Annotated in this window: 116 protein-coding genes, 1 tRNA gene and 1 pseudogene (2 of these 118 running past the window's edge); 98 read left to right on the forward strand and 20 right to left on the reverse strand. The window is 63.7% G+C overall.

What is annotated here, in order from left to right:
* On the forward strand, positions 1-2,619 hold the 3' portion of the coding sequence (rpoC, locus tag CYJ10_RS05030) for a DNA-directed RNA polymerase subunit beta' (RefSeq protein ID WP_101680463.1). 1,623 nt of this gene lie to the left of the window's left edge; the window shows 2,619 of its 4,242 coding nt (coding positions 1,624-4,242); its start codon lies off the left edge, out of view; the stop codon is at positions 2,617-2,619.
* Between the two features lie 232 nt (positions 2,620-2,851).
* Here the strand turns inward: rpoC and CYJ10_RS05035 are convergent, their stop codons facing one another.
* The 3 genes from CYJ10_RS05035 to CYJ10_RS34570 form a co-directional block, all read right to left on the reverse strand.
* Complete coding sequence (locus CYJ10_RS05035; protein ID WP_101680464.1) at positions 2,852-3,682, reverse strand: 3-hydroxyacyl-ACP dehydratase FabZ family protein; 831 nt, start codon at positions 3,680-3,682, stop codon at positions 2,852-2,854.
* 391 nt (positions 3,683-4,073) lie between these two features.
* Positions 4,074-4,517, reverse strand: coding sequence for an aminotransferase class I/II-fold pyridoxal phosphate-dependent enzyme (locus CYJ10_RS34565; protein WP_257993088.1), 444 nt, complete (start codon positions 4,515-4,517; stop codon positions 4,074-4,076).
* Positions 4,518-4,603: 86 nt separating this feature from the next.
* Positions 4,604-5,149: a GntR family transcriptional regulator gene (locus CYJ10_RS34570; protein ID WP_257993089.1), complete on the reverse strand. Its 546-nt coding sequence runs from the start codon at positions 5,147-5,149 to the stop codon at positions 4,604-4,606.
* Between the two features lie 274 nt (positions 5,150-5,423).
* Between CYJ10_RS34570 and recQ the strand changes: the two genes are divergently transcribed.
* The 6 genes from recQ to rpsJ all read left to right on the forward strand — a co-directional run bounded on the left by recQ (position 5,424) and on the right by rpsJ (position 12,529).
* On the forward strand, positions 5,424-7,274 hold the full coding sequence (recQ, locus tag CYJ10_RS05045) for a DNA helicase RecQ (protein WP_101681035.1): 1,851 nt from the start codon (positions 5,424-5,426) through the stop codon (positions 7,272-7,274).
* Between the two features lie 311 nt (positions 7,275-7,585).
* Complete coding sequence (gene rpsL / locus CYJ10_RS05050) at positions 7,586-7,963, forward strand: 30S ribosomal protein S12 (RefSeq protein ID WP_006162330.1); 378 nt, start codon at positions 7,586-7,588, stop codon at positions 7,961-7,963.
* 211 nt (positions 7,964-8,174) lie between these two features.
* Complete coding sequence (rpsG, locus tag CYJ10_RS05055; RefSeq protein WP_012354147.1) at positions 8,175-8,645, forward strand: 30S ribosomal protein S7; 471 nt, start codon at positions 8,175-8,177, stop codon at positions 8,643-8,645.
* Between the two features lie 118 nt (positions 8,646-8,763).
* Positions 8,764-10,872 (forward strand): elongation factor G, encoded by a 2,109-nt coding sequence (fusA, locus tag CYJ10_RS05060; protein ID WP_101680465.1) that lies wholly within the window; start codon positions 8,764-8,766, stop codon positions 10,870-10,872.
* Between the two features lie 78 nt (positions 10,873-10,950).
* Positions 10,951-12,141 carry an elongation factor Tu gene (tuf, locus tag CYJ10_RS05065; RefSeq protein WP_101680458.1) on the forward strand — a complete coding sequence of 397 codons (1,191 nt, stop codon included), beginning with the start codon at positions 10,951-10,953 and terminating at the stop codon, positions 12,139-12,141.
* Between the two features lie 79 nt (positions 12,142-12,220).
* Entirely contained in the window at positions 12,221-12,529 is a 309-nt protein-coding gene (gene rpsJ, locus CYJ10_RS05070) for a 30S ribosomal protein S10 (RefSeq protein WP_006160488.1), read from the forward strand.
* Positions 12,530-12,648: 119 nt separating this feature from the next.
* Here the strand turns inward: rpsJ and CYJ10_RS05075 are convergent, their stop codons facing one another.
* Positions 12,649-13,662: an AraC family transcriptional regulator gene (locus CYJ10_RS05075; protein WP_101680466.1), complete on the reverse strand. Its 1,014-nt coding sequence runs from the start codon at positions 13,660-13,662 to the stop codon at positions 12,649-12,651.
* A gap of 316 nt (positions 13,663-13,978) precedes the next feature.
* On the opposite strand from CYJ10_RS05075, the gene CYJ10_RS05080 reads away from it, so the two are divergent.
* From CYJ10_RS05080 to dsbD, 34 genes and pseudogenes are all read left to right on the forward strand, one after another.
* Positions 13,979-15,208, forward strand: a complete 1,230-nt coding sequence (locus tag CYJ10_RS05080; protein ID WP_101680467.1) for a dienelactone hydrolase family protein — start codon at positions 13,979-13,981, stop codon at positions 15,206-15,208.
* A 74-nt stretch (positions 15,209-15,282) separates the two neighbouring features.
* Positions 15,283-16,071, forward strand: a complete 789-nt coding sequence (locus tag CYJ10_RS05085) for an SDR family oxidoreductase (RefSeq protein ID WP_101680468.1) — start codon at positions 15,283-15,285, stop codon at positions 16,069-16,071.
* 28 nt (positions 16,072-16,099) lie between these two features.
* Positions 16,100-17,341: a styrene monooxygenase/indole monooxygenase family protein gene (locus tag CYJ10_RS05090; RefSeq protein ID WP_101680469.1), complete on the forward strand. Its 1,242-nt coding sequence runs from the start codon at positions 16,100-16,102 to the stop codon at positions 17,339-17,341.
* Positions 17,342-17,357: 16 nt separating this feature from the next.
* Positions 17,358-17,858, forward strand: coding sequence for a flavin reductase family protein (locus tag CYJ10_RS05095; protein WP_101681036.1), 501 nt, complete (start codon positions 17,358-17,360; stop codon positions 17,856-17,858).
* A 265-nt stretch (positions 17,859-18,123) separates the two neighbouring features.
* Positions 18,124-18,768, forward strand: a complete 645-nt coding sequence (gene rplC, locus CYJ10_RS05100; RefSeq protein ID WP_101680470.1) for a 50S ribosomal protein L3 — start codon at positions 18,124-18,126, stop codon at positions 18,766-18,768.
* 12 nt (positions 18,769-18,780) lie between these two features.
* Positions 18,781-19,401 carry a 50S ribosomal protein L4 gene (rplD, locus tag CYJ10_RS05105; protein WP_066731257.1) on the forward strand — a complete coding sequence of 207 codons (621 nt, stop codon included), beginning with the start codon at positions 18,781-18,783 and terminating at the stop codon, positions 19,399-19,401.
* Positions 19,398-19,712, forward strand: coding sequence for a 50S ribosomal protein L23 (gene rplW / locus CYJ10_RS05110; protein ID WP_006576245.1), 315 nt, complete (start codon positions 19,398-19,400; stop codon positions 19,710-19,712). Before rplD ends, rplW begins: the two co-directional genes overlap by 4 nt.
* Positions 19,713-19,714: 2 nt before the next feature.
* Positions 19,715-20,545, forward strand: coding sequence for a 50S ribosomal protein L2 (gene rplB / locus CYJ10_RS05115; protein ID WP_092602202.1), 831 nt, complete (start codon positions 19,715-19,717; stop codon positions 20,543-20,545).
* A gap of 21 nt (positions 20,546-20,566) precedes the next feature.
* Positions 20,567-20,842: a 30S ribosomal protein S19 gene (rpsS, locus tag CYJ10_RS05120; RefSeq protein ID WP_092602200.1), complete on the forward strand. Its 276-nt coding sequence runs from the start codon at positions 20,567-20,569 to the stop codon at positions 20,840-20,842.
* 9 nt (positions 20,843-20,851) lie between these two features.
* Complete coding sequence (gene rplV, locus CYJ10_RS05125; RefSeq protein WP_101680471.1) at positions 20,852-21,181, forward strand: 50S ribosomal protein L22; 330 nt, start codon at positions 20,852-20,854, stop codon at positions 21,179-21,181.
* 9 nt (positions 21,182-21,190) lie between these two features.
* Positions 21,191-21,988 (forward strand): 30S ribosomal protein S3, encoded by a 798-nt coding sequence (gene rpsC, locus CYJ10_RS05130; protein WP_066731250.1) that lies wholly within the window; start codon positions 21,191-21,193, stop codon positions 21,986-21,988.
* 2 nt (positions 21,989-21,990) lie between these two features.
* Positions 21,991-22,407, forward strand: a complete 417-nt coding sequence (gene rplP / locus CYJ10_RS05135) for a 50S ribosomal protein L16 (RefSeq protein WP_006160465.1) — start codon at positions 21,991-21,993, stop codon at positions 22,405-22,407.
* Positions 22,408-22,419: 12 nt separating this feature from the next.
* A complete protein-coding gene (gene rpmC, locus CYJ10_RS05140; RefSeq protein ID WP_039007569.1) occupies positions 22,420-22,614 on the forward strand; it encodes a 50S ribosomal protein L29 in 195 nt (64 codons plus the stop codon).
* The gene (rpsQ, locus tag CYJ10_RS05145) at positions 22,611-22,889 is read left to right on the forward strand and encodes a 30S ribosomal protein S17 (protein WP_066731249.1); all 279 of its coding nucleotides are present in this window, start codon (positions 22,611-22,613) and stop codon (positions 22,887-22,889) included. The genes rpmC and rpsQ overlap by 4 nt, the downstream gene beginning before the upstream one ends.
* Positions 22,890-23,162: 273 nt before the next feature.
* Positions 23,163-23,531 (forward strand): 50S ribosomal protein L14, encoded by a 369-nt coding sequence (rplN, locus tag CYJ10_RS05150; RefSeq protein ID WP_006576237.1) that lies wholly within the window; start codon positions 23,163-23,165, stop codon positions 23,529-23,531.
* Positions 23,532-23,540: 9 nt separating this feature from the next.
* Complete coding sequence (gene rplX, locus CYJ10_RS05155; RefSeq protein WP_066731247.1) at positions 23,541-23,849, forward strand: 50S ribosomal protein L24; 309 nt, start codon at positions 23,541-23,543, stop codon at positions 23,847-23,849.
* Positions 23,850-23,874: 25 nt separating this feature from the next.
* Positions 23,875-24,417, forward strand: a complete 543-nt coding sequence (rplE, locus tag CYJ10_RS05160) for a 50S ribosomal protein L5 (RefSeq protein ID WP_008642941.1) — start codon at positions 23,875-23,877, stop codon at positions 24,415-24,417.
* 9 nt (positions 24,418-24,426) lie between these two features.
* Complete coding sequence (rpsN, locus tag CYJ10_RS05165) at positions 24,427-24,732, forward strand: 30S ribosomal protein S14 (RefSeq protein WP_008642942.1); 306 nt, start codon at positions 24,427-24,429, stop codon at positions 24,730-24,732.
* A 27-nt stretch (positions 24,733-24,759) separates the two neighbouring features.
* Entirely contained in the window at positions 24,760-25,155 is a 396-nt protein-coding gene (gene rpsH / locus CYJ10_RS05170; RefSeq protein ID WP_019451029.1) for a 30S ribosomal protein S8, read from the forward strand.
* Between the two features lie 9 nt (positions 25,156-25,164).
* Complete coding sequence (rplF, locus tag CYJ10_RS05175) at positions 25,165-25,698, forward strand: 50S ribosomal protein L6 (protein ID WP_101680472.1); 534 nt, start codon at positions 25,165-25,167, stop codon at positions 25,696-25,698.
* Between the two features lie 11 nt (positions 25,699-25,709).
* A complete protein-coding gene (gene rplR / locus CYJ10_RS05180) occupies positions 25,710-26,066 on the forward strand; it encodes a 50S ribosomal protein L18 (RefSeq protein WP_066731243.1) in 357 nt (118 codons plus the stop codon).
* Positions 26,067-26,087: 21 nt separating this feature from the next.
* A complete protein-coding gene (gene rpsE, locus CYJ10_RS05185; RefSeq protein WP_066731242.1) occupies positions 26,088-26,606 on the forward strand; it encodes a 30S ribosomal protein S5 in 519 nt (172 codons plus the stop codon).
* A 10-nt stretch (positions 26,607-26,616) separates the two neighbouring features.
* A complete protein-coding gene (gene rpmD / locus CYJ10_RS05190) occupies positions 26,617-26,799 on the forward strand; it encodes a 50S ribosomal protein L30 (protein WP_008642953.1) in 183 nt (60 codons plus the stop codon).
* A 19-nt stretch (positions 26,800-26,818) separates the two neighbouring features.
* Complete coding sequence (rplO, locus tag CYJ10_RS05195) at positions 26,819-27,253, forward strand: 50S ribosomal protein L15 (RefSeq protein ID WP_101680473.1); 435 nt, start codon at positions 26,819-26,821, stop codon at positions 27,251-27,253.
* Between the two features lie 49 nt (positions 27,254-27,302).
* Positions 27,303-28,646 (forward strand): preprotein translocase subunit SecY, encoded by a 1,344-nt coding sequence (gene secY, locus CYJ10_RS05200; RefSeq protein ID WP_101680474.1) that lies wholly within the window; start codon positions 27,303-27,305, stop codon positions 28,644-28,646.
* A gap of 29 nt (positions 28,647-28,675) precedes the next feature.
* A pseudogene (gene infA, locus CYJ10_RS05205) lies at positions 28,676-28,893 on the forward strand (translation initiation factor IF-1).
* Positions 28,894-28,924: 31 nt separating this feature from the next.
* Entirely contained in the window at positions 28,925-29,041 is a 117-nt protein-coding gene (gene rpmJ / locus CYJ10_RS05210; RefSeq protein ID WP_008642959.1) for a 50S ribosomal protein L36, read from the forward strand.
* Between the two features lie 19 nt (positions 29,042-29,060).
* Positions 29,061-29,426: a 30S ribosomal protein S13 gene (gene rpsM / locus CYJ10_RS05215; RefSeq protein ID WP_011299299.1), complete on the forward strand. Its 366-nt coding sequence runs from the start codon at positions 29,061-29,063 to the stop codon at positions 29,424-29,426.
* 24 nt (positions 29,427-29,450) lie between these two features.
* Entirely contained in the window at positions 29,451-29,852 is a 402-nt protein-coding gene (gene rpsK, locus CYJ10_RS05220; protein ID WP_066731240.1) for a 30S ribosomal protein S11, read from the forward strand.
* A gap of 280 nt (positions 29,853-30,132) precedes the next feature.
* Positions 30,133-30,756, forward strand: a complete 624-nt coding sequence (gene rpsD / locus CYJ10_RS05225; protein WP_101680476.1) for a 30S ribosomal protein S4 — start codon at positions 30,133-30,135, stop codon at positions 30,754-30,756.
* Between the two features lie 172 nt (positions 30,757-30,928).
* On the forward strand, positions 30,929-31,909 hold the full coding sequence (locus CYJ10_RS05230; protein WP_101680477.1) for a DNA-directed RNA polymerase subunit alpha: 981 nt from the start codon (positions 30,929-30,931) through the stop codon (positions 31,907-31,909).
* Between the two features lie 158 nt (positions 31,910-32,067).
* Positions 32,068-32,463 (forward strand): 50S ribosomal protein L17, encoded by a 396-nt coding sequence (gene rplQ / locus CYJ10_RS05235; protein ID WP_008642987.1) that lies wholly within the window; start codon positions 32,068-32,070, stop codon positions 32,461-32,463.
* 100 nt (positions 32,464-32,563) lie between these two features.
* Complete coding sequence (gene cutA / locus CYJ10_RS05240) at positions 32,564-32,944, forward strand: divalent-cation tolerance protein CutA (protein WP_101680478.1); 381 nt, start codon at positions 32,564-32,566, stop codon at positions 32,942-32,944.
* 29 nt (positions 32,945-32,973) lie between these two features.
* The gene (gene dsbD / locus CYJ10_RS05245; protein WP_374703230.1) at positions 32,974-34,974 is read left to right on the forward strand and encodes a protein-disulfide reductase DsbD; all 2,001 of its coding nucleotides are present in this window, start codon (positions 32,974-32,976) and stop codon (positions 34,972-34,974) included.
* Between the two features lie 41 nt (positions 34,975-35,015).
* On the opposite strand, the gene CYJ10_RS05250 is transcribed toward dsbD, so the two are convergent.
* The 3 genes from CYJ10_RS05250 to yihA form a co-directional block, all read right to left on the reverse strand.
* A complete protein-coding gene (locus tag CYJ10_RS05250) occupies positions 35,016-36,290 on the reverse strand; it encodes a magnesium transporter CorA family protein (protein WP_101680479.1) in 1,275 nt (424 codons plus the stop codon).
* Positions 36,291-36,307: 17 nt separating this feature from the next.
* Complete coding sequence (gene hemB, locus CYJ10_RS05255; protein WP_180862847.1) at positions 36,308-37,306, reverse strand: porphobilinogen synthase; 999 nt, start codon at positions 37,304-37,306, stop codon at positions 36,308-36,310.
* A 286-nt stretch (positions 37,307-37,592) separates the two neighbouring features.
* On the reverse strand, positions 37,593-38,267 hold the full coding sequence (yihA, locus tag CYJ10_RS05260; RefSeq protein WP_101680480.1) for a ribosome biogenesis GTP-binding protein YihA/YsxC: 675 nt from the start codon (positions 38,265-38,267) through the stop codon (positions 37,593-37,595).
* A 330-nt stretch (positions 38,268-38,597) separates the two neighbouring features.
* On the opposite strand from yihA, the gene CYJ10_RS05265 reads away from it, so the two are divergent.
* From CYJ10_RS05265 to msrQ, 8 genes are all read left to right on the forward strand, one after another.
* On the forward strand, positions 38,598-39,257 hold the full coding sequence (locus CYJ10_RS05265; RefSeq protein WP_101680481.1) for a c-type cytochrome: 660 nt from the start codon (positions 38,598-38,600) through the stop codon (positions 39,255-39,257).
* A 198-nt stretch (positions 39,258-39,455) separates the two neighbouring features.
* The gene (locus CYJ10_RS05270) at positions 39,456-41,708 is read left to right on the forward strand and encodes a cytochrome c biogenesis protein ResB (protein WP_101680482.1); all 2,253 of its coding nucleotides are present in this window, start codon (positions 39,456-39,458) and stop codon (positions 41,706-41,708) included.
* A 106-nt stretch (positions 41,709-41,814) separates the two neighbouring features.
* Positions 41,815-43,038: a c-type cytochrome biogenesis protein CcsB gene (gene ccsB / locus CYJ10_RS05275; protein WP_101680483.1), complete on the forward strand. Its 1,224-nt coding sequence runs from the start codon at positions 41,815-41,817 to the stop codon at positions 43,036-43,038.
* A gap of 227 nt (positions 43,039-43,265) precedes the next feature.
* Positions 43,266-43,709: a COG4315 family predicted lipoprotein gene (locus CYJ10_RS05280; protein ID WP_101680484.1), complete on the forward strand. Its 444-nt coding sequence runs from the start codon at positions 43,266-43,268 to the stop codon at positions 43,707-43,709.
* Between the two features lie 33 nt (positions 43,710-43,742).
* On the forward strand, positions 43,743-44,276 hold the full coding sequence (locus CYJ10_RS05285) for an RNA polymerase sigma factor (RefSeq protein ID WP_101680485.1): 534 nt from the start codon (positions 43,743-43,745) through the stop codon (positions 44,274-44,276).
* Complete coding sequence (locus CYJ10_RS05290; RefSeq protein WP_374703239.1) at positions 44,276-45,106, forward strand: anti-sigma factor family protein; 831 nt, start codon at positions 44,276-44,278, stop codon at positions 45,104-45,106. Before CYJ10_RS05285 ends, CYJ10_RS05290 begins: the two co-directional genes overlap by 1 nt.
* A 105-nt stretch (positions 45,107-45,211) precedes the next feature.
* Complete coding sequence (gene msrP, locus CYJ10_RS05295) at positions 45,212-46,222, forward strand: protein-methionine-sulfoxide reductase catalytic subunit MsrP (RefSeq protein WP_101680487.1); 1,011 nt, start codon at positions 45,212-45,214, stop codon at positions 46,220-46,222.
* Positions 46,222-46,932 carry a protein-methionine-sulfoxide reductase heme-binding subunit MsrQ gene (gene msrQ, locus CYJ10_RS05300; protein WP_101680488.1) on the forward strand — a complete coding sequence of 237 codons (711 nt, stop codon included), beginning with the start codon at positions 46,222-46,224 and terminating at the stop codon, positions 46,930-46,932. The genes msrP and msrQ overlap by 1 nt, the downstream gene beginning before the upstream one ends.
* 55 nt (positions 46,933-46,987) lie before the next feature.
* Here the strand turns inward: msrQ and lysA are convergent, their stop codons facing one another.
* Together lysA and lptM are read right to left on the reverse strand one after the other, a co-directional pair.
* Positions 46,988-48,250, reverse strand: coding sequence for a diaminopimelate decarboxylase (gene lysA, locus CYJ10_RS05305; protein ID WP_101680489.1), 1,263 nt, complete (start codon positions 48,248-48,250; stop codon positions 46,988-46,990).
* A gap of 14 nt (positions 48,251-48,264) precedes the next feature.
* Positions 48,265-48,516 carry an LPS translocon maturation chaperone LptM gene (gene lptM, locus CYJ10_RS05310; RefSeq protein WP_219621423.1) on the reverse strand — a complete coding sequence of 84 codons (252 nt, stop codon included), beginning with the start codon at positions 48,514-48,516 and terminating at the stop codon, positions 48,265-48,267.
* Positions 48,517-48,648: 132 nt separating this feature from the next.
* Between lptM and cyaY the strand changes: the two genes are divergently transcribed.
* On the forward strand, positions 48,649-48,984 hold the full coding sequence (cyaY, locus tag CYJ10_RS05315) for an iron donor protein CyaY (RefSeq protein WP_101680491.1): 336 nt from the start codon (positions 48,649-48,651) through the stop codon (positions 48,982-48,984).
* 62 nt (positions 48,985-49,046) lie between these two features.
* On the opposite strand, the gene CYJ10_RS05320 is transcribed toward cyaY, so the two are convergent.
* The gene (locus tag CYJ10_RS05320; RefSeq protein ID WP_101680492.1) at positions 49,047-51,425 is read right to left on the reverse strand and encodes a penicillin-binding protein 1A; all 2,379 of its coding nucleotides are present in this window, start codon (positions 51,423-51,425) and stop codon (positions 49,047-49,049) included.
* Positions 51,426-51,890: 465 nt separating this feature from the next.
* Here CYJ10_RS05320 and pilM point away from each other — a divergent pair, with 465 nt between their 5' ends.
* The 11 genes from pilM to CYJ10_RS05375 all read left to right on the forward strand — a co-directional run bounded on the left by pilM (position 51,891) and on the right by CYJ10_RS05375 (position 67,543).
* Positions 51,891-52,961, forward strand: coding sequence for a type IV pilus assembly protein PilM (gene pilM, locus CYJ10_RS05325; RefSeq protein ID WP_066731210.1), 1,071 nt, complete (start codon positions 51,891-51,893; stop codon positions 52,959-52,961).
* 18 nt (positions 52,962-52,979) lie between these two features.
* A complete protein-coding gene (locus CYJ10_RS05330; protein WP_101680493.1) occupies positions 52,980-53,627 on the forward strand; it encodes a PilN domain-containing protein in 648 nt (215 codons plus the stop codon).
* A 2-nt stretch (positions 53,628-53,629) separates the two neighbouring features.
* Complete coding sequence (locus tag CYJ10_RS05335) at positions 53,630-54,301, forward strand: type IV pilus inner membrane component PilO (protein WP_101680494.1); 672 nt, start codon at positions 53,630-53,632, stop codon at positions 54,299-54,301.
* 62 nt (positions 54,302-54,363) lie between these two features.
* Positions 54,364-54,837, forward strand: coding sequence for a pilus assembly protein PilP (locus CYJ10_RS05340; protein WP_101681039.1), 474 nt, complete (start codon positions 54,364-54,366; stop codon positions 54,835-54,837).
* Positions 54,834-56,972 (forward strand): type IV pilus secretin PilQ, encoded by a 2,139-nt coding sequence (pilQ, locus tag CYJ10_RS05345; RefSeq protein WP_101680495.1) that lies wholly within the window; start codon positions 54,834-54,836, stop codon positions 56,970-56,972. The genes CYJ10_RS05340 and pilQ overlap by 4 nt, the downstream gene beginning before the upstream one ends.
* A gap of 252 nt (positions 56,973-57,224) precedes the next feature.
* Complete coding sequence (locus CYJ10_RS05350) at positions 57,225-57,785, forward strand: shikimate kinase (RefSeq protein WP_257993180.1); 561 nt, start codon at positions 57,225-57,227, stop codon at positions 57,783-57,785.
* Positions 57,782-58,888: a 3-dehydroquinate synthase gene (gene aroB, locus CYJ10_RS05355; RefSeq protein WP_101680497.1), complete on the forward strand. Its 1,107-nt coding sequence runs from the start codon at positions 57,782-57,784 to the stop codon at positions 58,886-58,888. Before CYJ10_RS05350 ends, aroB begins: the two co-directional genes overlap by 4 nt.
* 55 nt (positions 58,889-58,943) lie before the next feature.
* On the forward strand, positions 58,944-60,104 hold the full coding sequence (locus tag CYJ10_RS05360; RefSeq protein WP_101680498.1) for a deoxyguanosinetriphosphate triphosphohydrolase: 1,161 nt from the start codon (positions 58,944-58,946) through the stop codon (positions 60,102-60,104).
* Between the two features lie 71 nt (positions 60,105-60,175).
* Positions 60,176-60,892 carry a transposase gene (locus CYJ10_RS05365; protein WP_101680499.1) on the forward strand — a complete coding sequence of 239 codons (717 nt, stop codon included), beginning with the start codon at positions 60,176-60,178 and terminating at the stop codon, positions 60,890-60,892.
* A gap of 407 nt (positions 60,893-61,299) precedes the next feature.
* A complete protein-coding gene (locus CYJ10_RS05370) occupies positions 61,300-65,967 on the forward strand; it encodes a glutamate synthase-related protein (protein WP_257993181.1) in 4,668 nt (1,555 codons plus the stop codon).
* Between the two features lie 112 nt (positions 65,968-66,079).
* On the forward strand, positions 66,080-67,543 hold the full coding sequence (locus tag CYJ10_RS05375) for a glutamate synthase subunit beta (protein ID WP_101680501.1): 1,464 nt from the start codon (positions 66,080-66,082) through the stop codon (positions 67,541-67,543).
* A gap of 117 nt (positions 67,544-67,660) precedes the next feature.
* On the opposite strand, the gene CYJ10_RS05380 is transcribed toward CYJ10_RS05375, so the two are convergent.
* Positions 67,661-68,221 (reverse strand): GNAT family N-acetyltransferase, encoded by a 561-nt coding sequence (locus CYJ10_RS05380; RefSeq protein WP_101680502.1) that lies wholly within the window; start codon positions 68,219-68,221, stop codon positions 67,661-67,663.
* Positions 68,222-68,394: 173 nt separating this feature from the next.
* Between CYJ10_RS05380 and CYJ10_RS05385 the strand changes: the two genes are divergently transcribed.
* From CYJ10_RS05385 to CYJ10_RS05515, 27 genes are all read left to right on the forward strand, one after another.
* Entirely contained in the window at positions 68,395-69,483 is a 1,089-nt protein-coding gene (locus CYJ10_RS05385) for a tripartite tricarboxylate transporter substrate binding protein (protein WP_101680503.1), read from the forward strand.
* A gap of 148 nt (positions 69,484-69,631) precedes the next feature.
* Complete coding sequence (locus CYJ10_RS05390; protein ID WP_101680504.1) at positions 69,632-70,483, forward strand: ABC transporter ATP-binding protein; 852 nt, start codon at positions 69,632-69,634, stop codon at positions 70,481-70,483.
* The gene (gene mlaE / locus CYJ10_RS05395) at positions 70,480-71,256 is read left to right on the forward strand and encodes a lipid asymmetry maintenance ABC transporter permease subunit MlaE (protein ID WP_101680505.1); all 777 of its coding nucleotides are present in this window, start codon (positions 70,480-70,482) and stop codon (positions 71,254-71,256) included. Before CYJ10_RS05390 ends, mlaE begins: the two co-directional genes overlap by 4 nt.
* A gap of 23 nt (positions 71,257-71,279) precedes the next feature.
* Positions 71,280-71,858, forward strand: coding sequence for an outer membrane lipid asymmetry maintenance protein MlaD (mlaD, locus tag CYJ10_RS05400; RefSeq protein WP_101680506.1), 579 nt, complete (start codon positions 71,280-71,282; stop codon positions 71,856-71,858).
* Positions 71,855-72,658, forward strand: a complete 804-nt coding sequence (locus CYJ10_RS05405; protein ID WP_101680507.1) for an MlaA family lipoprotein — start codon at positions 71,855-71,857, stop codon at positions 72,656-72,658. The genes mlaD and CYJ10_RS05405 overlap by 4 nt, the downstream gene beginning before the upstream one ends.
* A 251-nt stretch (positions 72,659-72,909) precedes the next feature.
* The gene (locus tag CYJ10_RS05410) at positions 72,910-73,539 is read left to right on the forward strand and encodes an MlaC/ttg2D family ABC transporter substrate-binding protein (protein ID WP_101680508.1); all 630 of its coding nucleotides are present in this window, start codon (positions 72,910-72,912) and stop codon (positions 73,537-73,539) included.
* A 136-nt stretch (positions 73,540-73,675) separates the two neighbouring features.
* Entirely contained in the window at positions 73,676-73,978 is a 303-nt protein-coding gene (locus CYJ10_RS05415) for an STAS domain-containing protein (RefSeq protein ID WP_101680509.1), read from the forward strand.
* A gap of 252 nt (positions 73,979-74,230) precedes the next feature.
* Entirely contained in the window at positions 74,231-75,181 is a 951-nt protein-coding gene (locus CYJ10_RS05420; protein WP_101680510.1) for an ABC transporter ATP-binding protein, read from the forward strand.
* A gap of 53 nt (positions 75,182-75,234) precedes the next feature.
* Positions 75,235-76,005: an ABC transporter permease gene (locus CYJ10_RS05425; protein WP_101681040.1), complete on the forward strand. Its 771-nt coding sequence runs from the start codon at positions 75,235-75,237 to the stop codon at positions 76,003-76,005.
* A 34-nt stretch (positions 76,006-76,039) separates the two neighbouring features.
* Positions 76,040-76,288: a BolA family protein gene (locus tag CYJ10_RS05430; protein ID WP_101680511.1), complete on the forward strand. Its 249-nt coding sequence runs from the start codon at positions 76,040-76,042 to the stop codon at positions 76,286-76,288.
* A 68-nt stretch (positions 76,289-76,356) separates the two neighbouring features.
* The gene (murA, locus tag CYJ10_RS05435) at positions 76,357-77,607 is read left to right on the forward strand and encodes a UDP-N-acetylglucosamine 1-carboxyvinyltransferase (protein WP_101680512.1); all 1,251 of its coding nucleotides are present in this window, start codon (positions 76,357-76,359) and stop codon (positions 77,605-77,607) included.
* Between the two features lie 67 nt (positions 77,608-77,674).
* Positions 77,675-78,349, forward strand: coding sequence for an ATP phosphoribosyltransferase (gene hisG / locus CYJ10_RS05440; protein ID WP_101680513.1), 675 nt, complete (start codon positions 77,675-77,677; stop codon positions 78,347-78,349).
* Positions 78,350-78,409: 60 nt separating this feature from the next.
* On the forward strand, positions 78,410-79,744 hold the full coding sequence (hisD, locus tag CYJ10_RS05445) for a histidinol dehydrogenase (protein WP_101680514.1): 1,335 nt from the start codon (positions 78,410-78,412) through the stop codon (positions 79,742-79,744).
* 34 nt (positions 79,745-79,778) lie between these two features.
* Entirely contained in the window at positions 79,779-80,879 is a 1,101-nt protein-coding gene (gene hisC, locus CYJ10_RS05450) for a histidinol-phosphate transaminase (protein WP_101680515.1), read from the forward strand.
* 7 nt (positions 80,880-80,886) lie between these two features.
* Entirely contained in the window at positions 80,887-81,474 is a 588-nt protein-coding gene (gene hisB, locus CYJ10_RS05455) for an imidazoleglycerol-phosphate dehydratase HisB (protein ID WP_066731163.1), read from the forward strand.
* 102 nt (positions 81,475-81,576) lie between these two features.
* Positions 81,577-82,200 carry a YchE family NAAT transporter gene (locus tag CYJ10_RS05460; RefSeq protein ID WP_101680516.1) on the forward strand — a complete coding sequence of 208 codons (624 nt, stop codon included), beginning with the start codon at positions 81,577-81,579 and terminating at the stop codon, positions 82,198-82,200.
* Positions 82,197-82,850, forward strand: a complete 654-nt coding sequence (hisH, locus tag CYJ10_RS05465; RefSeq protein WP_180862848.1) for an imidazole glycerol phosphate synthase subunit HisH — start codon at positions 82,197-82,199, stop codon at positions 82,848-82,850. The genes CYJ10_RS05460 and hisH overlap by 4 nt, the downstream gene beginning before the upstream one ends.
* Before the next feature lie 175 nt (positions 82,851-83,025).
* Positions 83,026-83,769, forward strand: coding sequence for a 1-(5-phosphoribosyl)-5-[(5-phosphoribosylamino)methylideneamino]imidazole-4-carboxamide isomerase (hisA, locus tag CYJ10_RS05470; protein WP_101680518.1), 744 nt, complete (start codon positions 83,026-83,028; stop codon positions 83,767-83,769).
* 63 nt (positions 83,770-83,832) lie between these two features.
* Positions 83,833-84,603, forward strand: a complete 771-nt coding sequence (gene hisF, locus CYJ10_RS05475) for an imidazole glycerol phosphate synthase subunit HisF (protein ID WP_101680519.1) — start codon at positions 83,833-83,835, stop codon at positions 84,601-84,603.
* Positions 84,604-84,605: 2 nt separating this feature from the next.
* On the forward strand, positions 84,606-85,013 hold the full coding sequence (gene hisI, locus CYJ10_RS05480) for a phosphoribosyl-AMP cyclohydrolase (protein WP_101680520.1): 408 nt from the start codon (positions 84,606-84,608) through the stop codon (positions 85,011-85,013).
* Complete coding sequence (locus tag CYJ10_RS05485) at positions 85,010-85,393, forward strand: phosphoribosyl-ATP diphosphatase (protein WP_257993096.1); 384 nt, start codon at positions 85,010-85,012, stop codon at positions 85,391-85,393. Before hisI ends, CYJ10_RS05485 begins: the two co-directional genes overlap by 4 nt.
* A gap of 68 nt (positions 85,394-85,461) precedes the next feature.
* Positions 85,462-85,854: a DUF4870 family protein gene (locus CYJ10_RS05490; protein WP_101680521.1), complete on the forward strand. Its 393-nt coding sequence runs from the start codon at positions 85,462-85,464 to the stop codon at positions 85,852-85,854.
* A gap of 85 nt (positions 85,855-85,939) precedes the next feature.
* Positions 85,940-86,296 carry a histidine triad nucleotide-binding protein gene (locus CYJ10_RS05495; protein WP_101681042.1) on the forward strand — a complete coding sequence of 119 codons (357 nt, stop codon included), beginning with the start codon at positions 85,940-85,942 and terminating at the stop codon, positions 86,294-86,296.
* Between the two features lie 162 nt (positions 86,297-86,458).
* Positions 86,459-86,695: a Sec-independent protein translocase subunit TatA gene (tatA, locus tag CYJ10_RS05500; RefSeq protein ID WP_066731139.1), complete on the forward strand. Its 237-nt coding sequence runs from the start codon at positions 86,459-86,461 to the stop codon at positions 86,693-86,695.
* Positions 86,696-86,785: 90 nt separating this feature from the next.
* Entirely contained in the window at positions 86,786-87,304 is a 519-nt protein-coding gene (gene tatB / locus CYJ10_RS05505) for a Sec-independent protein translocase protein TatB (protein WP_101680522.1), read from the forward strand.
* Between the two features lie 2 nt (positions 87,305-87,306).
* A complete protein-coding gene (tatC, locus tag CYJ10_RS05510) occupies positions 87,307-88,107 on the forward strand; it encodes a twin-arginine translocase subunit TatC (RefSeq protein ID WP_101680523.1) in 801 nt (266 codons plus the stop codon).
* Between the two features lie 254 nt (positions 88,108-88,361).
* Positions 88,362-89,525 (forward strand): porin, encoded by a 1,164-nt coding sequence (locus CYJ10_RS05515; RefSeq protein WP_101680524.1) that lies wholly within the window; start codon positions 88,362-88,364, stop codon positions 89,523-89,525.
* Between the two features lie 528 nt (positions 89,526-90,053).
* Here CYJ10_RS05515 and CYJ10_RS05520 read toward each other — a convergent pair.
* A complete protein-coding gene (locus CYJ10_RS05520) occupies positions 90,054-91,247 on the reverse strand; it encodes a Do family serine endopeptidase (RefSeq protein WP_101680525.1) in 1,194 nt (397 codons plus the stop codon).
* Between the two features lie 20 nt (positions 91,248-91,267).
* Between CYJ10_RS05520 and CYJ10_RS05525 the strand changes: the two genes are divergently transcribed.
* A complete protein-coding gene (locus CYJ10_RS05525; protein WP_101680526.1) occupies positions 91,268-92,014 on the forward strand; it encodes a Nif3-like dinuclear metal center hexameric protein in 747 nt (248 codons plus the stop codon).
* Between the two features lie 42 nt (positions 92,015-92,056).
* On the opposite strand, the gene mscL is transcribed toward CYJ10_RS05525, so the two are convergent.
* Entirely contained in the window at positions 92,057-92,491 is a 435-nt protein-coding gene (mscL, locus tag CYJ10_RS05530) for a large conductance mechanosensitive channel protein MscL (RefSeq protein ID WP_101680527.1), read from the reverse strand.
* A 244-nt stretch (positions 92,492-92,735) separates the two neighbouring features.
* On the opposite strand from mscL, the gene petA reads away from it, so the two are divergent.
* The 6 genes from petA to CYJ10_RS05560 all read left to right on the forward strand — a co-directional run bounded on the left by petA (position 92,736) and on the right by CYJ10_RS05560 (position 97,106).
* Positions 92,736-93,353: a ubiquinol-cytochrome c reductase iron-sulfur subunit gene (gene petA / locus CYJ10_RS05535; protein ID WP_101680528.1), complete on the forward strand. Its 618-nt coding sequence runs from the start codon at positions 92,736-92,738 to the stop codon at positions 93,351-93,353.
* A gap of 2 nt (positions 93,354-93,355) precedes the next feature.
* Positions 93,356-94,759, forward strand: a complete 1,404-nt coding sequence (locus CYJ10_RS05540; RefSeq protein WP_101680529.1) for a cytochrome b — start codon at positions 93,356-93,358, stop codon at positions 94,757-94,759.
* A 37-nt stretch (positions 94,760-94,796) separates the two neighbouring features.
* Positions 94,797-95,540: a cytochrome c1 gene (locus CYJ10_RS05545; protein ID WP_101680530.1), complete on the forward strand. Its 744-nt coding sequence runs from the start codon at positions 94,797-94,799 to the stop codon at positions 95,538-95,540.
* A 296-nt stretch (positions 95,541-95,836) separates the two neighbouring features.
* Positions 95,837-96,448 (forward strand): glutathione S-transferase N-terminal domain-containing protein, encoded by a 612-nt coding sequence (locus CYJ10_RS05550; RefSeq protein WP_008643086.1) that lies wholly within the window; start codon positions 95,837-95,839, stop codon positions 96,446-96,448.
* 29 nt (positions 96,449-96,477) lie between these two features.
* Entirely contained in the window at positions 96,478-96,978 is a 501-nt protein-coding gene (locus tag CYJ10_RS05555; protein ID WP_101680531.1) for a ClpXP protease specificity-enhancing factor, read from the forward strand.
* Positions 96,979-97,030: 52 nt separating this feature from the next.
* Positions 97,031-97,106, forward strand: a tRNA-Thr gene (locus tag CYJ10_RS05560).
* A 239-nt stretch (positions 97,107-97,345) separates the two neighbouring features.
* Here CYJ10_RS05560 and CYJ10_RS05565 read toward each other — a convergent pair.
* Entirely contained in the window at positions 97,346-99,220 is a 1,875-nt protein-coding gene (locus tag CYJ10_RS05565) for a PhoX family protein (protein ID WP_101680532.1), read from the reverse strand.
* Positions 99,221-99,590: 370 nt separating this feature from the next.
* On the opposite strand from CYJ10_RS05565, the gene CYJ10_RS05570 reads away from it, so the two are divergent.
* Positions 99,591-100,487, forward strand: a complete 897-nt coding sequence (locus tag CYJ10_RS05570) for an endo alpha-1,4 polygalactosaminidase (protein WP_101680533.1) — start codon at positions 99,591-99,593, stop codon at positions 100,485-100,487.
* A 44-nt stretch (positions 100,488-100,531) separates the two neighbouring features.
* Here the strand turns inward: CYJ10_RS05570 and CYJ10_RS05575 are convergent, their stop codons facing one another.
* Together CYJ10_RS05575 and CYJ10_RS05580 are read right to left on the reverse strand one after the other, a co-directional pair.
* Positions 100,532-101,044 (reverse strand): M48 family metallopeptidase, encoded by a 513-nt coding sequence (locus CYJ10_RS05575; RefSeq protein ID WP_101681043.1) that lies wholly within the window; start codon positions 101,042-101,044, stop codon positions 100,532-100,534.
* 37 nt (positions 101,045-101,081) lie between these two features.
* Positions 101,082-101,306, reverse strand: a complete 225-nt coding sequence (locus CYJ10_RS05580) for a hypothetical protein (protein WP_092602214.1) — start codon at positions 101,304-101,306, stop codon at positions 101,082-101,084.
* A gap of 149 nt (positions 101,307-101,455) precedes the next feature.
* Here CYJ10_RS05580 and ettA point away from each other — a divergent pair, with 149 nt between their 5' ends.
* Positions 101,456-103,123, forward strand: a complete 1,668-nt coding sequence (ettA, locus tag CYJ10_RS05585; protein ID WP_101680534.1) for an energy-dependent translational throttle protein EttA — start codon at positions 101,456-101,458, stop codon at positions 103,121-103,123.
* 63 nt (positions 103,124-103,186) lie between these two features.
* On the opposite strand, the gene CYJ10_RS05590 is transcribed toward ettA, so the two are convergent.
* Complete coding sequence (locus CYJ10_RS05590; RefSeq protein ID WP_101680535.1) at positions 103,187-104,329, reverse strand: metallophosphoesterase; 1,143 nt, start codon at positions 104,327-104,329, stop codon at positions 103,187-103,189.
* Between the two features lie 211 nt (positions 104,330-104,540).
* Here CYJ10_RS05590 and CYJ10_RS05595 point away from each other — a divergent pair, with 211 nt between their 5' ends.
* Positions 104,541-106,952, forward strand: a complete 2,412-nt coding sequence (locus tag CYJ10_RS05595; protein WP_101680536.1) for a carbohydrate-binding family V/XII — start codon at positions 104,541-104,543, stop codon at positions 106,950-106,952.
* A gap of 167 nt (positions 106,953-107,119) precedes the next feature.
* Here the strand turns inward: CYJ10_RS05595 and CYJ10_RS05600 are convergent, their stop codons facing one another.
* From CYJ10_RS05600 to CYJ10_RS05610, 3 genes are all read right to left on the reverse strand, one after another.
* A complete protein-coding gene (locus CYJ10_RS05600; protein WP_101680537.1) occupies positions 107,120-108,499 on the reverse strand; it encodes an MATE family efflux transporter in 1,380 nt (459 codons plus the stop codon).
* Positions 108,486-108,998 carry a winged helix-turn-helix transcriptional regulator gene (locus tag CYJ10_RS05605; RefSeq protein ID WP_101680538.1) on the reverse strand — a complete coding sequence of 171 codons (513 nt, stop codon included), beginning with the start codon at positions 108,996-108,998 and terminating at the stop codon, positions 108,486-108,488. The genes CYJ10_RS05600 and CYJ10_RS05605 overlap by 14 nt, the downstream gene beginning before the upstream one ends.
* Positions 108,999-109,075: 77 nt before the next feature.
* Positions 109,076-109,638 carry the 3' portion of a LysR family transcriptional regulator gene (locus CYJ10_RS05610; RefSeq protein ID WP_101680539.1) on the reverse strand. Its footprint extends 358 nt past the window's final position, so 563 of the gene's 921 nt are visible here — the last part of the coding sequence; the start codon falls outside the window, past its right edge; the stop codon is at positions 109,076-109,078.

The raw sequence follows: 109,638 nt of genomic DNA on the forward strand, positions 1-109,638 counted from the left end.
GAAGTCGAACTCGCTTCGCGCGTGAACGTGCGGATCACCGAGTACGAGGTGGTGAACAAGGACGCCGACGGCGATGCCCGTTTCGCACCCAAGATCACGCTGCAGGCCACCACGGTCGGCCGCGCGATCCTGTCCGAGATCCTGCCGAAGGGCCTGCCGTTCTCGGTGCTGAACAAGCCGCTGAAGAAGAAGGAAATTTCGCGCCTGATCAACACGGCGTTCCGCAAGTGCGGTCTGCGCGAAACCGTGATCTTCGCCGACAAGCTGCTGCAGTCGGGCTTCCGCCTGGCAACGCGCGCCGGTATCTCGATCGCCATCGACGACATGCTGGTGCCGCCGCAGAAGGAGAAGATCATCTCCGACGCAGCTGCCAAGGTGAAGGAATACGACAAGCAGTACATGTCGGGTCTGGTGACCGACCAGGAGCGTTACAACAACGTCGTGGACATCTGGGGCGCCGCTGGTGACCAGGTGGGCAAGGCGATGATGGAGCAGCTCCAGCACGAAGACGTGGTCGATCGTACGGGCGCAACCGTCAAGCAGGACTCGTTCAACTCGATCTACATGATGGCGGACTCGGGTGCTCGTGGTAGCGCGGCCCAGATTCGTCAGCTGGCAGGTATGCGTGGCCTGATGGCCAAGCCGGATGGCTCGATCATTGAAACGCCGATTACGGCGAACTTCCGTGAAGGCCTGAACGTTCTGCAGTACTTCATCTCGACCCACGGTGCCCGTAAGGGCCTGGCCGATACGGCACTGAAGACCGCAAACTCGGGTTACCTGACCCGTCGTCTGGTCGACGTGACGCAGGATCTGGTCGTGGTGGAAGACGATTGCGGCACCACCAACGGCGTGGCCATGAAGGCCCTGGTCGAAGGCGGTGAAGTGATCGAAGCCCTGCGCGACCGTATTCTCGGCCGTGTGACGGTGGGCGACGTGGTGAACCCTGAAACCCAGGAAACCGCGATCGAGAACGGCACGCTGCTGGACGAAGACCTGGTCGAACTGATCGACAACATCGGCGTGGACGAAGTCAAGGTCCGCACGCCGCTGTCGTGCGATACGCGCTTCGGCCTGTGCGCCATGTGCTACGGCCGTGACCTCGGCCGCGGCGTGCTGGTGAACTCGGGTGAAGCGGTGGGTGTGATCGCCGCGCAGTCGATTGGTGAGCCGGGTACCCAGCTGACCATGCGTACGTTCCACATCGGTGGTGCGGCATCGCGTGCGGCAGTGGCATCGAGCGTGGAAGCCAAGGCTACCGGTACGGTGCGCTTCACGGTGACCATGCGTTACGTGACGAACGCCAAGGGCGAACTGATCGTGATCTCGCGTTCGGGCGAGGCACTGATCACGGACGACCACGGCCGCGAGCGCGAGCGCCACAAGATCCCGTACGGCGCCACGCTGCTGGTGCAGGACGGCCAGGCCATCAAGGCTGGTACGCAGCTGGCCACATGGGACGCACTGACTCGTCCGATCGTTTCCGAGTACTCGGGCACGATCAAGTTCGAGAACGTGGAAGAAGGCGTGACCGTTGCCAAGCAGATGGACGAAGTCACGGGCCTGTCGACCCTCGTGGTGATCGACGCCAAGCGCCGTACGGCTGCCACCAAGGGCCTGCGCCCGCAGGTGAAGCTGTTCGACGCGAACAACCAGGAAGTCAAAATTCCGGGCACGGACCATTCCGTGACCATCGGCTTCCAGGTGGGCGCGCTGATTACCGTGAAGGATGGTCAGCAGGTGCACGTGGGTGAAGTGCTGGCACGTATCCCGACCGAATCGCAGAAGACCCGCGACATTACCGGGGGTCTGCCGCGCGTGGCCGAGCTGTTCGAAGCCCGTTCGCCGAAGGACGCCGCCGTGCTGGCGGAAGTCACCGGTACGGTGTCGTTCGGCAAGGACACGAAGGGCAAGCAGCGCCTGGTGATCACGGACCTGGACGGCAACGCCCACGAGTTCCTGATCGCGAAGGAAAAGCAGGTGCTGGTGCACGACGGCCAGGTGGTGAACAAGGGCGAAATGATCGTGGAAGGTCCGGCGGACCCGCACGACATCCTGCGCCTGAAGGGCATCGAAGAGCTGGCGCACTACATCGTGGACGAAGTGCAGGACGTGTACCGTCTGCAAGGCGTGAAGATCAACGACAAGCACATCGAAGTGATTGTTCGTCAGATGCTGCGCCGCGTGCAGATCCAGGACGTGGGCGACACCAAGTTCATCCCGGGTGAACAGGTGGAGCGTTCGGACCTGCTCGACGAAAACGATCGCGTGATCGCCGACGGCAAGCGTCCGGCCATCCACGAGAACCTGCTGCTCGGTATTACCAAGGCGTCGCTGTCGACCGACAGCTTCATCTCGGCGGCATCGTTCCAGGAAACCACGCGCGTGCTGACCGAAGCCGCGATCATGGGCAAGACTGACGACCTGCGTGGTCTGAAGGAAAACGTGATCGTGGGTCGTCTGATCCCGGCCGGTACCGGCCTGGCCTACCACCGTGCCCGCAAGGCACGCGAGGCAGCCGAGCGCGACCGCGCCCAGGCAATCAGCGATGAAGAGCAATCGCTCTTCATCGAGCCGCCGGTGGTGCAAGCCACTGAGGGCGACGACGACGCAGTCTGATCGCGATGCTCGCTGTTTCGCAGCAATGAAAAACCCGGCTCAATTGAGCCGGGTTTTTTTTCGTCTGGTGCCTTCGGGTTGGTGTGGGTCAATCCGAAGGATCGGGCGTGGCGCTACGGTATGGGGTCCTTGACTTCCGCTTGTGAGACCGCTTCGATCATTACGCTCTGGATGGGGGCATTCCGCTGCTCGGTGGATCTCAATGACCGGGCAATCACGGTGCGTCAGCGCATCAGGCGCCAGCCGACGAGGCTGACGAAGCCGGCGCGATCATGACCACGAGGCTACCCACGTCGATTGCCGGCTCGTCGCCGATCAGGATGTGGCCTCCGAACACCACCATGTTTGACCGCAGTCGGTCAATCCTGACATTGAGCGTCAGGACCGTGTCGTAGGGAATGGGCCGATGCAGCGTGACATCGCGCATCAATCCCACCAGCGCGTGAGTCGGCCCATCGCCCGTCTGGCCCAGATAGAACAGCGTGACACCGGCTTGCCCGAATGACTCGATGGCCAACGTCGCCGGATATGCCGCAGGCGGCTGGCGGCCAAGTATCGGCGACTCGCGGTTGACGACCTTTGTGGCCAGGATGTGTTCGCCCGGCCGATAGGTCGTCACGGTATCGAGCAACAGGAACGGATACCGATGCGGAAGCAGGCGCGCGATCTGCTGGTGCGTCAGCGCCGGCGCACTTGTGCCCACGGCCTGTACGGCTGGCGCCGTCGCATCGACGACTCCGCTACGGCACACGATGGTGGCCCGGACGCGCGCATCTCCGGCGACGCTGGCGATAGCCTCGCATGTCAGGGTGTCGCCGTCGCGTGTCTGGATCGTGACCTCCAGGGCGACCATGTCGCCGGGCACGACGACACCCAGATACTGCACGCGCTGAACAGCCGAGACGTGGACGGCTTGGCCGAGCGTGGTGCCGGCAAGGTCGGCGGCCATCGCCAACATGCGATCAAGCATGAGCGCGCCAGGGTACACCGGATTGCCCGGATAGTGGCCGAGCGCGAACAGGTCGCTGCCGCTGACGAAGAGGGTGTCGCGGCTGACAGGCATGGAATGGGGTGGGGGTTGCAATGCGGGCATACGAAGGGCACGGGCGTAGATCGCCGGATCGTAGTCCTCCTTGTTGAGGACGCTCTTGTGCTATCGCAAATCCTTCAGGATTGGGCGGGCGTTCATGGGGTGAAGGATGCCGATCCGCGACATTCGCGGAACCGTACCCATCGGAATTCCCGTTGCATCCTCCAGGCGCGGCGAGAACGCAGTGGCACATTGATCGCATCGTTACTAGTCAAACTACCCACGGAAGATCCGGACGATGCTTGCCAGGACTTTAATTGCCGCCATTGTCGCCAGTGTGTCTGGCGCGCTGTGCGCCATGACGGCCGACGCGCTGCAACGCGCTGACGACCTTTACCAGGCCAATTGCGCGGTCTCCAATACGTCAGTCGGGACGGCTACGTCGGGCCGGCCTTGCACAAGGACACCGACGGCGCAGCCGATACAGGTGCCGACTGTAATCGCCATACTCGATCAGTCGCGCAAGCACGGCCTGCTCGAGCCAGGGACATCCGTAATTCAGCAGCGCCTTGCGACGCGCGATGGCGTCTGCTAGCCATGGCGGGCATGCCATGAATCCGAGTCGCAAGCCTGGCCCGAGCACCTTCGAGAACGATCCGACGTAGACCACGCGCGCCGGATCGAGCGCCATGAGCGCCATGAGCGGCAGTGGCGGCGCGCTGTCGCAGGCGAAATCGCCGTCGTAATCGTCTTCGATCACACAGGCTCCGACGTGCGCGGCCCAATCCAGCAAGGCGCGGCGCCGGTCCATCGACATGGCGTAGCCGAGCGGATACTGGTGCGACGGCGTGGCGTACGCCAACTGCATCGGCGCGCGTGGTAGTGCGTGCGTACACAGCCCGTCCGCATCGATCGGTACGGCGAACCGCTCTGCGTGCCGGAGGTGGGGCAGATTCAGAAGCCCGCACAGCCAGGTGATTCCACCACAACGTGGTCACCGTGATGGACCAGATGCGCGGCAAGCAGGTGCAGTGCCTTCTGGACGCCGGCGACGATCTGCGTCGGATCGACCGCCAGCGCGCGGGTTGCGGCGAGATAATCGGCAATCTGCATGCGCAGGCCCAGAGGCCCTCTGCCGATGGGTATTCGCTGATCGCGTGCCGCATCTGGCGCAGCAGCAGGTTCGACAGCATGGCCCAGCGGCGGGCGGGGATATGCCGGCACGTGCCTGCGACGATTTCGATGGTCGTGGCGGCGCCTCTGGCTTGACCGTCGTTGCCGGGGAAGGGGCCGGCAACGACGACGCGCGGGGAATCGCTCCCGCCACAGGAAACCGCGTCCCGGCTCGCCCCGCAGCAGGCCGGCATCCGTTAGGCCCTCATAGGCGCCCACCACCGTGTTGCGCGAGACGCGCAACATGGCAACCAGGCAGGCGATGGACGGAAGCCGGTCATTCGGCTGAAGACTGCCGGACAGGATCATGTGTTCCACCTGCCGCATGATCTGCTGCTTGTACGGTTCCGACCCGTCGCGCAGGATCTCGATCGGCAGGGAAAAGGAATGGCGCTACATGTCGCTGTGTTAGGGACCTCGCCTGTGATGCTATGACCGGTGTGCTGCGGGGTGCTTGTGCTGGCGCAAGACTGTCGGCGGCGCGGCCGATTCCCCCGTGTCGATTGGCGTCAGTGCCACACCGTTGCAGACACATTCGGTCCGACGCGGCATGGAGTGGTATGGTTACGCCTTTCCCGGCTTTCCGATCTACTGCTGTCCCATGTCGCGCGCCCTGGCGATCCTCAAAGAAGTCTTCGGCTACCACGCATTCCGTGGCACGCAAGCCGAGATCATCGACCATGTGGCGGATGGTGGCGATTGCCTGGTGCTGATGCCCACGGGCGGTGGCAAGTCGCTCTGCTATCAGATTCCGGCGTTGCTGCGCCAGCAGGCTGGCCTGGGCGTGGGCGTTGTGGTGTCGCCGCTGATCGCGCTGATGCAGGACCAAGTGGCGGCGTTGACCGAAGCCGGCGTCCGCGCGGCGGTGCTGAACTCCACATTGAGCAGCAGTGAGGCCTCGGCGGTCGAGCGCGACCTCCTGGCCGGTCGGGTGGACGTGCTCTATGTGGCGCCGGAGCGGCTGATGACGCCGCGCTTTCTGGATCTGCTGGATCGCACGCGCGTTGGTTTGTTCGCCATCGACGAGGCCCATTGCGTATCGCAGTGGGGCCACGACTTCCGGCCGGAATATATCCAGTTGTCGGTGCTGCATGAGCGCTTCCCGAATGTGCCGCGCATTGCGCTGACGGCCACGGCCGATGCGCTGACGCGCAACGAGATCATCGAGCGGCTGGCGCTCGATGATGCGCGGGTCTTCATTTCCAGCTTCGATCGTCCCAATATCCGCTACCGCATCGTCGAGAAGGACAACGCGCGGCAGCAACTGCTGGCCTTCATCAAGGCCGAGCATATGAATGGCGACGGCGGGCACGACAGCGGCATCGTCTATTGCCTGTCGCGCAAGAAGGTCGAAGATACTGCGCAATGGCTGACAAGCCACGGCATCAACGCGCTGGGCTACCACGCCGGCATGGACGCGCAGGTGCGGCAGCATCACCAGGCACGCTTCCGCGAGGAAGAGGGCATCGTGATGGTGGCCACCATTGCGTTCGGCATGGGCATCGACAAGCCCGATGTGCGGTTTGTGGCGCACCTGGACCTGCCCAAGAGCATGGAAGGCTATTACCAGGAAACCGGTCGAGCTGGCCGCGATGGGCTGCCGGCCAATGCCTGGATGGCGTATGGGCTTGGCGACGTCGTGCAGCAGAAACGCATGATCGACGAGTCCGAAGCCGACGAGGCGCACAAGCGCGTGTCATCGTCCAAGCTCGACGCGCTGTTGGGCCTGTGCGAAACGGCAGGCTGCCGGCGCGTGCGGATCCTGGCCTATTTCGAGGAATCGGCGGGCCCGTGCGGCAACTGCGATACGTGCCTGGAGCCGCCTGCCACCTGGGACGGCACCCGAGAAGCGCAAATGGCGCTGTCGTGCGTGTACCGCACGGCGCAGGCCAGCCGCGTGCATTTCGGCTCGACCCACCTGATCGACGTGCTGCGCGGCAATGCCAGCGAGAAGATCCGACAGTGGAGCCACGACAAGGTGTCGACCTTCGGCATCGGCAAGGACCTGTCGGTTGCGGAATGGCATGCCATCTTCCGACAGCTGATTGCCCATGGCCTGCTGGTGATCGACCACGGCGGCCACGGCGCCCTGCTGCTTGGTGATCCGGCGCGGGCGGTGCTCAAGGGCGAGCAGTCGGTCACGCTGCGCCGGCAGGTCAGCAAGCCGGGCAAGTCCGGCGAGCGGGCGGGGCGCGGCGGGCCGCGGACCGATCACACGGCCACGATGGATGCCGATACGCTGTCCAACTGGGAGGCGCTGCGGGCCTGGCGCACGAGCACCGCCAAGTCGCACGGCGTGCCAGCGTACGTCATCTTCCACGACGCCACGCTGGCCGAGCTTGCGCGCAGCGCGCCGGCCTCGCTCGACGAACTGGCTGAAGTGCCCGGAATTGGTGCATCCAAGCTTGAGCGCTACGGCGAGGAAATCCTGGAAGCCCTGCGCGAGGTCTGATCGTCCAGGGAGGTCCGGGCCACATAGGTATACGTCGCGTATACCCCTTGACCGTTGCCAACGCCGCTGCTAGAGTGCCAGATTCGAGTTTTTGGCTTTGGATTTCGCACGTCCCTCGGAATTGTGCCCTCAGCGGCGCAACCAGGCAGACGGCAGCGGGATCCGGGCGAGCTCGCGCTCTTTGGCAAGTCTGTCACTTCACAGCCCTTCCTTCAGAGCGTCCGCTCACCTTTCCCGTCCAAAACCCGTAGTTGCCCCTTGGTCAGAGCCTGACGAAGGGGTGTTTTTGTAAAACCAAGCTGGATTGAACAATGCCAACTATCAACCAACTGGTTCGCAAGCCGCGCGTCTCTGAAGTCGTCAAGAGCAAGAGCCCGGCGCTTGAGAACTGCCCCCAGCGTCGCGGCGTGTGCACCCGTGTGTACACCACGACGCCGAAGAAGCCGAACTCGGCACTGCGTAAGGTCGCCAAGGTGCGCCTGACCAACGGTTTCGAAGTCATTTCGTATATCGGCGGCGAAGGCCACAACCTGCAGGAACACTCGGTCGTGCTGATCCGCGGCGGCCGTGTGAAGGATCTGCCGGGTGTGCGTTACCACATCGTCCGTGGTTCGCTGGATCTGCAAGGCGTGAAGGACCGTCGGCAGGCCCGTTCGAAGTACGGTGCGAAGCGTCCGAAGGCTGCCTAAGCTTCTACGCAAAGTAATATCCGACAGCCGTGACAGGACGTCATGGGGCTGTCACCAGGCGGCGGTACAACGGAGCGTTTTTTGTGCGCCGTGCCGTCGAGTAAGTGGTCACCCGGCGAATTTGCTCCAGTCAGCAGGACTGGCAAGCTAGTTGGTGGCCGGAGAGCGGAAATATTCAGACCGCCTCTCAACTGAATCTTAAGGAAAGAAGATGCCACGTCGTCGTGAAGTCCCCAAGCGGGACGTTTTGCCTGATCCGAAGTTCGGTAACGTTGAAGTTGCCAAGTTCATGAATGTGCTGATGCTGGACGGCAAGAAGTCGGTTGCCGAACGTATCGTGTACGGCGCGTTCGACCAGATCGAAAAGAAGGCAGGCAAGGCCCCCATCGAAGTGTTCTCCGTTGCCATCAACAACGTGAAGCCGGTGGTGGAAGTGAAGAGCCGTCGCGTGGGCGGCGCCAACTATCAGGTTCCGGTCGAAGTCCGTCCGTCGCGTCGTTTGGCATTGGCGATGCGTTGGCTGCGCGAGGCCGCGAAAAAACGCAGCGAGAAGTCGATGGCGCTGCGCCTGGCAGGTGAGCTGCTGGAGGCTGCAGAAGGTCGTGGTGGCGCAATGAAGAAGCGCGACGAAGTACACCGCATGGCCGAAGCCAACAAGGCGTTCTCGCACTTCCGCTTCTAAGGCGCGCGAAAAACGCTGTTGGTTGCCGGGCGGGCTGTGTTTTCACACATCTCGCCCGTTTGTGTTAAGGGCGCAGGTCATGAGATTTCTGCGCCTCATGGACGAATAGAGGATTAAAGTGGCTCGTAAGACTCCTATTGAGCGCTACCGTAACATCGGTATTTCGGCTCACATTGACGCGGGTAAAACCACCACGACCGAGCGGATCCTGTTCTACACCGGTGTGAACCACAAGATCGGTGAAGTGCATGATGGCGCGGCCACCATGGACTGGATGGAGCAGGAGCAGGAGCGTGGCATCACGATTACCTCCGCTGCTACCACCGCCTTCTGGAAGGGCATGGCGGGTAACTACCCCGAGCACCGCTTCAACATCATCGACACCCCGGGACACGTGGACTTCACCATCGAGGTGGAGCGTTCCATGCGCGTGCTGGATGGCGCCTGCATGGTCTACTGTGCAGTGGGTGGCGTGCAGCCGCAGTCGGAAACCGTCTGGCGTCAGGCCAACAAGTACGGCGTGCCGCGTCTGGCCTTCGTCAACAAGATGGACCGTACCGGCGCGAACTTCTTCAAGGTTTACGACCAGCTGAAGACCCGCCTGAAGGCCAATCCGGTGCCCGTCGTGGTGCCGATCGGCGCTGAAGACGGCTTCCAGGGCGTCGTCGATCTGCTGGAAATGAAGGCGATCATCTGGGACGAAGCCAGCCAGGGCGTGAAGTTCGAGTACCAGGACATCCCGGCCGAACTGCAAGCCGTTGCTGACGAATGGCGCGAGAAGATGGTCGAGTCCGCCGCCGAAGCCAGCGAAGAGCTGATGGAAAAGTACCTGGGCGGCGAAGAGCTGACCCGCGCAGAGATCGTCAAGGCGCTGCGTGACCGTACCATCGCCTGCGAAATCCAGCCGATGCTGTGCGGCACCGCGTTCAAGAACAAGGGCGTGCAGCGTATGCTGGACGCCGTGATCGACTTCCTGCCGTCGCCGGTCGACATTCCGCCGGTCACGGGCGTGGACGAAAGCGATGACGAGAAGAAGCTCGAGCGCAAGGCTGACGACAACGAGAAGTTCTCGGCGCTGGCGTTCAAGATCATGACCGACCCGTTCGTCGGCCAACTGATCTTCTTCCGCGTGTACTCGGGCAAGATCAATTCGGGCGACACCGTGTACAACCCGGTGAAGCAGAAGAAGGAGCGTCTGGGCCGTATTCTGCAGATGCACGCCAACCAGCGCGAAGAAATCAAGGAAGTGCTGGCCGGCGACATCGCCGCCGCGGTGGGCCTGAAGGACGCCACCACGGGCGATACGCTGTGCGATCCGGCTGCACCGATCGTGCTCGAGCGCATGATCTTCCCGGAGCCGGTGATCTCGCAGGCTGTCGAGCCGAAGACCAAGGCTGACCAGGAAAAGATGGGCATCGCCCTGAACCGCCTGGCCGCTGAAGATCCGTCGTTCCGCGTGCGTACCGATGAAGAATCGGGCCAGACCATCATTTCGGGCATGGGCGAGCTCCACCTGGAAATTCTGGTCGACCGCATGAAGCGCGAATTCGGCGTGGAAGCCAACATCGGCGCGCCGCAAGTGGCCTACCGCGAAACCATTCGCAAGAAGGCTGAGGACGTCGAAGGCAAGTTCGTCAAGCAGTCGGGCGGCCGCGGCCAGTACGGTCACGCCGTGATCACGCTGGAACCGCAAGAGCCGGGCAAGGGCTTCGAGTTCATCGACGCCATCAAGGGCGGTGTGATTCCTCGCGAATACATCCCGGCGGTCGAGAAGGGTATTGTCGACACGCTGCCGGCCGGTATCCTGGCGGGCTTCCCGGTGGTTGACGTGAAGGTCACGCTGACGTTCGGTTCGTACCACGATGTGGACTCGAACGAAAACGCGTTCCGCATGGCCGGCTCGATGGCTTTCAAGGAAGCCATGCGCAAGGCCAGCCCGGTTCTGCTCGAGCCGATGATGGCCGTGGAAGTGGAAACGCCGGAAGACTACACGGGTACCGTGATGGGCGACCTGTCGTCCCGCCGTGGCATCGTGCAGGGCATGGACGACATGATTGGCGGCGGCAAGATCATCAAGGCCGAAGTCCCGCTGTCGGAAATGTTCGGTTATTCGACGTCGCTGCGCTCGGCCACGCAAGGCCGCGCCACGTACACCATGGAATTCAAGCACTACGCAGAGGCGCCGAAGAACATCGCCGAAGCAGTGATGACGGCCAAGGGCAAGTAATTAAGTTTCGCCGCCATGCAGGACCTGCGTGGCGGCGCAAAGAATTGAATCTGACTGTATTCCATTAGGAGCTGAAACATGGCAAAGGAAAAGTTCGAGCGGACCAAGCCGCACGTGAACGTAGGTACGATTGGTCACGTTGACCACGGCAAGACGACGCTGACGGCAGCGATTGCCACGGTGCTGGCTGCGAAGTTCGGCGGCGCCGCCAAGAAGTACGACGAAATCGACGCAGCGCCGGAAGAAAAGGCACGCGGCATCACGATCAACACCGCACACGTGGAATACGAGACGGCCAACCGCCACTACGCCCACGTTGACTGCCCGGGCCACGCTGACTATGTGAAGAACATGATCACGGGCGCTGCGCAGATGGACGGCGCGATCCTGGTTTGCTCGGCCGCTGACGGCCCGATGCCGCAAACGCGCGAGCACATCCTGCTGGCCCGTCAGGTTGGCGTGCCGTACATCATCGTGTTCCTGAACAAGTGCGACATGGTGGACGACGCCGAGCTGCTGGAACTGGTGGAAATGGAAGTGCGCGAACTTCTGTCGAAGTACGACTTCCCGGGCGACGACACCCCGATCATCAAGGGTTCGGCCAAGCTGGCGCTGGAAGGCGACAAGGGCGAGCTGGGCGAAGTGGCGATCATGAACCTGGCCGACGCGCTGGATTCGTACATCCCGACGCCGGAGCGCGCTGTTGACGGTACGTTCCTGATGCCGGTGGAAGACGTGTTCTCGATCTCGGGTCGCGGTACCGTGGTGACGGGCCGTATCGAGCGTGGCGTGGTCAAGGTCGGTGAAGAAATCGAAATCGTGGGTATCCGCCCGACGGTGAAGACGACTTGCACGGGCGTGGAAATGTTCCGCAAGCTGCTGGACCAAGGTCAAGCTGGCGACAACGTGGGTCTGCTGCTGCGCGGCACGAAGCGCGAAGACGTGGAGCGTGGTCAAGTTCTGTGCAAGCCGGGCTCGATCAAGCCGCACACGCACTTCACGGGTGAGGTCTACATCCTGTCGAAGGACGAAGGCGGCCGTCACACGCCGTTCTTCAACAACTACCGCCCGCAGTTCTACTTCCGTACGACCGACGTGACTGGCTCGATCGAGCTGCCGCAGGACAAGGAAATGGTCATGCCGGGTGACAACGTGTCGATCACCGTCAAGCTGATCGCCCCGATCGCCATGGAAGAAGGCCTGCGCTTCGCAATCCGCGAAGGTGGCCGTACCGTCGGCGCCGGCGTTGTGGCAAAGATCCTCGACTAAGCAACCTTCCTGGGACATGCCTGCAGGCATGTCCCCTATAATCCGGGCTCACTGCCCATCGCTCTTTTAAGGAACAATCATGCAGAACCAGAAGATCCGTATCCGCCTGAAGGCTTTCGACTATCGCCTGATCGACCAGTCGGCCGCCGAAATCGTGGATACCGCCAAGCGTACCGGCGCGATCGTCAAGGGCCCGGTGCCCCTGCCGACCCGCATCCAGCGCTTCGACATCCTGCGTTCGCCGCACGTCAACAAGACCAGCCGCGATCAGTTCGAGATCCGCACGCACCAGCGTCTGATGGACATCGTCGACCCGACGGACAAGACCGTTGACGCGCTGATGAAGCTCGACCTGCCGGCCGGCGTGGACGTCGAGATCAAGGTGTAAATATGTTTCGGACCGCTCCGGCGGTCTGATGCAGCAAATAACGGCGAACTTCGGTTCGCCGTTTTTGTTTGGTGGGCCAGCGCCGTGCTGGCCCGTTCGCCTGCGGCCCTGCAGTCCCGTCAGCCCCGCCCACGTCGCCGCAACGTTTCCGCCGGGCACTCCCCAAACGCGCGCCGATACTCGGCGCTGAACCGTCCCAGGTGGGCAAAGCCCCAGCGCAACGCTGCGGCCGTGACCGACGAAAGCGTCGCGTCATTGAGCAGATCCTGCCGTACCCGTTCCAGCCTGACCGTGCGCAGATAGGCCATCGGGCTCAGGCCGCGATGTTCCCGAAATCCCGCATAGAGGCTGCGCAGGCTGACGCCAGCCATCTCCGCCAGCTGCGCCGGTGTCAGCGCCGCGTCGGCATGCGCGTGGATATATTCCTCGACCACCTTCACGTGCCGCGGCGCCAGGGGCTTGCCGTGCTGGCGCAGCGTGTCCGACAGGCTGTGCGGCTGGCAGGTCAGCAGCGTACCGATCACCAGTTGCTCAAGCTGGCAGGCCGTCAACGGATGGCTGGCCGCCTCGGGCGCGCGCGCCAGCGTTTCGGCCAGGTACTGGATCAGCGCGTGCCAGCCGGCGCCGCGCCAGGCCATGTCCAGTTGAAACCGCAGCGGCTGGTACGGCTTGTGGCCCAGGTACGCGCTGCAGACCCGCTCCAGCGCGCTGCGTTCGATGCGGACAATTAACTGGTCGTTGTCTGCGCTCCAGCGCATCCGTAGCGGCTCGCTCGGGGTCAACACCGAGGCGAGCCCGGCATCGGAAACGATGTGCTGTCCGCCGCAATGGATGTCGGCCTGGCCGGCCATCGGCATCTGCACCAGCAGGAAGTCGCCAAGTGGGCCGGGGTCGATGGTCACGTCGCCGCCGTAGGCCAGCCGGTTGAAAGACACGGCGCCGAGCGGCGCGTGATGCATGCGCGCGTGTAGCCTGCTGCCATGCAGGGTGAGTCGATGGGGTTTGAAGACGGCGCTGACCCGGGCGCGCGTGGTGTCCAGATCGTCGGAATCGAACACGAGTCGTGCGGGGTCGTGAAGCAGGGCACCTGCCAGCGGCGGCGCGGCCGGGGCAGTGGGGGGCAGCTGCAGCATGTCTCGCTCCTGGCGGGCCGGCCCGGGCACTGCCGCCGCCAGGGATTGGCCTCCCCGGCACCGCGTGCGCGCCACATGATTCCGGCGGCGGTTCTGCCAGCTGGCACGGTGCGCGGCGGCGGAATCGCTGCGCACCACTATAGCGGATTCGCCAGTCCCCCCGTCGCGCGGCTTGAACAGCGACACACTTTCCTGCACTAATCGGATAGTCGCTGCATCAGGCGGCTAGTTTGCTGCACTGCGGGTCTCCCATCATGAAGGCAAGGACGGAGGCGCGCAGCGGCCAAATCCACAGAATCCCACAGGAGCAAAAGGCATGGGCCAGACCATCCAGATCGAGACCCAGGACGGCAGTTTCAGCGGTTACCTCGCCACGCCGGCGGCCGGCAAGGGCCCCGGCATCGTGCTGTGCCAGGAGATTTTTGGCGTTAATGCCACGATGCGCCAGGTGGCGGATTACTACGCGGAGGAAGGCTATACCGTGCTGGTGCCGGACCTGTTCTGGCGCATCGAGCCCGGCATCGAACTGACCGACCGGGGCGATGACTTCCAGCGCGCACTCGGTCTGTACCAGCAATTCGACGAGGACAAGGGGGTGCAAGATGTCGGCGCCGCCCTCGTCGCGCTGCGCCAGCGCCCGGAGTGCGTGGGCCAGACCGGCGTGCTCGGTTTCTGTCTGGGCGGCAAGCTGGCCTACCTTGCGGCATGTCGGCTGCCCGATGTGGCTTGCGCGGTGGGGTACTACGGCGTGGGCATCGAGCATGCCCTAGCAGAAGCCGACAAGATTCGCGGCAGACTGGTGCTGCACGTGGCGGAGCGCGACGGTTTTTGTCCGCCCGAAGCCCAGGCTCGCATAGGGCAGGCGCTCGGCGGCCGCGCCAACGTCGAGCTGTACGTCTATCCCGGCATGGACCACGCGTTTGCACGGGCGGGCGGCGAGCACTTCGACAAGGCGTCGGCGCTGATGGCGCACCAGCGTTCCATCGCGGCACTGCGCGCCGAAATGGGCCCGCACTACGACTTCTCCGGGCTGTGGGACAAGCACTGCGAATACGAATTCGCCACGCGCGACGTCGATGCGACGATGGCCACCATGGTGCCCCAGCCCTACGTCAACCACATTCCGACCATGACCGGCGGGGTGGGCTATCGCGAGCTCAGGCGCTTCTACCAGCATCACTTCGTCCACGGCAATCCGCCCGATACCACGCTGATTCCGCTGTCGCGCACGATCGGCACCAGCCAGGTGGTGGACGAGATGCTGTTCTGCTTCACCCACACCTGCGAAATCGACTGGATGCTGCCCGGCGTGCCGCCGACGGGCAAGCGCGTGGAGGTGCCGCTGATCGCCATCGTCAAGTTCCGTGGCGACAAGCTCTATCACGAGCACATCTACTGGGACCAGGCCAGCGTGCTGGTGCAGGTCGGACTGCTGGATCCCAAGGGCTTGCCGGTGGCCGGCGTGGAAACCGCGCGCAAGCTGCTCGACGAGACGCTGCCGTCGAACACGCTGATGGCGCGCTGGGAGCAGAGCGAAGGCAAGTAGCCGCAAGTCGCATTGCGCGGCACCCCAGGGCGGCACGCCAGAGGCCGCCCGGCATCTCAACAGGAGACACCATCATGAAGGGCTTGCAGGACAAGGTTGCCGTCATATCTGGCGGGGCCACGCTGATCGGCGCGGGCGTCGCCCGTGCGTTTGTGGAAGCGGGCACGCGCGTGGCGATCCTCGACATCGATGCCGAGGGCGGCGAGCGCGTGGCCACCGCGCTGGGGCCCATGGCCATGTTCGTCCACGCCGATATCACGCAGGACGATCAGGTGGGCGGCGCGGTGGCGCAGGTGGCCAAGCGCTTCGGCCGGATCGATTTCCTGGTCAACCTGGCCTGCACCTATCTGGATGATGGCTTTCGCTCCGCGCGCGCAGACTGGCTGGCCGCGCTCGATGTGAATGTGGTCTCGGCGGTGATGCTCGCGCAGGCCGTGCATCCGCACATGGTGGCGCGCGGTGGCGGGGCGATTGTCAATTTCACGAGCATTTCGGCCCGCGTGGCGCAGACCGGGCGCTGGCTCTACCCGGTGTCGAAGGCGGCCATGGCGCAACTGACGCGCAGCATGGCGATGGATCTGGCGCCGGACCACATCCGCGTCAACGCCGTGTCGCCGGGATGGACGTGGTGCCGGCTGATGGACGAGGTCAGCGGCGGCAATCGCGCCCGCACCGACGCCGTGGCCGCGCCCTTCCACCTGCTGGGCCGCGTCGGCCAGCCCGACGAAGTGGCGCAGGTGGTGCTGTTCCTATGCTCCGATCACGCGAGCTTCGTGACTGGCGCCGATTACGCGGTGGACGGCGGATACGCCGCCATGGGCCCCGAGCAGAACGTGCCGGCCATCGGCAAGCTCGCCGGCTGAATCCCTTCCAACAGACACGGAGACAATCATGAGCCAACGCATTGCCATCGTCGGAGCCGGCCAGTCCGGATTGCAGATGGCCCTGGGGCTGCAGGCCAGGGGCTATCGGGTGACGCTGCTGTCGAACCGCACGCCGGACCAGATCCGCGCGGGCAAGGTGATGTCCAGCCAGTGCATGTTCGACCGCGCGCTGCAGACCGAGCGCGAACTGGGCCTGAACTGGTGGGATGACGGCTGTCCGCCGGTGGAGGGCATCGGGGTGGTCGTGCCGCATCCGGAGCAGCGCGGCGCGAAGGTCATCGACTGGGCCGCGCGGCTGGACCGTCCGGCGCAGGCCGTGGACCAGCGGCTGAAGATGCCGGCGTGGATGGAGGCATTTGTCGCGCGTGGCGGCGACCTGCGCATTGTCGATGTCGGCGTCGACGAACTGGAGGCACTGACACGCGAGCACGACCTGGTGCTACTGGCGGCCGGCAAGGGCGAGATCGTGAGCCGGTTCGCGCGCGATGCGTCGCGCAGCCCCTTCGCCACGCCCCAGCGCGCGCTGGCGCTGACGTACGTCACGGGCATGACGCCCCGCGCGCCGTTTTCGCGCGTCTGCTTCAATCTGATTCCCGGCGTGGGCGAGTACTTTGTATTTCCGGCGCTAACGCTGTCCGGGCCATGCGAGATCATGGTGTTCGAGGGCATCCCGGGGGGCCCGATGGATCGCTGGTCGGACGCCCGATCCCCCGAGGCGCATCTTGAAGAGAGCCTGCGAATCCTGCGTACCTATCTGCCCTGGGAGGCCGAGCGGTGCGAGCAAGTGGCGCTGACCGACGCCAATGGCATCCTTGCTGGCCGATTCGCCCCGACAGTGCGCAAGCCGGTCATGACGCTGCCCTCGGGACGGATGGTCTTCGGCATGGCCGATGCCGTGGTCGTCAACGATCCCATCACGGGCCAGGGCTCGAACAACGCCGCCAAATGCTGCAAGGTGTATCTCGACGCCATCGCCGCCCGCGGCGACCGCCCGTTCGATGCCGACTGGATGAACGCCACGTTCGACGCCTACTGGCAGTACGCGCAAGCCGTCGTGACTTGGACCAACTCGCTGCTGACGCCGCCACCGCCGCACATCCTCGGCCTGCTTGGGGCGGCGGGCCAGTCGCCGGTGCTGGCCGCGCGCATCGCCAACGGCTTTGACAATCCGCCGGACTACTTCCCGTGGTGGACCGATCCGGCGGCGTGCCAGCAGATGGTCGACCAGCAACTGGCCAGGGCAGCCTGAGATGGGCCCGGCGATCATGGAACGCACCGTCTCTCTGTCTGCTGCGCCCGATCCCCGCGCCTTGCGGCGGGTTTGCGGGCGCTTTGCCACCGGGGTGGCTATCATTGGCGCGTGCGGCGCGGAGGGCAGGGCGGTCGGCCTGACCATCAATTCGTTCGCATCGCTGTCGCTGGACCCGCCGCTGATCCTCTGGAGCCTGGCCAGGCATTCGCCAAACGCCGGGCTGTTCACGCCAGGCGGGGCCTTCGGCGTGAGCATCCTGCGCGCGGGCCATGGTGATCTGGCGCGCCGCTTTGCCACGCCCCAGCCAGACAAGTTCGCCGATGTCCCCCATTGGCGATGCCAGGCAGGCGTGCCCTATCTGAACGAGGCGCTTGCCACGCTGTCATGCCGCGTGCAGCGGGCCGACGTCCTCGGCGATCATCTGCTGATCGTCGGCGCCGTGGATGCGTTTTCCGCCTCCGAGGGCGATCCGCTGGTGTTCTACGGGGGCGATTTCGTCCGCGTGGCCGCCTGAAAAGCCAGCTTCGGCGGCCATCGCGCCGCCGCAAGTCGGCTTCGCGCCGCAATTTCGCCAAATTCTGTCGCGATACACACGGACACGCGCGGAATTCGGCAAACCATCTTGCCCTTTCCTTGGCACTGGGTTATATTGTAAGGCTACCCGTTTCTCCGGGTAGTGGGGGCCGTTTTGGTCAGCGCAATCCTTTTCGCGCAACCCGCAAATCGCACATCGTGTATCAATCAGCCCCGGCCAATCGCAGCTGGGAATGGAGCAAACCATGAGCCTTGGCCTTGTAGGTCGCAAGGTTGGCATGACCCGTATTTTCACGGACGACGGTGATTCGATTCCCGTTACCGTGGTCGAGGTCGGCGACAACCGCGTGACGCAAATCAAGACGGACGAGACCGACGGTTATACCGCGGTTCAAGTCACCTTCGGCAGCCGGCGCGCAAGCCGCGTCACCAAGCCGCTGGCGGGTCATCTCGCCAAAGCCGGCGTGGAAGCTGGCGAAATCATCAAAGAATTCCGCATCGATGCAGCCAAGGCTGCCGAACTGCAAGCTGGCGGTTCGCTGTCGGTCGACCTGTTCCAGGTTGGTCAGAAGATCGACGTGCAGGGCGTGAGCATCGGTAAGGGCTACGCCGGTACCATCAAGCGCTACCACTTCGCTTCGGGTCGTGCCACCCACGGTAACTCGCGTTCGCACAACGTGCCGGGTTCCATCGGTATGGCGCAGGATCCGGGTCGCGTGTTCCCGGGTAAGCGCATGACGGGTCACCTCGGTGATGTCACCCGCACGGTGCAAAACCTCGAGATCGCCAAGATCGACGCAGAGCGCAAGCTGCTGCTGGTCAAGGGCGCCATCCCCGGTTCCAAGGGCGGCAAGGTCATCGTGACCCCGGCCGTCAAGGCCAAAGCTTAAGGAGCGCATGTAATGGAACTCAAGCTCCTCCAGGACAACGGTCAAGTCGGCGCTGGCGTTGCAGCTTCGCCGGAAGTGTTCGGCCGTGACTACAACGAAGCTCTGGTTCACCAGATCGTCGTTGCCTATCAGGCGAACGCCCGTAGCGGTAACCGCAAGCAGAAGGACCGCGAAGAAGTTAAGCACACGACCAAGAAGCCGTGGCGCCAGAAGGGTACGGGCCGTGCTCGTGCCGGTATGTCGTCCTCGCCGCTTTGGCGTGGCGGTGGCCGTATCTTCCCGAATTCGCCGGAAGAGAACTTCAGCCAGAAGGTCAACAAGAAGATGTTCCGTGCCGGTATGCGCTCGATTTACTCGCAGCTCGCACGTGAAGGTCGTATCAACGTAGTGGACGGTTTCGCTGTCGACGCACCCAAGACCAAGCTGCTGGCCGATAAGTTCAAGGCCATGGGCCTGGACTCGGTGCTGATCATCACCGACAGCCTCGATGAAAACCTCTACCTGGCTTCGCGCAACCTGCCGAACGTGGCAGTCGTGGAGCCGCGTCATGCTGACCCGCTGTCGCTGGTGCACTACAAGAAGGTGCTCGTGACGAAGGCAGCTGTCGCGCAGATCGAGGAGTTGCTGAAATGACGCAAGTAGCCAAGAACGATCATCGTTTGATGCAGGTGCTGCTCGCGCCGGTGGTTTCCGAAAAGGCAACCCTGGTGGCCGACAAGAACGAACAGGTTGTGTTCGAAGTGGCTCGCGATGCCAACAAGGCAGAAGTGAAGGCCGCCGTCGAACTGCTGTTCAAGGTCGAGGTGCAGTCCGTTCAGATCCTGAACCAGAAGGGCAAGCAAAAGCGCTTTGGCCGCTTCATGGGCCGTCGCAACCACGTAAAGAAAGCTTACGTGTCGCTGAAGCCGGGTCAGGAAATCAATTTTGAAGCGGAGGCCAAGTAATCATGGCACTCGTCAAGACCAAGCCGACTTCCCCGGGTCGTCGCTCGATGGTGAAGGTGGTCAACAAGGACCTTCACAAGGGCGCCCCGCACGCTCCGCTGCTGGAAAAGCAATTCCAGAAGTCGGGTCGTAACAATAACGGTCATATCACCACCCGCCACAAGGGCGGTGGTCATAAGCACCACTACCGCGTGGTCGACTTCAAGCGCAGCGACAAGGACGGCATCGCCGCCAAGGTCGAGCGCCTGGAATACGATCCGAACCGCAGCGCGAACATCGCGCTGGTGCTGTTCGCTGACGGCGAGCGCCGCTACATCATCGCCACCAAGGGCATGGTAGCTGGCCAGGCCCTGATGAACGGCTCGGAAGCGCCGATCAAGGCCGGTAACAACCTGCCGATCCGCAACATCCCGGTTGGTACCACGATCAACAACGTGGAAATCCTGCCTGGCAAGGGCGCGCAAGTTGCGCGTGCTGCCGGTGGTTCCGCCGTGCTGCTGGCCCGTGAAGGCCTGTACGCTCAGGTTCGTCTGCGCTCCGGTGAAGTGCGTCGCGTGCATATCGAATGCCGCGCCACCATCGGTGAAGTGGGCAACGAAGAGCACAGCCTGCGTGTGATCGGCAAGGCCGGTGCCACACGCTGGCGCGGTATTCGCCCGACCGTTCGCGGTGTGGTGATGAACCCGGTGGACCACCCGCATGGTGGTGGTGAAGGCAAGACTGCTGCTGGTCGCGACCCGGTTTCGCCGTGGGGTACCCCGGCTAAGGGTTACCGTACCCGCAGCAACAAGCGCACGGACAGCATGATCGTCCAGCGCCGCCACAAGCGCTAACGGTAGGTAGGAGCTAAAGATATGACTCGTTCCGCAAAAAAGGGTCCGTTCTGCGACGACCACCTGCTGAAGAAGGTGGAAACGGCCGTAGCCGGCAAGGACAAGAAGCCCATCAAGACATGGTCGCGTCGTTCGACGATCATGCCTGATTTCATCGGCCTGACGATCGCCGTGCACAACGGCCGTCAACACGTGCCGGTGTACGTGACGGAAAACATGGTTGGCCACAAGCTCGGCGAATTTGCGATCACTCGCACGTTCAAGGGCCACGCGGCTGACAAGAAAGCGAAGAGGTAAGGTGCCATCATGGAAGTGAAAGCGATTCATCGCGGTGCCCGTATCTCCGCCCAGAAGACGCGTCTGGTCGCCGACCAGATTCGCGGTCTGCCGATCGAGCGCGCGCTCAACATCCTGGCGTTCAGCCCGAAAAAGGCTGCCGGGATCGTGAAGAAGGTGGTCGAATCGGCCATCGCCAACGCCGAGCACAACGAAGGCGCCGACATCGATGAACTGAAGGTCAAATCGATCTTCATCGACAAGGCAACCTCGCTCAAGCGCTTCACCGCACGGGCGAAGGGCCGCGGCAACCGCATCGAGAAACAAACCTGTCACATCACTGTGACGCTCGGCAACTAAGGAGTCACGATGGGACAGAAGATTCATCCGACTGGCTTCCGTCTGGCCGTCAGCCGTAACTGGGCTTCGCGTTGGTACGCCAACAACACGAAGTTCGCCGGCATGCTGAAAGAAGACATCGAAGTTCGCGAGTTCCTGAAGAAGAAGCTCAAGAACGCATCGGTTGGCCGTGTTGTGATCGAGCGTCCGGCCCGTAATGCACGTATCACCATTTACAGCTCGCGCCCGGGCGTGGTGATCGGCAAGAAGGGTGAGGACATCGAACTGCTCAAGGCTGAGCTGCAACGTCGCATGGGTGTGCCCGTGCACGTGAACATCGAGGAAATCCGCAAGCCGGAAACCGATGCGCAGCTGATCGCCGATTCGATCACGCAGCAGCTCGAGCGCCGCATCATGTTCCGTCGTGCCATGAAGCGCGCGATGCAGAACGCAATGCGTCTGGGTGCCCAAGGCATCAAGATCATGAGCTCGGGTCGTCTGAACGGTATTGAAATCGCACGTACCGAGTGGTACCGCGAAGGCCGTGTGCCCCTGCACACCCTGCGTGCCGACATCGACTACGGCTTCTCGGAAGCCGAAACCACCTACGGCATCATCGGTGTCAAGGTGTGGGTCTACAAGGGCGATCACCTGGGCCGCAATGACGCGCCTGTGGTGGAAGAGCCGCAAGAAGACCGTCGTCGTCGTCCGGGTCGCCCGGAAGGCCGCCGCCGTGAAGGCGAAGGCCGTCCGTCGGGCAACCGCCGCGGTGGTGCCGGTGCTGGTCGTCGCGCTGCGCCTGGCGCAGACGCGAAGAGTGGAGAATAAGAATGCTGCAACCTAAGCGTAGGAAGTATCGCAAGGAGCAGAAGGGCCGCAACACGGGTAAGGCTACCCGTGGTAACGCCGTGTCTTTTGGCGAATTCGGCCTGAAGGCAATGGGCCGTGGCCGTCTGACCGCTCGCCAGATCGAGTCGGCACGTCGTGCGATGACCCGTCACATCAAGCGTGGCGGCCGCATCTGGATCCGGATTTTCCCGGACAAGCCGATTTCGAAGAAGCCTGCCGAAGTCCGTATGGGTAACGGTAAGGGCAACCCGGAATACTACGTGGCTGAAATTCAGCCGGGCAAGATGCTGTACGAAATGGATGGCGTGACCGAAGAGCTGGCACGTGAGGCGTTCCGCCTTGCCGCCGCCAAGCTGCCGATCGCCACGAATTTCGTGGTGCGTCAGGTCGGTACGTAAGGAGAGATTGGGATGAAAGCATCCGAACTGCGCGGCAAGGACGCCGCAGGCCTGAACCAGGAGCTCTCCGAGCTGCTGAAGGCCCAATTTAGCCTGCGCATGCAAAAGGCCACCCAACAGCTGCAGAACACCAGCCAGCTGAAGAAGGTGCGCAAGGACATCGCGCGCGTGCAAACTGTGCTGAACGAGAAGGCGAACGCGAAATGACCGAAGCTGCGAAGACTGAAGCAAAGCTTCACCGGACCCTCGTGGGCCGTGTCGTGAGCGACAAGATGGACAAGACCGTCACGGTCTTGATCGAAAACCGCGTCAAGCATCCTCTGTACGGCAAGTACGTGCTGCGTTCCAAGAAGTACCACGCACACGACGAAGCCAACCAGTACAAGGAAGGCGACAAGGTCGAGATCCAGGAAACGCGTCCGCTGTCGCGGACCAAGTCCTGGGTGGTTTCCCGGCTGGTAGAAGCTGCGCGCGTCATCTAAGTACAACAGTACTTTGCTGACTTGCAAGTCCAGGATTGTGTTGCTATAATCCTGGACTTCCGCTTTATTGCGTTCGCCTTAGCTGTACCAACCGGGCGGGCCTGTGAAGCGAGCCAAGGGCTGGCATCCGGTAGTTTTGGGTGCGGGCACTACCGACTTCCAAGTTGATCAACCCAAGCGGTGCTGGCGCAATGCCTTGCTCCGACGGGACCAAGACTGACCGGCGGGCTTCATATCAGAAGACCTGGCGGATTAAGTTGGGAAGATAAGACCATGATTCAGACAGAAAGCCGGCTCGAAGTGGCCGATAACACCGGTGCGCGCGAAGTGCTGTGCATCAAGGTACTGGGTGGGTCCAAGCGCCGCTATGCGAGCGTGGGCGACATCATCAAGGTGACCGTGAAGGACGCAGCGCCGCGCGGTCGCGTGAAGAAGGGCGACATCTATAACGCAGTTGTCGTGCGCACCGCCAAGGGCGTGCGTCGCGCTGACGGTTCGCTCGTCAAGTTCGACGGCAATGCCGCCGTACTGCTGAACAACAAGCTCGAGCCGATCGGCACCCGTATCTTCGGGCCGGTGACTCGTGAACTCCGTACCGAGCGCTTCATGAAGATCGTGTCGCTCGCTCCGGAAGTGCTGTAAGGAGCCGCCATGAACAAGATTCGCAAAGGCGACGAAGTCATCGTGCTGACCGGCAAGGACAAGGGCAAGCGCGGTGCCGTCCAGGCAGTGCAAGGCGACAAGGTCGTGGTTGAAGGCGTGAACGTTGCCAAGAAGCACGCTCGCCCGAACCCGATGCTGGGCACCACCGGTGGCGTGGTCGACAAGCTGATGCCGCTGCATATTTCCAACGTTGCGCTCGTGGATGCCAATGGCAAGCCGTCGCGTGTCGGTATCAAGGTCGAAGACGGCAAGCGCGTGCGCGTGCTGAAGACGACCGGTGCCGTCCTGGCCGCTTGATTCTGGGCACAGATAGGAGTTGAGCATGACAGCACGTCTGCAAGAGTTTTACAAAGAACAAGTTGTGCCGGCGCTGATGAAGCAGTTCGGCTACAAGTCGGTCATGGAAGTGCCGCGCTTCACCAAGATCACCCTGAACATGGGCCTGGGCGAAGCGATCAATGACAAGAAGGTCATTGAGCTGGCAGTTGGTGATCTGACCAAGATCGCCGGTCAGAAGCCCGTTGTGACGAAGGCCAAGAAGGCCATCGCCGGCTTCAAGATCCGTCAGGGCTACCCCATCGGCGCGATGGTGACCCTGCGCGGTGAGCGTATGTTCGAATTCCTGGACCGTTTCGTGACCGTGGCCCTGCCGCGCGTGCGTGACTTCCGTGGTGTGTCGGGCAAATCGTTCGACGGTCGTGGTAACTACAACATCGGTGTGAAAGAGCAGATCATTTTCCCCGAAATCGAGTACGACAAGATCGACGCACTGCGTGGTCTGAACATCAGCATCACGACGACGGCTAAGAACGACGAGGAAGCCAAGGCTCTCCTGAACGCGTTCAAGTTCCCGTTCCGTAATTAAGGGGTAACCGTGGCTAAACTGGCTCTGATTGAACGTGAGAAGAAGCGCGCAAAGCTCGTGGCGAAGTACGCCGACAAGCGCGCAAACCTCAAGGCCATTATTGACGACCAAGAAAAGTCGGAAGAAGAGCGTTATCTGGCGCGCCTCGAGCTGCAGAAGCTCCCGCGCAACGCTAACCCGACTCGCCAGCGTAATCGCTGCGCGATCACCGGTCGTCCCCGCGGTACCTTCCGCAAGTTTGGCCTGGCGCGTAACAAGATCCGCGAAATCGCCTTCAAGGGCGAAATTCCGGGTCTGACGAAAGCCAGCTGGTAATTACGCACAGGCTACAGGAGAAACAGTATGAGCATGAGCGATCCTATCGCCGATATGCTGACGCGCATTCGCAACGCCCAAGGCGTGCAGAAGGCGTCGGTTGTCATGCCCTCGTCCAAACTGAAGGTTGCGATCGCCAAAGTCCTGAAGGACGAAGGCTACGTCGACGACTACTCGGTTCAGGAAGATGGCGGCAAGGCGCAACTGACCATTGGTCTGAAGTATTACGCCGGCCGTCCGGTGATCGAGCGCATCGAGCGCGTTTCGAAGCCCGGTCTGCGCGTGTACAAGGGCCGCAGCGACATCCCCCAAGTGATGAACGGCCTGGGTGTGGCGATCATCTCGACCCCGCAGGGTCTGATGACCGACCGCAAGGCACGTGCCACTGGCGTGGGCGGCGAAGTTCTCTGCTACGTCGCGTAAGGAGCAAACATGTCCCGTGTAGGTAAGGCTCCCATCGCGCTGCCGAAAGGCGCGGAAGTAAATGTGGCGGCTGGCGTGCTCTCCGTTAAGGGCCCGCTCGGTACGCTGACCCAGTCGATTCACAGCCTGGTGAAGGCCAACGTTGCCGATGGCACGCTGACTTTCGAACCGGCTGACGAATCGCGTGAAGCAAACGCCCTGCAAGGCACCATGCGCGCCCTGGCGGCAAACATGGTCAAGGGCGTGACCACTGGTTTCGAGCGCAAGCTGAATCTGGTTGGCGTGGGTTACCGCGCTCAACTGCAAGGTTCCGCGCTGAAGCTCCAGCTTGGTTTCTCGCACGACGTGATCCACGAAATGCCGGAAGGCGTGAAGGCCGAAACGCCGACGCAGACCGAAATCGTGATCAAGGGTGCTGACAAGCAGAAAGTCGGTCAGGTTGCCGCGGAAGTTCGCGCGTACCGTCCGCCTGAGCCCTATAAGGGCAAGGGTGTTCGCTACGCTGACGAGCGCGTCATCCTGAAGGAAACCAAGAAGAAGTAAGGGGTCCAGAGATGAACAAGAAAGACGCTCGTTTGCGCCGTGCACGTCAGACCCGCGCGAAAATCGCGGAATTGAAGATCAATCGTCTGACCGTGTTCCGTACGAATACGCATATTTACGCTCAGGTGTACTCGCCGTGCGGCACGCAAGTGCTGGCTTCGGCTTCGACCGCCGAGGCAGAAGTGCGCAAGGAACTGACTGGCAGCGGTGCTACCGTTGCCGCCGCCACCCTGGTGGGCAAGCGCGTTGCCGAAAAGGCAAAGGCAGCTGGCGTGGAAACCGTCGCGTTCGATCGTGGTGGCTTCCGCTTCCACGGCCGCGTGAAGGCCCTGGCTGACGCCGCGCGTGAAGCCGGCCTCAAGTTCTAAGCGCTCAAAGAGAGATACGTCATGGCAAAGATGCAAGCAAAAGTCCAACAGGACGAACGCGACGACGGCCTCCGCGAGAAGATGATCTCGGTCAACCGTGTCACCAAGGTGGTGAAGGGTGGCCGTATCCTCGGTTTCGCTGCGCTGACCGTGGTTGGTGACGGCGATGGCCGCATCGGCATGGGCAAGGGCAAGGCCAAGGAAGTTCCGGTGGCCGTGCAGAAGGCAATGGACGAAGCCCGTCGCAAGATGGTCAAGGTCTCGCTGAAGAACGGCACGCTGCAACACGAAGTTGTTGGCCGTCACGGTGCCGCCAAGGTACTGATGATGCCCGCCAAGGAAGGTACCGGCGTGATCGCTGGTGGTCCGATGCGCGCGATCTTCGAAGTGATGGGTGTGACGAACGTTGTGACCAAGTCGCACGGTTCGACGAACCCGTACAACATGGTTCGCGCCACCATCGATGGTCTGACCAAGATGAGCACGCCGGGCGAAATCGCCGCCAAGCGTGGCAAGTCGGTCGAAGACATCCTCGGCTAAGGGGAACGAAATGTCGCAGAAAACCGTAAAAGTGCAACTCGTGCGTAGCCTGATCGGTACGCGCGAGGATCATCGCGCCACCGTACGTGGCCTGGGCCTGCGTCGCCTGAACTCCGTTTCGGAGCTGCAGGACACGCCCGCCGTGCGCGGCATGATCAACAAGGTCTCGTACCTGGTCAAGGTTCTGGCCTGATCGGGACTCGGAGAGCAACATGCAACTGAACAACCTGAAACCGGCCGATGGTTCGAAGCACGCCAAGCGTCGCGTCGGCCGCGGTATCGGCTCCGGCCTGGGCAAGACGGCTGGTCGTGGTCACAAGGGTCAGAAGTCGCGTTCGGGCGGCTTCCACAAGGTGGGCTTCGAAGGCGGTCAAATGCCGCTGTATCGTCGTCTGCCGAAGCGTGGTTTTACCTCGCTGACCAAGGCCTTCAACGCTGAAGTGACCCTGCGCGACATCGAACGCCTGGAAGCTGCCGAAGTGGACCTGCTGGTCCTGAAGCAAGCTGGCCTGGTGGGCGAGCTGGTCAAGAGCGCCAAGGTCATCAAGGCTGGCGAACTGTCCCGCAAGGTGACGATCAAGGGTCTGGGTGCCACCGCTGGTGCCAAGGCTGCGATCGAAGCCGCTGGCGGCCAGGTCGAAGCGTAATTACGCAGTAGCATTCGCAGCATAGGCGAAGTCACAGTCGGAGCATCGTTTGGCCACGGCGAAACCCAATGCAAGCGCGCAAGCCAGGAATACGGCGAAGTACGGCGATCTTAAGCGCCGGCTGATGTTCCTGGTGCTGGCCCTGATCGTCTACCGCATCGGCGCACATATTCCGGTGCCGGGAATCGATCCGGACCAGCTTGCGAAGCTTTTCCAGAGTCAGTCGGGTGGCATCCTCGGGATGTTCAACCTGTTTTCGGGCGGTGCGTTGTCGCGCTTTACCGTCTTCGCGCTCGGCATCATGCCGTACATCTCGGCGTCGATCATCATGCAGTTGCTGACGATCGTGCTGCCGCAGCTGGAGTCGTTGAAGAAGGAAGGGCAGGCAGGGCAGCGGAAGATTACGCAGTACACACGCTACGGCACAGTGGTTCTGGCCACGTTCCAGGCGTTGTCGATTGCGGTGGCGCTGGAGTCGCAACCAGGGCTGGTTATCGATCCGGGTCTGATGTTCCGGGCCACGGCGGTAATTACGCTGGTGACCGGTACGATGTTCCTGATGTGGCTGGGTGAGCAGATTACCGAGCGCGGTCTGGGCAACGGTATTTCGATCATCATCTTCGGTGGTATCGCGGCGGGCTTGCCCAATGCGATCGGCGGACTGTTCGAACTGGTCCGTACGGGTTCGATGAGCATCATCGCGGCGATCCTGATCGTGGCGATCGTGGCTGGTGTGACCTACGCCGTGGTGTTTGTCGAACGCGGCCAGCGCAAGATCCTGGTGAACTATGCCAAGCGTCAGGTCGGCAACAAGGTGTATGGCGGTCAGTCGTCGCACCTGCCGCTGAAGCTGAACATGGCAGGGGTGATTCCGCCGATCTTTGCATCGTCGATCATTCTGTTCCCGGCGACGATTGCAGGCTGGTTCACGTCTGACTCGACGGGTGCGGTTGGCCGGTTCATCAAGGACCTGGCTGCCACGCTGTCGCCGGGCCAGCCGGTCTACATCCTGCTGTATGCGACTGCGATTGTATTTTTCTGCTTCTTCTATACGGCTCTGGTCTATAACAGCCGGGAAGTGGCAGATAACCTGAAGAAAAGTGGAGCCTTCATTCCGGGCATCCGTCCGGGCGAGCAAACGACGCGCTATATCGACAAGATCCTGGTGCGCCTGACGCTGGCTGGTGCGATTTACATCACACTGGTGTGCCTGTTGCCGGAATTCCTGGTGCTGCGCTGGAACGTTCCGTTCTATTTCGGCGGAACCTCGCTGCTGATCATCGTGGTTGTCACGATGGACTTCATGGCACAGGTGCAGTCCTATGTCATGTCCCAGCAGTACGAGTCGCTGCTGAAGAAGGCGAATTTCAAGGGTAACCTGACCTTGCGCTAATGAAGCCGGGGTTGGGACGGGCACCAGGTATGGCAAAGGACGACGTCATCCAGATGCAGGGGAGGTCCTGGAAAATCTCCCCAACGCGACGTTCTGCATCAAATCGGAGAACGGCCACGAAGTAACGGGCCACATCTTCGGCGAGATGCGAGTGAACGACATCCGGATTCTTCCGGGTGACAAGGTGACGGTTGAGCTGACTCCATATGATCTGTCTCGCGCACGTATCGTCTTCCGGACGAACTGAAGCGAACTGGAATTGAAGGAAGAGGAAAATCATGAAAGTGCTGGCTTCTGTTAAGCGCATTTGCCGCAACTGCAAAATCATCAAGCGCAACGGTGTCGTGCGCGTGATCTGCTCGTCGGATCCCCGCCACAAGCAACGCCAAGGCTAATCGGAAAGAGGATTGACGAATGGCACGTATCGCAGGGGTTAACATCCCGAACCACAAGCATACCGAAATCGGCCTGACGGCCATTTACGGTGTCGGCCGCTCGCGCGCCCGCAAGATTTGCGAGGCCACCGGTGTACCGTTTGACAAGAAGGTCAAGGATCTGACCGACGCCGACCTGGAAAAGCTTCGTGACGAAGTGGGCAAGGTCACGGTCGAGGGTGACCTGCGGCGTGAAACCACGATGAACATCAAGCGTCTGATGGACCTTGGTTGCTATCGTGGCATGCGTCACCGCAAGGGTCTGCCGCTCCGCGGCCAGCGTACCCGCACCAATGCCCGTACCCGTAAGGGTCCGCGCAAGGCCGGCGTGGCACTGAAGAAGTAAAGCCGAAGGCAGAGGAATAGACGAATGGCAAAAGGTCCGAATAACGCCGCCCAGCGCGCGCGTAAGAAGGTCAAGAAGAACGTTGCCGACGGCATTGCGCACGTCCACGCTTCGTTCAACAACACCATCATCACGATCACCGACCGTCAGGGCAACGCCCTGTCGTGGGCGACCGCTGGTGGCCAGGGCTTCAAGGGTTCGCGTAAGTCGACCCCGTTCGCAGCCCAGGTTGCCGCCGAAAACGCCGGCCGCGTGGCGCAAGACCAGGGTATCAAGAACCTGGAAGTGCGCATCAAGGGCCCGGGCCCGGGTCGCGAATCGGCTGTCCGTGCGCTGAACGCGCTGGGCATCAAGATTTCGGTGATCGAAGATGTGACGCCGGTGCCGCACAACGGCTGCCGTCCGCCGAAGCGCCGCCGTATCTAAGCGCCAGGCGCTCCGGGGGTACGATCAGGGGCTTACCCCGTATCTCCGGAGTGTGGTAGCATCCCACGTTGGCCTGCTGCAATGTTTTGCGGCGGGCTTTCGTTTTGCGTCCGCGCCTAGAGGCTAGTGCTTCGGTGAGGACGATATTGTCATGCTTTTGCGTTGCCTCCGTGTGGCCCTGCCGTCGCGGATGAAGAACCATAAGCCCACCGTCCGTCACAGTAGGTGATGGACTCGCGGCGCGTCCTGATGGCGTCGCGATCGATCAAAGGAAGATAAAGTGGCACGTTATACCGGCCCGAAGGCCAAACTTTCCCGCCGCGAAGGCACCGACCTGTTCCTGAAGAGCGCCCGTCGCTCGCTGGCCGACAAGTGCAAGCTGGACAGCAAGCCGGGCCAGCACGGCCGCACCTCGGGCGCCCGTACGTCCGACTACGGCAACCAGCTGCGCGAAAAGCAGAAGGTCAAGCGCATCTATGGCGTGCTGGAGCGTCAGTTCCGCCGCTACTTCGCTGAAGCCGACCGCCGCAAGGGCAACACCGGCGAAAAGCTGCTGCAACTGCTCGAATCGCGTCTGGACAACGTTGTGTACCGCATGGGCTTCGGCTCGACCCGCGCCGAAGCGCGCCAGCTGGTGTCGCACAAGGCGATCCTGGTGAACGGTCAGCCGCTGAACGTGCCGTCGGCCCAAGTCAAGGCCGGTGACATCGTGTCGATCCGCGAACAGTCGAAGAAGCAGGTTCGTATCGCCGAAGCCCTGTCGCTGGCCGAGCAGTCGGGCTTCCCGACCTGGGTGAACGTAGATTCCAAGAAGTTTGAAGGCACGTTCAAGCAGGCTCCGGATCGCGCCGATATTTCGGGCGACATCAACGAAAGCCTGATCGTCGAACTGTATTCGCGTTAATCGCGGACCGAGATTCGAACGGTTTAGCGCTTGCCTTATTCCAAGGCTTCGCTTTCAGCCCGGCGCGCCACGTGGCGCGCCGGGCTTATTGCCCATCATACGATGGGTTTTCAGGTTCCAAACGTCAGCCTTATCGGTGTAACGAGCCGAGGGTATTGAAAAGGACAACCTAATGCAAACAGCACTCCTCAAGCCAAAAATCATCGCCGTCGAACCGCTGGGCGACCACCACGCCAAAGTCGTGATGGAGCCGTTTGAACGCGGTTATGGGCATACGCTTGGTAACGCGCTGCGTCGCGTCCTGCTGTCGTCGATGGTCGGCTATGCGCCGACCGAGGTCACGATCGCTGGGGTCGTCCACGAGTATTCCACCATCGATGGCGTCCAAGAAGACGTCGTCAACCTGCTCCTCAACCTGAAGGGCGTGGTCTTCAAGCTGCACAACCGTGACGAAGTCACGGTGTCGCTGCGCAAGGATGGCGAAGGCGTGGTCACGGCAGGCGATATCGAGCTGCCGCACGACGTCGAAATCATCAACCCGGGTCACGTCATTGCCCACCTGTCCGCAGGCGGCAAGCTCGACATGCAGATCAAGGTCGAGCAAGGCCGTGGCTACGTACCGGGTAACGTGCGCAAGTTCGGCGACGAGTCGGGCAAGGTGATCGGCCGCATCGTGCTGGACGCCTCGTTCTCGCCGGTGCGCCGCGTTTCGTACGCCGTGGAATCGGCTCGTGTGGAACAGCGTACCGACCTGGACAAGCTGGTGATGAACATCGAAACCGACGGCGTGATCTCGCCGGAGGAAGCGATTCGTCAGTCGGCCCGTATCCTGGTGGACCAGCTGTCGGTGTTTGCCGCGCTGGAAGGCACCGAGTCGGCCGCCGAGGCTGCTTCGAGCCGCGCGCCGCAGATCGATCCGATCCTGCTGCGCCCGGTGGACGACCTCGAACTGACGGTGCGTTCGGCCAACTGCCTGAAGGCCGAAAACATCTACTACATCGGCGACCTGATCCAGCGTACCGAGAACGAACTGCTCAAGACCCCGAACCTGGGTCGCAAGTCGCTCAACGAGATCAAGGAAGTCCTGGCTTCGCGTGGCCTGACGCTCGGCATGAAGCTCGAGAACTGGCCGCCCGCAGGTCTGGAGAAGTAATTGGCGGGTGGAGCCGTCGCGAGGCGGCTCCACCGTCAACGCGCCACAGGCAATTCCGCCTGCGGCACCGTAGCACTACCGGCCCGCGCCCGAGCCCGCTTCCAGCAGGCCAAAGCGATAGAAGAGCTGGTCAAACACTGTAATCGAAAGGAATCATCATGCGTCACCGTCATGGTTTGCGGAAACTGAACCGCACCTCGTCGCACCGTCTCGCGATGCTGCGCAACATGTCCAACTCGCTGTTCCAGCACGAGCTGATCAAGACCACCCTGCCCAAGGCCAAGGAACTGCGCAAGGTTGTCGAGCCGCTCATCACGCTGGCCAAGAAGGACACCGTTGCCAACCGCCGTCTGGCTTTCGCCCGTCTGCGCGACCGCGACATGGTCACCAAGCTGTTCACCGAACTGGGCCCGCGTTACGCCACCCGTCCGGGCGGCTACACCCGTATCCTGAAGTTCGGCTTCCGTCAGGGCGACAACGCGCCGATGGCGCTGGTCGAGCTGGTGGACCGTCCGGAAATCACCGAAGCCCCGGCTGAAGAAGCTGCGGAATAAGTGATGACCGAACCCGTCTTCGCTGACGGGTTATCGGACACGGCACTACAATCGAGCCAGGCTTTTGCCTGGCTCTTTTGTTTTGTGCCCTTATCCACGTATGACACTCTCAGATTCCTCTCATGGCGCGGCGCGCCTCGACCCGGCAGAATCGGTTTGGATGGCGATGACCAACTTGCCTGACGAGGCTTCTGCGACGCGGGTGGCGAGGGCCGTGCTGGAAGCCCGTGTGGCAGCCTGCGTGAACCGGCTGGCACCTTGCCAGTCCGAGTATTGGTGGCAAGGAAAGCTCGAGCAGGCGCAGGAATGGCCGTTGTTGATCAAGACCACGCAGGGCCAGTATGCGACGCTGGAAGCCGTGATCCGCGCCGAGCATCCCTACGACGTGCCAGAGCTGATTGCGTGGCCGCTGGCGGCGGGATTGCCTGCCTATCTGGGCTGGGTGCGCACAGAAGCCACCGGGGCCGCAGGTCAGCCCTGACGCCAGAACAACAAGTATTGGAACAACTCATGGGAATGACGGGGATCAGCGGGAACGACGTGTGGCTGAACGGTGCCACGCCAGCCTTCAGAGCAGGCTCTGATGCGGCGCGGAACGAGCGGCCGTGGGTGCTTCCGGGGTTGCGTCCGAGGTTGCGTCATATCGTCGCAACCTTCCTGCTGTTTCTGGCGTGTCTCGTGGCCTGGGGTAGCGCCCACGCGGCAACGGAAGACGACTTCCTGCCCCCCGACCAGGCGTTCAAGTTCGCCGCCCGGCAGATCGATCCCCAGACCATTGAAGTCCGATTCGATGTGGCGGATGGTTACTACCTGTACCGCGAGCGCTTTGCCTTTGCCGCGCAGCCGGCCGGCGTAAAACTGGGTACGCCAGCGATGCCGCAGGGCAAGGTGCATTTCGACGAAACCTTCGGCAAGGACATGGAGACCTATCGGGGCGCCGTCGTCGTAAAGGTACCCGTCGAGCAGGCGCCGGCCGATGGACGCTGGACGCTGGTGGTGACATCGCAGGGCTGCGCGGACAAGGGCCTGTGCTACCCGCCGATGGAGACCATGTACAAGGTGGGCGGGTCGGCGCTAGGTAATATTTTTGCCGATCGCAGCGCACCTGCCCGATCGACACCTGCCGCGCCCCAGGCGGACCGCCCCGCTAACGAAACACCCCAAGTGCCTGCGGTGCGTGGCTCGCAAATCGACGAAAACGATCGCATCGCGGGTGCGCTGGCCAGCCGCAACCTTCCGCTGATCGGCGCGCTGTTCTTCGGGCTTGGCCTGCTGCTGACGTTCACGCCGTGCGTGCTGCCGATGGTGCCCATCCTGTCGTCGATTGTCGTTGGCGAGCACGTGACGCGGGGGCGAGCCTTTGTCGTATCGCTGGCCTATGTGCTGGGGATGGCGGTGGTCTACACGGCAGTCGGGGTTGCCGCCGGGTTGGCTGGCGAAGGCCTTGCCGCCGCGCTGCAGACGCCGTGGGTGCTCGGGGTGTTCGCGGCGCTGCTGATCGCGCTGTCGCTGTCGATGTTCGGTCTCTATGAGCTGCAGCTGCCGCAGCGTTGGCAGACGCGCCTGACCGCGTCTTCCAACCGCAGGCAAGGCGGCCAGGTAGTTGGTGCCGCGGCGATGGGTGCGATTTCGGCGCTGATTGTCGGCCCCTGTGTGACCGCGCCGCTGGCCGGCGCCTTGGCCTATATTGCGCAGACCGGCGATGCGTTTGTCGGCGGCGCCGCGCTGCTGACCATGGCTTTGGGCATGGGCGTGCCGCTGCTGCTGGTGGGCGTGGGCGCGGGCAATCTGCTGCCGCGCGCAGGCAAATGGATGGAGGCCACCAAGCGTTTCTTCGGCTTCCTGCTGCTTGGCGTGGCGATCTGGATGGTCACGCCGGTGCTGCCGGCGTGGGTGGTGATGCTGGCGTGGGCGGCGTTGCTGATCGTCGCCGCCGTGTACCTGGGTGCCTTCGACTCGCTCGGTCCCGATCCACGTGGGCTGCTGCGCCTGGGCAAGGGTCTGGGGTTGCTGGCGGCACTCGCTGGTGCGATTCAGATTGTAGGGGTGGCCTCCGGCGGCCGTGATCCCCTGCAACCGCTTTCGCACTTGGGTAACCTGGCCGGGTCGCCAAGCCAGCCGGCCGCCAGGGAGGCGGTGCGCTTTGAACGTGTGCGAAGCGTGGCGGAGCTCGATGCCCGCGTGGCGCAGGCCGCTGCGGCAGGACGCCCAGTACTGCTGGATTTCTATGCCGACTGGTGCGTCAGCTGCAAGGAAATGGAAAAGCTGACGTTCCCCGACGCCAAGGTCAAGGCGCGCCTGGCCAACGTTGTACTCCTGCAGGCCGATGTCACGGCCAACAATGCCGACGACAAGGGGCTGTTGAAGCGATTTGGCCTGTTCGGGCCGCCGGGGATCATCCTGTTCGGCCCGGACGGCCGTGAGCGCCCGGTTCGCGTGATCGGCTATCAGTCGGCCAACCGCTTCCTCGACAGCCTGGAGCGTGCGTTCGGCAAGGCGCCGCAGACCTGAAACCGGCACACCAGCCCACTGGCCAATGGACCGGGCTCCCGCTATCGGTCCAGCCAGCGTCCCAGTGCCCAGATGCCAGCGATGGTGGCCACTACGCCGCCCATCAGGCCGATGGACCACCAGAAACCGTCCGGCTCCTGCAGCCACGGCATGCGCGCGAAGTTCATGCCGAACACGCCTGTAATCAAGGTCAGCGGCATGAACAGGGCCGTGATGATCGTCAGCGCCCGCATCGTGCGGTTGGTCCGGTGCGCCACGGCCGAGAAGTGGATCTGCACAGCCGATTCGATCGAATCCTCAAGCCGCCGGGCGTGCGCCAGAACCCGCATGATGTGCTCCATCAGGTCGGTGAGTCGCACGAGCAGCACTTCGTCGCGGCTGGCCGCGCCTGGGTCGCCGTCGCCGGCGCTGTAGCGGTTGTCGAGCAAGCTGTCGCGGAATTCCTGGAGCGCGTCGCGTTGTTCCTCGCTCAGGTTTTCAAGCCGCCGCAGCTGGATACGCGCGTCGAGCAGGCCTTCCCAGCTCGAAAAGCTCTGCCGGGCGCTCAGCAGTGCGCGTTGCCAGCGGTCGAGCTGACGCGTCAGCGGCGTCCGCAGGTCCAGGTAGCGGTCTACCATGGCATTCAGCAGCCGCAGCATCAGGTCTTCCGGCCGCGTGGGCGGGCGAACACCATGCATCAGCGACGCGGCGCCGTTGGCGCGCGCCGGGGTGGATTGCGGCGAGCCGCAGGTGTCCAGCAGCCGTTGCCTGACCTGATCGAGGGTGCGGGACGGCGACGGGCGCACCGTGACCAGCACATTGTCGAAGACAAAGAAGGCCACCGGCTGCGTGTCGATGCGCGCCAGCGCGGGCAGGAACCCCGGCGCGTACTTGCGCGAGGCCTTGCGGGGGGCCGGCATCGCCGTGGTGGCTCCCTGTCCCGGTTGGGGCGACGTAGCGGCTGCCGAGGCGACGGTTGCGGGTGCGGTCGTGGCCGTGCCAACGGTGTCGCCGGCCTGCGCGGCATCCGCCTCGGCAAACTGCCGGCTGGTCTCGAAGGTCAGCTTGCGGAAGATCACCATGTCGTACGCATTGGTCGTGTCGAAGAACGACGGATGCGCAGGGTTGGTGGCGTCGGCCAGATGCAGGTCCAGGATGGGCCCGCCGGTCAGCGCCACCAGGCGGTCGCGCCACGCGGCAGGCTCGGGCGTCACCTCTTCGGTGGCAAAGTCGGCCCAGACAAAGCGCGCGGCGGCGTTGCCGGAGAGAAAGTCCCGCGCGGCGTCCAGCGTCGCGAGCGGGTGCACCTGGCTGGCCGAGAAGCCGAGTAGCTGCATGCGGCTGCGTTGGCCGGTCAGCCCGCGGCCTTCAGCAGGCGCGCGGCATCGCGGGCGAAGTACGTGAGGATGCCGTCGGCGCCGGCGCGGCGGAACGCCAGCAGCGATTCCATCATCACCTTGTCGTGGTCCAGCCAGCCATTCTGGGCGGCGGCCTTCAGCATCGCGTATTCGCCGCTGACCTGGTAGACATAGGTCGGATAGCGGAACTCGTCCTTTACGCGGCGCACGATGTCCAGGTACGGCATGCCCGGCTTCACCATCACCATGTCGGCGCCTTCCATGATGTCCTGGCCGACTTCGCGCAGCGCCTCGTCGGTGTTGGACGGGTCCATCTGGTAGGTCATCTTGTTGCCCTTGCCCAGATTGGCGGCCGAGCCCACTGCATCGCGGAACGGGCCGTAGAAGGCCGACGCGTATTTGGCCGAGTAGGCCATGATGCGCGTGTGGATGTGGTTGGCCTCTTCCAGCGCGGCGCGCACGGCGCCGATGCGGCCGTCCATCATGTCGGACGGCGCGACGATATCTACGCCGGCTTCGGCCTGTACCAGGGCCTGCCTGACCAGGATGTCGACGGTGATGTCGTTGATCACGTAGCCGTTGTCGTCCAGCACGCCGTCCTGGCCGTGGCTCGTGTACGGATCGAGCGCCACGTCGGTCAGCACGCCCAGTTCGGGGAAGCGGTCCTTCAGCGCGCGCACGGCGCGGGGCACCAGGCCTTCGGCGCGCGTGGCCTCGATGCCATCGGGCGTCTTGAGCGACGGATCGATGACCGGAAACAGCGCGATCACGGGGATGCCCAGCTTCACGCAGTCCTCGGCCACCGGCAACAGCAGGTCTACCGACACGCGCTCCACGCCGGGCATCGACGCCACGGACTCGCGCCTGTTCTGGCCGTCCAGGATGAACACCGGATAAATCAGGTTATCGGGCGTCAGGCGGTTCTCGCGCATCATGCGGCGCGAGAAGTCATCGCGACGCATGCGGCGGGGACGGTACTCGGGGAACGTGGACATGGCGGAATCGGGGGAGGAGAAAATCGTCGATGGATGCGTGGCGCACGTCAGCGCAGCCGGCCGCGGGCAATGAAGAAATACGTGCGCTAAAAGAAGAAAGAACTTTTGTGCGTGGCCGCTATCATACTCGCGGACACTCTGTGTTGCTTCGCGCAGCGCGGTGTCCCCCGCTACTCCTCCCTGAGCGGGTACCCGCCCTGAACCGGTGGGAAAGTTTGTCCCCGTTGCTTGCAACGGGGCTTTTTTTTGGCCGGTCCGGATGCGGACGCGTGGAAAGCGGGCGTACCTACGCCTGCGGGGCGCCGGCCGATGCCTCGGGCGGCAGGGATTCCGGCAGCGCCAGCCAGCCCGCCACCACGCGCTGGGCTTCCTCAATGCCGCGTCGCTTCAGGCTCGAGAACAGCTGGGCGGTCATCGCCGGCGGATTTTCCATCTGGGCGGCATAGTCGGCCAGCATCCGCTTCGCTTCGCGCAATGCCGTGGCATTTTCGCTATTCGTCAGCTTGTCGGCCTTGGTCAACAATACGTGGATCGGCTTGCCGGTGGGCAGGAACCACTCGACCATCTGGCAATCGAGGTCCGTAAAGGGGCGGCGCGCGTCCATCATCAGGATCAGACCGGCCAGCTGGGTGCGGCTCTGGACGTAATCGGACAGCAGGCCTTGCCAGTGGTACTTGGCGCTGCCCGACACCTCGGCGTAGCCGTAGCCCGGCAGGTCCACCAGGAACCCGATCGGATCGGGTGCCTTGACCGGGGCCACGGTGAAGAAGTTGATATGCTGCGTGCGGCCCGGCGTGCGGGACGAAAACGCCAGCCGTTTCTGGCTGCACAGCGTGTTGATGGCCGTCGACTTGCCGGCGTTGGAGCGGCCGGCGAACGCCACCTCGGGAACTGCCGTGGCCGGCAGGTCGCGCAGATGGTTGACGGTATTGAAGAAACGGGCCTGCTGTAGAAGGGACATGCGCAATTACGTAGAGCCGGCGGACAGGGCGCTGGCAAGGGGCCAGTGCATACGTCGCCACAGACACTGACCTAAGTCAATCCGGAAAGCGATTTATTGTACAATAACCCGGTTTACGGTCTCCTGAGCGGGTGACGTGTGGCATCCTTGCCGGATGTCATCGGCGAACTCTGAAATTGGATCGGGAACATTGTCCCGGATCAAGAATAAGGCGTCGCGCATACGCGTTACCGGCTTCTGCCCCATGGCGTCTCCTCACCGCCGGGCAGGGGGATAAGGACGACCGGCATGCATTACGGTGTTCATAACAAAATCTGACAAGGTGTACGGATGAACCGCATTGCGAAACTTTTGGGAGTCATGGCACTGGCAGTTCCGCTGGGTGCGATGACAGGGTTGGTATCTGCCGCAGAGCAGGCCCCCGCCAAGGCGGATCCCGCCAAGGGCGAAACGCTTTACACGCAAGGTGTTCCCGATCGCAATGTCCCGGCATGCTTCTCCTGCCACGGCACCGCCGGCAACAGCACGGCCGCCGTCAATCCCAAGTTGGCTGGCCAGCAGGGCGATTACGTTCACAAGCAGCTAGCGGATTTCAAGGCCAAGTCGCGCGACAACGCCATCATGTCGCTGTATGCCCAGGCGCTGAGCGACCAGGACATGAAGGACATCGGCGCCTACCTGGCCAAGCAGCAGCTCAAGCCGGCCACGGCCAAGAACAAGACGACGATCGAGGAAGGCCAGAAGATCTACCGCGGGGGTATCGCCGCCAAGGGCGTGCCGGCCTGTGCAGGCTGCCACGGACCGACCGGCGCCGGCATTCCGGCCCAGTATCCGCGCATTGGAGGCCAGTATTCCGAGTACACCGAAGCGCAACTGGTGGCGTTCCGCCAGGGCACCCGAAAGAACAATTCGGTCATGAGCACGATTACCGCCAGGATGTCGGATGTCGAGATCAAGGCGGTGGCGGATTACGTCGCCGGCGTCCGTTAAGTCGTATCAGGCCAGCATGTCCGGAGATTCCCTTGGGGGATGAACCGGATGCGCGGGCAACAATCGAAGAGGGTGGCCTGCTTGCCAAAGCATGTCCACCCTTTTTCATTTTCAGCGGCACCACATCGCGTCACATCGGCGCGCAACACTGGCGCCAACCATAATTAGCGCCAAACCGGCTTTCAGGCTTTACCGCACATGTCGACCCCATCCACTTCAGGGCTGCACCTGAAGACCCAACACCGCGTGCTGCGGGATGCCGTCGAGTTGATGTCCTCGATGCGCTTTGCCATCACGCTGCTGACGGTGATTGCCATTGCCAGCATCATCGGCACCGTGCTCAAGCAGAACGAACCGTATCCGAACTACGTGAACCAGTTCGGGCCGTTCTGGGCGGATCTGTTCCACACACTGTCGCTGCAGAAGGTGTACAGCTCGTGGTGGTTCCTGCTGATCCTGGCATTCCTGGTGATCTCCACATCGTTGTGTATTGCGCGCAACGCCCCGAAGATGATCGTCGACATGCGCTCGTGGAAAGACCACGTGCGCGAGCGCAGCCTGCGCGCGTTTCATCATCGCGGGGAATACGAGGCGCCGCGCGGCCGCGCCGAAGCTGCGGCGCGCCTGGGTGCGCTGCTGCGCAACCGCGGATTCCGCGTCAAGCCGGTGGAGCATGACGGCGCGACCCTGCTGGCTGCCAAGGCGGGCGCGGCCAACAAGCTTGGCTACATCCTGGCGCACACGGCCATCGTGGTGATCTGCGTGGGCGGCCTGCTGGACGGTGACATGCTGATCCGCGCGCAGATGTGGTTCGGCGGCAAGTCGCCCATCGCCGGCAACGCCATCATCAGCGAGATTCCCGCAAAGCACCGCCTGTCGCCGGCCAACCCGGGATTCCGCGGCAACGCGTTCGTGCCGGAGGGCGCCACCGTCTCCACGGCCATCCTGAACATCGCCGATGGCGCGCTGGTGCAGGACCTGCCGTTCACGATCACGCTCAAGAAGTTCACCGTCGACTACTACTCCACTGGCATGCCAAAGCTGTTCGCGTCGGATGTGGTCGTGACCGACCGCGCCACGGGCAAGCGGACCGAGGCGACGATCAAGGTCAACGAGCCGCTGATTGTCGATGGTGTGGCCATCTACCAGTCCAGCTTCGAGGACGGTGGCTCGAAACTGAAGTTCGTCGGCTACCCGATGTCGGGCAGCACCCACGGTACTTTCCCGATCGCCGGCACGGTGGGCGGCAATGTGGAGCTGACCGGGACGGGCACGGCCGCGGACCAGGACAGCTTGACCGTTGAATTCAGCGATTTCCGACAAATCAACGTCGAGACGGTGACCGACGCTTCGGGCAAGGCCGATGTGCGCGGTGTGGCGCGCAAGTCGTCGCTGGGCGTGCTTGAGCAGCACCTGGGCTCGGCAGCCAGCCTGGACAAGGAAAAGAACCTGCGCAATGTGGGCCCGTCGGTGCAGTACAAGCTGCGCGACCGCACCGGGCAGGCGCGTGAATTCAACAACTACATGCTGCCGGTGCAGCTCGACGGCCAGACCGTGTTCCTGGCCGGCATGCGCGATTCGCCCAGCGAACAGTTCCGTTATCTGCGGATTCCCGCCGACGATCAGCGCAGTGTGGCCGACTGGATGCGCCTGCGCGCCGCGTTGCAGAGCAGCGCCATGCGCGGCGAGGCTGCGCGCCGCTTCGCGGCCGTGTCGATGCCCGGCGATGACAAGGTGACGCTGCGCAAGCAACTGGCGGAAAGCGCCCAGCGGGCCATGGACCTGTTTGCCGGCGCCACGCGTTCGTCGCCCGATGCGCCGCCCGGGGGCTTCACCGCGATCGCTGCCTTCCTCGAAAAATCGGTGCCGCAGGGCGAGCAGCAGAAGGCTGCAGATGTCCTGCTCAAGATTCTCAACGGTTCGATGTGGGAACTCTGGCAACTGGCGCGCGAGCAGGACAAGCAGCCCGTGATCCCCAACGACGCGCAGAGTGGCCAGTTTCTGCAGCAGGCCATCAACGCGCTGTCGGACAGTTTCTTCTACGCGGCGCCCGTATTTTTGCAGCTCGACGACTTCCAGGAGGTCAAGGCCAGCGTGTTCCAGATGACCCGTGCGCCGGGCAAGAACATCGTGTATCTTGGCTGCCTGCTGCTGGTGCTGGGCGTGTTCGCGATGTTCTATATCCGCGAGCGCCGCGTCTGGATCTGGATCAAGGACAAGCAACCTGATGACGCCGGAGACTCCGCTCGCAGTCACGTGCTGATGGCCATGTCGACGCAGCGCCGCACAATGGATTTCGAGAAGGAATTCGTCACATTGCGCGACGACGTCGGCCGTGCCGTTGGTGCGGAAGTGACGCCCGCGCAAGCAGACGGCACCGCGCCGATGACGCACGCGGCACCGCGATCCGACGCATCAGGGCCCGATGATAAACAGGGGCCGTCGCTATAGTAGAAAGAGGGCTTTCCGGCGGCCGGAAATACAAGATTCCCGGCCTGCCGCGCCACGTTGATACCGCAGACATTACAGGTGCATCGCACCGCAGAGCAGGAATGCCATGTCCTCCAATCTCAACCACGCCACTTCAGGCCTGACGCCGCGACAAAATGCCGCAGCCGGCAATGTGCCGCACGACCCGGCACAGCTGGAAGCCGATTTCCTTGAACCCTCGTTCCTGCGTCGTCTGACCTGGGTCGACTGGGCGTTTGCGCTGCTGCTGGTACTGGGCGCGGGGTTTGCGCTGGCGCGCTATGGCCACTGGATGAACGTGTACGACAAGGCCGTGCTGATTGCCGCCGTGCCTACGTTCGCGTTGCTCGGCTGGCACTGGAAGGCGGTGCGACCGCTCATGGTCGGCATCGCGGTGCTGTCGCTACTTGCCATCCAGATGTACCAGGGCAACCTGGCGCGCGCCGAGCAGGCCTTCTTCCTCAAGTACTTCCTGTCGAGCCAGTCGGCCATCCTGTGGATGAGCGCACTGGTGTTCCTCTCGACGCTGTTCTACTGGGTCGGGTTTGTCTCAAAATCGGACACCGGGTCGAGCCTGGGAAGCAAGCTGTGCTGGGCGGCCGTGGTGCTGGGTTTCACGGGCCTGATGGTGCGCTGGTACGAGTCGTACCTGATTGGCGCCGATATCGGCCATATCCCCATCTCGAATCTCTACGAAGTCTTTGTTCTCTTCACGCTGATCACGTCGCTGTTCTACCTGTACTACGAGCGCCGCTACGCCACGCGGGCGCTGGGGTCGTTCGTGATGCTGGTGGTATCGGCCGCCGTGGGTTTCCTGCTCTGGTACACGGTCACCCGCAATGCGCAGGAGATCCAGCCGTTGGTGCCGGCCCTGCAGAGCTGGTGGATGAAGATCCACGTACCGGCCAACTTCATCGGCTACGGCACGTTCGCGCTGGCTGCGATGGTGTCGGTGGCGTACCTGCTCAAGCAGCGGGGCATCCTGGCAGAGCGCCTGCCGTCGCTGGAGCTGCTTGATGATGTGATGTACAAGGCAATTGCGGTGGGCTTCGCCTTCTTCACGATTGCCACGATCCTTGGCGCGCTGTGGGCGGCCGAGGCATGGGGCGGCTACTGGAGCTGGGATCCGAAGGAGACCTGGGCGCTGATCGTCTGGCTGAACTACGCGGCCTGGCTGCACATGCGGCTGATGAAGGGCTTGCGCGGTACGGTGGCGGCCTGGTGGGCGCTGGTCGGCCTGCTGGTCACGACCTTCGCGTTCCTGGGCGTGAACATGTTTCTGTCCGGCCTGCACAGCTACGGCGAACTCTGATTCGCTACCGGACTCCGGATCGAGAAGCCTGTCCCTGCGACAGGCTTTTTGTTTTTCCGGACGGCTCAGGTTGCCCAAGCTGCCCGTGGTAGACAGCGCAAAAGTCACTTTAAGCAAGAAAACGCCACTTTTTTTCGGATCGGACGGAATAGGGACGTCACATCGGGTGTTTACTGAAGGTACACGGCGCCGACGGTCGGCACCGCCCCGGAGAAGGAGACCTGAAGATGAATACTCGTCACACTGTTGTATCCGCTGCCGTATCCACACTTCGTCCGTTTGCGATTGCCGCTGGCGCCGCCACGATCCTGCTGGCTGGCTGTTCCAACATGGGCATGGGAATGGGTGGGGCCGGCGAAATGCCGCCGACCGTGAAGGTGACCAACGGCGTGCTGACCGATCCGCAAGGCCTGACGCTCTATACGTTCGACCGTGATCCCGCCAACGGCGGCAAGAGCGTTTGCAACGGCATGTGCGCCACCAACTGGCCGCCGCTGCTGGCAGAGCCGGGCAAGTCCGCGTCGGGCAGCTACTCGGTCATCACGCGTGACGACGGTACGCGCCAGTACGCCTACAAGGGCATGCCGTTGTACCGCTTTGCCAAGGATGCCAAGGCGGGCGACCGCACGGGCGACAACCTCAACAACGTCTGGCACGTGGCCAAGCCCTGATTGTCGGACGCCTGAACGCAAGGCAACCACGGCATGGATGGCTTTGACCGCCAGCTGGTGGCGCTGGCGCCGCGGCTGCGGCGCCACGCGCGCGGCCTGACTGGCGACGCCGCGCTGGCCGACGACCTGGTGCAGGACACGCTGGAGCGTGCCCTGCGCTACCGCTGGCGATTCCGCCTGCGTCCCGGATCGCTATGGGGCGACGGTGCCGACGGCCTGTTGCCCTGGTTGCTGACGCTGATGCACCGCCTGCGGCTGAACGGGCTGCGCCGGGCGGACCTGGTCAGCGTGACCGACGAACCGCCGGAAGTAGCGATCCCCGGCGACGATCCGGGGCTGCGACGCGACCTGATCAGAGCGCTGGCCGCATTGCCGGAGCCCCAGCGAGCCGTGTTGCTGCTGGTCAGCCTGGAGCAGTTTTCGTACGCGGAAGCCGCTCAGGTTCTTGAAGTCCCCATCGGCACGGTGATGTCACGCCTGAGCCGTGCCCGTGAACACATGCGCCGCCTGCTCGACGGCGGCGCGAAGGACGTTGCGGCGCCGAATGTGCTGCAACGGGTGAAATGATGAGCCCCCAGACACCGGTGAGCGAAGCCGATCTCCATGCCTATGCCGATGGCCAGCTGCACGGCCCGCGCCGCGCAGAGGTCGAGGCGTTCCTGGCTGCCGATGCCGATGCGGCGAACAAGGTGGAAGCCTGGCGGCACCAGGCCGCCGCGCTGCACGCCGGCCTGGATGGCGTGCTGAACGAAGCCGTGCCGCTGGCCGCCCTGCCGCGCCAGTTGCATGCCCAGGGGGGGCGAGCAAGGCCGGCGCGCCTGGCGTGGCCGCTGGCACTGGCTGCCAGCCTGTGTGCGCTGGTGGTGGGTGCCGCCGGCGGCTGGTATGCCCGCGATCATGTCGGGGCCGATGCCGTGGCCGTCGCGCCGATGGAGCGCTTTGCGCGCGAGGCGCTGGCCAGCTACGTGGTCTATGCGCCAGAGGTCAGGCATGTCGTCGAGGTACCCGCCAGCGATGAGGCTCATCTGATCGCCTGGCTGTCAAAGCGGCTCGGCGCGTCGCTGCAGGTGCCTGACCTGCACCCGCAGGGGTTCCGGCTGATCGGCGGGCGCCTTGGTGCCTCCGAGGGCGGCCCGATGGCTATCCTGATGTACGAGGACGACGCCGGCACGCGCGTGTCGTTGCAACTGCGCCGCATGGCACAGGGCACGCCCGACACCGCGTTCCGGCTGGAACGGCTGCCGCCGCGCACCCCGGCCCGAAGCCCCGCCGGGCACGCCACCATGGCGTTCTACTGGGTCGATCGCGATCTCGGCTTCGCGCTGGCCGGCCCGCTGGAGCGCGAACGGCTGCTGGCGCTGGCCCAGGTGGTCTACCAGCAATACCAGCGGGGGTAGCCGGGCGCGTGACCGTCCGCTCGGCCACCGGATACCCGGGCGGCTCCGCACCTTCCCGCGGCTTTTGATGTCCAATGCTGCAAGTCCTACCCAACGCTGCGAAACATGCTGATTCCTTCTCCCAAGTGGTTGCGCGGTGACGATGTTGCCGCGTCGGAAATCACACCTGAACCGCTGTACCGGTCGCGCCGGCGCCTGCTGGCGATGGGCGGTGCCGCAGCCGCCACGGGCCTGGCTTCGCCATGGTTCTCGCGCCAGGCGTTCGCGCAGGACGCGTCCGGCAAGTTGCCGAAGCTGCCCGCCACGCTCAACAACGCCTACGCCGTGACCGAAAAACGCACGCCCTATGCGGACGTTACGACCTACAACAACTTCTACGAGTTCGGCACGGACAAGTCGGACCCGGCCCGCAACGCCGGCACGCTGCGCCCGCGCCCGTGGCAGGTGGCCGTGGAAGGGTTGGTCAAGCACCCGAAGGTGTACGACCTGGACGAACTGCTGAAGGTCGCGCCGATGGAGGAGCGTGTCTACCGGCTGCGCTGCGTCGAAGGCTGGTCCATGGTGATTCCGTGGATCGGCTATCCGCTGGCCGAGTTGATCAAGCGCGTCGAACCGCAGCCGGGCGCGAAGTTCGTGCAGTTCATCACCTTGGCCGACAAGAAGCAGATGCCCGGCCTGGGCAGCGGCGTGCTCGACTGGCCGTATAGCGAAGGCCTGCGCATGGACGAGGCGATGCATCCGCTGGCGCTGCTGACGTTTGGTCTTTATGGAGAGGTGCTGCCGAACCAGAATGGGGCGCCGGTACGGATGGTCCTACCGTGGAAATATGGCTTCAAGAGCGCCAAGTCGATCGTGAAGATCCGCTTCGTCGACAAGCAGCCGCCCACCAGCTGGAATCTGGCCGCCGCCAACGAGTACGGTTTCTACTCCAACGTGAACCCCGACGTCGATCACCCGCGCTGGAGCCAGGCCACCGAGCGCCGCATCGGCGAGGACAAGAGCGGCGGCGGATTCTCCGCGTTGTTCGCGCCCAAGCGCAAGACGCTGCCGTTCAACGGCTACGGCGCGCAGGTGGCATCGCTGTACCAGGGCATGGATCTAAGGAAGAACTTCTGATGGCGGAGCGCGATCCGCGTGCGGCGGCGCAGGCACGCGCGCCCCACGCTGGCGGGGCCGGGTCTGGGCTTGGCCCCAGCGGCGTAGCCATGCGCGCGCCTGAGCGCGTGAAAAAGCTGAAGGTGGTGGTCTGGTTGCTGGCGTTGCTGCCGTTCCTGCGGCTGATGTACCTCGGGGCGACGTCGCAATTTGGCGCCAATCCGCTGGAGTTCGTGACCCGATCCACCGGCACCTGGACGCTCGTCATGCTGTGCGTGACGCTGGCAGTCACGCCGCTGCGCCGGCTCACGGGCTGGCACTGGCTGCTGCGTCTGCGTCGCATGCTGGGCCTGTTTGTGTTCTTCTACGCGGTGCAGCATTTTCTGCTCTGGCTGGCCGTGGACCGTGGGTTTGACGTCGCCTACATGATCAAGGACATAGGGAAACGGCCATTTATCACAATGGGTTTCGCCGCGTTCGTCCTGATGATTCCGCTGGCCGTGACGTCGACCAACGCCATGGTCCGCTGGCTCGGCGGCAAGCGTTGGCAGGCGCTGCATCGGTCGATCTACGCCATCGCCGTGCTGGCCATCCTGCACTACTGGTGGCACAAGGCAGGCAAGCACGATTTTGGAGAAGTTTCGATCTACGCGGCCGTGGTGTTCCTGCTGCTGGCCATGCGGATCTGGTGGTGGCTGCGCAGGCCGCGCGCCGCTGTGGCAGCACCATAAAAAAGGCGACACCATGATGTCGCCCTTTTCTTATTTTCGGCTCGAACCGGCGGGATCAGGCCCTCAGCAGGCGCTCGGCGCGGAACAGGTCGGCCGGCAGTTCGCGCTCGCGCACCAGGTGCACGGTGTCGCCGTCGACCATCACTTCGGCCGCGCGGCCACGCGTGTTGTAGTTCGAGCTCATCACGAAGCCGTAGGCGCCGGCTGACATCACGGCCAGCAGGTCGCCCGGCTGCACGGCCAGCGCGCGATCGCGGCCAAGCCAGTCGCCCGATTCGCATACCGGACCCACCACGTCGTAGGTGACGGCAGCGTCTACACGCGGCGCCACCGGCTCGATACGGTGGTAAGCCTCGTACATGGCCGGACGGGCCAGGTCGTTCATCGCGGCATCGACGATGCAGAAGTTCTTGGCCGCGCCGGGCTTCAGGAATTCCACGCGCGTCAGCAGCGCGCCGGCATTGCCGACCAGCGAGCGGCCCGGCTCGAACAGCACTTCGCGATGGCCATGGCCGCGTGCGGCCACGCGATCGATCAGCGTCGTGGCAAAGCCGGTAATGTCCGGCGGCGTCTCGTCGTCATAGGTGATACCCAGGCCGCCGCCTACGTCGATATGCTCGAGCTTGATGCCCTCGGCCTCGAGCGCTTCCACCACGTCGAGCACCTTGTCCAGCGCTTCCAGGTACGGCGCCACTTCGGTGATCTGCGAGCCGATATGGCAGTCGATGCCGATCACTTCGAGATGCGGCAGCGCGGCGGCGGTACGGTAGGTGGGCAGCACGTCCTCGAACGCCACGCCGAACTTGTTGCCCTTGAGGCCGGTGGAGATATAGGGGTGGGTCTTCGCGTCGACGTCGGGGTTGATGCGCAGCGACACGCGGGCGCGCTTGCCCAGGCGGCCGGCCACGGCGTTGAGGCGGTCCAGCTCGGGGATCGATTCCACATTGAAGCCGCGCACGTCGTGCTCAAGCGCCAGCGCCATGTCGGCTTCGCTCTTGGCCACACCCGAGAACACCACCTTGCGCGGGTCGCCGCCGGCGGCAATCACGCGCAGCAGTTCGCCGCCCGAGACGATGTCGAAGCCGGCGCCCAGCTTCGCGAAGACCTGCAGCACGGCCAGGTTGGAGTTGGCCTTGACCGCGTACTGCACGTGCGCGTTGCGCCCCTTGCAGGCGGCCGCGTACGCGTTGTACGCGGTGGTCAGCGCGGCGCGCGAATAGATGTACGTGGGCGTGCCGAATTCCTCGGCAATACGGGCCAGCGGTACCTGTTCGGCAGTCAGGGTGCCGTCTTCACGGCGATGGAAAAAATCAGTCATGTTCTGGCATGCACTTAGCGTGCGGAGGGGGCGGAACTGCCCTTTGCGGGTTCGGCGATGGCGGGCGTGGACGTGGCGGGCTCGCCCATCGGACGGGCTGCGGGCGGGGTTGCGCCTGGCTGGCCCAGGCCCGGATCGGTCACTGTGGGCGGCGTGGGCTCCGGCGGCACCTGAGGCATATAGAGCGGGCCGCGAATGCCGCACCCGGCGAGGGGCATCGCGAGCAGGGTGGCAAAGGCCGATACAATCGCACCACGACGCAGCATCGGGGAGTCCTTCATTGTCTGGATGGCTTTCGGATGGCTGCGGAAAGCGCACGGCTTTCCCGTTTTCCATCAATCTGATTTGCCGGTCCGAATGCCCGTGGAAACGGGCTGCCGGCGGCCTTGGAGTGTAGCATGCCCCCCCTCAACGAGACCGAGTTCCTGGCACTGGCCGGCGCGGCCCTGGACAAGCTGGAAGCCGATATCGAAGCCGCGGCCGATGCCGCCGACGCCGATGTGGAAATCAACCGTACCGGCAATGTGATGGAACTGGAGTTCGAGGACGGCTCCAAGATCATCGTCAACAGCCAGGCGCCGATGCAGGAACTGTGGGTGGCGGCCAAGGCCGGTGGTTTCCATTTTCGCCACGATGGCGCCCGGTGGGTGGACACGCGCAGCGGCGCAGAGCTGTACGCCGCGCTGTCTGGCTACATGAGCCTGCAGGCAGGCACCACGCTGACGCTGAAGTAAGCCCGCGCGACGCAACAAAAAACCGGCCACCAGGGCCGGTTTTTTGTTGCTGGCGAACGCTGTCAGGCGCCGCCGAACATTTCCAGGATCTTCTTCTTTTCCTGCTCGGTGTCCTGCGGCGGGCGCGAGCTTTCTTCCGGCTTGCCCGGCCACGGATCGCCCAGGCCCACCGACGCCACGCCGGCACCGGCTGCGTTTTCTTCCAGCGTCCAGTCGCCGGCCGCCATGACCACGCCCTCCGGCGGCTGGCGATCCGGGCTCTCGGGCACGCCCTTGAGCGCCTTGCTCATGTAGCCGACCCAGATCGGTAGCGCCAGGCCGCCACCGGTTTCGCGCACGCCCAGGCTCTTGGGCTGGTCGTAGCCCATCCACGCGATGGCCACAAGCTTGGGCGTGTAGCCTGCAAACCACGCATCCACGGCATCGTTGGTGGTACCGGTCTTGCCGGCCAGGTCGTTGCGGCCCAGGCGCTGCTTGGCCGGGTTGGCCGTGCCGCTGCGCACCACTTCGCGCAGCATGCTGTCGGCGATGAACGCGGTGCGGGCGTCCAGCACGCGCACGGCGTCTCCGCCGGCCTTCTGCGGATGGGTCTCCGAAATGACCTTGCCGCGCGAATCTTCCACACGCTGGATCAGGTACGGGTTCACGCGGAAGCCGCCGTTGGCGAACACCGAGTAGGCGCCCGCCATCTGCAGCGGCGTCACGCTGCCGGCACCCAGCGCCATCGGCAGGTAGGCCGGGTGCTTGTCGGCCTCGAAGCCGAAGCGGGTGATGTAGTCCTGGGCGTACTGCGTGCCGATCGCGCGCAGGATCCGCACAGACACCAGGTTCTTCGACTTGGCCAGCGCGCGGCGCATGGTCATCGGGCCCTCGAACTTGCCATCGTAGTTCTTCGGTTCCCAGACCTGGCCGCCGGTGTCCGGGCCGATCGTCAGCGGCGCATCATTGATCACCGTGGCCGGAGAGAAGCCCTTTTCCAGCGCCGCCGTGTAGATGAACGGCTTGAAGCTCGAACCCGGCTGGCGCCAGGCCTGCGTCACGTGGTTGAACTTGTTGCGGTTGTAGTCGAAGCCGCCCACCATCGAGCGGATCGAACCGTCTTCGGGGCTCAGCGAGATGAACGCGGCGGCCACTTCGGGCAGCTGCGTCACCGACCACGAGTTGTCCTTCGGATCCTGCGTTACGCGGATGATCGCGCCGGGTCGGATCTTGACCTTGGGCTGGGCATTGGCCGACAGCGACGGCGCGATAAAGCGCAGCGCCGTGCCTTCGATGGTGGCCACTTCGCCCGACAGCAGCGTGGCCTTCACCTGCTTGGGCGAGACGCTGGTCACTACGGCAGACCGCAGGTCGTCGCTGCCCGGATGCTCCACCAGCGCGTCGTCGATCGCCTGCTCGCGATCGGCCGCATCGGTCGGCAGGTCGATAAAGGCCTCGGGGCCACGGTAACCGTGCTTGCGCTCGTAGGTCATGATGCCGCTGCGCACGGACTCGTAGGCGGCGTCCTGGTCGGCCTTGTTCAGGGTGGTGTAGACGGTCAGGCCGCGCGTGTAGGTCTCTTCGCGGTACTGCGCGTACATCAGCTGACGCACGATTTCGGCCACATACTCGGCATGTGTGGAGAACTCGTTGCCCTCGCTGCGCACCTTCAGTTCCTCGCGCACGGCCTGGTCGTACTGTTCAGGCGTGATATAGCGCAAGTCGCGCATGCGCTGCAGGATGTACTCCTGACGCACCTTCGCGCGACGTGGATTCACCACGGGGTTGTAGGCCGACGGTGCCTTGGGCAGCCCAGCCAGCATCGCGGCCTCGGCCGGGGTCACGTCCTTGATCGACTTGCCGAAGTACACGCGTGCCGCGCTGGCAAAGCCGTAGGCGCGCTGCCCCAAGTAGATCTGGTTCATGTACAGCTCGAGAATCTGGTCCTTGGTCAGGTTCGCCTCGATCTTGTACGCCAGCAGCATCTCGTAGATCTTGCGCGTGTAGGTCTTCTCGCTAGACAGAAAGAAGTTGCGCGCCACCTGCATCGTGATGGTCGATGCGCCCTGCGACAAGCCGCCACGCAGGTTGGCCAGCCCCGCACGCAACACGCCCACGAAGTCGACGCCGCCGTGTTCGTAGAAGCGGTCGTCCTCGATGGCCAGCACGGCCTTCTTCATGACGTCGGGGATCTCGGTGATCGGCACGAAGTTGCGACGCTCTTCGCCGAACTCGCCAATCAGCACGTTGTCGGCGGTGTAGATGCGCAGCGGAATCTTCGGCCGGTAATCGGTGATGGTGTCCAGTGACGGCAGGTTGGGCGCGGCCACGACCAGCGCATAGCCCACCAGCAGCGCCACGGCGACGACGCCGGCAGCAACCAGCCCTAGTACCCAGAACGTGATGCGCGCCCACAACGGACGGCGGACGGGAAGGGACGGCTTCTGTTGTGCTGTGGCCATAAGGGTTTACCTAACAAGAGTGCCCGGGATTATATCGTCGGTACCTGGCCGCTCTCCCGGGGCTGTGCCGCGAAAGTCGCTACCGTGCTGTTACAAGATGTAATGTCGTTGAGATCAGTCTGTCACGTGCTGCAGGACGCAGGCGTGGCGCGGGCTGGCGGGCGATGCCTCAGGGTGGGGTGCGGGTGGAGGGTGCACGCGCAAGTTGGCGCGTGTCGATCATGTCAGAACGATGCCACCCAACGGCGGGGTTGCAGACCGTCGGATTTTGACAACGGAATCGTGAGGACCTTCCGAAAAAGAAAGCGTGGTCAAACCAGCACATTGCCAGCGCCTCCGGATTTTGTAAGAATCCATCAACATAAAAGAGCAAACGTTTCATCCAAGAAACTGGCTCGCACCATTAGAGCGGATATGCCGTGGGCGAGTTCAAATGTCAGGGGGTCAACCTTGCGACGGGGCATCTTGTCGGGTCTTCTGCGCCGAACTACGGTCGGCGTGGATATTGGTTCGTCCAGCGTCAAGGTCGTTGAGCTGTCCGTTGGGGCAGGCAAAAACGACTACAGGCTGGAGAAATGCGCCAGCGAACTGCTGGACCGCAACGCCGTTGCGGATGGCAACGTGGTCAACATCGAAGCCGTCGGGATTGCGCTCAAGCGCGCGCTCGGCAAGGCCGGCATCCGCACCAAGGACGTGGTCCTGGGCGTGCCGTCCATGCTGACGGAATCCCAGACGGTCAGTCTGCCGGACAACCTGTCCGAAGACGAACTCTATTCGCAGGTCGAATCCGAGGCGCACCGCCTCTATCCGCCATCGCAGGCGGTGAATTTCGACTTCGCGGTGATTGGTCCCAGCGAAACGGAAGGCGGCATCGGCGTACGCGTCACGGCCGCCAACAGTGATCGTGTCCAGGAGCGCGTGACGGCTGCCGAGATGGCGGGCCTGAAGCCGCAGGTGATGGACGTGGAAGAGTACGCCGTGCAGCGCTCGGTCGTGCAGATGCTCGGCGTTCCCGCAGGCCTGAACGAAACCGACGCGAAGGACCTGCCCGTGGTGGCCGTGGTCCATCTGGGCGGCAGCCGGTCGAAGGCCATTTTCTACCAGGGCTGGAAGGAACTCTACGAGCAGCCGCTGAACAGCTACGGCGACCAGCTGACGCAAAGCGCCGCACGCATGTTCACGCTCGATGCGCTCAAGGCAGAAATCAAGAAGCGCAAGAACACGCTGCCTGAAGCGTGGCGGGGGCAACTGCTCAAGCCGTCGCTGGAGGCGCTGGCCATGGAGGTGCAGGGTGCGATCGGCAATTTCATTGCCAGCTCCAGCCTCGGCCGCGTCGACGAGATCCTGCTTTCCGGCGGGCACGCCTCGCTGCTTGGTGTCCAGGCAGCGATCCAGCAACAGACGCAGATCACGACCACGCTGGCCAATCCCTTCGCAAACATGACGACCGCAGGCAAGGTCAACGAGCGCTATCTCCAGCGTGACCTGCCCGCCTACATCGTCAGTGCGGGACTGGCACTGCGCGGCCTGCAATAAGCCACCGGGGGGACACGCATGTCCGCGACGACGAATACCATTCCGTCGGTCAACCTGCTGCCGTATCACGAGGCGCGCAAGGCAGCCCGGCGCAAGAAGGTCTACAGCATGCTGGGCGGTGCGGCGGGCGCGGGTGCGCTCGTGGTGCTGATCGGCGGCTTCTACATCGATTCACAGATCGATGAGATGACCCAGCTCAACCAGACGTTGACGACCGAGAACGCCCGTATGGATGGGCAGATCAAGGAAGTCATGACGCTCAGGAAGGATATCGATGCGCTGCTGGATCGCCAGCGCGCCATCGAGAGCCTGCAGGCCGAGCGCAACATGCCCGTACAGCTGCTGGAGGAGTTGGTGCGCCAGGTGCCCGAGGGCGTGTACCTGACCACGCTCAAGCAGACGGATGACACCTTCGTCGTCACGGGTGTGGCGCAGTCGAACGAACGCGTGTCGGAACTGCTGCGCAATGTCAGCCAGGTGCAATGGCTGGACCGCGCCGAGCTTGTGGAGTCGAAGGCGGTCATGATGACCAACAACCTGCGCGAACAGCGCCGGTTGTTCGATTTCTCGATACGTTTCGCCTACCGCGCGCCGGAGCTGCCGGCGGACAAGAAGAAGGTCGGCGCTTCGGCTGCTGCGGCCAGGCCGGCGGGAGGCAACGCCTGATCATGTCGCTCAATTCCAATATTTCGCTGCAGGATCTGACCACGCAGTTTCGTGGTCTGAACCTCAACGAGCCCGAAACCTGGCCGGCCGCGCCCCGCGTACTGTTCTCGGTTCTGGCGGCGGTCATCGTGCTGCTGCTTGGCTGGCAGTTCTACTGGAGCGACAAGAGCGCCGAGCTCGACCGCAAGCACGCCGAACACGAGCAGCTCAAAGGCCAGTTCAAGTCGAAGGTGTCGCAGGTGGCCAACCTCGAAGAACTGCGTAAGCAGAAGGCCGAGGTCGAAAAACGCGTGGCCCTGGCGGAGCGGCAGTTGCCGAACAGCACGGAGATGGATGCGCTGCTGGCTGACGTCAACCACGCGGGTGTGGCGCGCGGCCTGCAGTTCGAGTTGTTCAAGCCGCAGGCGGCAGCCATCAAACCGTACTTCGCCGAAATCCCGGTCAACCTGAAGGTCACGGGCCGCTATCACGACGTCGCGCTGTTCAATGCCGACGTGGCGGCTTTGTCGCGGATCGTTTCGATGCGTAACCTGAACATGTCGGTCGGCAAGGACGGCACGCTGTCGATGGAAGGGGTGGCGATGGCCTATCGGGCTCTGGATCCGGACGAGCAGGCCTCGCAGCGCAAGGCCGCCGCCGAAGCTGCCGCGAAGAAGAAGGGGGGCGCCAAGTGAGCCGCCTGACCCGACCCCAGCCCGCTGCGCTGCGCACGCTTGCCGTCGCCGCGCTGACCGTGATGGCCCTGGCCGGCTGCGGCCAGAGCGATGACGATGGCCTGCGCCAGTGGATGACGCAGACACGCGCCGCGAAGGCGCCGCCGCCGGAACCGTTGCCCGAGGTCAAGTCGTACACGCCACGCGAGTACGGCGGGCGCGCGTCGCCGGAGCCGTTTGCGCAGAACAAAATTGGCGAGCTGAACAAGACGTTGTCTGAGTCGCCGGAGGCCGGACGGCGACACGAGCCGCTTGAAGACTATCCGCTGGAGAACTTCAAGATGCTCGGCATGCTGAAGAAAAACGGCGAGACCTACGGTGTCGTACGCGTAGATAACAAGATCCATCACGTCAAGGTGGGTCAGTATCTCGGCCAGAGCTATGGCCGGGTGGTCCGCATCAGCGATCAAGAGATCGTGTTGCGCGAATTGGTTCGGGAAGGGGTCTCAGATTGGAAAGAGAAAATGACCAGCCTGAAGCTGGAGGCATCCGCATGATCACGGCACGTTGGGTCCGGGCGCTTGCGGGCGCTTCAGCGATGGCGTTGGTGCTGGCCTCTCCGGCCGCACTGGCACAGAACAACCAGCTCAGGCAGGTGGACGCCAATGTGGTTGGCGAGCAGACCGTCTTCACGGTCGACCTGCAGGGTCCGCTTGCGCAAAAGCCGGCGGACTTCACGACGCAGAATCCGGCAAAGATCGCGATCGATTTCTTCGATACGGGATTCGCGCAGGGCCGCGCGCAGTATGAATACGCGGGCAAGCTGCTCAAGAGCGCCAACGTGATGCAGATCGGCGATCGCACCCGCGTGGTGCTGAGCCTGGCCCGCAACGCCACGTACCGCACGGAAGTGCGCGGCAACCAGTTCGTGGTGCTGATGGACAACGTGGCGCAGTCGACGGCCGCGGCGGCACCGACGTTCGCGGCGGCGGCACCGGCGATGCAGCCGGTGGCGGCAAACCGGACGCTGATCCGCAATATCGACTTCCGTCGTGGCGCCGACGGTGCCGGCCGCGTGGTGGTGGACCTGTCGTCGCGGGATTCGGGTGTCAATATCCAGCAGCAGGGGCAGAACCTGGTGGTGGACTTCCTTGGCACCGGACTCCCGGTCGACCTGCGCCGCCGCTTCGACGTGACCGACTTCGGTACGCCGGTGCAGGCCATGCGCGCCAACGACGCCAATGGCACCGCACGGCTGACGATCGAGCCGCGCGGCAACTGGGAGTACAGCTCGTACCAAACGGACAACCAGTTCGTGGTCGAGGTGCGCCAGGTCAAGGAAGATCCGAACAAGTTGATCTCCGGCCAGGGCTACCGGGGCGAGCGTCTGTCGCTGAATTTCCAGAACATCGACATCCGCTCGCTGCTTCAGGTCTTTGCCGACTTCACCAACCTGAACATCATCACGAGCGACACGGTGCAGGGCAACCTGACGCTGCGCCTGAAGGATGTGCCATGGGATCAGGCGCTGCAGATCGTGCTCGATTCCAAGGGTCTGGCTTCGCGCCGCAACGGCAACGTGCTGTGGGTGGCGCCCAAGGCCGAACTGGCCACGAAGGAAAAGCTCGAGTTGGAAGCGCTGCAGCAGATCAATGAGCTTGAGCCGATCCGCAGCCAGGTGTTCCAGCTGAACTATCAGCGCGCCGAGGATGTTCGTCGCATGCTGCTGGGCCAGGCCGTGACCGGTGGTGCTGCCGGCGCTGCTACCCCGGTGGCGGGTGGCGCGGCCGGTAGTACCGGCGTCACGCGCATGCTGTCGAAGCGCGGCTCGCTGACGGCGGATCCGCGTACCAACCAGCTGTTCGTGTCCGACATCGGGTCCAAGCTCGAGGAAGTGCAGGGATTTCTGCAGAAGATCGACATCCCGGTGCGTCAGGTGGTCATTGAGGCACGCATCGTCGAGGCCAGCGATACGTTCAGCCGCAATCTTGGCGTGAAGTTGGGTTTTGCGTCGAAGCGGTCGGGCGCGGCCTACGGCAACACGTATGAGAACGTGGCATCGCCGTTCACCAAGGATGCCGTCTGGGACAATGGCCCGGCGGTGAGCCTGCCGGCCGCGGCCATCAATGGTACGAACCCGGCGTCGGTGGCATTCAGTATCTTCAATACTGCTGCTGGCCGGTTCCTGGACCTGGAGCTTTCGGCGCTGGAAGCCGACGGCAAGGGTAAGATCATCTCGAGCCCGCGTGTCGTGACCGCCAACAACATCAAGGCGCTGATCGAGCAGGGTACCGAGCTGCCGTACCAGTCCGCCACGTCGAGTGGCGCCACGTCGGTCCAGTTCCGCAAGGCGAACCTGAAGCTGGAAGTCACGCCGCAGATCACGCCGGAAGGCAACGTGCTGCTGGACGTCGACGTCAACAAGGACAGCGTGGGTATCCAAACCGTCAACGGCTTCGCCATCGACACCAAGCACGTGCAGACGCAGGTGCTGGTGGAGAACGGCGGCACGGTGGTGATCGGCGGTATCTACAGCCAGGACGAGTCGAACAACGTCAACAAGGTGCCCTGGCTGGGCGACCTCCCGGTGCTTGGCAATCTGTTCAAGAACAATGCCAAGGTCAACAACCGGACCGAGCTGCTGGTGTTCCTGACGCCGCGCATCCTGAACGACAGCGTATCGTTGAAATAACACCGTCCGGGTGCAGCAGGGGGCCCGAATGCAGTAGACTGGCAGGCCGCGTCGGCATCCGACGCGGCCTTTTTCCTTTTCGCGGCATCGTTGGCGGAACCGACGGCCAGCCGGAATCGGGCCGCAATGATGCACAATGGCGTATGAATCACGCCAGCGAGGTGGCCCGGCCGGCGTGCCAATGCCTCGAGCCTTATCGCGCAAGACAGTCCAGTGACAGCGAATCGCCCGAATCTTTTCTTTGTTGGCCTGATGGGCGCCGGCAAGACCACCGTTGGCCGCTCGGTGGCCCGACGCCTTGATTACCCGTTCTTTGACTCCGACCACGAGCTCGAAGCGCGTTGCGGCGTGAAGATTCCGGTGATTTTCGAGCACGAGGGTGAGGTCGGGTTCCGGGACCGCGAGGCGCAGGTCATTGCCGAACTGACCGGCCGTACCGGCATCGTCCTGGCGACTGGCGGCGGCGCGGTGCTGCGCGAAGCCAACCGGGCGGCCCTGAAGGCCAATGGCACCGTGGTCTACCTGCGCGCCAGTCCGCACGACCTGTGGCTGCGCACGCGCCATGACCGCAACCGTCCGCTGCTGCAGACCGAAGACCCGAAAGGCCGGCTGGAGGCGCTGTACACCCAGCGCGACCCGCTCTACCGCGAAGTGGCGGACTTCATTATCGAAACCGGCAAGCCGACCGTGGCACAGCTTGCTAATATGGTTCTCATGCAACTTGAAATGGCTGGCTTCACGCTTCCATCCGTGGAAGCGGTGCCCGACACCGACACGGTGGCCGGGCAGCCGGCGCAGGACACCCATTCATGATCAAGCTGGAAGTCGATCTCGGGGCGCGTAGCTACCCGATCCATATCGGCGGCGGCCTGCTGGACCGCGCCGACCTGCTGCAGCCGCATGTGCGCGGCCAGCATGCCGTCATCGTCACCAACGAGACCGTCGGACCCCTGTATGCGGCCCGCGTCGAAGCTGTTCTGACTGGCCTGGGCAAGACCGTGCGCACGGTGGTGCTGCCGGACGGCGAGCGCTTCAAGCAGTGGGAAACCCTGAACCTGATCTTCGACGCGCTGCTCCGGGCAGGCGCCGACCGAAAGACCACACTGATCGCGCTCGGCGGCGGCGTGGTGGGCGACATGACCGGCTTCGCCGCGGCCTGCTACATGCGCGGGGTGCCATTCGTCCAGATGCCGACCACGCTGCTGTCGCAGGTGGACTCGTCGGTGGGCGGCAAGACCGGGATCAACCACCCGCTCGGCAAGAACATGATCGGGGCGTTCCACCAGCCCAACGCGGTGATCGCCGACATCGACACGCTGAAGACCTTGCCGCCGCGCGAGCTGGCTGCCGGGTTGGCCGAGGTCATCAAACACGGCGCGATTGCCGACGCCGCCTATTTCGAGTGGATCGAAGGCAACATCGCGGCGCTCAATTCGTGCGACACGGGCCTGATGGCTGAGGCCGTGCGGCGCTCGTGCGAGATCAAGGCCGCCGTGGTGGCGCAGGACGAGCGCGAAGGCGGCCTGCGGGCGATCCTGAACTTCGGACACACATTCGGCCATGCCATCGAAGCCGGCATGGGCTATGGCGAATGGCTCCACGGCGAGGCGGTGGGCTGCGGCATGGTGATGGCGGCCGATCTGTCGCATCGCCTGGGGTTCATCGACGTCGAGACGCGCGCGCGCATCCGTACGCTGACGCAGGCGGCGCTGCTGCCCGTGGTGGCCCCGGACCTGGGCATCGACCGCTATGTCGAACTGATGAAGGTGGACAAGAAGGCCGAGGCCGGCAGCATCAAGTTCATCTTGCTGCGCAAGCTTGGCGAAGCGTTCATTACTACCGTACCGGATCCGGACCTGCGTGACACGCTGCGCCACGCTGTCCTGAAACCTCCCGCAGAGGCACCGGTCGCGTAAGCGCCTGGTTGTGCCTTGCAACCCTGAACCAGCAACGGAATAACGGATTGCCCGCATGACCACCGCTCCAGCGACTGACCTCGAAGCCCATCTCGCCCCGTACGCCGCGCGCTCCGCAAAGACGCGCGGCCGGGTGCATGCCGAACCGGCCTCGTCCTCGCGCAGTGAATTCCAGCGCGACCGCGACCGCGTGATCCACAGCACGGCGTTCCGCCGGCTCGAATACAAGACGCAGGTCTTCGTGAACCACGAGGGCGACCTGTTTCGCACGCGGCTGACGCACAGCCTGGAGGTGGCGCAGATCGCGCGCTCCATCGCACGCAACCTGCGGCTGAACGAGGATCTGGTCGAGGCGATCTCGCTGGCCCACGACCTGGGCCACACGCCGTTTGGCCACGCCGGACAGGACGCTTTGAACGGCTGCATGAAGAACCATGGCGGGTTCGAGCACAACCTGCAGAGCCTGCTGGTGGTGGATGAGCTGGAGGAGCGCTATGGCGGCTTCAACGGGCTGAATCTGACGTTCGAGACGCGCGAAGGCATTCTCAAGCATTGCTCGCGCGTCAACGCAGCGGCGCTGGGCGAGCTGGGGCGGCGCTTTCTGGAAGGCGCGCAGCCGTCGCTCGAGGCCCAGTTGGCCAATCTGGCCGACGAAATCGCCTACAACAACCACGACATCGACGACGGCCTGCGCTCCGGGCTGCTGACGCTGGAGCAGCTGGACGAAGTGCCGATGTGGGGCCGTCACCGCGCCGAGGTGGCCACGGCCTTTCCGGGCATCAACGGGCGCCGGGCGATCAATGAGACGGTCCGGCGCATGATCAACACGCTGATCGTCGATTTGATCGAAACCACCGGCCGCAATATTGCCGCCGCCAATCCCAAGACGATCGACGACGTGCGCGCCGCCGGGCCGCTGGTGTCGTTCAGCCCGAAGATCCACGAGGAAGCCGCCGCGCTCAAGCGATTCCTGTTCCGCCACCTGTACCGGCATTACCTGGTCATGCGGATGTCGGCCAAGGCGCAGCGCATCATCTCGGATCTCTTCGGCGCCTTCATGCAGGATTCGCGTCTGCTGCCGCCTCAGTACCAGGCTGGCCATGGCGCCGACCAGCCACGTCTGATCGCCCACTACATCGCTGGCATGACGGACCGTTATGCCATCCGCGAGCACCGGCGCATCTTCGCGGTCAGCGAGAGCAACTCACTTGGCTGACCGGAGCGCCGTCGGCTAAAAACGGGGACAGATCAGGTTATGATGCGGGCATCTTTCACCCGGGATGCCCGATGGCCCGCCTTCCCCGTTTCTCTCCTGCCGACTTGCCGGCCATGGTGCTGCAGCGCGGCAACAACCGCCAGCCCGTGTTTCTGGGCGCCGATGACTACCTGCATTACCTCGATTGCCTGCGCATGGCGGCGCGCGAGCATGAGCTGGCTATCCACGCCTACGCGCTGCGGCCCAATCATATCCATCTTGTAGCCACCCCGAAGGGGCCCGACTCGCTGAGCCTGACCATGCAGGCGGTAGGGCGCCGCTACGCGCGCCATTTCAACCGCGTGGCCGAACGCACCGGCACCCTCTGGGAGGGCCGCTTCCGCTCGGCCGTCATCGAAGCCGATGCCTGGTTGCTGCCGGCCATGCTCTATGCAGAAGGCAATGCCATGCGGGCCGGCGAAGTCACGACGCCCGAGGCCGACCGCTGGAGCAGCTACCGGCACCACGCAGGCTTCGAGTCCAGCCCGATTGTGAGCGATCACTCCATCTATTGGGATCTCGGCAATACGCCATTCGAGCGGCAATCCAATTACCGTGCGTTGACGGCCGAGGGGTTGTCGGGGCGCACGCTTGCCACGCTGCAGAAGCATGCCCACAGTGGCTGGCCGCTGGGTAGCGACGCGTTCCTGGCGCAACTTGAGCGTCATGCGACGCGGCGCGTCCACCCGTTGCCGAGAGGCCGACCAAGAAAGTCGGTTATTTCAGATGACGAAGCGCACGAGGCCTAACCCGTGCAGCAATCGTGATATTTCGCACCATAACTGTGCAAATATGGACTGAATTTAATATGTCCCCATTTAAAATGGTCGCGGTGATGGTGCAATTTTTAATGTGTTCTGACCCCATTTAATTTTTTTGCGAGGCGTGGACGATTCTCTTATAGTTGCTCCACCCACAGTCATTGTGCGGCGCGTCACGCTCGTGTACGCCGCTGCGGTCCCAGCTGTCTGCCACGCCCGATCAAGAGGCCCCCCGCAACAGCCCATCCCGTTCGGTCTATGCCCTTGCTGGCTGCGCAGCCTTCACCGGAATTCAGCCCGTGGACCACTCGCAACAATCTTCCGACCTCGCCGGCCGCCCGCAGGCCCAGGGCCTGTACGACCCCACCAATGAGCACGACGCCTGCGGCGTTGGCATGGTGGCGCATATCAAGGGCAAGAAATCCCACGAGATCATTTCGCAGGGTCTGAAGATCCTTGAGAACCTGGACCACCGGGGCGCAGTCGGCGCAGACGCGCTGATGGGCGATGGCGCCGGTATCCTGATCCAGATCCCGGACCAGTTCTACCGCGAGGAAATGGCCAAGCAGGGCGTGACGCTGCCGCCCAACGGCGAATACGGCGTCGGCATGATCTTCCTGCCGAAGGAACACGCTTCGCGCCTGGCCTGCGAGCAGGAACTCGAACGCACCGTGCGCCTGGAAGGCCAGGTCGTGCTGGGCTGGCGCGATGTGCCGGTGGACTGCAACATGCCGATGTCCCCGACCGTGCGCAAGACCGAGCCGGTGATCCGCCAGATCTTCATTGGCCGTGGCCGCGACATCATGACCACGGACGCGCTGGAACGTAAGCTCTACGTGATCCGCAAGACGGCCAGCCACGCCATCCAGGCGCTCAAGCTCAAGCACGGCAAGGAATACTTCGTGCCGTCGATGTCGGCCCGTACCGTCGTGTACAAGGGCCTGCTGCTGGCCAACCAGGTGGGCGAGTACTACCTGGACCTGCTGGATTCGCGCGCCGTGTCGGCCCTGGCCCTGGTGCACCAGCGCTTCTCGACCAACACGTTCCCGGCCTGGGAACTGGCCCACCCGTACCGCATGGTCGCCCACAACGGCGAAATCAACACGGTCAAGGGCAACGTGAACTGGGTGAACGCACGTACGGGCGCCATCTCGTCGCCGGTGCTGGGCGACGACCTGCCCAAGCTGTGGCCGCTGATCTATCCGGGCCAGTCGGATACGGCATCGTTCGACAACTGCCTCGAACTGCTGACGATGGCCGGCTACCCGCTCGTCCACGCGATGATGATGATGATCCCGGAAGCCTGGGAACAGCACACGCTGATGGACGACAACCGTCGCGCCTTCTACGAGTACCACGCCGCGATGATGGAGCCGTGGGACGGCCCCGCCGCCATCTGCTTCACCGATGGCCGCCAGATCGGCGCCACGCTGGACCGTAACGGCCTGCGTCCGGCCCGCTTCTACGTGACCGAGGACGACTTCGTCGTGCTGGCGTCGGAAGCCGGCGTGCTGCCGTTCCCCGAGTCGCGCATCGTCAACAAGTGGCGCCTGCAGCCGGGCAAGATGTTCCTGATCGACATGGAGCAGGGCCGCATCATTGACGACAAGGAACTCAAGGACAACCTGGCCAACGCCAAGCCGTACAAGAGCTGGATCGACGCCGTGCGCATCAAGCTCGACGAGCTGGATGCCAAGCCGGAAGACGTGGCCGCCGAGAAGAAGCCGGTGTCGCCGCTGCTGGACCGCCAGCAGGCGTTCGGCTACTCGCAGGAAGACGTCAAGTTCCTGATGGCGCCAATGGCGCTGGCCGGCGAGGAAGCTACGGGCTCGATGGGCAACGACTCGCCCTTGGCCGTGCTGTCGTCGAAGAACAAGACGCTGTACCACTACTTCCGCCAGCTGTTCGCGCAGGTGACCAACCCGCCGATCGACCCGATCCGCGAGAACATGGTCATGTCGCTGGTGTCGTTCATCGGCCCGAAGCCGAACCTGCTGGAACTGAACAACATCAACCCGCCGATGCGCCTGGAAGTGTCCCAGCCCGTGCTGGACTTCAAGGACATCGCCAAGATCCGCAACATCGAGCACTACACCGGCGGCAAGTTCCGTTCGTACGAACTGAACATCTGCTACCCGGTGGCGTGGGGCAAGGAAGGCATTGAGGCCCGTCTGGCATCGCTGTGCGCCGAAGCCGTGGACGCCGTGCGTTCGGGCTACAACATCCTGATCGTGTCCGACCGCCGCGTCGACGACACCCAGGTTGCGATTCCCGCACTGCTGGCCACGTCGGCCATCCACCATCACCTGGTGGAAAAGGGCCTGCGCACGTCGGCCGGCCTGGTCGTCGAAACCGGTTCGGCCCGTGAAGTGCACCACTTCGCGCTGCTGGCCGGCTACGGCGCCGAAGCCGTCCACCCGTACCTGGCCATGGAAACGCTGGCTGACATGGCCTCGGGCCTGTCGGGCGACCTGTCGCCGGAAAAGGCGGTCAAGAACTTCGTCAAGGCCATCGGCAAGGGCCTGTTCAAGGTGATGTCGAAGATGGGCATCTCCACGTACATGTCGTACACGGGCGCCCAGATCTTCGAGGCCATCGGCCTGTCGCGCGAACTGGTGCAGAAGTACTTCCACGGCACGCCGTCGAACGTCGAGGGTATCGGCATCTTCGAGGTGGCCGAGGAAGCGCTGCGCCTGCACACCGACGCGTTCGGCAGCAACCCGGTGCTGAGCAACATGCTCGACGCCGGTGGCGAGTACGCCTTCCGTATCCGCGGTGAAGAACACATGTGGACGCCGGATTCCATCGCCAAGCTGCAGCATTCGGTGCGCGCCGACGATGGCAAGGGCCAGTACCAGACGTACAAGGAATACGCGAACATCATCAACGACCAGAGCCGCCGTCACATGACGCTGCGCGGCCTGTTCGAGTTCAAGGTCGACCCGGCCCGCGCGATTCCGCTGGAAGAAGTGGAATCGGCCAAGGACATCGTCAAGCGTTTTGCCACGGGCGCCATGTCGCTCGGCTCGATCTCGACCGAAGCCCACGCCACGCTGGCGGTGGCGATGAACCGCATCGGCGGCAAGTCGAACACCGGCGAAGGCGGCGAGGACGAGAAGCGCTACCGCAACGAACTGCGCGGCATCCCCATCAAGCAGGGCGACTCGCTGAAGAGCATCCTGGGCGACCACGTGGTGGAGAAGGACCTGGAACTGCAGGCCGGCGACTCGCTGCGCTCGAAGATCAAGCAGGTGGCGTCGGGCCGTTTCGGCGTGACCGCCGAATACCTGGCATCGGCTGACCAGATCCAGATCAAGATGGCGCAGGGCGCCAAGCCGGGCGAAGGCGGCCAGCTGCCGGGCCACAAGGTGTCCGACTACATCGGCAAGCTGCGTTACTCGGTGCCGGGCGTGGGCCTGATCTCGCCGCCCCCGCACCACGACATCTACTCGATCGAGGATCTGGCACAGCTGATCCACGACCTGAAGAACGTGAACCCGGCGTCGGACATCTCGGTGAAGCTCGTGTCCGAAGTGGGCGTGGGTACCGTGGCCGCTGGCGTGGCCAAGGCCAAGGCCGATCACGTGGTGATCGCCGGCCATGATGGCGGCACCGGCGCATCGCCGTGGTCGTCGATCAAGTACGCCGGTTCGCCGTGGGAACTGGGCCTGGCCGAAACGCAGCAGACGCTGATGCTGAACGGCCTGCGCAACCGCATCCGCGTGCAGGCTGACGGCCAGATGAAGACCGGCCGCGACGTGGTGATCGGCGCGCTGCTGGGCGCCGACGAGTTCGGCTTTGCCACGGCGCCGCTGGTGGCCGAGGGCTGCATCATGATGCGCAAGTGCCACCTGAACACCTGCCCGGTGGGCGTGGCCACGCAGGATCCGGCGCTGCGCAAGAAATTCCAGGGCAAGCCCGAGCACGTGGTGAACTTCTTCTTCTTCGTCGCGGAAGAAGCACGCGAGATCATGGCCCAGCTGGGTATCCGCACGTTCGACGAACTGATCGGCCGTGCCGACCTGCTCGACATCCGCAACGGCATCGAACACTGGAAGGCACGCGGCCTGGACTTCAGCCGCATCTTCTTCCAGGCACCGATCCCGGCCGACGTGCCGCGCTACCACACCGACGTGCAGGATCACGGCCTGTCGGTGGAAGCCGGCAAGGCGCTGGACCACACGCTGATCGCCAAGGCTGGCCTGGCCATCGATAAGGGTGAGCGCGTGTCGTTCATCCAGCCGGTCAAGAACGTGAACCGCACGGTGGGCGCGATGCTGTCCGGCGTGGTGGCCAAGCAGTACGGCCACGACGGCCTGCCCGACGACACGATCCACATCCAGTTCCAGGGCACGGCCGGCCAGTCGTTCGCCGCGTTCCTGGCGCATGGCATCACGATGGATCTGGTGGGCGACGCCAACGACTACGTGGGCAAGGGCCTGTCGGGCGGCCGCGTGATCGTGCGCGCCCCGCACGAATTCCGTGGCGACCCGACCCGCAACATCATCGTGGGCAACACCGTCCTGTACGGCGCCCTGGCTGGCGAGGCGTTCTTCAACGGCGTGGGCGGCGAGCGTTTCGCGGTGCGTAACTCGGGCGCTACCGCCGTGGTGGAAGGCACCGGCGACCATGGCTGCGAATACATGACCGGCGGTACGGTGGTCGTGCTGGGCGGCACGGGCCGCAACTTCGCCGCAGGCATGTCGGGCGGCGTGGCCTACGTCTACGACGAGGACGGCCTGTTCGACAAGCGCTGCAACACGTCGATGGTGGCGTTGGAGGCGGTGCTCGCTGCGGCCGACCAGCAGAAGGGCCAGCCGGAATCGCAATGGCACAAGTTCAACGGCACCCGCCAGGTGGACGAAGTGATCCTGCGCGACCTGATCGAGCAGCACTTCCGCTACACCGGTTCGGAGCGCGCCAAGGCGCTGCTGGCCGACTGGACCACGGCGCGCCGCAAGTTCGTCAAGGTCTTCCCGACCGAGTACAAGCGCGCCCTGGGCGAGATGTTCGAGAAGGAACAGGCAGCCCGCGACAGCGATCGCGAAGCGGTAGCCGCCTGACCGGCAGCCACACCACGAGAGGCGCCGCGGCAACGCCCGCGGCGCCAACAAGATACTGACCCCACGCGAGGCCGGCCCGTCCGCCTCGCGCCAGCAAGACCAAGGATGCAACATGGGTAAGGCGACAGGCTTTCTCGAATTTCCGCGCCAGAACGAAGGCTACGAACCCGTAGTCAAGCGCGTGAAGCACTACAAGGAATTCGTGTTCGCGCTCTCCGACAGCGAAGCGAAGGTCCAGGGTGCCCGCTGCATGGACTGCGGCATCCCGTTCTGCAACAACGGCTGCCCGGTCAACAACATCATTCCCGACTTCAACGACCTGGTGTACCGCCAGGACTGGAAGTCGGCGATCGAAGTCCTGCACCAGACCAACAACTTCCCCGAGTTCACGGGCCGCATCTGCCCGGCACCGTGCGAGGCCGCCTGCACGCTGGGCATCAACGAGCTGCCGGTGGGCATCAAGTCGATCGAGCACGCGATCATCGACAAGGCCTGGGAAGAGGGCTGGGTGGCCCCGCAGGTGCCGAAGCACAAGACCGGCAAGACCGTGGCCGTGGTGGGCTCGGGCCCCGCTGGCATGGCGGCCGCGCAGCAGCTGGCACGCGCCGGCCATGACGTGACCGTGTTCGAGAAGAACGACCGCGTCGGTGGCCTGCTGCGCTACGGCATCCCCGACTTCAAGATGGAGAAGGACCTGATCGACCGTCGCATCGAGCAGATGCAGGCCGAAGGCGTGACCTTCCGCGCGGGCGTGATGGTGACCGACGGTGAACTGCCGGCCGGCATCAAGAACTACGCGCGTGAGACCATCTCGGCACAGGCGCTGATGGACCAGTTCGACGCCGTGGTGCTGGCGGGCGGCTCGGAAGTGCCGCGCGACCTGCCGGTGAAGGGCCGCGAGCTGGCTGGCGTTCACTACGCGCTGGAATTCCTGATCCCGCAGAACAAGGAAGTGGCGGGCGACGGCGTCAACGACATCCGCGCCGAAGGCAAGCACGTGATCGTGATTGGCGGCGGCGATACGGGTTCGGACTGCGTGGGCACGTCGAACCGCCATGGCGCCGAATCGGTCACGCAGTTTGAACTGCTGCCGCAGCCGCCGGATGAAGAAAACAAGCCGCTGGTGTGGCCGTACTGGCCGATCAAGCTGCGCACGTCGTCGTCGCACGACGAAGGCTGCTCGCGCGACTGGTCGGTGGCCACCAAGGAACTGATCGGCGAAAACGGCAAGGTCACGGCGCTGAAGGCCTGCCGCGTGGAGTGGAAGGACGGCAAGATGCAGGAAGTGCCGGGCAGCGAATTCGTGCTGAAGGCCGACCTGGTGCTGCTGGCCATGGGCTTCACGAACCCGGTGGGCTCGATGCTGGAAGCCTTCGGCGTGGACACCGATGCACGCAAGAACGCCAAGGCATCGACCGAAGGCGACCGCGCCTACTACACGAGCGTGCCGAAGGTCTTCGCCGCCGGCGACGTGCGCCGCGGCCAGTCGCTGGTGGTCTGGGCCATCCGCGAAGGCCGCCAGGCCGCCCGCTCGGTGGACGCATTCCTGATGGGCCACACCGAACTGCCGCGTTAAGCTGCCGGTTCCGCCCAAGCTGGCAAAAACCCCCGCATGCCGGAAGGCAGCGGGGGTTTTTGTTGATGCCCTGCAAATCGAGTTGTGGGGGCCTGCCGGTCCTTCTGCCATTCGATATTAGGGCGATGTTCGGCAGTCGTTGCCTACGAGTTCACATCCCATCAAAACCGCCGCCTCCCCATACGCCGCCAACTTGGCCGCGTGCGTGCCGGCCGCCAGCGGCGCGTACCCAAGCCTGCGCCAGTACCCATCGGCTGCCTGCACGGCGATGAGGCGGGACGACCGCAGGCCGTCGTTTAACGCCACGTCGCGCGCCGCGTCGTGGAGGCGGGAAGCGAGTCCCGCACCGCGCCCGATTGGCGCCACGGCCATGTCGTGGATGAACCAGGTCAGCGGCTCGGTATCAGGCCAATCGCAAACGAGTTGGCCATTCCAGGGCGGCAACGACGCCTCGGGCCAGGCATGGGTGAACAGGTAGGCAGCCAGGGAAGGGCTGGAATGGCCATGGTGCGATGGTGTGGCCAGGGCCGCGACCCAGCAGGTGGCGGGCGATAACGTGAGTCGGCTTTCCAAGGCATTGGCGGACTCGACCAGCGCATCGCCATAGCATTGCGCCTGGATGGCGAGTACTGCGGGCAGGTCGGCGGCACGCATGGGCCGCAAGACGAATTCAGGCATCGACCGATTATACGGGCGCTCACATTGGGGTCCGCCCGGAGAGCGTTTACGCGGTCTGGGCGCTGCCAGGCAATGTCCTTACAATTTCCTCAAACTAGATAAGAAGAGACTGCCTCGAAATCCTTTCAGCCGATTTGGAGCCGTAGCGGTGGGGTACGGCCCGGAGGAAATTGATGCCCGAAGTACGCAAATGCATGCGGCTTTGGCGAGGTATAGCGAAGTTGCCAATACTCGCTGCCAGATGGACGGGGTGTGCGGTTGCCGTTGCGCTTTACACGGCGACGGCCCTCGCTCAGCCTCCCGCTGTGGCCCAGCTGGCCAGTATTCCGTCTGCCGCCCGCGCCGAACCGTCGAGCCGCCAGGTGTCGTTCCCTGCCCGACCGCTGCGCATGATCGTGCCGTTCCCGGCTGGCGGCGTGGCCGATGCCATTGCACGCTTGTTGGCGGAACGGCTATCTCAGAGACTTGGTGTGCCCGTCGAGGTAGACAATCGCCCTGGCGCGTCGGGCACCATGGCTGGCGACCTCGTGGCCAAGGCCAGTTCCGATGGCCATACGCTGCTGTTCCATCAGGCCAACATGCTGATCCAGCCCGGGCTGGAACCGGTGCCCTATGACGTGACGCGTGACTTCACCCCGGTGGCGCGGGTGGCCGCCACCCCCTTGTTTCTCGTGATCGATGGCCATTTGCCGATGACCACGCCCCAGCAATGGGTCACCGCCGTGCGGTCGAACCCGGCGTCGTATAGCTACGGCTATGGCCAGGCTGGCAGCCCGGCGCATCTGTATGCCGAATACGCGGTCCGGGGCATGCCGACCAGCGTGCCGCTGGTCGTGGCCAAGGGCGAGAGCGCGGTGGTGCAGGAAATGCTCGCGGGTCGTATCAGCGCCTGCTTCTGTTCGTGGGCCGCGGTGCAGACTCATGTGCGTTCTGGGGCACTGAAGATTCTTGGCGTGACCGGGCCGGTGCGATCACCGCTATCGCCGCAGGTGCCCACGCTCCAGGAAACCGGCATGGAGGGCTACGGGGCGCTGGCCTGGTATGGCGTGATGGCGCCGGCCAAGACGCCCCGGGCAATCGTGGCGCGACTGGCCACGGAGCTGGACGGTGTGACCAATGAACGCGGCGTCCAGGCCCAGTTGATGGCCGCCGGCCTGACGCCGGTACGCGATTCGCCCGATGCCTTTGCCACCGCCATTCGTTCGGAATCGGTGCAGTGGCAGGCGATTCTGCGCCAGACCGGCCCGCGCGCCGAACCGTGAGGATGCCGCTGCCCCGTCTCGTGTCGGGGCGGCGCCACTCCGACGGCCCGGATTGTTGTCGGCTGTGCAATGGTGAGATCACCACACGGGACGGCGACCGATAGGTACTAGCCCTTATAATGGCCGCCTGTCCAAATCCGGTGACATTGTGACCGCTACCGTGCCGAACCCGTCTGGCCAGGCTTTTACAGGCCCCAACGTCGTCGAACTCGCGGATGTCGATTTTGCATACGCGGCTGGCGACAAGCCCATCCTATCCGGCCTTTCCATGCGTTTTCCGCGCGGGAAAGTGGTGGCCGTCATGGGCGGCTCGGGCTGCGGCAAGACCACGGTGATGCGCCTGGTGGGCGGCATGGTGCGCCCGCAGCGCGGCCGCGTGACGTTCAACGGCGCGGACATCGACGCCATGGACCAGACCGCGCTGTACGCGGTGCGGCGCCAGATGGGCATGCTGTTCCAGTTTGGCGCGCTGTTCACTGACCTGTCGGTATTCGACAATGTCGCATTTCCGCTACGCGAGCACACCGACCTGCCCGAATCGATGATCCGGGATCTGGTGCTGATGAAGCTCAACGCGGTGGGGCTGCGCGGGGCGCGCGACCTCATGCCGGCGCAGATCTCGGGCGGCATGGCGCGACGCGTGGCACTGGCGCGGGCCATTGCGCTGGACCCGGCGCTGCTGATGTACGACGAACCGTTCGCGGGCCTGGACCCGATTTCGCTCGGCCTCACGGCCAACCTGATCCGCGATCTCAACGACGCGCTGGGCGCCAGCACCATCATCGTCTCGCACGACGTGCAGGAAACCTTCCAGATCGCCGACTACGTCTATTTCATTGCGAACGGTAGGATTGCCGCCGAAGGCGTGCCCGACGACCTGCGCGCATCCAGCGATCCGTTCGTGCGCCAGTTCGTGCACGCCGAGGCCGACGGCCCGGTGCCTTTCCACTACAGCGGCCCCACGTTGGCCGAAGACTTCATGGCCGGAGGTACGCGTTGACCGGCTTCTTCACTACCATCGGCGCCGCCGTGCGCCAGTTCGTGGGCGGCCTGGGCCGTGCCACGCGCATGTTCCTGGCCGTGCTGGCACTGTCGCCGGCCCTGCTGCGTCGGTTCCGGCTGATTTCCGACCAGGTGTTCTTCGTCGGCAACCTGTCGCTGGTGATCATCGCCGTATCGGGCCTGTTCGTCGGCTTTGTGCTGGGTTTGCAGGGCTACTACACGCTGAACCGGTATGGGTCGGAGCAGGCGCTGGGCCTGCTGGTGGCGCTGTCGCTGGTGCGTGAACTGGGGCCGGTGGTGTCGGCGCTGCTGTTCGCGGGCCGCGCCGGCACGTCGCTGACGGCCGAAATCGGGCTGATGAAGGCAGGCGAGCAGCTGACCGCGATGGAGATGATGGCCGTCAACCCGTTGCAACGCGTGATTGCGCCGCGTTTCTGGGCTGGTGTCATCGCCATGCCGATTCTGGCCGCCATCTTCAGCGCCGTGGGCATCCTGGGCGGCTACCTGGTTGGTGTGCAGTTGATCGGCGTGGATGCCGGCGCCTTCTGGTCGCAGATGCAGGGCGGCGTGGACGTGCGCGCCGACGTGCTGAACGGTGTCATCAAGAGCTTTATTTTTGGCATTGCGGTGACGTTCATCGCGCTATACCAGGGGTTTGAGGCGAATCCCACGCCAGAGGGCGTCTCGCGCGCCACGACGCGGACCGTGGTGATGGCGTCGCTGGCCGTGCTGGGCCTGGATTTCCTGCTGACCGCGCTGATGTTCAGCTGACAAGCATTCGACAAGAGACTCGCATGAAGAAAAATTCGCTCGATTACTGGGTGGGGCTGTTCGTGGTGGTGGGGTTCGCCGCACTGCTGTTCCTGGCGCTGAAGGCCGGCAATATGAGCAGCCTGTCGTTCCAGGACACCTATGCGGTGACCGCGCAGTTTGACAATATTGGCGGACTGAAGCCGCGCGCGCCGGTGAAGAGCGCCGGCGTGGTGGTGGGCCGCGTGGCGTCGATCAACTTCGACGACAAGCAATACCAGGCCACGGTGACGATGAACCTGGAAAAGCGCTACGAATTTCCGCGCGATACGTCGGCCAAGATCCTGACCTCGGGGCTGCTCGGCGAGCAGTACATCGGCCTGGAAGCGGGCGGTGACGACAAGATGCTGGCGCAGGGCAGCAAGATCACCATGACGCAATCCGCCGTGGTGCTGGAAAACCTGATCGGCCAGTTCCTGTACAACAAGGCGGCCGATGCCGGCGCCGGCGGCAACAGCGGCAGCGCCTCGGCCCCCGCCCCGTCCTCCTCGTCATCGTCGAACACGTCCGGCTCGGGTGCGGCGGCTTTGCCGGCCGCGCCGGGAATGGGCGATAACAAATGAGCACTTTTCATCGCCTGACCGCGGCATCGCTGGTCGCCCTGGCCCTGGCCGGCTGCGCCACCGGGCCCAACGCCAACCCCGCAGACCCGCTGGAGCCGTTCAACCGTGGCGTTTCCACGTTCAACGACAATCTCGACAAGTACGCGCTGAAGCCGGTGGCCGAGGGCTACCAGGACTACATCCCGTCGCCGGTGCGCGCGGCGGTGGGCAACTTCTTCTCGAATGTCAGCGATGTCTACTCGGCGGCCAACAATCTGCTGCAGGGCAAGCCGTCGCGGGCGGCGGAAGACACGATGCGCGTGGCCATCAACAGCGTGCTCGGCATTGGCGGCCTGATCGATATCGCCACGCCGGCTGGCCTGCCGAAGTACAAGGAAGATTTCGGCCAGACCATGGGCGTGTGGGGCGTGCCGTCGGGCCCGTACCTGGTACTGCCGCTGTTCGGGCCGAGCAGCGTGCGCGACGGCACCGGCATGGTGGTGGACCGCTTCATGGATCCGACCACCTATATCTCGCCGTGGTACGCCAGCCTGTCGGTGACCACGGTGCGCGTGGTCGACGGCCGGGCCCAGCTGCTTGGCGCCACGAGCCTGATCGAGGCCGCCGCGCTGGATAAATACGCGTTCCTGCGTGATTCGTACCTGCAGCGTCGCGAATATCTGATCCATGATGGTAATCCGCCGTCGCAGGACGACGAGGACCAGCCGCAGCAACCCCAGCAGAAGGCGCCGCAGGACCAGGATGACGGCGGCAAGGCCGCGCCGGCAGAATCCGGCAAGTCCGATACGAAGACTGGCTGAGGCGTCCGGGGGCAGCCCGCGAGGTCTGCCCGCCAGCCGTGTCTGGCCAAGGCCTGGCCGCGCCTGTGAGCGCGCTGTGAGCCCTGAAACAAAGTGTATGAAAGTGGTGTTTAATGCATGTGTGTGTGCCATGCCCGGCTGACGCCTGTGTTTCAATGTTTTCCGATGGCGGTGCGTTGTTGCCCTGTCGGATGGGCGTGAACCTGCCGATACCCTGCAGGTGCCGTCCCGGAAAGAAAGGAAAAATTCATATGATCAAGCGACTGCTGCTTCCCTTCCTCACTGTTTTCGCCTTTGCCGGTGCTGGCGCCGCGCAGGCCCAGCAAGCCGACGCCGCGACGCCGGATGGCCTGGTCAAGGGCGTGGTGAACGAAGTGATGTCCACCGTGCAGAGCGACAAGGACATGCAGGCCGGCAATATCGGCAAGATCACCCAGCTCGTCGAGCAGAAGATCCTGCCGCACGCCAACTTCACGCGTACCACGCAGATCGCCATGGGCCGCAACTGGTCGAAGGCCTCGCCGGAACAGCAGAAGGTGATTGCCGACGAGTTCAAGACGCTGCTGATCCGTACGTACGCGGGCGCCATCGCCCAGATCCGGGACCAGAAGGTGCAGTTCCGTCCGTACCGCGGCACGGCTGACGACACCGATGCCACTATCCGTACCCAGGTCATCAACAAGGGTGAGCCGATCCAGATGGACTACCGCCTGGAAAAGACGCCTGAGGGCTGGAAGGTCTATGACATCAACGTGCTGGGCGCTTGGCTGACTGAGGCGTACAAGGGCAGCTTCAACACGATCGCCAACCAGCAGGGCGTGGATGGCGTCATCAAGACGCTGCAGGACCGCAACCGCCAGCTGGCCAACGCCAAGAACTGAGCGGACGACCCCGGCAATTCTGGTTGCGCTGCAGCACGGCGCGGCCAAACTGGTCTACAATGCCCAGACGCTCCCGCCCCCGGGCGGGAGTTTTCATTCCGGCAAGCCCATTTAACGTTTCCAGCGTCTCCCATCCATGCCTGCCCTTGGCTTCTCGCTGACCAACCGCAACGCCGCTGCCGTGCTGCGTGACGGGCTGACGCGCGTGCAGCAGGGCGACTTGACGGTGGATTGCAGCGCGCTGACGCAGGTGGATTCCTCCGCCGTGGCCGTGTTGCTGGCCTGGCAGCGGGCAGCCGCCCAGCGCGGCCAGTCGCTGGCCGTCGCCGGCGCGTCGCCGCAACTGCGGTCGCTGGCTACCCTCTATGGGGTCGAAGGCCTCCTGGGCCTGGCTACCGCCACCCCTACCGACCCGGAACACCACCACCACCGACATTGAACCGGCATCCGTCGCCGCGCGTGCCATTGCGTGCGGTCATGCGATGCCACGGCGTCGGGCCGAGGGCCTGGCGCCGCGCCGGGCAGAGCGGGGGAACCTCCTCATCCCCTATAATTCCGGGTTGTTCGTCCCCAAGTCGCCCCCAAGTGTCCTGACACGATTCCACAGGTGCTGCGCGGCTAACCTCAGGGGCGCCCCCCCAACTCCAGGTAAGGCTGACCGCCAAGCGGCCCCATCTCAAGACATTCGGCCATGAAAGCCATCGAAATTACCGATGTCCGCAAGCGCTACCGCAACCTGCAGGCGCTCAAGGGTGTCAGTTTCAGCGTCGAGCGCGGCGAATTTTTCGGCCTGCTCGGCCCAAACGGCGCGGGCAAGACCACGCTGATCTCCATTCTGGCGGGGCTGAACCGCGCCGATTCGGGTACGGTCAGCGTGCTGGGTCAAGATGTGGTGGACGACTACCGCATGGCGCGCCGCATGCTGGGCGTGGTGCCCCAGGAGCTGGTTTTCGATCCGTTCTTCACGGTGCGCGAGACGCTGCGGCTGCAGTCCGGCTATTTCGGCCTGAGGCGCAACGACGACTGGATCGACGAGATCATGGCCAATCTCGATCTCACCAACAAGGCAGACAGCAATATGCGCCAGCTGTCGGGCGGCATGAAGCGCCGCGTGCTGGTGGCCCAGGCTCTGGTGCATCGTCCGCCCGTGATCGTGCTGGACGAACCGACCGCTGGCGTGGACGTGGAGCTGCGCCAGACGCTGTGGAAGTTCATTTCGCGCCTGAATCGCGAAGGCCACACGATCATCCTGACCACCCACTACCTGGAAGAAGCCGAGGCGCTGTGCGACCGCATCGCCATGCTCAAGTTCGGCGAGGTGGTGGCGCTGGACCGCACCAGCAGCCTGCTGAACCAGTTTGCGGGACTGCAACTGGTTCTGACACTTTCGCGCGGTACGCTGCCGGCCGAGCTGGAAGCGCTGCGCACGCCGGGCAACCCGGGCGAGCGCGCCTATCGGCTGCGGCTGTCGGGCTACGAGGCCGTGGAGCCCATCCTGGCCGCGCTGCGCGCCGCCGGTTGTGAAATCGAAGACATGGAAATCAGCAAGGCCGACCTGGAGGACGTGTTCGTGCAGATCATGCGCCGGGAAGGCGAGATGCCCGGCAGTACGCCGAACGCAGCCATGGAGGCCGCGGCATGAAGAATCCCGTGGAGGTCAATGTGGCCCAGCGCGAGGAACAGCGCCTGGCATCGATGGGCGTCGGCGGCCTGGTTGGCTTCCGCACGCTGCTCTACAAGGAAGTGCTGCGTTTCTGGAAGGTGTCGTTCCAGACCGTGGCCGCGCCGGTGCTGACCGCCGTGCTGTACCTGCTGATCTTCGGCCATGTGCTCGAAGACCGGGTGCGCGTCTATGACCAGATCAGCTACACCGCTTTCCTGGTGCCGGGCCTGGTGATGATGAGCGTGCTGCAGAACGCGTTTGCCAACAGTTCGTCGTCGCTGATTCAGTCCAAGATCACGGGCAACCTGGTGTTCATCCTGCTGCCGCCGCTGTCGCACTGGGAAATGTTCGGCGCCTACGTGACGGCGTCGATCATCCGCGGGCTCTGCGTGGGCCTGGGCGTGCTGCTGGTGACGGCGTGGTTTGCCCACCTGCATTTCGCGCATCCGCTCTGGATCCTGGTGTTCGGGCTGGCCGGTGCGGGCATCCTGGGCACGCTGGGGCTGATCGCCGGCATCTGGGCCGAGAAGTTTGACCAGTTGGCCGCGTTCCAGAACTTCCTGATCATGCCGGCCACGTTCCTGTCCGGTGTGTTCTATTCGATTCATTCCTTGCCGCCGTTCTGGCAGGCCGTGTCGCACGCCAACCCGTTCTTCTACATGATCGACGGCTTCCGCTTCGGCTTCTTCGGCGTGTCGGACGTGCCCCCGCTGCACAGCCTTGCCGTGGTGGTCGTGGCATTCGTGGTACTGGCCGGGCTGGCGCTGCGCCTGCTGCGCAAGGGTTACAAGCTGCGGCACTGATTCGCCGCCAATCACCGAATTCACAGAGACAGACATGCTGCCTACTCCGGAACAAGTCAGGGATTACATTGCCCAAGGATTGCCCTGCGAACATCTGCAAGTGGAGGGCGACGGCCAGCACTTCTTCGCCACGATCGTGAGCGGGGAGTTCGAGGGCAAGCGCCTGATCCAGCGGCATCAGCGCGTCTATGCGGCGCTGGGCGACCGCATGCGCGCCGAGATCCATGCGCTGTCGATGAAGACGCTGACGCCGGCCGAATGGCAAGCCGATGGCGCCAAGTAAGGCGCGTCGACACCCCAACAGACAACACACCGGCGGCAAGCAACCCCGCCGGCTGACAAGACAGAAACATGGACAAATTCCAGATCCAGGGCAACGGGCCGCTCAAGGGCGAAGTCCGCGTCTCGGGCGCCAAGAACGCCGCGCTGCCCATCCTGTGCGCCGGCCTGCTGACCGCCGATACCGTATCGCTGACCAACGTGCCCGACCTGCAGGACACGCGCACGATGCTCAAGCTGCTGCGCCAGATGGGCATGCAGGCTGACATGGTCAATGGCGCGGCCACGCTGAAGGGCGCTGACATCAATTCTCCCGAGGCTTCCTACGACCTCGTGAAGACCATGCGGGCGTCGATCCTGGTGCTCGGGCCGCTGGTGGCGCGCTTCGGCGAGGCCCGTGTGTCGTTGCCGGGCGGCTGCGGCATCGGTGCCCGCCCCGTGGATCAGCACATCAAGGGCCTGCAGGCCATGGGCGCCGAGATCAACATCGAGCACGGCTTCATCCATGCCCGCGCCAGCCGCCTGAAGGGCGCCCGCGTGGTGACGGACATGATCACCGTGACCGGCACCGAGAACCTGCTGATGGCGGCCACGCTGGCCGAAGGCGAGACCGTGCTGGAAAACGCCGCGCGTGAGCCCGAGGTGACCGACCTGGCCGAACTGCTGGTGAAGATGGGCGCCAAGATCGACGGCATCGGCACCGACCGTCTGATCGTGCAAGGCGTGGACAAGCTCCACGGCGCGCAGCACAGCGTGGTGGCCGACCGTATCGAGGCCGGCACGTTCCTGTGCGCGGCCGCCGCGTCGCTGGGCGACATCGTCGTGCGCGGCATCCCGCCGCTGATCCTTGACGCTGTGCTGCTCAAGCTGCGCGAGACCGGCGCCACGATCGAGACCGGCGACGACTGGATCCGCCTGGTCATGCCGCAACGCCCGCAGGCCGTGAGCTTCCGGACGTCGGAATACCCGGCGTTCCCGACCGACATGCAGGCCCAGTTCATGGCGCTGAACGCCGTGGCGGAAGGCACGGCGCGCATCACCGAGACGATCTTCGAGAACCGCTTCATGCACGTGCAGGAGCTGAACCGTCTGGGCGCGAACATCACGGCCGAGGGCAATACCGCGGTGGTGACCGGCGTGCCGCGCCTGTCCGGCGCCAACGTCATGGCCACCGACCTGCGCGCGTCGGCCAGTCTGGTCATCGCCGGCCTGGTGGCCGATGGCGAAACGACGATCGACCGGATCTATCACCTGGATCGCGGCTACGACCGCATGGAAGACAAGCTGTCGGCCGTCGGCGCAAAGATCCGCCGCATCGCCTGAGCCAGAGGCCGCCGCATCAAGCTGCCCCAAGCCGCATCAAGCCGCCCCGAACCTAGAAGAACTGACGATGAGTCCCGCTTTCAACGCCTCGCCCAACCAGCTGACGCTGGCACTGTCCAAGGGCCGCATCTTTACCGAAACGCTGCCGCTGCTGGCCGCGGCCGGCATCCAGGTGACCGAGGACCCCGAGACCTCGCGCAAGCTGATCCTGCCGACTTCGGATCCGGCCGTGCGCGTGATCATCGTGCGTGCGTCGGACGTGCCGACGTACGTGCAGTACGGCGCGGCCGATTTTGGCGTGGCCGGCAAGGACGTGCTGATGGAGCATGGCATGACGGGCCTGTATGCGCCGATCGACCTGAACATCGCGCGCTGCCGCATGTCGGTGGCGGTGCCGGCCGGGTTCGACTACGCCAACGCGGTGCGGCAGGGTGCGCGCCTGTCCGTGGCCACCAAGTACGTGCAGACCGCCCGCGAGCACTTCGCCAAGAAGGGCGTGCATGTGGACCTGATCAAGCTGTACGGCTCGATGGAGCTGGGCCCGCTGGTGGGGCTGTCCGATGCCATCGTCGACCTGGTCAGCACCGGCGGTACGCTGCGTGCGAACAATCTGGTCGAGGTGGAGGAGATCGTGCAGATCTCGTCGCGCCTGGTGGTCAACCAGGCGGCGCTGAAGCTCAAACGGGAACGGCTGACGCCGATTCTCGAAGCATTTGAACGGGCCTCGGCGTCGCTCGCCTGAGGTACGCACAAGTTGAAACCGACCGGGAATCCGTCAGGGATTCCGCGAGGACAAGCAGTCATGAACGAAACCGATATGGAAAACCTGTCGATCCGCCGGCTCGACTCGACCGAGCCCGGTTTTGCCGAGGCCCTGCGCCAGGTGCTGGCGTTCGATGCGTCGGAAGACGAGGCCATCGATCGCGCTGCGGCCGATATCCTGGCTGACGTGCGCCGCCGCGGCGACGAGGCCGTGCTCGAATACACTCGCCGTTTCGACCGTCTAGAAGCCGCCTCGATGGGCGCGCTGGAACTGTCGCAATCCGAACTGGAAGCGGCACTGGAAGACCTGGAGCCGAAGCGCCGCGCTGCGCTGGAGGCCGCCGCCGCACGGGTGCGCGCCTACCACGAGAAGCAGAAGATCGAATGCGGCAGCCATAGCTGGGAATACACCGAGGCCGACGGCACGATGCTGGGCCAGAAGGTGACCCCGCTGGACCGCGTAGGCCTGTACGTGCCGGGCGGCAAGGCGGCGTACCCGTCGTCGGTGCTGATGAATGCCATTCCCGCGCGCGTGGCCGGCGTCAAGGAAGTGATCATGGTTGTGCCCACGCCCGGTGGCGTGCGCAACGAACTGGTGCTGGCCGCCGCGCAGATCGCCGGCGTGGACCGCGTGTTCACGATTGGCGGTGCGCAGGCCGTGGGCGCGCTGGCCTTTGGCACCGCCACGCTGCCGCAGGTCGACAAGATCGTCGGCCCGGGCAATGCCTATGTGGCCGCCGCCAAGCGCCGCGTGTTCGGTACGGTCGGTATCGACATGATCGCCGGCCCGTCCGAGATCCTGGTGATCTGCGACGGCACGACCGATCCGGACTGGGTGGCCATGGACCTGTTCTCGCAGGCCGAACACGATGAACTGGCGCAGTCGATCCTGCTGTGCCCGGACAAGGCCTACCTGAACCGCGTGGAAGAGAGCATCCAGCGCCAGTTGCCGACGATGCCGCGTCGCGAAGTGATTGCCGCCTCGCTGGTGGGACGCGGCGCGCTGATCAAGGTGCGCGACATGGAAGAAGCCTGCGAGATCGCCAACGCCATCGCGCCCGAGCACCTGGAAATTTCCGCCGAAAACCCGCGCCAGTGGAGCGAGAAGATCCGCCACGCGGGCGCCATCTTCCTGGGCCGCTATACCAGCGAATCGCTGGGCGACTACTGCGCCGGCCCGAATCACGTGCTGCCCACCTCGCGCACCGCGCGCTTCTCGTCGCCGCTGGGCGTGTATGACTTCCAGAAGCGCTCGAGCCTGATCGAGGTCAGCGAGGGCGGGGCGCAGATGCTGGGCCAGATCGCCGCCGAACTGGCCTATGGCGAAGGGCTGCAGGCGCATGCGCGCTCGGCCGAGTACCGATTCAAGCGTTAAGCATCTTCTTAAAGCCGGAACCACAAGGACCAACATGTCAGCCGTAGACCCATCCCTGATCGAACGCATCATCCGTGACGACGTACGCGCCATGGGCGCCTACCATGTCGCCGACTCGCACGGACTGGTGAAGCTCGACGCGATGGAGAATCCGTACCGGCTGCCGCCCGATCTGCGCGCGCAACTGGCGTCGCGGCTGGGCGAGGTGGCCCTGAACCGGTATCCGGTGCCGAGCAGCGAGGCGCTGCGCGCGCGGCTCAAGTCGGTCATGAAGGTACCGGCCGGCATGGACGTGATGCTGGGCAACGGTTCGGACGAACTGATCAGCATCATTTCGCTGGCCGCGTCGAAACCGGGTGCCAAGGTGCTGGCGCCGGTGCCGGGCTTCGTCATGTATGCAATGTCGGCCCAGTTTGCCGGCCTTGGGTTTGTCGGCGTGCCGCTGCGCGCGGATTTCACGCTGGACCGCGCCGCCATGCTGGCCGCGATGGCCGAGCACAAGCCCGCCATCATCTATCTGGCCTACCCGAACAACCCGACCGGCAACCTGTTCGACGCCGCCGACATGGAAGCCATCGTGCGCGCCGCGCAGGGCGAGGTGTGCCAGAGCCTGGTGGTGGTGGACGAAGCCTACCAGCCGTTCGCCCAGGAAAGCTGGATGCCGCGCCTGACCGAGTTCGGCAACCTGCTGGTGATGCGCACGGTGTCGAAGCTGGGCTTGGCCGGTATCCGCCTGGGCTACATGGCGGGCTCGCCGGAATGGCTGTCGCAACTGGACAAGGTGCGCCCGCCGTACAACGTCAACGTGCTGACCGAAGCCACCGCGCTGTTCGCACTGGAACACGTGGATGTGCTGGACGACCAGGCCGCCCAGTTGCGCGCCGAACGATCGAAACTGGCCGACGCCATGTCGGCGATGGCAGGTGTGACGGTCTATCCGAGCGCCGCCAACTTCCTGCTGGTTCGCGTGGCGAATGCGGCACAGACGTTCGAGCGACTGCTGGCGCGGAAGGTATTGATCAAGAACGTGAGTAAAATGCACGCATTGCTGGCCAACTGTCTGCGCGTGACGGTCAGCACGCCCGAAGAAAACGCGCAGTTTCTTGAGGCATTCAACGCCTCATTGCAGGATTAACCCCACCATGCGTGTTGCAGAGGTCACCCGCAATACCTCGGAAACGCAGATTCGCGTTTCGCTGAACCTTGATGGCACCGGCCGCCAGAAGCTGGCTTCCGGTGTGCCGTTCCTCGACCACATGCTGGACCAGATTGCCCGGCATGGCATGTTCGACCTGGAGGTCGAGGCCACGGGCGACACCCATATCGACGACCACCATACGGTGGAGGACGTTGGCATTACGCTGGGCCAGGCCGTGGCGCGCGCCATCGGCGACAAGAAGGGCATTACCCGCTACGGCCACAGCTACGTGCCGCTGGACGAGTGCCTGTCGCGCGTGGTGATCGACTTCTCGGGCCGTCCGGGACTGGAATTCCACGTGCCGTTCACGCGCGCCCGGGTGGGTAGCTTCGATGTCGATCTGACGATCGAGTTCTTCCGTGGCTTCGTCAATCACGCCGGGGTGACGCTCCATATCGACAACCTGCGTGGCATCAATGCTCACCACCAATGCGAAACGGTGTTCAAGGCCTTTGGCCGTGCGCTGCGCATGGCGGTGGAGCTGGATCCGCGCGCGGCCAACCAGATTCCATCGACCAAGGGTACGCTCTGACCCATACTGGCTACTGACCTGAAACACTGACCTGCGCCCCCATATAGCAGGCGTGCCGGCTGGTTGCGGCGACGCTAACAACCACTGACACTCCTGCATCCGATGGATACGCTCAAGTCTTTCATCTCGCTGCTGGCGCTGATCAATCCGATCGGGGCGATCCCGTTCTTCATCAGCCTGACCAGCCAGCAGACCGAGGCGGAAAAGCTGAAGACGATCAAGACGGCGTCGATTGCCGTGGCGATCGTGGTGGGCTTGTCGGCGTTGCTGGGCCAGCAGATCATTGAGTTCTTCAATATCTCGGTGGCGTCGCTGCAGGTGGGGGGCGGGCTGATCATGATCATGATGGCCATGAACATGCTCAACGCCCAGACCGGGCGGACCAAGGCCACGCCCGAGGAAGAGGACGAGGCGGAGGCCAAGACCAGTATCGCGGTGGTGCCACTGGCGCTGCCGCTGCTGACCGGGCCGGGTTCGATCAGCACCGTGATCGTGTATGCGGGCAAGACGCACCACTGGTACGAACTGCTGATCCTGGTTGGAATTGGCGTGATTCTGGGTGTGGTGGTGTATGGCACATTCCGTGCGGCGGATCCCATCGCACGGGTGGTTGGCAGGACCGGGATCAATATCGGCACGCGCCTGATGGGCTTGATCCTGTCGGCGCTGGCCGTTGAATTCATTGTGGACGGGCTGAAGACATTGTTGCCTGTTTTGAAATCATGACTACCATAGCAATTGTGGATTACGGCATGGGCAACCTGCGCTCGGTGGCGCAGGCTCTGCGTGCCGCGGCACCGGAAGCGAACGTGCAGGTTGTGGACCGCCCTGAAGCGATCCGCGCGGCGGACCGCGTGGTGCTGCCGGGGCAGGGTGCGATGCCCGACTGCATGGGGGCCCTGGGGGAATCGGGCCTGCAGCAGGCCGTGCTGGAAGCCGCGGCGTCGAAGCCGATGCTGGGTGTGTGCGTTGGCGAACAGATGCTGTTTGAACGCAGCAGTGAAGCGAGGTCGGGCGCCGACAGCACGCCGGCGCTGGGCCTGATGCCGGGCGACGTGATCCGCTTTGAACTGAACGGGATGACGCAGCCGGATGGCTCGCGCTTCAAGGTGCCGCAGATGGGCTGGAACCGCGTGCGGCAGGCGCTGGCGCATCCGATGTGGCAGGGCATCCCGGACGACAGCTGGTTCTACTTCGTACACAGCTATTATGTGCAGGCGCAGGACCCCGCGCATATCGCCGGCGAGACGGATTACGGCGTCGTGTTTACCAGCGCGGTGGCACGCGATAATATTTTCGCCACGCAGTTCCACCCGGAGAAGAGCGCCGCGATGGGTTTGCAGCTATACCGGAATTTCGTGCATTGGAATCCGTAAAGCGTTAGAAGCACCTGTTACCAGAAGCGCCACAAGATCAACAGCGATACCTGTCGTTCAGAGCCACCGACCCAGACTGCATCCACTGCAAAACTGACATGACCTGAGCGCCCGCGCAGCCGCGCTGGCATCGCTGCCCTTTTCCTTTTTACACAACCACCACGCTCGTTACGCTATGTTGCTCATTCCGGCCATCGACCTGAAGGACGGTCAGTGTGTACGCCTTAAACAAGGCGATATGGACCAGGTTACCGTCTTTTCCGAAGATCCCGCCGCCATGGCACGTCACTGGGTGAACCAGGGCGCGCGTCGCCTGCATCTGGTCGACCTGAACGGCGCATTTGTTGGCAAGCCCCGCAACGAGGCCGCCATCAAGGCCATCATCGCCGAAGTGGGCGATGAGATCCCAGTGCAGCTCGGCGGCGGTATCCGAGACCTGAACACGATCGAGCGCTGGCTCGACGACGGCCTGTCGTACGTGATCATCGGTACGGCCGCCGTGAAGAACCCCGGATTCCTGAAGGACGCCTGCTCGGCGTTCGGCGGGCACATCATCGTCGGGCTCGATGCCAAGGACGGCAAGGTGGCCACCGATGGCTGGAGCAAGCTGACCGGTCACGAAGTGGCGGATCTGGCACGCAAGTACGAAGACTACGGCGTGGAAGCCATCATCTACACCGACATCGGCCGCGACGGCATGCTGCAGGGCATCAACATCGACGCCACGGTCAAGCTGGCCCAGTCGATGTCGATCCCGGTGATTGCCAGCGGCGGCCTGTCGAACCTGGCTGACATCGACCAGCTCTGCGCCGTCGAACACGAAGGCGTGGAAGGCGTGATCTGCGGCCGTGCGATCTATTCGGGCGACCTGGTCTTCGCTGACGCCCAGGCGCTGGCGGACAAGCTGGCGGCCGAGTAACGCCGCCAGGCAGGACGCCACAACCAGCCGTGCCCCGGGCGGGCACGGCAGGCAAGGAATCACATGCTAGCCAAACGTATCATCCCCTGCCTGGACGTCACCAACGGGCGGGTGGTCAAGGGTGTCAACTTCGTCGAACTGCGCGATGCGGGCGACCCTGTGGAAATCGCACGCCGCTATGACGAGCAGGGTGCCGACGAAATCACATTTCTGGACATCACCGCGACCAGCGATGGCCGCGACCTGATCCTCAATATCATCGAGGCTGTGGCTTCGCAGGTGTTCATCCCGCTGACCGTTGGCGGCGGCGTGCGCGCCGTGGAAGACGTGCGCCGGCTGCTCAACGCCGGTGCGGACAAGATCAGCGTGAATTCGTCCGCCATCGCCAACCCGCAACTGGTTTCAGACGCCACCGGCAAGTACGGCTCGCAGTGCATCGTGGTGGCCATCGATGCCAAGCGCACCTCGGCGCCGGGCGAGCCGGCCCGCTGGGAAGTCTTTACCCATGGCGGCCGCAAGGCGACTGGCCTGGACGCCGTGGAATGGGCCAGCGAGATGGCGCGCCGTGGCGCGGGAGAAATCCTGCTGACCAGCATGGACCGTGACGGCACCAAGAGCGGGTTCGACCTGGAACTGACGCGCGCGGTCAGCGACGCCGTGCCGGTACCCGTTATTGCATCAGGTGGCGTGGGCGGCCTGCAGGATCTGGCCGACGGCATCAAGCTCGGCCACGCCGATGCGGTGCTGGCCGCCAGCATCTTCCACTACGGCCAGCACACGGTTGGCGAAGCAAAGGCATTCATGGCCCGCGAGGGCATCCCCGTCCGGATCTGATCATGGCAAAGAAGTGGTTGAACAAGGTGAAGTGGGACGACAACGGCCTGGTGCCGGTGATCGTCCAGGAGACGGGCTCCAATGACGTGCTGATGTTCGCGTTCATGAACCGCGAGGCGCTGCAGCGTACGGTAGAGCTGGGCGAGGCCGTGTTCTGGTCGCGCTCGCGCAAGCGCCTGTGGCATAAGGGCGAGGAATCTGGCCACGTGCAGAAGGTGCACGAAATCCGCTTGGACTGCGACGAGGACGTGGTGCTGCTGAAGGTCACGCAGGTGGACAGCATTGCCTGCCACACGGGCCGGCACTCGTGCTTCTTCCAGAAATTTGAAGGCGATGTCGAGTCGGGCGACTGGCATACCGTCGAGCCGGTGCTCAAGGACCCGTCGACGATCTACTTGGCCAAGCCATGAGCCAGGACAAGACAATCGACGCGGCCGATTCGGCTGACGTATTGGCCCGCGTAGCCGCCACGCTGGCATCGCGCAAGCCTGAAAACGGCGGCGATCCCGACAAATCCTATGTCGCCAAGCTGTTCAAGAAGGGCGACGACGCCATCTTGAAGAAGATTGGCGAGGAAGCCACCGAAACCGTGATGGCGGCCAAGGACGCCCGTGCGGCCGGCCTGGGCGACGAAGCCGTGGGCAAGGTGGTCTACGAAGTGGCCGATCTGTGGTTTCACACGATGGTGCTGCTCGCGCACATCGGTGCCACGCCCGCTGACGTCGTCAACGAACTGGCGCGCCGCGAAGGGCTGTCGGGGCTGGTCGAGAAAGCCAGTCGCAAGGAGTAGCATTAAGCCTATGGCCGCCCGGAAATGTTCCGGGAACGGCATAACGCGGTGCAACGCTGGAGGGCACGATGGCGACGGACTACACCACGCAGGTGACGACAACCGCGGATGCGGACAAGCTCGACGGATTGCGCAAGCTGACGCACATCCTTTACGCGCTATATGCGATTCACTGGTTTACGGGCGGCATTACGGCGCTGATCGCGATCATCGTCAACTACGTCAAGCGCGACGATACCCGGGGGACGGTCTATGCCACGCACTTCGCATGGCAGATCCGCACGTTCTGGTGGTCGATCGTCTGGTACGTAGTGGGCGGCTTCATGTTCGTGACGGTGTTGCTGTTCCCGGTGGCAATCGCCGTTTTCTGCATTTTGTCACTGTGGATACTGTATCGTATCGTCAAGGGCTGGCTGTACCTGAACGACCGCAAGCCGATGTACCCGGGCGAGGCGTTCTGAGGCCGGACTGGCAAGATCAAGAGAAAAGTGGCAGCAGGGCGGCACGATTTCCTGCAATGTGCTGACAGGCTGCAACAAGAACTTCATGAAATCCCAGGACAATTGCGTTTTCTGCAAGATCGTGGCCGGTCAGATCCCGTCCAATAAGCTGTACGAGGACGACGATCTGCTGGCGTTTCACGATATCCATCCCAAAGCGCCGGTACATTTTCTGGTAATTCCGAAATCGCATGTCGATTCGCTGGCTGAATGCGGACCCGGCGATGCGGATGTGCTTGCTAGAATAATGCTCAAGGTGCCTGAACTGGCGCGCCTGGCCGGCTGCCACAACGGCTTCCGTACGGTAATCAATACCGGCACGGACGGCGGACAGGAGGTGTTTCACCTCCATCTGCACGTACTCGGCGGCCCACGCGACCAGTGGAAGTCACCGGCGTTCTGAACAGATATTCAGGACAGCCAGGGCATGAGAAAGGGGCTGGGACAGCGATGTCCCGGCCAGATGTTGCGTCGGGTACCGTCGCCCCGACGCGGCCTTTGAAGGACGGAACTACGGGGCCGGGCGATCATATTCCGACGCCTGCGGCTTTATCAGGAGCAAGAAATGGGTTCGTTTAGCATTTGGCACTGGCTGATCGTGCTGGTGATCGTCATGCTCGTCTTCGGTACCAAGAAGCTGCGCAATATCGGCCAGGATCTGGGCGGCGCGGTGAAGGGCTTCAAGGACGGCATGAAGGACGGCAACGCCGAAGAACCTGGCGCCAAGCCGGCTGCAGCCAAGGAACTGCGCGACACCACCACGATCGACGTGGAAGCCAAGGAAAAGCAGCGCCAGGAATAATCCACCGGCCGATTTTTCCTTGTCAGTCATCCTCCCGGCGGCCGCGCCTGGCGCGGCCCGCCTGTCCTGTGTCTCAGTTCCGGTTTTCGCATGATCGATCTCGGCATTTCCAAGCTGGCACTGATTGGCGCCGTGGCGCTGATCGTGATCGGCCCCGAGCGTCTGCCGAAGGTGGCGCGTACGGTTGGCGCACTGGTTGGCCGCGCGCAGCGCTATATCAATGACGTGAAGGCCGAGGTTAGCCGCGAGGTGGAACTCGAGGAACTGCGCAAGATGCGCACGGAATTCGAGAACGCCGCACGCGACGTCGAGCAGACCATCCACAAAGAAGTCAACGAACACACCCAGGCGCTGAACGAGGCACTGGGCGGTGTGGAGGCTTCCGGTACATCCGACGCCGACACCAGCGGTGTCAGTGCCGGATACGTGCCCAGCTGGGACAGTGCGCACAAATCCCACAATGGTCGCAAGAGCTGGCGCGTCAAGCAGGGCGCCCGGCCGGTCTGGTTCAAGCGCCAGCAGAACGTGCGTGTGTGGGTGCAGTCAGGCGCCGCTCGCGTCAAGCGTCATCGCCCGGCCAGCGGCCGTAACCGTTCCTTCTTCGAGTAAGCATGGCGGGCACCCAAGACCCCAACGACTCTCACGATCCCAGCGGCGAGTCCCAGCAAGAGACTTTCATTTCCCACCTGATCGAGCTGCGCGAGCGGCTGGTAAAGGCGGTGGCCGGGGTCATCATCGTCTTTCTCGGCCTGGTCTACTGGGCGGCGGAAATCTTCAACCTGTTTTCCGCGCCGCTGACGCAGTCGCTGCCCAAGAACGGCCGCATGATCGTGACCGATGTCACCGGGTCGTTCTTCGTGCCGATGAAGGTCACGATGCTGGTGTCGTTCCTGATCGCGCTGCCGTGGGTGCTCTACCAGATCTGGCGCTTCGTTGCACCGGGCCTGTACCAGCATGAGAAGAAACTGATCCTGCCGCTGGTAAGCAGCACCTACGTGCTGTTCCTGTGCGGCGTGGCATTCGCGTACTTCCTGGTGTTCCCGACCGTGTTCCACTTCATGGCGCACTACAACGCGCCGCTCGGCGCCGAGATGTCGACCGACATCGACAAGTACCTGAGCTTTGCCATCACCACGTTCCTAGCATTCGGCATCACGTTCGAGGTGCCGGTGGTGGTGATCGTGCTGGTCAAGTTCGGTGTGGTGGAACTGGAAAAACTCAAGCAGATCCGCCCGTACGTGATTGTTGGCGCCTTCATCATCGCCGCCGTGGTCACGCCGCCTGATGTGATGTCACAACTGTTGCTGGCCGTGCCCCTAGTCATGCTGTACGAACTGGGCCTGCTGATGGCACGTTTTGTGACAAAACAGCCACTTGGCACCCCCGCCGAAGGCGAAACCCAGGCAGATTAAGTTCCGGCGCAGTTGTTAACGGGCTGTATTCCGACGGTCTGAATGCTGCGCCGCGCACCAAATTGGTGAATTTTCTGTGGTTTGCTGTTGCTTCGTCACAACAAGAAGCGTCGGTAAACCGTGTTTACGGCGAAAAAGACTTCTGACGCGCTGGGGGGGTGACACATAATACGACGCAGACGTGAAGGTTAATGCGTCGCCCAAGCACTTGGGCAACCAAGATTTCCCAATCAGTTGACAAGGAAAGTGTCGATATGAAGATGAAACTGTTTGCAGCTGCCGTTGCCGCTCTGGCCGCCGGCGGTGCCTATGCCCAGTCGAGCGTGACCCTGTACGGTGTGGTCGACGCTGGTATTGAATACCAGAACCACCAGCCGAACGTTGGCACCCAGACCGGCAGCCACGACGTCGTGCGCCTGAACTCGGGTAACATGTCCGGCAGCCGTTGGGGCCTGCGTGGCGTGGAAGATCTGGGCGGCGGCCTGAAGGGCGTGTTCGTGCTGGAAAGCGGTTTCAGCGTTGACACCGGTACGTCGGGCCAAGGCAACCGTCTGTTCGGTCGCCAAGCCTTCGTCGGTCTGCAGAGCCAGTTTGGCACGCTGACCCTGGGCCGTCACCAAACGCCGTTCTATGACTTCGGTCTGGCCTTCGACCCGATGGCCATTTCGTCGAACTACTCGATCACCTCGCAAGGTACCGAGTTCCAGTCGCGTGCTGACAACTCGATCAAGTACACCGGCACGTTCGGTGGCCTGACCGGCTCGCTGCTGTACAGCCAAGGCACGAACACCGGCGGCGCCGCTTCGGTGACCAACGGCGTGACGTACCAAGGCAACCAAGGCGAATTCCCGGGCTCGTACAAGACCGGCCGCGAATACAGTGCCAGCCTGATTTACAACGGTGGCCCGTTCTCGCTGGGTGCCGTGTTTGACGAAACGAACTTGGGCTTCAACCCGTACACGACCAACCTGGGCGCTGCCAAGATCCAACGCGCTTCGGTCGCTGGTACGTACGCTTTCGGTCCGGCCAAGGTGTTCGCTGGTTACCGCTATGCTCACGCCCTGCAAGGCGCAGCACTGCCGGGCGGCGCCAACACGCTGAACGCGACCGTTGCCAATGTCTCGAACCTGTACTGGCTGGGCATGGGTTACCAACTGACCCCGGCTCTGTCGCTGACGGGCGCCGCTTACTACCAAGACTTCCGCAACACCAAGGCTGATCCGTGGTCGTTCGTGGTGTCGACGGACTACGCCTTCTCGAAGCGCACCGACGCATACTTCAACGTCGCCTACGCCAAGAACAAGGACGGCTCGACGCTGGGTCTGTCGGGTACCGGCGCAGCTGGTTCGGGCTTCGGCGCGACCAACGGCTCGTCGAATCAATTCGGCGCTGTGGTGGGTGTTCGCCACAAGTTTTAATTTGACGCGGGTGTAAGCCCGCTTCAAATTCGGCTTGATCAAAACGCCGGCATTCGCAAGGATGCCGGCGTTTTGTTTTTGGCGAATGCATAGGCCCCGCAGGCCACGGTTGTCGACTGCTGTATTGGTGTGTTGGCTAACGAGATGAGCCGCGGGGTGAGCCCATATCGAGAGGCGGGGTCGACTGCATCGACATTAGGCCCTCGGCGCAGCTCCGGCTGATATTTCCCGATGGCACAAGGGGGATGGCATGCGCTCAATTGGATCTCGTGTAGCGCGCATTTCCGGCCCTATGCCCTTGGCGTTCACTACAAGGTGCGCAGCTAGCGCGAGGAGCGATCGATCACGCGTCAGTTCAGGCGTACGCTATCGGTTCGCGGCCCACAACGAAGGCCGTATCGACCTTCGCCGATTCTCTGCGGGAATACAAAAAAGCCCCGGCAGGGGCTTTTTGCATGGAAGCTGTAACGCTATGGATCCGCGATCCTCAACCAGCCGTTGGGCGGCTGCGCAACTGCCTGCCAGCGATCACTCTTCCTCATCCAGCGGTATGGCCCGGCGCGGCGGCGGGGGGCGCTTGCCGATCATCACGGCGATTTCGGCAGGCTTGCCGCGACGAATGACCTTCATCTTCACTTCGGCGCCAGGCTTGAGCTGGGCGATGGCATTGAGCAATGCCGTCGTATCAGAAATCACCTGGTTGTCGACGGATACCAGTACGTCACCGGGCTTCACGCCGGCCTTGTCGGCGGGGCCGCCCTGGACCACTGCGGCAATCAGCGCGCCTTCCTTCGCATCCAGGCCAAACGACTCGGCAATTTCCGGGGTCAGGTCTTGAGGCTCGACACCGATCCAGCCGCGCGTCACGCTGCCAGTCGAGATGATTGATTCCATCACCTGTTTGGCCGTCGACACGGGAATCGCGAAGCCGATACCCAGCGAGCCGCCCGAGCGCGAATAAATGGCGGTGTTGATGCCCAACAGGTTGCCCTGCGCATCCACCAGCGCGCCACCCGAGTTGCCTGGGTTGATGGCCGCGTCGGTCTGGATGAAGTTCTCGAACGTGTTGATGCCCAGATGGCTGCGCCCCAGCGCCGACACGATGCCCATCGTCACGGTCTGGCCCACACCGAAAGGATTGCCGATGGCCAGCACCACATCGCCCACCTTCACGTTCTCTATGCGGCCCAGCGTGATCGCAGGCAAATCCTTGAGCGTGATCTTGAGTACGGCCAGGTCGGTTTCGGGATCGGAGCCTACGACCTTTGCGTTGGCCTTGCGGCCGTCGGTCAGCGCCACCTCGATTTCATCGGCGCCGTCCACCACATGGTGGTTGGTTAGAATGTAACCCTCGGCGCTGACGATCACGCCCGAACCCAGGCTGGACACCGGCTCCTGGCGTTCCGGCAGCCGATCGCCAAAGAAGAACCGGAACCACGGATCCTCCGCCTGCGGGTTGGGCGACCGCTTCGTGCCGTTCTTGCTGGTGAAAATGTTCACCACTGCGGGCATGGCTTCCTTGGCGGCATCGCTGTAAGAACCCTGTGCCGCAGAGCCGGCCACACTCGGCACGACTTCCTTCAGTGCCACGATGGGCGACCCCGACTGCACGGCCACCCGCCCACGCTGCAGCCACTCGGGTTTGAGCGTGGCTACTACGAACCACACGGCCAGCACGACCGTGACGGCCTGAGCAAAGAACAGCCAGAATCGGCGCAACATATCGGAGTTTTGACCAGAAAATGAAAACTAAAGAGCTGGAATTGTACTTGAACGACCTGCTGGAAGTTTCCCGCTTCAAGGACTATTGCCCGAATGGGCTTCAAGTGCAAGGTCGTGCCGAAGTCACCCACATCGTCACCGGCGTGACGGCCAGCCTGGCGTTGATCGACGCCGCCATCGAGGCCGGCGCGGATACGATCCTGGTGCATCACGGCTACTTCTGGAAGAACGAAGATGCACGGGTCATCGGTCAAAAACACGCAAGATTGAAGAAACTGCTTGCAGCTGACATCAACCTGTTGGCCTTTCACCTGCCCCTGGACAATCACGCCGAACTGGGCAACAACGCGCAACTGGGCCTGCAGCTGGGCATCGCGCCCAACGGCCGTTTCAGTGATGACCAGCTGGGCTGGACCGGCACGTTGCCGCAGCCTATGCCACTGCGTGCGTTCGCCGCGCACGTGGGCGGCGTGCTCGATCGCGAGCCGCTCGCCATTGGCGATCCGAAGCAGATGGTGCGTAGCGTGGGCTGGTGCACGGGCGGCGCGCAAGGGTATTTTGCGGCGGCCGTGGCGGCGGGCGTGGATGTATACATCAGCGGGGAGGTGTCCGAGCCAACCACGCATCTGGCGCGTGAGAGCGGCGTGTCCTACATCGCGGCCGGCCACCACGCCACGGAGCGCTATGGCATCCGGGCCGTGGGCGAACATCTGGCGCAACGCTTCGATCTGCGCCACACCTTCATCGATATTCCGAACCCGGTCTGAGTCGCCGGGCCCGGAAATTTCAGCACGCCAGGTCAGGCGGGATCAGGGGCGCGGGGCCTTCAGGCTGTCGCGAATTTCGCGCAGCAGCTTGATGTCCTCGGGCGTTTCGGCCGGCTTCGGCGTTTCTTCTTCCTTCTCGCGCATCTTGTTGAACCCGCGGACCATCATGAAGATGATGAACGCCAGGATCACAAAGTTGACCGAGATAGTCAGGAAATTGCCGTAGGCGAACACCGGCACGCCGGCCTTCTTCAAGGCATCGAGGGTGTGCGGCACACCCGGCGGCGGCTCGGCCAGCATGACGAACATGTTGGAAAAATCGAGCTTGCCCACGACGCGGCCCACCAGCGGCATGATCAGGTCGTTGACGACAGAATCGACGATCTTCCCGAACGCAGCGCCGATGATCACACCCACAGCCAGGTCGATCACGTTGCCGCGCATCGCAAAAGTTCGGAACTCGCTCATCATTCCCATCGGTTTTTCTCCAATTTGTTGTTCCAGATTAACGTTTGTATTTGACAAAGCCTGCATCATCGCAACCTCGAGTGCAAGTCTGGATGCCGCGTTAGAACGCTTTCCGCAGCGATCCCACATCCGTTCCCATGACCGATTATCGGCGCCACGGCTATCAGTAGTTCGCCTATCGTCGCCAGATGTGCCTCAGGTATAATTTTTTGTTGACGCAGGATTCAATTGATGACATCCCCTGGGGTTTGGAATGAGTGACCAGCAAGACGTGAAGAACGTAGACAAAGGTCGCCGCAATTGGTTGATCGCGACATCAGTCGCGGGCGGCGTAGGAGGCGTTGCAGTAGCAGTACCGTTTGTCAGCACCTTTGCACCTTCGGAAAAGGCCAAGGCCGCCGGGGCGCCTGTCGAAGCTGACGTGAGCGGGTTGAAACCCGGCGAGATGATGACGGTGGAATGGCGTGGCAAACCGGTCTGGATTCTGCGCCGTACCCCCGAAATGCTTGCCTCGCTCAAGAAGACCGACGCAGAGGTTGCGGATCCCGGTTCCGACGTCCCCTTCACCATGAAGACGCCGGACTATTGCAAGAACGAGACCCGCTCGCGCGCCGAACACAAGGACCTGCTGGTCGTGGTCGGCATCTGCTCCCATCTTGGCTGCTCTCCTTCCGGCCCGTTTGCCTCGGGCGCCAATCCGCAGCTTGGCGCAGACCCGGGCTTCCTGTGCCCGTGCCACGGCTCCACCTTCGATCTCGCAGGCCGCGTCTTCAAGAACAAGCCTGCCCCGCAGAATCTTGACGTACCCCCGTACCAGTTCCTGACCGACACCAAGATCGTGATCGGCAAGGACGAGAAAGGAGAAGCGTGATCATGGCGGCCGAAAAAGAAGTCAAGACTACGGGGCTGCTGGGCTGGATCGATGCCCGTTTCCCCGCCACGCAGCTGTGGGAAGACCACCTCTCCAAGTACTACGCACCGAAGAATTTCAACTTCTGGTACTTCTTCGGATCGCTGGCCCTGCTGGTGCTGGTCATCCAGATCGTCACCGGCATCTTCCTGGTGATGAACTACAAGCCGGATGGCACCCTCAACCCCGCCGGCATTCCCGTGGCGTTTGCCAGTGTGGAATTCATCATGCGCGAGGTTCCGTGGGGCTGGCTGGTGCGCTACATGCATTCCACCGGCGCCTCGGCGTTCTTCGTCGTGGTGTACCTGCACATGTTCCGCGGGCTGCTGTACGGCTCGTATCGCAAGCCCCGCGAGCTGGTCTGGATCTTCGGCTGCCTGATTTTCCTGTGCCTGATGGCCGAAGCGTTCATGGGCTACCTGCTGCCTTGGGGCCAGATGTCGTACTGGGGCGCGCAGGTGATCGTGAACCTGTTCTCGGCGATCCCGGTGATCGGCCAGGACCTGTCGCTGTTCATCCGCGGGGACTATGTGGTGAGCGATGCCACGCTGAACCGCTTCTTCTCGTTCCACGTCATCGCGGTGCCGCTGGTGCTGCTGGGCCTGGTGGTGGCGCACATCATTGCGCTGCACGAAGTGGGTTCGAACAACCCGGATGGTGTGGAAATCAAGGCCAAGAAGGATGCAAACGGCGTACCGCTGGACGGCATTCCGTTCCACCCGTACTACTCCGTGCACGACCTGCTGGGCGTGACCGGCTTCCTGATCTGCTTCTCCGCCGTGATCTTCTTCTTCCCGGAAGTGGGCGGCTATTTCCTGGAAGCCAACAACTTCTTCCCGGCTGATCCGCTGAAGACGCCGCCGCACATCGCACCGGTGTGGTACTTCACGCCGTTCTACTCGATGCTGCGCGCCACGACATCGAACTTCCTGCCGATCCTGTGGCTGTTCTTCGCGGTCGTGCTGGGCATGGTGTTCCTGCGCAGCAAGGATGCACGCGTCAAGATCGGCTCGGTGGCTATCCTGGTCATCCTGGCTGCCGGCTTCAAGTTCATCGACGCCAAGTTCTGGGGTGTGCTGGTGATGGGCGGCTCGGTCATCGTGCTGTTCTTCATGCCTTGGCTCGATTGCTCGCCGGTCAAGTCCATTCGCTATCGTCCCGCTTTCCACAAGTCGATCCTGATCGTCTTCGTGGTGGTGTTCCTGGTCCTCGGCTACCTCGGCGTGCAACCGCCGTCGCCTGTGGGTGAGAAGGTGTCGCAGCTCGGTACGCTGCTGTACTTCGCCTTCTTCCTGACCATGCCGCTGTGGAGCCGTGCCGGCACGTTCAAGCCGGTGCCGGAGCGCGTCACGTTCCATCCGCACTAAGACGCTGCGCGACCCTACAAGAGGACAAGGACACAAGATGAAAAAGTTGCTTTCGATCTTCGCACTGGTCGGCGCGTGCCTTGCCGCGCTGCCCGCGATGGCCTCAGAAGGCGGTTATCCGCTGGAACCGGCTCCGCTGGATACCAGCGACGTCTCGTCGCTGCAGCGTGGCGCCAAGCTGTTCGTCAACTATTGCCTGAACTGCCACGGCGCGTCGATGATGCGCTACAACCGGCTCAAGGACCTGGACCTGACGGACGATCAAATCCGCCAGAACCTGTTGTTCTCGGCCGACAAGGTGGGCGAATTGATGACGATCGCCATGCCGCCGAAGGACGCCAAGGCCTTCTTCGGTGCCATGCCGCCGGACCTGTCGGTCATCGCCCGCGCCCGCGGCAATGATTGGCTCTACACCTACCTGCGCACGTTCTACCGCGACGACGCCCGCGCCACGGGCTGGAACAACCTGGTCTTCCCAAGCGTGGGCATGCCGCACGTGCTGTGGGAACTGCAGGGTCAGCGCGCACCGAAGTACGCCGAGGTGGAAGAGCATGGCGAAAAGGTACACAAGCTGGCCGGCTGGGAGCAGATCACTCCTGGCAAGATGAGCACGCAGGAGTACGACCAAGCGGTGGCTGACCTGGTCAACTACCTCAACTGGATGGCCGAACCGGCCCAAAGCCACCGCAAGCGCCTGGGTGTCTGGGTGCTGCTGTTCCTGGGCGTACTCACCGTGTTCGCCTGGCGCTTGAATGCCGCGTACTGGAAGGACGTGAAGTAAGGCCGCAGCCACGCGAGGACGGGCAGTTGTAACGGAATATGTAACAACGCAGGACTCGCCACCCGAAGGGCCGGCGCGGAAGTTGCAGCAGTGCAGCACCGCGCCGGCCCTTTCGTTTTGCGCTATTCGGGTCAGAAGCGTCCTACAAATCACGTATTGGCCCGACACGCTATTTGTAACTAATTTGCTTTTCGAGGGGCCGTTCTGACAGAATGTTTGCCCTGTCCAGACCTAGCTCCGCCAAGTTCGTCAAATTTCCATAGATTTGGCGCACTTCACACCCAAGGAATTCAACCATGATGGTGTTGTATTCGGGTACCACTTGCCCGTTTTCCCAACGTTGCCGCCTTGTCCTGTTTGAAAAGGGCATGGATTTCGAGATCCGCGACGTTGACCTGTTCAACAAGCCGGAAGACATTTCGGTGATGAACCCGTACGGCCAGGTGCCGATCCTCGTCGAACGCGACCTGATCCTGTACGAATCGAACATCATCAACGAGTACATCGACGAGCGCTTCCCGCACCCGCAACTGATGCCGGCAGACCCGGTGCAGCGCGCCCGCGCCCGCCTGTTCCTGTTCAACTTTGAAAAGGAACTGTTCACCCACGTTTACGTGCTGGAGAACGAGAAGGGCAAGGCCGCCGAGAAGAACCACGAGCGTGCTCGCGCCGCCATTCGCGATCGCCTGACCCAACTCGCGCCGATCTTCGTCAAGAACAAGTACATGCTGGGCGAAGAATTCTCGATGCTCGACGTGGCCATCGCCCCGCTGCTGTGGCGCCTGGACCATTACGGCATCGAACTGTCGAAGAACGCCGCACCGCTACTGAAGTACGCGGAACGCATCTTTAGCCGCCCTGCCTACATCGAAGCACTGACCCCGTCTGAGAAGGTCATGCGTCGCTAAGACGGACCCGACGCCACCGCACAAGCGTAATGCCAGAAACTTCCACCAAGCCCTACCTGATCCGCGCCATTTACGAATGGTGTACCGATAACGGCTTCACGCCGTATGTCGCAGTTTTTGTCGACGGCAACACCAACGTGCCGCGCGAGTTCGTGAAAAATAACGAAATCGTGCTGAACGTGAGCTTCGACGCGACCAGCGGTCTGGACATGGGCAACGAGTGGATTGCCTTCAGCGCACGCTTCGGTGGCGTCTCGCGCAAGATCGACGTGCCCGTGGAAAACGTGCTGGCGATCTATGCGCGTGAAAATGGCCAGGGCATGGCATTCCCGGTGGAGCGCAGCGTTCCCGAAACCCAGGTCGCCACGGAACGCGAAAACAACCCTCCCCCGAAACTGGCCCCGGTAGACGCCGATACGCCAGCACCGGTCACGGCGGAAGAGGGCGCAGACGGCTCGGACGATGATCCGAATCCGCCGCCCGTACCCCGCATCGGTGGCAAGAAGCCGTCTCTGAAGGTGGTTAAATAAGCCATCGCCAAGACACACCGCATGCAGTAGAATCGCGGTCTGCACCAAACATGCCGGCTTAGCTCATCAGGTAGAGCAGTTGATTTGTAATCATCAGGTGGCGGGTTCGAGTCCTGCAGCCGGCACCAGTTTCATGTGAAAAAGCCACGCTCTCGCGTGGCTTTTTTTGTTCGTAGTTCGTTCAACGGCTTAGATCAAACCTATCGTATTGCTCACAGCGCAGATCTTGCGGCCATTTTTAGAGCTAATTTGGCTCATCCAAAGTGGGCCTGGCGATGGCAGTTGGGGCACAGGGCAATTGCATTCTCGACGAAGCCCCTGCGGCGTCCTCACCGACAACAACCCATCAAACCAATACCGGCAAACCTTATCCCCCCACCGGCTTCCCCCCCACATGCCGCACCACCACCGTCGACGACCTTGACGGCAGATTCGCATCCGGCCAGTTCCCGCCAGCCGCGCCTGTCCCAGTCGGATGCTGGATGTTCACGAAGAACGTAGTCAGATCGGGCGTATAGGCCAGCCCGGTAATCTCGCACCCGACCGGCCCCACCAGCAGGCGGCGCACCTCGCGGGTGATCTGGTCTACGTAGTGCATCGAGTTGGCGCCGAAGATATTGGTTGTGGATGAACCTGTGCCCGCGTCCGTCTGTACCCACAGGCGGCCCTTGGGGTCCACGCGGATGCCGTCGGGACTGCTGAAGGTGGCGCCGATCATGTTGCCCTTCTGGTTTGCCGCCGCGATCGATGGGTCGCCGCCCAGTAGCAGGATTTCCCACTTGAACTTGGTCGCCAGCGGCGAATCGCCGTCTTCGCGCCAGCGGATGATGTGTCCGTGGGGATTGTTCGCGCGAGGATTGGCGGCGTCGGTCTGCACGCGGCCGCCGTTGTTGGTCAGGGTGCAGAAGATCGTCTTGTCCAACCCCACCGTGATCCATTCCGGCCGGTCCATCAGCGTGGCGCCCACCACGCGGGCGGCTGCCTTGGTGTTGACCAACACGTCTGCCTGGGTGTTGAAGTCGATCGCCGTGGGCGTGGGCGCCGTGGCGAACTGCGTCCAGTTGCCCGGGTCCGATGCGCCGGCCACCAGGCCATTCTTGCCCTGTGTCAGTTCGATCCAGTCGCCCGAGCCGTCGGCGTTGAACTTCGCGACGTACAGCGTGCCGTTGTCCAGCAGGCTCGCATTGTTCAGTCGATTGGTCGCGTCGAATGCGCTGCCGGGGATGAACTTGTAGATGCAGCCCGGCGTGCCGTCGTCGCCCATGTAGAAGGCCACGCGGTTATTGGCGTCGGCCATGAACGCGGTGTTCTCGTGGTCGAAGCGGCCCATGGCGGTGCGCTTCACGGGCAGGCCGGCAATCTGTTGCAGCGGGTCGATCTCGACGATCCAGCCGTAGCCTTCCTCGGTTTGCGTGGGGTCCAGATAGTTGTCGGTGGTTTCCTCGCAGGTCAGGTACGTGCCCCACGGCGTATGGCCGCTGGCGCAGTTGTTGAGCGTGCCGATCACCACCGGGCCCACTGCGGCGGCAGCCGGGCCGGAGACGCGATAGGCCGTATTGCCCGAGTAGCGCTTGTTGTAGAGCGAGTTGCGCTTGATCTGCCATTTGTCGGCCACCAGTTCGATCTCGATGACCGACACGCCCACCGATGACAGCACGATGCGCTTTTGCTCGGCGGTGGCCGTGGCCGCGTTGTACGAACCCGCCATCAGGATGGCCGCGTCCGGCGCTTCATGGTTGATCGCCAGCAGGCCGCCCTTTTGCGGGTCGACGTCGGGGATCTCGAAGAAGTGCATGCCGTCGTGATTGCCACCGGCTTGCTGCTCGGTTTCCATCGACGTCTGGAACGCACCCTTGTAGCCGGCTGCGCCCGCCGCGACGGGGTCGCCGGCGGAGAACAGCACGTACGACTGGTAATCGTTGGCCACGGTCACCTGGTTGGCCGTGATCTTCGATGGCAGCGACTGGAAGTTGACGCTGTAGTCCAGCGGCTGCTGGCCCGGCGCGGGGGCCGGAGTGGGCGAGGGCGCCGGTGCCGCCCCGTTGTTGTCGTCGCCACCGCAGGCCGCCAGCAGCGTACTGCTGCCGAACGCGGACAGCAGCGACACCCCCAGGCTGCCGCGCAGCACGCGGCGGCGTGCGGGGTTGGCGGCGACCAGTTCTTCCAGCGTCTGTCCCGGTACGGTCTTGTTGCCTTCGGCTTCGCGACGCGGGGTGCGAAGCTTGTCGGTGATGTACGACATGTGTTCCTCCAGTATTTGTGCGGAGCCCACCGTGAAGACGGTGCCGGCGGGGAATAGCCGCGGCCGATACTAGGGAACAAATGTGTCGGTTTAGTTACTGAATGACTGATCATTCAGCCATTGAGGGGTGCCTCGTGGGTGCGGGTTCGAGGGATGCTTCAGTTTGCATGACCCGATCCGATAACGCTAAAGCAGGCAAGCCCCCAGTCGGGATTGCGGAGTCTGGTGCGATGGCTGAGGCGGTCAACCTCAAGGCTATGGCATCGGCGTTTGTCTCGCGCATAATCGGCGTCACGCCAAATCGACCCTTCCAGAAAAGGGCAATACATCGCTGGTAGTTCTTTGTTGGGTACAACAGGAGAGGTCAAACATGCATAGCAAACTGGCAGGCCGTCGCCCGGTGCGACTGGCCCTGGCAAGTCTCGTCGCCACGCTGGCCGCTTGCGGCGGAGGTGGAGACGACAATGGCGGATCGGTGATGCGCGTGTCCGAGGCATCCACGCTGTCGACGCAGGCTGTGAGCAACAGCGTCACGGCCAGTGCCACGCGCTGGATCCCGTCGGTCACCGACACGTGGCAGCTTCAGCTGCAAGGCACGATCAACACCAGCTACAACGTCGCCGTCTACGACATCGACCTGTTCGATACGCCGCAAACCACCATCAACGCGCTGAAGGCGCTGGGCAAGCGGGTGGTGTGCTATTTCTCGGCGGGCAGCAGCGAGAACTGGCGCGCCGACTTCTCGAAGTTCAAGCCGGCGGACATGGGTAACGCGCTCGATGGCTGGGCCGGCGAACGCTGGCTCGATACGCGCTCGGCCAACGTGCGCGCCATCATGCAGGCCCGCATGGACCTGGCGACGTCGAAGGGCTGCGATGGCATCGACCCGGACAACGTCGACGGCTATACCAACAACCCGGGCCTGCCGCTCACCGCGGCCACGCAGCTTGACTACAACCGCTTCCTGGCCGACCAGGCGCACGCCCGGGGCTTGGCCATCGGCCTGAAGAACGCCGTCGCGCAGTTGAGCGACCTGGCGCCGTCGTTCGATTTCGCAGTCAACGAGCAGTGCTTCCAGTACAACGAGTGCGGCGGCTATTCGGCCTTCACGGTGCAGGGCAAGCCCGTGTTCAACGTCGAATACCAGTCGAAGTGGAAGGATGCCGCCACGCGGCAGAAGCTGTGCGCCAAGGCCCAGGCGCTGAACCTGCGGACACTGGTGCTGCCGCTCGCGCTAAACGACAAGTTCCGCTACAGCTGCGACTGACTGTCTGAGTATTTGAAGAAACTACTACCCAGTATTCAGGGCAGTCAGGGGCGGGCGGCTTCGCGGCTGCCCGCCTTTTCCATTTCCCGCCACGCCAGGAACAGCCGCGTATCGAATTCCAGCTGGTGATACTGCGGTTCCATATGCTCGCAGAGCCGATAGAACGCCTTGTTGTGGTCGGATTCCTTCAGGTGCGCCAACTCATGCACCACGATCATCCGCAGGAATTCGGGCGGCGCTTCCTTGAATAGCGACGCCACGCGGATTTCCTTTTTCGCCTTCAGCTTGCCGCCCTGCACGCGCGAGATGGCCGTGTGCAGGCCCAGCGCGTGCTGCGCGGTGTCGAGCCGGGCGTCGTAGCCCACCTTGTGCAGCGGCGGGGCGCTGCGCAGGTATTCCTGCTTGATGTCGGACGTGTAGTCGTAGAGTGCGCGGTCGGTCTGGATCGTGTGGCGCTCGGGGTAGCGGCGCGCGATGTGGTCGCCCAGCGTGCCGGCCGCCATCGCGGCGCGCACTTGGTCGAGCACATTGGGCGGATAGCCGCCCAGGAATCGCATCGGGTCTTTCACGCCCGGCCGCCAGCCTTCGGTCATCTTAGTGGTGATGATGGTGGTGGTGCATCCAGCTGTTATCCATCGAATGCACGAACGACTCCACGGCATCCTTGTCGCCCAAGGCGTGGCGCATCATCTCGCCGCACTTGCAGAAACCCTGGTACGGGGTGATGTGCGAGCACGCCGACGTCTTCTGTAGATACAGCGTGACGGGTTTTGCGCACTTTTTGCACTTGAACTTGAGGGTCAGGGCGGGTTTGCTCATGGGAATCGGGATAAAAACTGCGTCGATGCGAAACCCGCCATTGTACCGGCCGCGCCCATCGGCCGCCGGGCAAGCCTAAGCCGGCCAATCCGTTTGCTACACTCCCGCCATTCCCCAGCATTCCAACCGAATCCAACCGAACACGCTCCATGGCACAGTACGTTTTCACCATGAACCGCGTGGGCAAGATCGTTCCGCCCAAGCGTCACATTCTCAAGGACATCTCGCTGTCCTTCTTCCCGGGTGCCAAGATCGGCGTGCTGGGCCTGAACGGCTCGGGCAAGTCCACGCTGCTGAAGATCATGGCCGGTCTCGACAAGGAGATCGAAGGCGATGCCACGCCGATGCCGAACCTGAACATCGGCTACCTGCCGCAGGAACCGCAGCTCGACCCCGAGCAGACTGTCCGTGAATCGGTGGAAGAAGCCCTGGGCGGCGTGTTCGAGGCCCGCAAGAAGCTCGACGAGATCTACGCGGCCTATGCCGAGCCGGACGCCGACTTCGACGCGCTGGCCGCCGACCAGGCCAAGTACGAGGCCATCCTGGCCGCCAGCGACGGCAACAACGTCGAACTGCAGCTGGAAATCGCCGCCGACGCACTGCGCCTGCCGCCGTGGGACGCCAGGATCGGCAACCTGTCCGGTGGTGAAAAGCGCCGCGTGGCGCTGTGCCGCCTGCTGCTGTCGCGCCCGGACATGCTGCTGCTCGACGAACCCACCAACCACCTGGACGCCGAATCGGTGGACTGGCTCGAACAGTTCCTGACGCGCTTCCCGGGCACCGTGGTTGCCGTCACCCACGATCGCTACTTCCTGGACAACGCCGCCGAGTGGATTCTGGAACTGGACCGCGGCCATGGCATCCCCTGGAAGGGCAACTACAGCTCGTGGCTGGAGCAGAAGGAAGACCGCCTGAAGCAGGAAGAGGCCACGGAGTCGGCCCGCCAGAAGGCGCTGAACAAGGAACTGGAGTGGGTGCGCCAGAACCCGAAGGGCCGCCAGGCCAAGTCCAAGGCGCGTCTGGCCCGTTTTGACGAGCTGAATAGCCAGGAATACCAGAAGCGCAACGAAACCCAGGAAATCTTCATCCCCGTGGGTGAGCGTCTGGGTAACGAGGTTATCGAGTTCGACAACGTCAGCAAGGGCTTTGGCGATCGCATGCTGATCGAGAACCTGAGCTTCAAGGTGCCACCGGGCGCCATCGTCGGCATCATCGGCCCGAACGGCGCCGGCAAGTCGACGTTCTTCAAGATGCTGACGGGCAAGGAGCAGCCGGACAGCGGCGAGATCAAGATTGGGCCGACGGTGAAGATGGCCTTCGTCGACCAGAGCCGCGACGCGCTGGATGGCAGCAAGACCGTGTTCGAGGAAATCTCGGGCGGCTCGGACATCCTGACCGTGGGCCGCTACGAAACCCCGTCGCGCGCGTACATCGGCCGCTTCAACTTCAAGGGCGGCGACCAGCAGAAGACCGTGGGCACGCTGTCCGGCGGTGAACGTGGCCGACTGCACATGGCCAAGACGCTGATCGCCGGCGGCAACGTGCTGCTGCTGGACGAACCGTCGAACGACCTTGACGTGGAAACGCTGCGCGCGCTGGAAGACGCGCTGCTGGAATTCGCCGGCTGCGTCATGGTGATCTCCCACGACCGCTGGTTCCTGGACCGTATCGCCACCCACATCCTCGCCTTCGAGGGCGATTCGCATGTGGAGTTCTTCCCCGGCAACTACCAGGAATACGAAGCCGACAAGCGGAAGCGCCTGGGCGAAGAAGCCGCCAAGCCGAAGCGCATCCGCTATAAGCCGATTACGCGCTGATCGGTGACAGGTTGTCTCCCCTCTCCCGCCTGCGGGAGAGGGGAGCACGCCAAAGTACCCTCCTCAAGCCCGGACGAGCCTCACCAGCGTGATCTCCGACGGCGCGCCAAACCGCTTCGGCGGTCCCCAGTAGCCCGTTCCGCGGCTCACATAGATCCACATGCTTTCATGCCGGTTCAGCCCATGCACATAGGGCTGCTGCATCGGCACGAACAGGTTCCACGGCCAGAACTGGCCGCCATGGGTGTGTCCCGACAGTTGCAGGTCGAATCCGGCCGCGGCGGCAGCCGGTGCCGAGCGCGGCTGGTGCGCAAGCAGCACGCGTGCCGCGGCATTGGCCGGCGCGCCGTGCAGCGCGCGTACGGGGTCGCTGCGATGGCTCTCGATAAAGCCGCCCGCCGTGAAATCGGTCACGCCGCCCAGCACCAGCGATGCCTCGCCACGCGCCACCACCACGTGTTCGTTCATCAGCACGCGCAGGCCCAGGCGGGTCAGTTCCTCGATCCACGGCTCGGCGCCCGAGTAGTACTCGTGGTTGCCAGTCACAACGTAGGCGCCATGCGGCGCCGATAGCCGCGCAAACGGCGCCGTGTGGGCCGACAGCTCGCGCACCGAACCATCCACCAGATCGCCGGTAATGGCGATGGCGTCGGGCTCCAGGCCGTTCACGCTATCTACAATGCGATTCAGGTAGGGCGCCTTGATGGTGGGCCCCACGTGGATGTCGCTGATCTGCGCGATCGTAAATCCTTCAAATTCCCGGGGCAGGTTGGCGATCGGCACATCCACCTTCTTCACCCGCGCCAGGCCGCGCGCATTGAAGTAGCCGATCACCGACACGGCCACCGCCAGCCCGACCACCGCTGACGCGCTGTAGAACGCCAGCCCCGCCGGCTGCCAGCGGGCTAGCATCGCCACCAGCAGGAAGAGGTCGCGCGCAACGGTCAGCACCAGCAGCGAAGAGAAGAATCCCATTGCGAGCATGCCGATCCAGCTCAGCTTGTCGGCCCAGCCGCTGGCGAGGCGCCGCGCCATCAGCGCGGCAGGAATCAGCAACGTCGAAGCGATCAGCCACAGCACGGCCAGCGCGTGAATGGCGGCAGGCAGCGGCAGGGCCGGCAGCAGCCGCGCGCCGATATAGGCATGCAGCGCGGCGACGATCGCGGTAGGAACCAGCAGGGAACGGCGGGAGCGCCTGGTACTCATGGCAGGGGCGTCAGAGTCGGGTTCGAGTGTAGGTGAGGCTGCCGGGGCGGTGCTTCAAGGGTCGGATTCCAACTAAAAATGGACAATGCACCACTTTGGCGCAGCCATGTGATCTGTCCGGTTTATTCAGGTCCGATGAATATTTTCGCGGCACATTGTTCTTGCAACCGCACTAATTTAGATTCATCTGACGCCGAATGCTGGAGATTCCATGTCCTGTGCGAAGCCCGCCCGTCTGGGCCAGACGATGCTTGCCTTGGCCCTGCTGGCCGCCCTGCCGCCGGTTGTGGTGGCTGCCACGCCCGCCACCACGGCCAGTCCCGTGCAAAAGCTGGCGCTGCTCAGCTGGCCGCGCAATTTCGATGTGGCCGGCGACCACGTGGAGCTCTACCAGCCCGAAATCGAGAAATGGGATGGCAACCGGCTGTCTGGCCGCGCCGCCGTGGCCATCGGCGCCAAGGAGGGCACGCCGGTCTATGGCGTGGCGCGGTTCTCGGCGCAGGCCGATATCGACAAGCCGTCGTCGCTGGTGCAACTGACGAATATCCAGATCGACAGTGTGGACGTACCCACCCGCGCCGACGCCGCCGACAAGGTGCGGCAGGCGCTGATCGGCCGGCTGTCGCCGCAGGGCCTGACCGTGCCGCTGGAAGAGCTGCAGGCCAGCTACGCGGTGTCGCAGCAACTGGCCAAGGCGGCGCGCGTGCCGGTGAAAAACGACGCGCCGCAGATCCTGTTTGCCACCACGCCCACGTTGATGGTGCATGTCGACGGCGATCCGGCTTGGCGCCAGGTGGCCGGCACATCGTACGAGCGCGCCATCAACAGCCGCGCGCTGCTGCTGCGCGAGCCGGGCGGCGAACTGTGGCTGCAGGCGGCCGGATACTGGTATCGCTCGGAATCGGCCGGCGGCACGTGGGAACCGGTCACCAGTCCGCCCGCCGGGCTGCTGGGCGCGGCCAGCAAGGTGGCGGCGTCGAAGGACGAGCTAAAACCTGACACGATGATGCCCGCCGACGGCAAGAAGCCGCCGCGCGCCCCCGTGGTGCTGATGGCCACGCAGCCGGCCGAACTGATCCTGACGTCGGGCGAGCCGCAGATGACGCCGGTAGGCGGCACCGGCCTGCTCACGATGTCGAACGCCGATCATGCGGTGTTCATCGATCCGTCCAGCAACCAGACCTACCTGCTGATCTCGGGCCGCTGGTTCCGCGCGGCGATGCTCAACGGCCCATGGGAATACGTGCCGGGCGCCCAATTGCCGGCCGAGTTCGCGAAGATCTCGCCGCAGGATCCGAAGGCCAACGTGCTGGTGTCGGTGCCCGGCACGCCGCAGGCCCGCGAGGCCGAGATCGCGGCGACGATCCCCCAGACGGCGGCGGTTTCGCGCACCAAGGCCGTCACCGCGGTGACCTACGACGGCCCGCCGAAGTTCGAGTCGATCACTGGCACGTCGCTGCGCTACGCCGTCAACACCGGCACGCCCGTGATCGAGGTCGACCCGTCGCACTACTACGCGGTGGTCAACGGGGTCTGGTTCACGGCCACCGCGCCGGGCGGGCCATGGCAGGTGGCCGCCGAGGTGCCATCGGCCATTTACACGATTCCGCCGAGCTCGCCGCTCTACTACGTGACCTACGTGCGCATCTACTCGGTCACGCCCACCACGGTGGTGGTGGGCTATACGCCGGGCTACCTGGGGGTGGTGGTCAACCCGGACGGCACCGTGGTCTATGGCACGGGCTATATCTATCCACCGTACGTTGGCGCGTATTACTACGGCTATCCCGTGACCTACGGCTATGGCGCGGGATTCGGTATAGGCGTGACGGAAGGGTTTGCCTTCGGCTTCGCGGCTGGCGCCATCTGGGGTGCGGCCGCGCCGTACTGGGGCCCGTACTGGTATGGCGGCGGCAGCTTCGTCAATATCAACCAGGCGAACTTCTACGGCCGCTGGGGGCAGGGCACGGTGACCCATGCCGAAGGCTGGAACGCCTGGACGGGCACGCAGTGGCGCGGTACGGCAGGTGCCGGCTACAACCCGGCCACGGGCGCGAGGTTCCAGGGCAGCCAGGGCGCCGCTTTCAATCCGTATTCGGGCAACTATGCGGCGGGGCGGCAGGGATCGTTCGCCAATCCGTCAACGGGACGCGAAGGCGCTGGGCGCGGTGGCGTGGCCGGCAACGAATACACGGGCAACTATGCGGCGGGCCGGCAGGCGGCCGGATACAACGCCCAGACCGGACGCATCGGGGCCGGCGAGGCGGGCATCGCCGGCAACACGCAGACTGGCCAGTACACGGCCGGCAGCCGCGGCTTTGTCGCCAATCCGAACAAGGACAACGCCGTGGCGTGGAACAACGGCAACGTCTACGCGGGCCATGACGGCAACGTCTACCAGCACACCGACGACGGCTGGCAGAAGCACACCACCAATGGCTGGGAGCCCGTGCAGCAGAACAGCGAAATGCAGGGCCGGCTGGAACAGCAACGCCAAGCGAGGCAGGCCGGGCAGCAACGCTTCAACAGCGCGGCGGCGCAGCAGTGGCAAGGACGCTTTGCCGGTGGCGGTGGAAGGTTCGGCGGCGGTGGCGGCCATTTCCATGGAGGATTCCGGCGATAGCGTCGGAATCGACTCCGGTTTTTCCCCACTCCCGCCCAGCGGGAGTGGGGCCGGGGGACAGGGCACGGCGGTGCAAATGGAGAACATCGCACTTTGAGTCGCTGGTCCTCTCTCCAACCCTCTTTCACGAGTGAGAGCGGGGACCGAGCCCTCGGTCCTGCCATCGCTCAGCGCGGCGACCACTCCCCCTTGCGAACCCCGACCGCCGTCACCAGCCCATAGGCGGTGATGCCCAGCGCAACGCCCAGGAAATGGCCGTCGAGGCCCATGGCCGCCACGTTGGCCAGCACCCAGCCGCCACCGGCGGCCAGGCCGATCCGGCTCAGGCCGGCCACGATCGGCCAGCGCATGCGCGCCGCGCCCAGCGACGCAAAGTAGAGTGCCATGCCCAGCCCGAATCCGCCGAATGCCGGGCCGACCCACGACAACGCCCGCGCGGCAATGGCGGCCACTTCGGCATCCTTGGTGAACAGGGCCGCGAACTGCGCCGGCGCCAGCCCCACCGCGGCACCGACGCTGCCGGCCAGCAGCAGCGCCAGCAGCGCCCCTACCCAGGCGGTGCGGCGCGCCGTGTGCCAGTCGCCAGCGCCCACCGATCGGCCCACCAGCGCCGTGAGCGCCGAGCCCACGCCGAATGCCAGCGGAATCATCAGGAATTCCAGCCGCGCCGAAATGCCATAGGCCGCCACGGCGGTGGTGCCGTAGTGACGCAGCTGCGCAGTGACAAGGATCGTCGTCAGGTTGGCCACCGATGCCAGCGCGCATGCAATCAGGCCGACCGCCAGGATCCGATGGAACAACGCACCCGACAGCTTCACGCGCAGCGTCGGCACAAAGCCCGCGCCGCCGCGCATCACCACCCAGGCCATCATTAGCGCCGCCGCCCACGATGCCGCCGCCAGCCCCGCGCCGATGCCGGCCAATCCCATGCCCAGTTCTTCGGCAAACCACCACGACAGCACAGGAAAGATGATCCACATGCCGGCCAGCACGCGGGCGGCCAGCGCGTGGCGTCCACCACCGCGCAGCACCGACGCCAGCGTATTGGCCAGCCACGCCGGCACTGCGCCCAGGCCGAACAGCCAGATCGCATAGGTGGCGGCCGCGTCGGCCGCCGTGCTGCCGCCGACGGCGCCAAACACCTGGCGCGGAAAGCCTGCCAGCGCGATGGCAAAGGCCAGGCCGGCCGTCACGGCGATGATCATCGCGTGCATCACCAGCGACGACGCGTCGTCGCGCTTGCCGGCACCCAGCGCGCGCGCGATGGCGGATACCACGCCGCCGCCCATCGCGCCGGCCGACATCTGCTGCAGCAGCAGCGCGAACGGCAGCACCACCGCCCAGCCGGCCAGCGCCGCCGTGCCCTGGCGCGCGGCCAGCCAGGTTTCGATCAGTTGGGAACCGGCCTGCAGGAAGGCCACGAGACTGGTGGGTGCCGCCAGCACGGCAATGCGCCGGGCGATCTCGCCGTTGGAAACCGGTTCGACGGGCGCCGCCGCTTTGGCAGCGGCCGAGCCGTCCAGAGTCAATGCGTCAGGCTTGCTCATCGGCGGCCTCCGGGGCGGGTTGCGCGCCAAAGCGCTCGCGCAGATACCGGCCGGCGCCAGGGCCAGGCCGCACGCGCAGGTCGTCGACGGTGATGGTGCTGCCATCGGCTCGGGTCAGGCAGCCCGCCACGATCTCGCCGCCGTCGCGCTTGTCTTCCAGCACGGTCAGCGGCCCCTTGTCATCGGCCAGCCAGCGGTCGGCCCAGGCCTTGAGCGACACGTAGACCGGAAAGAAGTCGCGCCCCATCTCGGTCAGTTGGTATACCTGCCGTGCGCCACCGCCGGGCGCCGGCACCTTTTCCAGCAGCCCATGCTCGACCAGCGTCTTGAGCCGCGCGCTCAGGATGTTGGGCGCAATGCCCAGGTGCTGCTCGAATTCGTCGAATCGCGAGCTGCCGTAGTAGACCTCCCGCATCAGCAGGATCGCCCATCGCTCGCCCAGCATCGCCATCGACCGCGCCACCGGGCACGGCATATTGGCAAAGTCCGTGTGTGCCATCGTCTCCTCTTTTTACTTTTGATTTGCAAGTAAAAAGGATAATAGCTTGCGATTTGAAAGTCGGTGGGCGATTTTTGTCAGGCTTGTGCGAATACCGACAACCCCGTCACCGCCTCGCGCAGGAACCCGATCAGCGCCCGCGTGGCCATCGACAGATGCGGGTTTGGCGTGGTGATGATGTAGAGGCGGTTGCCGAGGCCCTCGGGCTTCCAGTCGGGCAGCACCGGCGCCAGCGTGCCCCGGCGCACATCTTCCCAACCCATGTAGACGGGCAGCAGGCTGATGCCATGGCCCTGGCGGACGGCGTTCATAAGGAAGGGGAAGTGTTCGGATTGCAGGTAGGGCGTGATCTCCACATCGTGCCGTTCCGGCCCACACGCGGAATCGCGACCCAGGGTCAATAGGAAGCGTCTCGAAGTGTAGGGCGGGCACAGGAAGCGACACTCTGCCAGGTCCGACGGCTTCTGCAGTGGCGGGGTACGCGCCAGGTATTCCGGCGACGCGCACAGCTGCCAGCGGATGGCGCAGACCTCGCGCGCCACGGTGTCCAGCGGTGGCAGCGACGTCACCTTCAGCGCCACATCGATCTCGGCCGCGATCAGGTCGGTCACGCGGTTGGCAAAGAACACGCGCAGCGAAA

The organism is Cupriavidus pauculus (assembly GCF_002858765.1).
Lineage (GTDB): Bacteria > Pseudomonadota > Gammaproteobacteria > Burkholderiales > Burkholderiaceae > Cupriavidus > Cupriavidus pauculus_B.

What these genes read in the sequence shown, in the direction of transcription:
- CYJ10_RS05035 (WP_101680464.1), bottom strand. Translation starts at nt 3,682, where the DNA reads ATGCCTGTCAGCCGCGACACCCTCTTCGTCAGCGGCAGCGACCTGTTC.
- CYJ10_RS34565 (WP_257993088.1), bottom strand. Translation starts at nt 4,517, where the DNA reads ATGCAGTTGGCGTACGCCACGCCGTCGCACCAGTATCCGCTCGGCTAC.
- CYJ10_RS34570 (WP_257993089.1), bottom strand. Translation starts at nt 5,149, where the DNA reads ATGCGGCAGGTGGAACACATGATCCTGTCCGGCAGTCTTCAGCCGAAT.
- recQ (WP_101681035.1), top strand. Translation starts at nt 5,424, where the DNA reads ATGTCGCGCGCCCTGGCGATCCTCAAAGAAGTCTTCGGCTACCACGCA.
- rpsL (WP_006162330.1), top strand. Translation starts at nt 7,586, where the DNA reads ATGCCAACTATCAACCAACTGGTTCGCAAGCCGCGCGTCTCTGAAGTC.
- rpsG (WP_012354147.1), top strand. Translation starts at nt 8,175, where the DNA reads ATGCCACGTCGTCGTGAAGTCCCCAAGCGGGACGTTTTGCCTGATCCG.
- tuf (WP_101680458.1), top strand. Translation starts at nt 10,951, where the DNA reads ATGGCAAAGGAAAAGTTCGAGCGGACCAAGCCGCACGTGAACGTAGGT.
- rpsJ (WP_006160488.1), top strand. Translation starts at nt 12,221, where the DNA reads ATGCAGAACCAGAAGATCCGTATCCGCCTGAAGGCTTTCGACTATCGC.
- CYJ10_RS05075 (WP_101680466.1), bottom strand. Translation starts at nt 13,662, where the DNA reads ATGCTGCAGCTGCCCCCCACTGCCCCGGCCGCGCCGCCGCTGGCAGGT.
- CYJ10_RS05080 (WP_101680467.1), top strand. Translation starts at nt 13,979, where the DNA reads ATGGGCCAGACCATCCAGATCGAGACCCAGGACGGCAGTTTCAGCGGT.
- CYJ10_RS05085 (WP_101680468.1), top strand. Translation starts at nt 15,283, where the DNA reads ATGAAGGGCTTGCAGGACAAGGTTGCCGTCATATCTGGCGGGGCCACG.
- CYJ10_RS05090 (WP_101680469.1), top strand. Translation starts at nt 16,100, where the DNA reads ATGAGCCAACGCATTGCCATCGTCGGAGCCGGCCAGTCCGGATTGCAG.
- CYJ10_RS05095 (WP_101681036.1), top strand. Translation starts at nt 17,358, where the DNA reads ATGGAACGCACCGTCTCTCTGTCTGCTGCGCCCGATCCCCGCGCCTTG.
- rplC (WP_101680470.1), top strand. Translation starts at nt 18,124, where the DNA reads ATGAGCCTTGGCCTTGTAGGTCGCAAGGTTGGCATGACCCGTATTTTC.
- rplD (WP_066731257.1), top strand. Translation starts at nt 18,781, where the DNA reads ATGGAACTCAAGCTCCTCCAGGACAACGGTCAAGTCGGCGCTGGCGTT.
- rplW (WP_006576245.1), top strand. Translation starts at nt 19,398, where the DNA reads ATGACGCAAGTAGCCAAGAACGATCATCGTTTGATGCAGGTGCTGCTC.
- rplB (WP_092602202.1), top strand. Translation starts at nt 19,715, where the DNA reads ATGGCACTCGTCAAGACCAAGCCGACTTCCCCGGGTCGTCGCTCGATG.
- rpsS (WP_092602200.1), top strand. Translation starts at nt 20,567, where the DNA reads ATGACTCGTTCCGCAAAAAAGGGTCCGTTCTGCGACGACCACCTGCTG.
- rplV (WP_101680471.1), top strand. Translation starts at nt 20,852, where the DNA reads ATGGAAGTGAAAGCGATTCATCGCGGTGCCCGTATCTCCGCCCAGAAG.
- rpsC (WP_066731250.1), top strand. Translation starts at nt 21,191, where the DNA reads ATGGGACAGAAGATTCATCCGACTGGCTTCCGTCTGGCCGTCAGCCGT.
- rplP (WP_006160465.1), top strand. Translation starts at nt 21,991, where the DNA reads ATGCTGCAACCTAAGCGTAGGAAGTATCGCAAGGAGCAGAAGGGCCGC.
- rpmC (WP_039007569.1), top strand. Translation starts at nt 22,420, where the DNA reads ATGAAAGCATCCGAACTGCGCGGCAAGGACGCCGCAGGCCTGAACCAG.
- rpsQ (WP_066731249.1), top strand. Translation starts at nt 22,611, where the DNA reads ATGACCGAAGCTGCGAAGACTGAAGCAAAGCTTCACCGGACCCTCGTG.
- rplN (WP_006576237.1), top strand. Translation starts at nt 23,163, where the DNA reads ATGATTCAGACAGAAAGCCGGCTCGAAGTGGCCGATAACACCGGTGCG.
- rplX (WP_066731247.1), top strand. Translation starts at nt 23,541, where the DNA reads ATGAACAAGATTCGCAAAGGCGACGAAGTCATCGTGCTGACCGGCAAG.
- rplE (WP_008642941.1), top strand. Translation starts at nt 23,875, where the DNA reads ATGACAGCACGTCTGCAAGAGTTTTACAAAGAACAAGTTGTGCCGGCG.
- rpsH (WP_019451029.1), top strand. Translation starts at nt 24,760, where the DNA reads ATGAGCATGAGCGATCCTATCGCCGATATGCTGACGCGCATTCGCAAC.
- rplF (WP_101680472.1), top strand. Translation starts at nt 25,165, where the DNA reads ATGTCCCGTGTAGGTAAGGCTCCCATCGCGCTGCCGAAAGGCGCGGAA.
- rplR (WP_066731243.1), top strand. Translation starts at nt 25,710, where the DNA reads ATGAACAAGAAAGACGCTCGTTTGCGCCGTGCACGTCAGACCCGCGCG.
- rpsE (WP_066731242.1), top strand. Translation starts at nt 26,088, where the DNA reads ATGGCAAAGATGCAAGCAAAAGTCCAACAGGACGAACGCGACGACGGC.
- rpmD (WP_008642953.1), top strand. Translation starts at nt 26,617, where the DNA reads ATGTCGCAGAAAACCGTAAAAGTGCAACTCGTGCGTAGCCTGATCGGT.
- rplO (WP_101680473.1), top strand. Translation starts at nt 26,819, where the DNA reads ATGCAACTGAACAACCTGAAACCGGCCGATGGTTCGAAGCACGCCAAG.
- rpmJ (WP_008642959.1), top strand. Translation starts at nt 28,925, where the DNA reads ATGAAAGTGCTGGCTTCTGTTAAGCGCATTTGCCGCAACTGCAAAATC.
- rpsM (WP_011299299.1), top strand. Translation starts at nt 29,061, where the DNA reads ATGGCACGTATCGCAGGGGTTAACATCCCGAACCACAAGCATACCGAA.
- rpsK (WP_066731240.1), top strand. Translation starts at nt 29,451, where the DNA reads ATGGCAAAAGGTCCGAATAACGCCGCCCAGCGCGCGCGTAAGAAGGTC.
- CYJ10_RS05230 (WP_101680477.1), top strand. Translation starts at nt 30,929, where the DNA reads ATGCAAACAGCACTCCTCAAGCCAAAAATCATCGCCGTCGAACCGCTG.
- rplQ (WP_008642987.1), top strand. Translation starts at nt 32,068, where the DNA reads ATGCGTCACCGTCATGGTTTGCGGAAACTGAACCGCACCTCGTCGCAC.
- cutA (WP_101680478.1), top strand. Translation starts at nt 32,564, where the DNA reads ATGACACTCTCAGATTCCTCTCATGGCGCGGCGCGCCTCGACCCGGCA.
- dsbD (WP_374703230.1), top strand. Translation starts at nt 32,974, where the DNA reads ATGGGAATGACGGGGATCAGCGGGAACGACGTGTGGCTGAACGGTGCC.
- CYJ10_RS05250 (WP_101680479.1), bottom strand. Translation starts at nt 36,290, where the DNA reads ATGCAGCTACTCGGCTTCTCGGCCAGCCAGGTGCACCCGCTCGCGACG.
- hemB (WP_180862847.1), bottom strand. Translation starts at nt 37,306, where the DNA reads ATGTCCACGTTCCCCGAGTACCGTCCCCGCCGCATGCGTCGCGATGAC.
- yihA (WP_101680480.1), bottom strand. Translation starts at nt 38,267, where the DNA reads ATGTCCCTTCTACAGCAGGCCCGTTTCTTCAATACCGTCAACCATCTG.
- CYJ10_RS05265 (WP_101680481.1), top strand. Translation starts at nt 38,598, where the DNA reads ATGAACCGCATTGCGAAACTTTTGGGAGTCATGGCACTGGCAGTTCCG.
- CYJ10_RS05270 (WP_101680482.1), top strand. Translation starts at nt 39,456, where the DNA reads ATGTCGACCCCATCCACTTCAGGGCTGCACCTGAAGACCCAACACCGC.
- ccsB (WP_101680483.1), top strand. Translation starts at nt 41,815, where the DNA reads ATGTCCTCCAATCTCAACCACGCCACTTCAGGCCTGACGCCGCGACAA.
- CYJ10_RS05280 (WP_101680484.1), top strand. Translation starts at nt 43,266, where the DNA reads ATGAATACTCGTCACACTGTTGTATCCGCTGCCGTATCCACACTTCGT.
- CYJ10_RS05285 (WP_101680485.1), top strand. Translation starts at nt 43,743, where the DNA reads ATGGATGGCTTTGACCGCCAGCTGGTGGCGCTGGCGCCGCGGCTGCGG.
- CYJ10_RS05290 (WP_374703239.1), top strand. Translation starts at nt 44,276, where the DNA reads ATGAGCCCCCAGACACCGGTGAGCGAAGCCGATCTCCATGCCTATGCC.
- msrP (WP_101680487.1), top strand. Translation starts at nt 45,212, where the DNA reads ATGCTGATTCCTTCTCCCAAGTGGTTGCGCGGTGACGATGTTGCCGCG.
- msrQ (WP_101680488.1), top strand. Translation starts at nt 46,222, where the DNA reads ATGGCGGAGCGCGATCCGCGTGCGGCGGCGCAGGCACGCGCGCCCCAC.
- lysA (WP_101680489.1), bottom strand. Translation starts at nt 48,250, where the DNA reads ATGACTGATTTTTTCCATCGCCGTGAAGACGGCACCCTGACTGCCGAA.
- lptM (WP_219621423.1), bottom strand. Translation starts at nt 48,516, where the DNA reads ATGCTGCGTCGTGGTGCGATTGTATCGGCCTTTGCCACCCTGCTCGCG.
- cyaY (WP_101680491.1), top strand. Translation starts at nt 48,649, where the DNA reads ATGCCCCCCCTCAACGAGACCGAGTTCCTGGCACTGGCCGGCGCGGCC.
- CYJ10_RS05320 (WP_101680492.1), bottom strand. Translation starts at nt 51,425, where the DNA reads ATGGCCACAGCACAACAGAAGCCGTCCCTTCCCGTCCGCCGTCCGTTG.
- CYJ10_RS05330 (WP_101680493.1), top strand. Translation starts at nt 52,980, where the DNA reads ATGTCCGCGACGACGAATACCATTCCGTCGGTCAACCTGCTGCCGTAT.
- CYJ10_RS05335 (WP_101680494.1), top strand. Translation starts at nt 53,630, where the DNA reads ATGTCGCTCAATTCCAATATTTCGCTGCAGGATCTGACCACGCAGTTT.
- CYJ10_RS05340 (WP_101681039.1), top strand. Translation starts at nt 54,364, where the DNA reads ATGGCCCTGGCCGGCTGCGGCCAGAGCGATGACGATGGCCTGCGCCAG.
- pilQ (WP_101680495.1), top strand. Translation starts at nt 54,834, where the DNA reads ATGATCACGGCACGTTGGGTCCGGGCGCTTGCGGGCGCTTCAGCGATG.
- CYJ10_RS05350 (WP_257993180.1), top strand. Translation starts at nt 57,225, where the DNA reads ATGGGCGCCGGCAAGACCACCGTTGGCCGCTCGGTGGCCCGACGCCTT.
- aroB (WP_101680497.1), top strand. Translation starts at nt 57,782, where the DNA reads ATGATCAAGCTGGAAGTCGATCTCGGGGCGCGTAGCTACCCGATCCAT.
- CYJ10_RS05360 (WP_101680498.1), top strand. Translation starts at nt 58,944, where the DNA reads ATGACCACCGCTCCAGCGACTGACCTCGAAGCCCATCTCGCCCCGTAC.
- CYJ10_RS05365 (WP_101680499.1), top strand. Translation starts at nt 60,176, where the DNA reads ATGGCCCGCCTTCCCCGTTTCTCTCCTGCCGACTTGCCGGCCATGGTG.
- CYJ10_RS05370 (WP_257993181.1), top strand. Translation starts at nt 61,300, where the DNA reads ATGGTGGCGCATATCAAGGGCAAGAAATCCCACGAGATCATTTCGCAG.
- CYJ10_RS05375 (WP_101680501.1), top strand. Translation starts at nt 66,080, where the DNA reads ATGGGTAAGGCGACAGGCTTTCTCGAATTTCCGCGCCAGAACGAAGGC.
- CYJ10_RS05380 (WP_101680502.1), bottom strand. Translation starts at nt 68,221, where the DNA reads ATGCCTGAATTCGTCTTGCGGCCCATGCGTGCCGCCGACCTGCCCGCA.
- CYJ10_RS05385 (WP_101680503.1), top strand. Translation starts at nt 68,395, where the DNA reads ATGCCCGAAGTACGCAAATGCATGCGGCTTTGGCGAGGTATAGCGAAG.
- mlaD (WP_101680506.1), top strand. Translation starts at nt 71,280, where the DNA reads ATGAAGAAAAATTCGCTCGATTACTGGGTGGGGCTGTTCGTGGTGGTG.
- CYJ10_RS05405 (WP_101680507.1), top strand. Translation starts at nt 71,855, where the DNA reads ATGAGCACTTTTCATCGCCTGACCGCGGCATCGCTGGTCGCCCTGGCC.
- CYJ10_RS05410 (WP_101680508.1), top strand. Translation starts at nt 72,910, where the DNA reads ATGATCAAGCGACTGCTGCTTCCCTTCCTCACTGTTTTCGCCTTTGCC.
- CYJ10_RS05415 (WP_101680509.1), top strand. Translation starts at nt 73,676, where the DNA reads ATGCCTGCCCTTGGCTTCTCGCTGACCAACCGCAACGCCGCTGCCGTG.
- CYJ10_RS05420 (WP_101680510.1), top strand. Translation starts at nt 74,231, where the DNA reads ATGAAAGCCATCGAAATTACCGATGTCCGCAAGCGCTACCGCAACCTG.
- CYJ10_RS05425 (WP_101681040.1), top strand. Translation starts at nt 75,235, where the DNA reads ATGGGCGTCGGCGGCCTGGTTGGCTTCCGCACGCTGCTCTACAAGGAA.
- CYJ10_RS05430 (WP_101680511.1), top strand. Translation starts at nt 76,040, where the DNA reads ATGCTGCCTACTCCGGAACAAGTCAGGGATTACATTGCCCAAGGATTG.
- murA (WP_101680512.1), top strand. Translation starts at nt 76,357, where the DNA reads ATGGACAAATTCCAGATCCAGGGCAACGGGCCGCTCAAGGGCGAAGTC.
- hisG (WP_101680513.1), top strand. Translation starts at nt 77,675, where the DNA reads ATGAGTCCCGCTTTCAACGCCTCGCCCAACCAGCTGACGCTGGCACTG.
- hisD (WP_101680514.1), top strand. Translation starts at nt 78,410, where the DNA reads ATGAACGAAACCGATATGGAAAACCTGTCGATCCGCCGGCTCGACTCG.
- hisC (WP_101680515.1), top strand. Translation starts at nt 79,779, where the DNA reads ATGTCAGCCGTAGACCCATCCCTGATCGAACGCATCATCCGTGACGAC.
- hisB (WP_066731163.1), top strand. Translation starts at nt 80,887, where the DNA reads ATGCGTGTTGCAGAGGTCACCCGCAATACCTCGGAAACGCAGATTCGC.
- CYJ10_RS05460 (WP_101680516.1), top strand. Translation starts at nt 81,577, where the DNA reads ATGGATACGCTCAAGTCTTTCATCTCGCTGCTGGCGCTGATCAATCCG.
- hisH (WP_180862848.1), top strand. Translation starts at nt 82,197, where the DNA reads ATGACTACCATAGCAATTGTGGATTACGGCATGGGCAACCTGCGCTCG.
- hisA (WP_101680518.1), top strand. Translation starts at nt 83,026, where the DNA reads ATGTTGCTCATTCCGGCCATCGACCTGAAGGACGGTCAGTGTGTACGC.
- hisF (WP_101680519.1), top strand. Translation starts at nt 83,833, where the DNA reads ATGCTAGCCAAACGTATCATCCCCTGCCTGGACGTCACCAACGGGCGG.
- hisI (WP_101680520.1), top strand. Translation starts at nt 84,606, where the DNA reads ATGGCAAAGAAGTGGTTGAACAAGGTGAAGTGGGACGACAACGGCCTG.
- CYJ10_RS05485 (WP_257993096.1), top strand. Translation starts at nt 85,010, where the DNA reads ATGAGCCAGGACAAGACAATCGACGCGGCCGATTCGGCTGACGTATTG.
- CYJ10_RS05490 (WP_101680521.1), top strand. Translation starts at nt 85,462, where the DNA reads ATGGCGACGGACTACACCACGCAGGTGACGACAACCGCGGATGCGGAC.
- CYJ10_RS05495 (WP_101681042.1), top strand. Translation starts at nt 85,940, where the DNA reads ATGAAATCCCAGGACAATTGCGTTTTCTGCAAGATCGTGGCCGGTCAG.
- tatA (WP_066731139.1), top strand. Translation starts at nt 86,459, where the DNA reads ATGGGTTCGTTTAGCATTTGGCACTGGCTGATCGTGCTGGTGATCGTC.
- tatB (WP_101680522.1), top strand. Translation starts at nt 86,786, where the DNA reads ATGATCGATCTCGGCATTTCCAAGCTGGCACTGATTGGCGCCGTGGCG.
- tatC (WP_101680523.1), top strand. Translation starts at nt 87,307, where the DNA reads ATGGCGGGCACCCAAGACCCCAACGACTCTCACGATCCCAGCGGCGAG.
- CYJ10_RS05515 (WP_101680524.1), top strand. Translation starts at nt 88,362, where the DNA reads ATGAAGATGAAACTGTTTGCAGCTGCCGTTGCCGCTCTGGCCGCCGGC.
- CYJ10_RS05520 (WP_101680525.1), bottom strand. Translation starts at nt 91,247, where the DNA reads ATGTTGCGCCGATTCTGGCTGTTCTTTGCTCAGGCCGTCACGGTCGTG.
- CYJ10_RS05525 (WP_101680526.1), top strand. Translation starts at nt 91,268, where the DNA reads ATGAAAACTAAAGAGCTGGAATTGTACTTGAACGACCTGCTGGAAGTT.
- mscL (WP_101680527.1), bottom strand. Translation starts at nt 92,491, where the DNA reads ATGGGAATGATGAGCGAGTTCCGAACTTTTGCGATGCGCGGCAACGTG.
- petA (WP_101680528.1), top strand. Translation starts at nt 92,736, where the DNA reads ATGAGTGACCAGCAAGACGTGAAGAACGTAGACAAAGGTCGCCGCAAT.
- CYJ10_RS05540 (WP_101680529.1), top strand. Translation starts at nt 93,356, where the DNA reads ATGGCGGCCGAAAAAGAAGTCAAGACTACGGGGCTGCTGGGCTGGATC.
- CYJ10_RS05545 (WP_101680530.1), top strand. Translation starts at nt 94,797, where the DNA reads ATGAAAAAGTTGCTTTCGATCTTCGCACTGGTCGGCGCGTGCCTTGCC.
- CYJ10_RS05550 (WP_008643086.1), top strand. Translation starts at nt 95,837, where the DNA reads ATGATGGTGTTGTATTCGGGTACCACTTGCCCGTTTTCCCAACGTTGC.
- CYJ10_RS05555 (WP_101680531.1), top strand. Translation starts at nt 96,478, where the DNA reads ATGCCAGAAACTTCCACCAAGCCCTACCTGATCCGCGCCATTTACGAA.
- CYJ10_RS05565 (WP_101680532.1), bottom strand. Translation starts at nt 99,220, where the DNA reads ATGTCGTACATCACCGACAAGCTTCGCACCCCGCGTCGCGAAGCCGAA.
- CYJ10_RS05570 (WP_101680533.1), top strand. Translation starts at nt 99,591, where the DNA reads ATGCATAGCAAACTGGCAGGCCGTCGCCCGGTGCGACTGGCCCTGGCA.
- CYJ10_RS05575 (WP_101681043.1), bottom strand. Translation starts at nt 101,044, where the DNA reads ATGCGATTCCTGGGCGGCTATCCGCCCAATGTGCTCGACCAAGTGCGC.
- CYJ10_RS05580 (WP_092602214.1), bottom strand. Translation starts at nt 101,306, where the DNA reads ATGAGCAAACCCGCCCTGACCCTCAAGTTCAAGTGCAAAAAGTGCGCA.
- ettA (WP_101680534.1), top strand. Translation starts at nt 101,456, where the DNA reads ATGGCACAGTACGTTTTCACCATGAACCGCGTGGGCAAGATCGTTCCG.
- CYJ10_RS05590 (WP_101680535.1), bottom strand. Translation starts at nt 104,329, where the DNA reads ATGAGTACCAGGCGCTCCCGCCGTTCCCTGCTGGTTCCTACCGCGATC.
- CYJ10_RS05595 (WP_101680536.1), top strand. Translation starts at nt 104,541, where the DNA reads ATGTCCTGTGCGAAGCCCGCCCGTCTGGGCCAGACGATGCTTGCCTTG.
- CYJ10_RS05600 (WP_101680537.1), bottom strand. Translation starts at nt 108,499, where the DNA reads ATGAGCAAGCCTGACGCATTGACTCTGGACGGCTCGGCCGCTGCCAAA.
- CYJ10_RS05605 (WP_101680538.1), bottom strand. Translation starts at nt 108,998, where the DNA reads ATGGCACACACGGACTTTGCCAATATGCCGTGCCCGGTGGCGCGGTCG.